This is a genomic window from Bacillus sp. B1-b2 (assembly GCF_009183415.1).
Taxonomy (GTDB): Bacteria; Bacillota; Bacilli; order Bacillales; family Cytobacillaceae; genus Niallia.
Genome location: NZ_WEHU01000003.1, coordinates 171,461 through 284,841, shown reverse-complemented (window position 1 = coordinate 284,841; position 113,381 = coordinate 171,461). Strand labels below are relative to the sequence as shown.

General features: G+C 33.4%; 120 protein-coding genes and 3 pseudogenes (1 of these 123 cut by a window edge). 102 read left to right on the top strand and 21 right to left on the bottom strand.

Going from position 1 to position 113,381, the window contains the following annotated elements; genetic code table 11:
* The first annotated feature begins 129 nt into the window (after window positions 1–129).
* The 9 genes from F9279_RS04895 to F9279_RS04855 all read left to right on the top strand — a co-directional run bounded on the left by F9279_RS04895 (window position 130) and on the right by F9279_RS04855 (window position 7,243).
* On the top strand, window positions 130–513 hold the full coding sequence (locus tag F9279_RS04895; protein WP_152111662.1) for a hypothetical protein: 384 nt from the start codon (window positions 130–132) through the stop codon (window positions 511–513).
* Window positions 514–928: 415 nt separating this feature from the next.
* Entirely contained in the window at window positions 929–1,765 is an 837-nt protein-coding gene (locus tag F9279_RS04890) for an alpha/beta fold hydrolase (RefSeq protein ID WP_152111661.1), read from the top strand.
* 63 nt (window positions 1,766–1,828) lie between these two features.
* Window positions 1,829–2,257 (top strand): PH domain-containing protein, encoded by a 429-nt coding sequence (locus F9279_RS04885; RefSeq protein ID WP_193224451.1) that lies wholly within the window; start codon window positions 1,829–1,831, stop codon window positions 2,255–2,257.
* A 112-nt stretch (window positions 2,258–2,369) separates the two neighbouring features.
* Window positions 2,370–3,341, top strand: a complete 972-nt coding sequence (locus F9279_RS04880) for an alpha/beta fold hydrolase (protein ID WP_226793231.1) — start codon at window positions 2,370–2,372, stop codon at window positions 3,339–3,341.
* Window positions 3,342–3,382: 41 nt separating this feature from the next.
* A complete protein-coding gene (locus F9279_RS04875; protein WP_152111659.1) occupies window positions 3,383–3,580 on the top strand; it encodes a hypothetical protein in 198 nt (65 codons plus the stop codon).
* Window positions 3,581–3,828: 248 nt separating this feature from the next.
* Entirely contained in the window at window positions 3,829–4,737 is a 909-nt protein-coding gene (locus F9279_RS25020; RefSeq protein ID WP_193224450.1) for a hypothetical protein, read from the top strand.
* 254 nt (window positions 4,738–4,991) lie between these two features.
* Window positions 4,992–5,372, top strand: a complete 381-nt coding sequence (locus F9279_RS04865) for a VOC family protein (RefSeq protein WP_152111658.1) — start codon at window positions 4,992–4,994, stop codon at window positions 5,370–5,372.
* A 634-nt stretch (window positions 5,373–6,006) separates the two neighbouring features.
* Window positions 6,007–6,450 carry a GNAT family N-acetyltransferase gene (locus tag F9279_RS04860; RefSeq protein WP_152111657.1) on the top strand — a complete coding sequence of 148 codons (444 nt, stop codon included), beginning with the start codon at window positions 6,007–6,009 and terminating at the stop codon, window positions 6,448–6,450.
* Window positions 6,451–6,643: 193 nt separating this feature from the next.
* Window positions 6,644–7,243, top strand: a complete 600-nt coding sequence (locus F9279_RS04855) for a restriction endonuclease (protein WP_152111656.1) — start codon at window positions 6,644–6,646, stop codon at window positions 7,241–7,243.
* Between the two features lie 96 nt (window positions 7,244–7,339).
* On the opposite strand, the gene F9279_RS04850 is transcribed toward F9279_RS04855, so the two are convergent.
* The 4 genes from F9279_RS04850 to F9279_RS04835 all read right to left on the bottom strand — a co-directional run bounded on the left by F9279_RS04850 (window position 7,340) and on the right by F9279_RS04835 (window position 10,786).
* Window positions 7,340–7,522 (bottom strand): hypothetical protein, encoded by a 183-nt coding sequence (locus F9279_RS04850; protein WP_152111655.1) that lies wholly within the window; start codon window positions 7,520–7,522, stop codon window positions 7,340–7,342.
* A gap of 715 nt (window positions 7,523–8,237) precedes the next feature.
* The gene (locus F9279_RS04845; protein WP_152111654.1) at window positions 8,238–9,329 is read right to left on the bottom strand and encodes a glycosyltransferase family 2 protein; all 1,092 of its coding nucleotides are present in this window, start codon (window positions 9,327–9,329) and stop codon (window positions 8,238–8,240) included.
* Between the two features lie 730 nt (window positions 9,330–10,059).
* A complete protein-coding gene (locus F9279_RS04840; RefSeq protein ID WP_226793227.1) occupies window positions 10,060–10,326 on the bottom strand; it encodes a hypothetical protein in 267 nt (88 codons plus the stop codon).
* A gap of 130 nt (window positions 10,327–10,456) precedes the next feature.
* On the bottom strand, window positions 10,457–10,786 hold the full coding sequence (locus tag F9279_RS04835) for a YolD-like family protein (RefSeq protein WP_152111653.1): 330 nt from the start codon (window positions 10,784–10,786) through the stop codon (window positions 10,457–10,459).
* 267 nt (window positions 10,787–11,053) lie between these two features.
* Here F9279_RS04835 and F9279_RS04830 point away from each other — a divergent pair, with 267 nt between their 5' ends.
* Together F9279_RS04830 and F9279_RS04825 are read left to right on the top strand one after the other, a co-directional pair.
* The gene (locus tag F9279_RS04830) at window positions 11,054–11,827 is read left to right on the top strand and encodes a hypothetical protein (protein ID WP_152111652.1); all 774 of its coding nucleotides are present in this window, start codon (window positions 11,054–11,056) and stop codon (window positions 11,825–11,827) included.
* Window positions 11,828–11,833: 6 nt separating this feature from the next.
* A complete protein-coding gene (locus F9279_RS04825) occupies window positions 11,834–12,283 on the top strand; it encodes a hypothetical protein (protein ID WP_152111651.1) in 450 nt (149 codons plus the stop codon).
* 95 nt (window positions 12,284–12,378) lie between these two features.
* On the opposite strand, the gene F9279_RS04820 is transcribed toward F9279_RS04825, so the two are convergent.
* A complete protein-coding gene (locus F9279_RS04820; RefSeq protein ID WP_152111650.1) occupies window positions 12,379–13,257 on the bottom strand; it encodes a VanW family protein in 879 nt (292 codons plus the stop codon).
* A 163-nt stretch (window positions 13,258–13,420) separates the two neighbouring features.
* On the opposite strand from F9279_RS04820, the gene F9279_RS04815 reads away from it, so the two are divergent.
* The 7 genes and pseudogenes from F9279_RS04815 to F9279_RS04785 all read left to right on the top strand — a co-directional run bounded on the left by F9279_RS04815 (window position 13,421) and on the right by F9279_RS04785 (window position 19,267).
* Entirely contained in the window at window positions 13,421–14,290 is an 870-nt protein-coding gene (locus tag F9279_RS04815; RefSeq protein WP_152111649.1) for a YitT family protein, read from the top strand.
* Window positions 14,291–14,556: 266 nt separating this feature from the next.
* Window positions 14,557–14,676, top strand: a pseudogene (locus F9279_RS26195) (GNAT family N-acetyltransferase); the annotation flags it as partial.
* 217 nt (window positions 14,677–14,893) lie between these two features.
* The gene (lepB, locus tag F9279_RS04805; protein WP_152111648.1) at window positions 14,894–15,439 is read left to right on the top strand and encodes a signal peptidase I; all 546 of its coding nucleotides are present in this window, start codon (window positions 14,894–14,896) and stop codon (window positions 15,437–15,439) included.
* An 86-nt stretch (window positions 15,440–15,525) separates the two neighbouring features.
* Window positions 15,526–16,089: a DUF2441 domain-containing protein gene (locus F9279_RS04800; protein WP_152111675.1), complete on the top strand. Its 564-nt coding sequence runs from the start codon at window positions 15,526–15,528 to the stop codon at window positions 16,087–16,089.
* A gap of 45 nt (window positions 16,090–16,134) precedes the next feature.
* Entirely contained in the window at window positions 16,135–17,367 is a 1,233-nt protein-coding gene (locus F9279_RS04795) for a translocation protein TolB (protein WP_152111647.1), read from the top strand.
* 269 nt (window positions 17,368–17,636) lie between these two features.
* On the top strand, window positions 17,637–18,224 hold the full coding sequence (locus F9279_RS04790) for an NAD(P)H-dependent oxidoreductase (RefSeq protein ID WP_152111646.1): 588 nt from the start codon (window positions 17,637–17,639) through the stop codon (window positions 18,222–18,224).
* A 644-nt stretch (window positions 18,225–18,868) separates the two neighbouring features.
* Window positions 18,869–19,267, top strand: a complete 399-nt coding sequence (locus F9279_RS04785) for a hypothetical protein (protein ID WP_152111645.1) — start codon at window positions 18,869–18,871, stop codon at window positions 19,265–19,267.
* 28 nt (window positions 19,268–19,295) lie between these two features.
* Here F9279_RS04785 and F9279_RS04780 read toward each other — a convergent pair whose 3' ends face one another.
* Window positions 19,296–20,219 carry a DMT family transporter gene (locus F9279_RS04780; protein WP_152111644.1) on the bottom strand — a complete coding sequence of 308 codons (924 nt, stop codon included), beginning with the start codon at window positions 20,217–20,219 and terminating at the stop codon, window positions 19,296–19,298.
* Window positions 20,220–20,331: 112 nt separating this feature from the next.
* Here F9279_RS04780 and F9279_RS04775 point away from each other — a divergent pair, with 112 nt between their 5' ends.
* From F9279_RS04775 to F9279_RS04745, 7 genes are all read left to right on the top strand, one after another.
* Window positions 20,332–21,228 carry a helix-turn-helix domain-containing protein gene (locus F9279_RS04775; protein ID WP_152111643.1) on the top strand — a complete coding sequence of 299 codons (897 nt, stop codon included), beginning with the start codon at window positions 20,332–20,334 and terminating at the stop codon, window positions 21,226–21,228.
* Between the two features lie 14 nt (window positions 21,229–21,242).
* Window positions 21,243–21,746: a YxiJ family protein gene (locus F9279_RS04770; RefSeq protein WP_193224449.1), complete on the top strand. Its 504-nt coding sequence runs from the start codon at window positions 21,243–21,245 to the stop codon at window positions 21,744–21,746.
* 125 nt (window positions 21,747–21,871) lie between these two features.
* Window positions 21,872–22,066 (top strand): hypothetical protein, encoded by a 195-nt coding sequence (locus tag F9279_RS04765; protein ID WP_152111641.1) that lies wholly within the window; start codon window positions 21,872–21,874, stop codon window positions 22,064–22,066.
* 112 nt (window positions 22,067–22,178) lie between these two features.
* A complete protein-coding gene (locus F9279_RS04760) occupies window positions 22,179–22,706 on the top strand; it encodes a hypothetical protein (RefSeq protein WP_152111640.1) in 528 nt (175 codons plus the stop codon).
* A gap of 533 nt (window positions 22,707–23,239) precedes the next feature.
* Complete coding sequence (locus F9279_RS04755; protein ID WP_152111639.1) at window positions 23,240–23,710, top strand: DUF5662 family protein; 471 nt, start codon at window positions 23,240–23,242, stop codon at window positions 23,708–23,710.
* Window positions 23,711–24,579: 869 nt separating this feature from the next.
* Window positions 24,580–24,837 carry a hypothetical protein gene (locus tag F9279_RS04750; protein ID WP_152111638.1) on the top strand — a complete coding sequence of 86 codons (258 nt, stop codon included), beginning with the start codon at window positions 24,580–24,582 and terminating at the stop codon, window positions 24,835–24,837.
* A 434-nt stretch (window positions 24,838–25,271) separates the two neighbouring features.
* Window positions 25,272–25,820 (top strand): hypothetical protein, encoded by a 549-nt coding sequence (locus F9279_RS04745; RefSeq protein ID WP_226793224.1) that lies wholly within the window; start codon window positions 25,272–25,274, stop codon window positions 25,818–25,820.
* A gap of 412 nt (window positions 25,821–26,232) precedes the next feature.
* Here F9279_RS04745 and F9279_RS04740 read toward each other — a convergent pair whose 3' ends face one another.
* Window positions 26,233–26,673, bottom strand: coding sequence for an Lrp/AsnC family transcriptional regulator (locus F9279_RS04740; protein ID WP_152111637.1), 441 nt, complete (start codon window positions 26,671–26,673; stop codon window positions 26,233–26,235).
* Between the two features lie 189 nt (window positions 26,674–26,862).
* Between F9279_RS04740 and F9279_RS04735 the strand changes: the two genes are divergently transcribed.
* A complete protein-coding gene (locus tag F9279_RS04735) occupies window positions 26,863–28,077 on the top strand; it encodes an MFS transporter (RefSeq protein WP_152111636.1) in 1,215 nt (404 codons plus the stop codon).
* A gap of 592 nt (window positions 28,078–28,669) precedes the next feature.
* The gene (locus F9279_RS04730) at window positions 28,670–29,764 is read left to right on the top strand and encodes an L-dopachrome tautomerase-related protein (RefSeq protein ID WP_152111635.1); all 1,095 of its coding nucleotides are present in this window, start codon (window positions 28,670–28,672) and stop codon (window positions 29,762–29,764) included.
* A 137-nt stretch (window positions 29,765–29,901) separates the two neighbouring features.
* Here the strand turns inward: F9279_RS04730 and F9279_RS04725 are convergent, their stop codons facing one another.
* The 6 genes from F9279_RS04725 to F9279_RS26190 all read right to left on the bottom strand — a co-directional run bounded on the left by F9279_RS04725 (window position 29,902) and on the right by F9279_RS26190 (window position 32,760).
* Window positions 29,902–30,201, bottom strand: coding sequence for a spore coat protein (locus F9279_RS04725; protein WP_152111634.1), 300 nt, complete (start codon window positions 30,199–30,201; stop codon window positions 29,902–29,904).
* Between the two features lie 17 nt (window positions 30,202–30,218).
* On the bottom strand, window positions 30,219–30,413 hold the full coding sequence (locus F9279_RS04720) for a hypothetical protein (protein WP_152111633.1): 195 nt from the start codon (window positions 30,411–30,413) through the stop codon (window positions 30,219–30,221).
* A 16-nt stretch (window positions 30,414–30,429) separates the two neighbouring features.
* Window positions 30,430–31,566, bottom strand: a complete 1,137-nt coding sequence (locus F9279_RS04715) for a zinc-dependent alcohol dehydrogenase (RefSeq protein ID WP_152111632.1) — start codon at window positions 31,564–31,566, stop codon at window positions 30,430–30,432.
* 18 nt (window positions 31,567–31,584) lie between these two features.
* Window positions 31,585–31,953: a spore coat protein gene (locus F9279_RS04710; RefSeq protein WP_152111631.1), complete on the bottom strand. Its 369-nt coding sequence runs from the start codon at window positions 31,951–31,953 to the stop codon at window positions 31,585–31,587.
* A gap of 16 nt (window positions 31,954–31,969) precedes the next feature.
* A complete protein-coding gene (locus F9279_RS04705) occupies window positions 31,970–32,215 on the bottom strand; it encodes a spore gernimation protein GerQ (RefSeq protein WP_152111630.1) in 246 nt (81 codons plus the stop codon).
* A 203-nt stretch (window positions 32,216–32,418) separates the two neighbouring features.
* Window positions 32,419–32,760, bottom strand: coding sequence for a CBO0543 family protein (locus F9279_RS26190; RefSeq protein WP_413463194.1), 342 nt, complete (start codon window positions 32,758–32,760; stop codon window positions 32,419–32,421).
* Window positions 32,761–33,205: 445 nt separating this feature from the next.
* Between F9279_RS26190 and F9279_RS04700 the strand changes: the two genes are divergently transcribed.
* The 11 genes from F9279_RS04700 to F9279_RS04650 all read left to right on the top strand — a co-directional run bounded on the left by F9279_RS04700 (window position 33,206) and on the right by F9279_RS04650 (window position 44,119).
* The gene (locus F9279_RS04700; RefSeq protein WP_152111629.1) at window positions 33,206–33,664 is read left to right on the top strand and encodes a MarR family winged helix-turn-helix transcriptional regulator; all 459 of its coding nucleotides are present in this window, start codon (window positions 33,206–33,208) and stop codon (window positions 33,662–33,664) included.
* Window positions 33,665–33,734: 70 nt separating this feature from the next.
* A complete protein-coding gene (locus F9279_RS04695; protein WP_319020743.1) occupies window positions 33,735–34,262 on the top strand; it encodes an arsinothricin resistance N-acetyltransferase ArsN1 family A in 528 nt (175 codons plus the stop codon).
* Between the two features lie 5 nt (window positions 34,263–34,267).
* Window positions 34,268–35,638, top strand: a complete 1,371-nt coding sequence (locus F9279_RS04690; protein ID WP_152111627.1) for an NAD(P)-binding domain-containing protein — start codon at window positions 34,268–34,270, stop codon at window positions 35,636–35,638.
* A 22-nt stretch (window positions 35,639–35,660) separates the two neighbouring features.
* Window positions 35,661–35,870, top strand: a complete 210-nt coding sequence (locus F9279_RS04685) for a hypothetical protein (protein WP_152111626.1) — start codon at window positions 35,661–35,663, stop codon at window positions 35,868–35,870.
* Window positions 35,871–35,980: 110 nt separating this feature from the next.
* Window positions 35,981–36,319 carry an ArsR/SmtB family transcription factor gene (locus F9279_RS04680; RefSeq protein WP_152111625.1) on the top strand — a complete coding sequence of 113 codons (339 nt, stop codon included), beginning with the start codon at window positions 35,981–35,983 and terminating at the stop codon, window positions 36,317–36,319.
* 184 nt (window positions 36,320–36,503) lie between these two features.
* The gene (locus tag F9279_RS04675) at window positions 36,504–36,845 is read left to right on the top strand and encodes an ArsR/SmtB family transcription factor (protein WP_413463188.1); all 342 of its coding nucleotides are present in this window, start codon (window positions 36,504–36,506) and stop codon (window positions 36,843–36,845) included.
* A 15-nt stretch (window positions 36,846–36,860) separates the two neighbouring features.
* A complete protein-coding gene (locus F9279_RS04670; protein WP_152111623.1) occupies window positions 36,861–38,159 on the top strand; it encodes an arsenic transporter in 1,299 nt (432 codons plus the stop codon).
* 61 nt (window positions 38,160–38,220) lie between these two features.
* Window positions 38,221–39,864, top strand: a complete 1,644-nt coding sequence (locus F9279_RS04665; protein ID WP_152111622.1) for an FAD-dependent oxidoreductase — start codon at window positions 38,221–38,223, stop codon at window positions 39,862–39,864.
* A gap of 589 nt (window positions 39,865–40,453) precedes the next feature.
* On the top strand, window positions 40,454–41,509 hold the full coding sequence (locus tag F9279_RS04660) for a flavin-containing monooxygenase (RefSeq protein ID WP_152111621.1): 1,056 nt from the start codon (window positions 40,454–40,456) through the stop codon (window positions 41,507–41,509).
* A 119-nt stretch (window positions 41,510–41,628) separates the two neighbouring features.
* Entirely contained in the window at window positions 41,629–41,997 is a 369-nt protein-coding gene (locus tag F9279_RS04655) for an ArsR/SmtB family transcription factor (protein WP_152111620.1), read from the top strand.
* Window positions 41,990–44,119 carry a heavy metal translocating P-type ATPase gene (locus F9279_RS04650; RefSeq protein WP_152111619.1) on the top strand — a complete coding sequence of 710 codons (2,130 nt, stop codon included), beginning with the start codon at window positions 41,990–41,992 and terminating at the stop codon, window positions 44,117–44,119. Before F9279_RS04655 ends, F9279_RS04650 begins: the two co-directional genes overlap by 8 nt.
* A gap of 230 nt (window positions 44,120–44,349) precedes the next feature.
* Here F9279_RS04650 and F9279_RS04645 read toward each other — a convergent pair whose 3' ends face one another.
* Window positions 44,350–45,333, bottom strand: a complete 984-nt coding sequence (locus F9279_RS04645) for an arsenic resistance protein (protein WP_152111618.1) — start codon at window positions 45,331–45,333, stop codon at window positions 44,350–44,352.
* 125 nt (window positions 45,334–45,458) lie between these two features.
* Here F9279_RS04645 and F9279_RS26185 point away from each other — a divergent pair.
* Both F9279_RS26185 and F9279_RS04640 read left to right on the top strand, forming a co-directional pair.
* Window positions 45,459–45,614: pseudogene (locus tag F9279_RS26185) on the top strand (Ada metal-binding domain-containing protein); the annotation flags it as partial.
* A 48-nt stretch (window positions 45,615–45,662) separates the two neighbouring features.
* Complete coding sequence (locus F9279_RS04640) at window positions 45,663–45,989, top strand: helix-turn-helix domain-containing protein (protein ID WP_226793221.1); 327 nt, start codon at window positions 45,663–45,665, stop codon at window positions 45,987–45,989.
* Between the two features lie 1,056 nt (window positions 45,990–47,045).
* Here F9279_RS04640 and F9279_RS25010 read toward each other — a convergent pair.
* Window positions 47,046–47,198 carry a hypothetical protein gene (locus F9279_RS25010; protein ID WP_193224447.1) on the bottom strand — a complete coding sequence of 51 codons (153 nt, stop codon included), beginning with the start codon at window positions 47,196–47,198 and terminating at the stop codon, window positions 47,046–47,048.
* 138 nt (window positions 47,199–47,336) lie between these two features.
* On the opposite strand from F9279_RS25010, the gene F9279_RS04635 reads away from it, so the two are divergent.
* From F9279_RS04635 to F9279_RS04555, 21 genes and pseudogenes are all read left to right on the top strand, one after another.
* Window positions 47,337–48,662 (top strand): helix-turn-helix domain-containing protein, encoded by a 1,326-nt coding sequence (locus F9279_RS04635; RefSeq protein WP_226793249.1) that lies wholly within the window; start codon window positions 47,337–47,339, stop codon window positions 48,660–48,662.
* Between the two features lie 212 nt (window positions 48,663–48,874).
* Window positions 48,875–49,255, top strand: coding sequence for a GntR family transcriptional regulator (locus tag F9279_RS04630; RefSeq protein WP_152111615.1), 381 nt, complete (start codon window positions 48,875–48,877; stop codon window positions 49,253–49,255).
* Window positions 49,256–49,478: 223 nt separating this feature from the next.
* Window positions 49,479–50,753: an EF-P 5-aminopentanol modification-associated protein YfmF gene (yfmF, locus tag F9279_RS04625; protein WP_152111614.1), complete on the top strand. Its 1,275-nt coding sequence runs from the start codon at window positions 49,479–49,481 to the stop codon at window positions 50,751–50,753.
* Window positions 50,754–50,755: 2 nt separating this feature from the next.
* The gene (gene yfmH, locus F9279_RS04620; protein ID WP_152111613.1) at window positions 50,756–52,036 is read left to right on the top strand and encodes an EF-P 5-aminopentanol modification-associated protein YfmH; all 1,281 of its coding nucleotides are present in this window, start codon (window positions 50,756–50,758) and stop codon (window positions 52,034–52,036) included.
* Between the two features lie 519 nt (window positions 52,037–52,555).
* On the top strand, window positions 52,556–53,410 hold the full coding sequence (locus F9279_RS04615) for an ABC transporter ATP-binding protein (RefSeq protein WP_152111612.1): 855 nt from the start codon (window positions 52,556–52,558) through the stop codon (window positions 53,408–53,410).
* Window positions 53,407–54,060 (top strand): ABC-2 transporter permease, encoded by a 654-nt coding sequence (locus F9279_RS04610; protein WP_152111611.1) that lies wholly within the window; start codon window positions 53,407–53,409, stop codon window positions 54,058–54,060. Before F9279_RS04615 ends, F9279_RS04610 begins: the two co-directional genes overlap by 4 nt.
* A gap of 122 nt (window positions 54,061–54,182) precedes the next feature.
* Complete coding sequence (lanKC, locus tag F9279_RS04605) at window positions 54,183–56,789, top strand: class III lanthionine synthetase LanKC (RefSeq protein WP_152111610.1); 2,607 nt, start codon at window positions 54,183–54,185, stop codon at window positions 56,787–56,789.
* A gap of 87 nt (window positions 56,790–56,876) precedes the next feature.
* Window positions 56,877–57,014 (top strand): class III lanthipeptide, encoded by a 138-nt coding sequence (locus tag F9279_RS25005; RefSeq protein WP_193224446.1) that lies wholly within the window; start codon window positions 56,877–56,879, stop codon window positions 57,012–57,014.
* 43 nt (window positions 57,015–57,057) lie between these two features.
* Entirely contained in the window at window positions 57,058–57,195 is a 138-nt protein-coding gene (locus tag F9279_RS25000; RefSeq protein ID WP_193224446.1) for a class III lanthipeptide, read from the top strand.
* A gap of 43 nt (window positions 57,196–57,238) precedes the next feature.
* The gene (locus F9279_RS24995; protein ID WP_193224446.1) at window positions 57,239–57,376 is read left to right on the top strand and encodes a class III lanthipeptide; all 138 of its coding nucleotides are present in this window, start codon (window positions 57,239–57,241) and stop codon (window positions 57,374–57,376) included.
* A 43-nt stretch (window positions 57,377–57,419) separates the two neighbouring features.
* Entirely contained in the window at window positions 57,420–57,557 is a 138-nt protein-coding gene (locus F9279_RS24990; RefSeq protein WP_193224445.1) for a class III lanthipeptide, read from the top strand.
* A 175-nt stretch (window positions 57,558–57,732) separates the two neighbouring features.
* Window positions 57,733–58,563 (top strand): class I SAM-dependent methyltransferase, encoded by an 831-nt coding sequence (locus F9279_RS04600; protein WP_152111609.1) that lies wholly within the window; start codon window positions 57,733–57,735, stop codon window positions 58,561–58,563.
* A gap of 112 nt (window positions 58,564–58,675) precedes the next feature.
* Complete coding sequence (locus F9279_RS04595) at window positions 58,676–60,418, top strand: ABC transporter ATP-binding protein (protein ID WP_152111608.1); 1,743 nt, start codon at window positions 58,676–58,678, stop codon at window positions 60,416–60,418.
* Window positions 60,419–60,547: 129 nt separating this feature from the next.
* Window positions 60,548–60,747: pseudogene (locus tag F9279_RS25575) on the top strand (IS110 family transposase); the annotation flags it as partial.
* Window positions 60,748–61,654: 907 nt separating this feature from the next.
* On the top strand, window positions 61,655–62,230 hold the full coding sequence (locus tag F9279_RS04585; protein WP_152111607.1) for a TetR/AcrR family transcriptional regulator: 576 nt from the start codon (window positions 61,655–61,657) through the stop codon (window positions 62,228–62,230).
* 188 nt (window positions 62,231–62,418) lie between these two features.
* Window positions 62,419–63,267 carry an alpha/beta fold hydrolase gene (locus F9279_RS04580; protein WP_152111606.1) on the top strand — a complete coding sequence of 283 codons (849 nt, stop codon included), beginning with the start codon at window positions 62,419–62,421 and terminating at the stop codon, window positions 63,265–63,267.
* A 33-nt stretch (window positions 63,268–63,300) separates the two neighbouring features.
* Window positions 63,301–64,362 carry an alkene reductase gene (locus F9279_RS04575; protein WP_152111605.1) on the top strand — a complete coding sequence of 354 codons (1,062 nt, stop codon included), beginning with the start codon at window positions 63,301–63,303 and terminating at the stop codon, window positions 64,360–64,362.
* 102 nt (window positions 64,363–64,464) lie between these two features.
* Window positions 64,465–65,466, top strand: coding sequence for an NADP-dependent oxidoreductase (locus tag F9279_RS04570; RefSeq protein ID WP_152111604.1), 1,002 nt, complete (start codon window positions 64,465–64,467; stop codon window positions 65,464–65,466).
* A 26-nt stretch (window positions 65,467–65,492) separates the two neighbouring features.
* Complete coding sequence (locus F9279_RS04565; protein WP_152111603.1) at window positions 65,493–66,335, top strand: alpha/beta fold hydrolase; 843 nt, start codon at window positions 65,493–65,495, stop codon at window positions 66,333–66,335.
* Window positions 66,336–67,090: 755 nt separating this feature from the next.
* On the top strand, window positions 67,091–68,032 hold the full coding sequence (locus F9279_RS04560) for a DNA/RNA non-specific endonuclease (protein WP_152111602.1): 942 nt from the start codon (window positions 67,091–67,093) through the stop codon (window positions 68,030–68,032).
* Window positions 68,033–68,254: 222 nt separating this feature from the next.
* Window positions 68,255–68,887, top strand: coding sequence for a LysE family translocator (locus F9279_RS04555; protein ID WP_152111601.1), 633 nt, complete (start codon window positions 68,255–68,257; stop codon window positions 68,885–68,887).
* Between the two features lie 734 nt (window positions 68,888–69,621).
* Here the strand turns inward: F9279_RS04555 and F9279_RS04550 are convergent.
* Window positions 69,622–70,995, bottom strand: coding sequence for a PLP-dependent aminotransferase family protein (locus tag F9279_RS04550; RefSeq protein WP_152111600.1), 1,374 nt, complete (start codon window positions 70,993–70,995; stop codon window positions 69,622–69,624).
* Between the two features lie 150 nt (window positions 70,996–71,145).
* Between F9279_RS04550 and F9279_RS04545 the strand changes: the two genes are divergently transcribed.
* From F9279_RS04545 to F9279_RS04515, 7 genes are all read left to right on the top strand, one after another.
* Complete coding sequence (locus F9279_RS04545; protein ID WP_152111599.1) at window positions 71,146–72,030, top strand: DMT family transporter; 885 nt, start codon at window positions 71,146–71,148, stop codon at window positions 72,028–72,030.
* A gap of 514 nt (window positions 72,031–72,544) precedes the next feature.
* On the top strand, window positions 72,545–73,075 hold the full coding sequence (sigY, locus tag F9279_RS04540) for an RNA polymerase sigma factor SigY (RefSeq protein WP_152111598.1): 531 nt from the start codon (window positions 72,545–72,547) through the stop codon (window positions 73,073–73,075).
* Window positions 73,062–73,406, top strand: coding sequence for a YxlC family protein (locus F9279_RS04535; protein ID WP_152111597.1), 345 nt, complete (start codon window positions 73,062–73,064; stop codon window positions 73,404–73,406). The genes sigY and F9279_RS04535 overlap by 14 nt, the downstream gene beginning before the upstream one ends.
* Before the next feature lie 603 nt (window positions 73,407–74,009).
* Window positions 74,010–74,138, top strand: coding sequence for a hypothetical protein (locus F9279_RS25905; protein WP_264298221.1), 129 nt, complete (start codon window positions 74,010–74,012; stop codon window positions 74,136–74,138).
* 19 nt (window positions 74,139–74,157) lie between these two features.
* The gene (locus F9279_RS04525) at window positions 74,158–74,361 is read left to right on the top strand and encodes a PLD nuclease N-terminal domain-containing protein (protein WP_152111595.1); all 204 of its coding nucleotides are present in this window, start codon (window positions 74,158–74,160) and stop codon (window positions 74,359–74,361) included.
* Entirely contained in the window at window positions 74,361–75,266 is a 906-nt protein-coding gene (locus tag F9279_RS04520; RefSeq protein ID WP_152111594.1) for an ATP-binding cassette domain-containing protein, read from the top strand. Before F9279_RS04525 ends, F9279_RS04520 begins: the two co-directional genes overlap by 1 nt.
* Window positions 75,263–76,042, top strand: coding sequence for an ABC transporter permease (locus F9279_RS04515; protein WP_152111593.1), 780 nt, complete (start codon window positions 75,263–75,265; stop codon window positions 76,040–76,042). Before F9279_RS04520 ends, F9279_RS04515 begins: the two co-directional genes overlap by 4 nt.
* A gap of 245 nt (window positions 76,043–76,287) precedes the next feature.
* On the opposite strand, the gene F9279_RS04510 is transcribed toward F9279_RS04515, so the two are convergent.
* Window positions 76,288–77,946 carry an ABC transporter substrate-binding protein gene (locus tag F9279_RS04510; protein ID WP_152111592.1) on the bottom strand — a complete coding sequence of 553 codons (1,659 nt, stop codon included), beginning with the start codon at window positions 77,944–77,946 and terminating at the stop codon, window positions 76,288–76,290.
* A 101-nt stretch (window positions 77,947–78,047) separates the two neighbouring features.
* On the opposite strand from F9279_RS04510, the gene F9279_RS04505 reads away from it, so the two are divergent.
* The 15 genes from F9279_RS04505 (at window position 78,048) to F9279_RS04435 (ending at window position 90,609) form a co-directional block, all read left to right on the top strand.
* Window positions 78,048–79,316 carry an MDR family MFS transporter gene (locus tag F9279_RS04505; RefSeq protein ID WP_152111591.1) on the top strand — a complete coding sequence of 423 codons (1,269 nt, stop codon included), beginning with the start codon at window positions 78,048–78,050 and terminating at the stop codon, window positions 79,314–79,316.
* A gap of 223 nt (window positions 79,317–79,539) precedes the next feature.
* Window positions 79,540–80,295, top strand: a complete 756-nt coding sequence (locus tag F9279_RS04500) for a MerR family transcriptional regulator (RefSeq protein WP_152111590.1) — start codon at window positions 79,540–79,542, stop codon at window positions 80,293–80,295.
* A complete protein-coding gene (locus tag F9279_RS04495) occupies window positions 80,288–80,893 on the top strand; it encodes a GNAT family N-acetyltransferase (protein WP_152111589.1) in 606 nt (201 codons plus the stop codon). The genes F9279_RS04500 and F9279_RS04495 overlap by 8 nt, the downstream gene beginning before the upstream one ends.
* Complete coding sequence (locus F9279_RS04490) at window positions 80,877–81,872, top strand: alpha/beta hydrolase family protein (RefSeq protein ID WP_152111588.1); 996 nt, start codon at window positions 80,877–80,879, stop codon at window positions 81,870–81,872. Before F9279_RS04495 ends, F9279_RS04490 begins: the two co-directional genes overlap by 17 nt.
* An 84-nt stretch (window positions 81,873–81,956) precedes the next feature.
* Window positions 81,957–82,205, top strand: coding sequence for a hypothetical protein (locus F9279_RS04485; protein WP_226793218.1), 249 nt, complete (start codon window positions 81,957–81,959; stop codon window positions 82,203–82,205).
* A 242-nt stretch (window positions 82,206–82,447) separates the two neighbouring features.
* Window positions 82,448–82,948 (top strand): SRPBCC family protein, encoded by a 501-nt coding sequence (locus F9279_RS04480; RefSeq protein WP_152111586.1) that lies wholly within the window; start codon window positions 82,448–82,450, stop codon window positions 82,946–82,948.
* Window positions 82,949–83,562: 614 nt separating this feature from the next.
* Window positions 83,563–84,108, top strand: a complete 546-nt coding sequence (locus F9279_RS04475) for a helix-turn-helix domain-containing protein (RefSeq protein WP_152111585.1) — start codon at window positions 83,563–83,565, stop codon at window positions 84,106–84,108.
* Window positions 84,101–85,045 carry an alpha/beta hydrolase gene (locus F9279_RS04470; RefSeq protein WP_152111584.1) on the top strand — a complete coding sequence of 315 codons (945 nt, stop codon included), beginning with the start codon at window positions 84,101–84,103 and terminating at the stop codon, window positions 85,043–85,045. The genes F9279_RS04475 and F9279_RS04470 overlap by 8 nt, the downstream gene beginning before the upstream one ends.
* 36 nt (window positions 85,046–85,081) lie before the next feature.
* Entirely contained in the window at window positions 85,082–85,363 is a 282-nt protein-coding gene (locus F9279_RS04465; RefSeq protein WP_226793215.1) for a hypothetical protein, read from the top strand.
* A 31-nt stretch (window positions 85,364–85,394) separates the two neighbouring features.
* Window positions 85,395–85,856 carry a GNAT family N-acetyltransferase gene (locus tag F9279_RS04460; protein WP_152111583.1) on the top strand — a complete coding sequence of 154 codons (462 nt, stop codon included), beginning with the start codon at window positions 85,395–85,397 and terminating at the stop codon, window positions 85,854–85,856.
* 60 nt (window positions 85,857–85,916) lie between these two features.
* Entirely contained in the window at window positions 85,917–86,297 is a 381-nt protein-coding gene (locus F9279_RS04455; RefSeq protein ID WP_152111582.1) for an SLAP domain-containing protein, read from the top strand.
* 478 nt (window positions 86,298–86,775) lie between these two features.
* Window positions 86,776–87,798: an ROK family protein gene (locus F9279_RS04450; protein ID WP_152111581.1), complete on the top strand. Its 1,023-nt coding sequence runs from the start codon at window positions 86,776–86,778 to the stop codon at window positions 87,796–87,798.
* 54 nt (window positions 87,799–87,852) lie between these two features.
* Window positions 87,853–89,052, top strand: a complete 1,200-nt coding sequence (locus F9279_RS04445) for an MFS transporter (protein WP_152111673.1) — start codon at window positions 87,853–87,855, stop codon at window positions 89,050–89,052.
* Window positions 89,053–89,144: 92 nt separating this feature from the next.
* The gene (locus tag F9279_RS04440) at window positions 89,145–89,702 is read left to right on the top strand and encodes a maltose acetyltransferase domain-containing protein (RefSeq protein WP_152111580.1); all 558 of its coding nucleotides are present in this window, start codon (window positions 89,145–89,147) and stop codon (window positions 89,700–89,702) included.
* A 94-nt stretch (window positions 89,703–89,796) separates the two neighbouring features.
* The gene (locus tag F9279_RS04435) at window positions 89,797–90,609 is read left to right on the top strand and encodes a Cof-type HAD-IIB family hydrolase (protein ID WP_152111579.1); all 813 of its coding nucleotides are present in this window, start codon (window positions 89,797–89,799) and stop codon (window positions 90,607–90,609) included.
* Window positions 90,610–90,715: 106 nt separating this feature from the next.
* Here F9279_RS04435 and F9279_RS04430 read toward each other — a convergent pair whose 3' ends face one another.
* Window positions 90,716–91,375 carry a hypothetical protein gene (locus F9279_RS04430; RefSeq protein WP_152111578.1) on the bottom strand — a complete coding sequence of 220 codons (660 nt, stop codon included), beginning with the start codon at window positions 91,373–91,375 and terminating at the stop codon, window positions 90,716–90,718.
* A gap of 207 nt (window positions 91,376–91,582) precedes the next feature.
* Between F9279_RS04430 and F9279_RS04425 the strand changes: the two genes are divergently transcribed.
* The 16 genes from F9279_RS04425 (at window position 91,583) to F9279_RS04355 (ending at window position 108,230) form a co-directional block, all read left to right on the top strand.
* Window positions 91,583–91,762, top strand: a complete 180-nt coding sequence (locus F9279_RS04425; protein WP_152111577.1) for a hypothetical protein — start codon at window positions 91,583–91,585, stop codon at window positions 91,760–91,762.
* 687 nt (window positions 91,763–92,449) lie between these two features.
* On the top strand, window positions 92,450–92,920 hold the full coding sequence (locus tag F9279_RS04420; protein ID WP_152111576.1) for a small multi-drug export protein: 471 nt from the start codon (window positions 92,450–92,452) through the stop codon (window positions 92,918–92,920).
* A 656-nt stretch (window positions 92,921–93,576) separates the two neighbouring features.
* Entirely contained in the window at window positions 93,577–94,389 is an 813-nt protein-coding gene (locus F9279_RS04415; RefSeq protein WP_152111575.1) for a creatininase family protein, read from the top strand.
* 23 nt (window positions 94,390–94,412) lie between these two features.
* The gene (locus tag F9279_RS04410) at window positions 94,413–95,216 is read left to right on the top strand and encodes an ABC transporter ATP-binding protein (RefSeq protein WP_152111574.1); all 804 of its coding nucleotides are present in this window, start codon (window positions 94,413–94,415) and stop codon (window positions 95,214–95,216) included.
* 12 nt (window positions 95,217–95,228) lie between these two features.
* On the top strand, window positions 95,229–96,566 hold the full coding sequence (locus tag F9279_RS04405) for an FAD-binding oxidoreductase (protein WP_152111573.1): 1,338 nt from the start codon (window positions 95,229–95,231) through the stop codon (window positions 96,564–96,566).
* Between the two features lie 58 nt (window positions 96,567–96,624).
* Window positions 96,625–97,428: an ABC transporter permease gene (locus tag F9279_RS04400; RefSeq protein WP_226793246.1), complete on the top strand. Its 804-nt coding sequence runs from the start codon at window positions 96,625–96,627 to the stop codon at window positions 97,426–97,428.
* Window positions 97,429–97,511: 83 nt separating this feature from the next.
* The gene (locus F9279_RS04395) at window positions 97,512–98,507 is read left to right on the top strand and encodes an ABC transporter substrate-binding protein (RefSeq protein ID WP_152111571.1); all 996 of its coding nucleotides are present in this window, start codon (window positions 97,512–97,514) and stop codon (window positions 98,505–98,507) included.
* Between the two features lie 2 nt (window positions 98,508–98,509).
* Window positions 98,510–99,868, top strand: coding sequence for an amidohydrolase family protein (locus F9279_RS04390; RefSeq protein ID WP_152111570.1), 1,359 nt, complete (start codon window positions 98,510–98,512; stop codon window positions 99,866–99,868).
* Window positions 99,861–101,117: an amidohydrolase family protein gene (locus tag F9279_RS04385; RefSeq protein ID WP_152111569.1), complete on the top strand. Its 1,257-nt coding sequence runs from the start codon at window positions 99,861–99,863 to the stop codon at window positions 101,115–101,117. The genes F9279_RS04390 and F9279_RS04385 overlap by 8 nt, the downstream gene beginning before the upstream one ends.
* A 966-nt stretch (window positions 101,118–102,083) precedes the next feature.
* Window positions 102,084–103,058 carry an NAD(P)-dependent alcohol dehydrogenase gene (locus tag F9279_RS04380; protein ID WP_152111568.1) on the top strand — a complete coding sequence of 325 codons (975 nt, stop codon included), beginning with the start codon at window positions 102,084–102,086 and terminating at the stop codon, window positions 103,056–103,058.
* Between the two features lie 287 nt (window positions 103,059–103,345).
* Window positions 103,346–103,546: a helix-turn-helix transcriptional regulator gene (locus F9279_RS04375; RefSeq protein WP_152111567.1), complete on the top strand. Its 201-nt coding sequence runs from the start codon at window positions 103,346–103,348 to the stop codon at window positions 103,544–103,546.
* Window positions 103,547–103,552: 6 nt separating this feature from the next.
* Window positions 103,553–103,984: a hypothetical protein gene (locus tag F9279_RS04370; RefSeq protein WP_152111566.1), complete on the top strand. Its 432-nt coding sequence runs from the start codon at window positions 103,553–103,555 to the stop codon at window positions 103,982–103,984.
* A 650-nt stretch (window positions 103,985–104,634) separates the two neighbouring features.
* Window positions 104,635–104,763, top strand: a complete 129-nt coding sequence (locus F9279_RS25900) for a hypothetical protein (protein ID WP_264298220.1) — start codon at window positions 104,635–104,637, stop codon at window positions 104,761–104,763.
* A 368-nt stretch (window positions 104,764–105,131) separates the two neighbouring features.
* Window positions 105,132–106,358, top strand: coding sequence for an efflux RND transporter periplasmic adaptor subunit (locus F9279_RS04365; RefSeq protein ID WP_152111565.1), 1,227 nt, complete (start codon window positions 105,132–105,134; stop codon window positions 106,356–106,358).
* Entirely contained in the window at window positions 106,342–107,022 is a 681-nt protein-coding gene (locus F9279_RS04360) for an ABC transporter ATP-binding protein (protein ID WP_152111564.1), read from the top strand. Before F9279_RS04365 ends, F9279_RS04360 begins: the two co-directional genes overlap by 17 nt.
* Complete coding sequence (locus F9279_RS04355) at window positions 107,019–108,230, top strand: ABC transporter permease (protein WP_152111563.1); 1,212 nt, start codon at window positions 107,019–107,021, stop codon at window positions 108,228–108,230. Before F9279_RS04360 ends, F9279_RS04355 begins: the two co-directional genes overlap by 4 nt.
* A gap of 427 nt (window positions 108,231–108,657) precedes the next feature.
* Here F9279_RS04355 and F9279_RS04350 read toward each other — a convergent pair whose 3' ends face one another.
* The gene (locus F9279_RS04350) at window positions 108,658–109,068 is read right to left on the bottom strand and encodes a GNAT family N-acetyltransferase (RefSeq protein ID WP_152111562.1); all 411 of its coding nucleotides are present in this window, start codon (window positions 109,066–109,068) and stop codon (window positions 108,658–108,660) included.
* Between the two features lie 339 nt (window positions 109,069–109,407).
* On the opposite strand from F9279_RS04350, the gene F9279_RS26180 reads away from it, so the two are divergent.
* From F9279_RS26180 to F9279_RS04345, 3 genes are all read left to right on the top strand, one after another.
* Window positions 109,408–109,479 carry a DUF6980 family protein gene (locus F9279_RS26180; protein WP_413463193.1) on the top strand — a complete coding sequence of 24 codons (72 nt, stop codon included), beginning with the start codon at window positions 109,408–109,410 and terminating at the stop codon, window positions 109,477–109,479.
* A 290-nt stretch (window positions 109,480–109,769) separates the two neighbouring features.
* Window positions 109,770–109,898: a hypothetical protein gene (locus F9279_RS25895; protein WP_264298219.1), complete on the top strand. Its 129-nt coding sequence runs from the start codon at window positions 109,770–109,772 to the stop codon at window positions 109,896–109,898.
* A gap of 173 nt (window positions 109,899–110,071) precedes the next feature.
* Entirely contained in the window at window positions 110,072–110,470 is a 399-nt protein-coding gene (locus tag F9279_RS04345; RefSeq protein ID WP_152111561.1) for a GyrI-like domain-containing protein, read from the top strand.
* A 472-nt stretch (window positions 110,471–110,942) separates the two neighbouring features.
* On the opposite strand, the gene F9279_RS04340 is transcribed toward F9279_RS04345, so the two are convergent.
* A complete protein-coding gene (locus tag F9279_RS04340) occupies window positions 110,943–112,352 on the bottom strand; it encodes a 6-phospho-beta-glucosidase (RefSeq protein ID WP_152111560.1) in 1,410 nt (469 codons plus the stop codon).
* A gap of 17 nt (window positions 112,353–112,369) precedes the next feature.
* Window positions 112,370–113,381: the 3' portion of a beta-glucoside-specific PTS transporter subunit IIABC gene (locus tag F9279_RS04335; RefSeq protein WP_152111559.1), read on the bottom strand. Its footprint extends 908 nt past the window's final position; the window shows 1,012 of its 1,920 coding nt (coding positions 909–1,920); its start codon lies off the right edge, out of view; the stop codon is at window positions 112,370–112,372.

Genomic DNA, 113,381 nt, shown 5'->3' with positions numbered 1-113,381 from the left:
TTAGAAAGGATCAGTCATGATTTTTGAGTGATTCTTTCTAACACCCCACCAAACGAAGTGCGGTAGTAGCTGGAGAAGAAAAATATCTCATTTTTTTGTGTCTACTTTCTTGACAGAAGACCATTCATCATGAAAATGAAAGACCAAAACGAGAGCGAACCAGAAAAAAGGTCATTCATCATGAAAATGAAAGACCAAAACGAGAGCGAACCAGAAAAATGGTCATTCATCATGAAAATGAAAGACCAAAACGAGAGCGAACCAGAAAAAAGGTCGTTCATCATAAAAATTAAAGACCAAAACGAGAGGAAAGCAGAAAAAAGGTCGTTCATCATGAAAATGAAAGACCAAAACGAGAGCAAACCAGAAAAAAGGTCGTTCATCATAAAAATGAAAGACCAAAACGAGAGCGAACTAGAAAAAAGGTCGTTCATCATAAAAATGAAAAACCAAAACGAGAGCGAACCAGAAAAAAGGTCGTTCATCATGAAAATGAAAGACCGAAAAGAGTAAGAACTTAAAAAAAGGTCGTTCATGATAAAAATGAACAACCGAAACGGAAACGAACCAGAAGAAAACTCCTTTCAGAAAGGAAAATCCTACTCTAAAAGAAGCTTATATTTGGATAGGGTTAATAAGAGTTCAAACCTTATCCATACAGCGATTATTCATTCTCTCCACGAAGTTTTGCCCAAGCAGACATTGCGATTGCTGCCGTAAATTCTCCTATAGCATAAAGAAATCCCAACACCAATTCCATTGCAATCAACTCCTTTATCATCAGTTTACCAAATAGAGTATTCCTTTCCAATGAAAATGTATTTTTCTGGTAATTATTTTTGTTTTATGTAAAGTTTTTCCTATTGTGTTAAAATGGCTTAAAGAGTTCAAGTGGCAACCACATAGAAGAAGGAGAAATTAGTATGATATTACAACAAGTGATGGCATTGATTTATATTATGAAATAAGTGGAAAAGGAGCTCCTTGTCTTTTTTTACATGGTGGTCCAGGATATTGGAGCAAGTCTTTTCAGGTGTTCGCTGCCCCGCTACTAGAAGATAACCTACAGATGATCTATTTAGATCAACGAGGCTGTGGACGTTCTGCACATAGCTCAGACCTAAATTACTCCTTATCTAGACTCATTGAAGATATAGAAGAATGGAGAGAACATAATGGAATAAATGAGATGTACGTAATGGGCCATTCTTTTGGGGGGATACTTGCTGTTAATTATGCAAATCAATACCAAGAAAGAACAAAAGGAATCATTCTCTCCAATGTAACACTCCATATGTATGAGTCTTTTGAGCATCAAATCCATAGAGGGAATGAATTATTAGGGAATGATAGGCAAGAACTACAAAGGGATGATATGGAAGGGTTCATTAGCAACACATTTTCTTTCATTTCTAGGTTAATGGAAAAAGACCTATACTATACATTGCAGTTTGATAACATGGATAATAAAGTCCTTCTTGATTCCATTGATAAAGAGGGAATACATTCAGATCCACAATTTCAAGAGCAAGTTCTCTCACAAAAACAATACTTTCAAGATTTTACCGATCTAACGGAGAATATCGTAAAACCAGTGCTTGTAATTGCAGGAGAGAGAGATCATTCGGTTGGACCAACTCATCATACTACTTTCCGTTTTCCCGATGTTACAACAATCATACTAAATAGTAGTCATCATCCATACCTAGAAGATCCGATTAATTATAGAGATGCTATATTAACATTTTTACAAACAGAAAAATGAACCCTTTCTCCAAGGAAGAACGTATTTATTATATAGAGAAAATATGTTTATGAGGTGATGGTATTGAAATTCAAGTCAAAAAAAGATTGGTGGTTAACGATTGTTCTATGGGGAGCCATGCTTTTCGCGATTGGTAGTGCTATTTATGGCCTTTTTACGACACCTCCTGATTTCATGGAGTTGATTATTATTATTCTATGTGCTTTTCTTATTCCTATTTTCATTTTATGGCTATGGTTTACGACAGAATATGTGCTTACAGATAAAAGCTTAATTATTCGATATGGTCCATTTAGAAAAGAAATCCTCCTCCGTACCATAAAATCCGTAAGAAAAACAATGAATCCACTATCAAGTCCTGCTTTATCGTTGAAAAGAATAGAAATCTCGTATGAATCATATAACTCTGTTCTTATTTCTCCAAAAGATAGAGACCACTTTATCCGTATATTAATAGAGCGTTGCCCTCATATCAAAGAAATCCGTAAATAGAACAAGTTTTAGGCTTATATAAGACTAAAGACTTAGATGGAAATATTTCTCAAGTTCATTCCTTCCTTTCTTTGTATCCATTATGATGAAAGAAAAAGAAAGGGTGGTACAAATGAACAAAAAGAAGGGCAGGGTTGTAAGAAATATATTTCTTACGCTAATAGCTTTATGCGGGATATGGGTTATTTATAGTAATGTCACATCCATTTACGAGCAAAATAAGTATCCTGCAATTGGAAAGTTAGTTGAGGTTAATGGGGAAAAGATGCATGTCTATGAAAAGGGAGAAGGGGAGCACACTATTGTATTATTAAGCGGTCTTGGAACAGCTGCTCCAGCATTAGATTTTGAACCATTAATGAATGAGTTAGCAAGAAATAACAAGGTTGTGGTTGTTGAACCATTTGGATATGGTTGGAGTGACATAACAAATAAAGAAAGAACCGTTCAGAATATTGTGGAAGAAACTAGATTAGCACTAAATAAAGCAAATGTAGAAGGACCGTATATATTAATGCCGCATTCTATTTCTGGTATCTATAGTATGTATTATGCCAATACATATCCTGATGAAGTGGAAGCTATTATAGGAATTGATCCCACACTGCCTCAAAGTTTAGGGTATTTTGAGGAGAATGCTCCGACCATGCCAAACTATTTAACCTATGTCGCACCAACTGGGCTTGCAAGATTGGCTATATCGTTAGATTCAGAAGGCTACTTACCTATTACGAATAATCAGAATACATATTCGAAAGAAAATCTAAGGATGACCAAGGCTATTTCTGCTTGGAAAGGATATAACAAAAGCATTGTAAAGGAAGCAAATGAAATTCAAAACAATGTAAATCGTACAGTGGAGATGAAGTTTCCTTCTAGCATGCCAGTATTAATTTTTACGAAGTCTGTAGAGAACAAAACAGAAGATGGCAAGAACAATATAACATTTTATGAAACTCAATTATCCACTTCATCCGGAAGTGAAGTTATAGAGTTAGATGGACATCATTATCTTCACTGGACAGAATTTAAGGAAATGAGTAGTGAAGTTAATGATTTTATAGAGGTTTTTTCAAAGAATTAAGCTCGATCATAAGTTTTAGTTAACACAATGGAGGTACTAATATGGGGTTCTACTATATGTTATTAATTCTTATAGGTATTATATTTCTGATTGTTGGTGTAACTCGGAAAGGTGTTCCTAGGTCTATTAAAGTAATCGTTTTACTGTTTGTTCTTGGTATTCATTTTATTGTATTAGGCACCATTCTTTTAATGCCTGGAAGTGATGAAATAATAGCTAATTTGTTAAATTTAGAGTAGAGAATGACCAACATTTATCTATAGAAGTATGGTAAGAAGTAGATAGGAAGTGGAAGAATTTTGTCCCTTCCTTTTTAAGTTTATTTTAAATTTAAAGGTAGGAACAGATTAACGAAGTCTTTTATAAGGGAAATCTTGTAATTATTAATGACATAGGGTATAAATATATATACTACATAGAAATTCTACATACTTTGAAGTAGAACTTAATATTATATATAGGCACGTTAGAAGAACGGAGGTATAGAATGACAAAAACAAAATGGTGGATCACTATTTTAGTATGCATGAACATTACTTTAGCTCTTATGAATCTTACAGGTTATTATTTTATTTTTCTTTTACCAACTGGCTATATTATTCCTTTATTGATTAATATTGTTGTATTATCTGTTATTGGATTTCGTTCGTATCGAGTGAAATCATTCTGGATCATTGCTGGCTTACTTGTTGGTGTACCAATTATACTTGTTCATGGCTTATTCATCCTTCTTCTGGAAAACCACTATACAAAGATTCATTCGCCGCATAATAGGCAATCTTTAGTAATTGAGTATCGTCAGTTTACTCTTGGTGAGACTAGTTATATGTATGATTTCTATAGTACTAGATTTGGTTTAATTGGAAGGCACATCGAAGGGCAAGATTTTTCCATTATCGACCATAATTCTCGCCAACTAGATGGAAAGAGTGCCTTAGGATTGGGAGCAGAGGAGTGGATTACAAAGGATATTGTACGCTTTTCCACATTTGTAGGAAATAAGGATGTTATCCTTCAGAACTTACCAGAACTGAAAAAAACCATTGAAAATTATGACAAAATACAAAGAGATGAAAGATTGTTAACACAGAAATATAATGAACAAGTGGAATATTCATCTGAAGTAGATACCACAGGAATTGATCATTTTATGGAGATGGCGGAACAGAAAAAAGACGGAGAAACGTTGGAGATTAACGGAAATAGATTAGTGGTACGTTTTGATCCGTTAGCGAATGAAAGCTGGATAGATGTAAGAAACGAAGAGGATAAGGCACCAATCCCTAGACAACAATGCTCCCGAATCGCAATAAATGAAGAAGCTGGATTTTACATACTAGAGGAATGTTTTCATCAATGGGAATATCGCTTGTATCCTTTGAAGACGAAAGAGTAAAGTGTTTGAAAAAATAAATATAAAGCATTAATTACAATATATAGTTACCAAAATGACGCTTAAGCATAGAATACAAGTGGATGGACAAACATTAATTGCTTAGCTATGAACAAATTTTTTTGCCCTACTTATATAGTAGGGTTTTTTTCCGTAAAATGATCATCTATACCTGGAATATAAGAAGGATTATGGAGGTATGTTAACGAAACTAATAAGCAAGTAATCTTAACACTAAGTGGAAAGAAGGGAAAAAGATGATTAGTAAACTAGGGCAAGTAATGATTTATGTTAATGATCAGGATAAAGCAGCTGAATTTTGGACAAAACAGTTAAATTTTGTGGTTAAATCAGATGAAGATAATGGACATATGAGATGGATTGAGATTGCTCCAACAGAGCAAGCAGAAACAACATTGATATTACATAACAAAAAGTTAATAGCAGAAATGCAGCCAGAGTTAAATTTAGGGACACCTTCTCTTATGTTTGTTTCCGATAATGTAGAGGAATTATATGAAAAATTAACAACCAACGGCATCACAGTTGGAGAGATGGTTGAAATGGGGAATGAAAAAATATTTAACTTTGCTGATTATGAACAAAATTACTTTGCTGTAATGGAAATAAAGAAATAAAGTAAGTTCTTTCTGTTATTCTCTAGCCTGCTATTTATCCCTTTCGCATAATTTTTTCCTAGGCATCCATATATAAAGGAAGAAATTTTGAAGGTTGATAAATGGTGGGAAAAATAATAAAAAATATGGATATACAGGCGGACGGTATTTGGTGTCCCGTTATATGGGCTCTCCTATTATTTTTATGTGCGTTATTTATGCAAAAGAAAAATATACTTAAATAATTTTCATCCATCAACAAAATTTAAACGAACTATTATATTTGTAGTCCTTTCCCTCATTGTAGAAGGAACTAATCAATGGACAGGTTATATGAATCCAAAGCATTGGAATCTACTTTATAGTGTACCTGTTTACTTTGTTGTTTACTATTTCTTCTTACCCTTTCATTTTAAATTATTAAAGAAATGGAAGGATAGTTAACTCTCCGAAACACTGGAGAGTTTTTTTAGTAAGGATTGTATGAAAAGGAGAACAACTTATATACATATCTATATTTGTAGTGAATATTTATTATTAATTTTGATTTTATATGCAAATAGCTTGTCAATTTAATAGATTCACTCTACTATTATTAGGGATAGCTTTTTTAAGCAGCATTTTCGAAAATAATACAATGTAGGTGACTATCCAAATGGAATGGAGTATAAAAAAGTTTAATGAATTATCCACTGAAGAATTATATCGTATATTACAGGAAAGAACAGCGGTTTTCGTTGTGGAACAAAATTGTCCATATCTTGAGGTAGATGGGAAGGACCTTGAATCCTATCATCTAATGGGGAGTATAGAAGGAGAGCTAGTAGCTTATTTAAGAATACTACCACCAGGAGTATCTTATCCCGAAGCTTCATTAGGAAGAATTTTGGTAAAAAGCTCATATAGAAAAAATGGTTATGCAGAAGAACTTGTAAGTCGAGGAATTGACTTTATTCATACAGAGCTGCAAGAAAATGTGATTAAAATTCAGGCACAAGATTATTTAAGAAAGTTTTATGGGTCTTTTGGTTTCATTTCCATTACAGACGTCTATTTAGAAGATAATATTCCACATATTGATATGATTTTAGAAAAATAGTTAGTAATCTTATTTTAATACTCAAAAGACTGTATCTATTTCCTTTTTACGAAGGAGTCAGATACAGTTTTTTTATACTGGTTTTAAGAAGTGATATCCTGTGAAAGAGTGTTGTTTTTCCTATCAAATAAATAAAAAAAGAATAGAAAATAACCCCTTTGCACATCCTTTAGTAATGCAAGGAGTGATAAAGTTGATTTATTTTGAGCTTATAGCAGCAATTCTTTTAATTTTAGCTTTTATAAAATATTTATGGTCTAAAAAAGAAAATGAATATAAAACATCTCTTTTAGCTACTCATATCCAAACTAGCACAGAATTAAAGAAAACTTTAGCAATGGGTCTTTACCTGAGATTTTGTAAGGAATTAGATGAAAACATAGCTTCTTACTCTAGTCTGTATATTAAACAAGACCCTATAGAATTTGAAGCATTTGTTGCTGACGTGATACAGAAGGTAAGAGGAGGTACGACTTGGGTTACTCCAACAAGTGGAGACTATGGCGTGGATTTTGAACACGAGACAAAAGAAGGCTTATTCCTTGGTCAAGTGAAATGTTATAAGAATGATTTACCATTCGATTCGATTGCGCTCATACATTCTAATATGGTGAAAAGAGGAGCGGCAGGTGGATATGTCATTACAACGGCTTCCTTTACCTCAAAAGCATTAGAATACGCTAATGGATTAAATATAGAGCTAATTGATGGAGTCAAATTAGTAAGCTTTTGGTTGGCAAGCTTAAGTAATGCGGAGCAAGAGATAAAAGAATTAATACCTGATGTGCTATAGAAATGTGATTCATGCTTTTTTAACATTTTTCGAAACAAAGCTGTATTTCGGAAGGCTTTTATGGTCTTATATCATGAAAGCCTTCCGTTAAATGATCTAGAACGATAGGCTTTGAAAAAGAGTAATGGTTATAACTAATGTAGATAAAGTACCAGCAGACAGTAATGTGATCATTTTCCTCCAGTTTATTTCATTTGAAGGTTTTACAGCCTCTCTAGACACCCCAACCCATATAGCCATAGACACTACAACTAAAAGAAAAATAACTTCTTTAGACACAATAGACACCCCCATATCAATCTTTGTACCAAATGTACGAATTAGAAAAATGAAAGTTTCACTTATTAAAGAAAACTGCCCGATTGAACAAATCCTTTATCTAGATAGTAACATAATTCTTTATATTTAGTAATAATTCCCTTTTTGGTTTAACTAAGTAGACTTACCTCAATAATGATGAGATGTGTGATAAGAAAAAATAATGGAGAACTAACTATTGTGTGTGTTCCTATATTTCTCTTTCATTTGATTTTTTTTATAAAATAATGAGCAAAAAATAGGATTGATTAATTGAAAAGGTAATGGCAAGTATGTTTTTATTCAATGACATTAATATAGTTTAGTCACAAGAAATGGGTAAATAAAAAGCTATAGTTAACCAAATGGTAACTATAGCTTCTTTAACAAATTAAGATAATCTTTGTACAGACCAGTAAATTCCTGGAGATGCTCCACCTGTATTAATAGAAATGGTTAAGCCGATTGCCAAGTATTGTAAGGAAGGGTTCTTGGTCCAGTTATCCAGCATTTATATTAAAATTAACCTTATCATTATAAGCTAATCTATCAACATCACTAAACTGACTATCCTCATCATTCTCTCCATTGTTATTGCTGCTATTGTCTAGTAAGTGATCCTTTTATCATATGAACCTCCTAGAAAAGCAAGCCATTATATTAGACTAAATAGGAAGGAAATAGACAAAAAACTAGATCAATTATCCAAATGAGAGTGATTAATAATAAGAAAAAATGCTTCATTATTCTTAACCAACTCATTATCAGGATCGCTTTGTTTAGCTAAGTTGTTATGCTTCATAGATTGTTCCATATTCCCCTGTTTCCAATAACAAACACATAGCTGCAGGTGAGGATACCAAGTAGCATATTTTGGTTGAAAGAAACCAAATTGGTTATTTTCTTCTGAATAAGTTGCGAGGGAGTACCAGAAAATAGCTTTATACCAATTTTCTCTTTCTTTATAATAATCACCTATTAAACAAAGAGCTTCTGCTCGAGGAATGTCGTAGTAAAAGGTTCGGAAGAGGGAACTCAATTCCATCTCAGTATTTTCAGTAGCTTTATAACAGCTAGCTAAATAAAGACATGCTCGTATTTCATCTTCTATCCAGCCTTGATTAGAATCTAGAAATTTTTCATAATGAAGAATGGCTTTTTCAAACAGAAGATGGTCTTTTAATTCATTGCTATAATAAAAAAGATCTCTGGCATTTAATTCTTTCCCACTTGCAATTAAATTTTCATATATACGTAGATTTCTTGAAGAATCTGAAGTGGATTTATTGGATTTTCGATGGGTAACAGCTATGTCAGAATGCAGTAAGTTTCCATATACTTCTAGATATTCGTGAACTACTCCAATCCATTGGAACTGTCTATCTCGTCGTACTAATCGATTTCTTCTATATAAAAAGGTAGGATTATTTTGTGCGTCGAAGGATATATGATAATACATAGAAACTGCGTCAACAGAGGAGTCTAGATTTTTTTTCACTTCCATTAATTTTTCTTGATCTATCTCTAGAAGAACATCATCAGCGTCTAACCAAAGAATATACTCTTGAGTCGCCTTCTCAAATGCAAAGTTACGTGCTTTTGCGAAATCATCTTGCCATGGAAAATCAAATATTTTGTCTGTATATTGCTGTGCAATCTTTTTCGTTTGATCAGTAGATCCAGTATCCACAATGATGATTTCATCACAAATTCTTTTGACACTTTCTAAGCATTGTCCAAGTACTTCTTCTTCATTTTTCACAATCATACATAAACTAATACTAATCAATAAAGGTCACCACCATTTCTTACGTTATTGATAATATATGGCTAATAAAGAAAGGGGTGCTGATTTTAAAGAAATAGGGTGATTAATTGGAAGGAGATTTCAATATCTTGTCTTCTATTAATAATTTTGTTGAAAAAAAATTCCTCAGCCAATTTGTGGGAATCATCAAAAATAAGCGGAGAATTCCGACTAAAGGCAAATATACTGTTAATTTCCTTGCTAATAAGCGGATTTTTCCGGTTAAGTAAGGAAAATGCCTCCGATTTTATGTGTTCTAAGGAAATAGGCGTAATTCTCCGTCTATTTCCGTTGTTTTTCATGGAAGTAACGAAAATAAGAGGATTTCTACGACTATTTTTCTAAAAGTAGTCTTTTCCTTGTTCTCTATGGTACGAAACATCATACATTATTTCATAGCTCTTTCAATTTTCTACTTATATCTATATTTAAATAGGTGAAGTACATAAAAAATCCCCTGTTTTTCATTATGATAGGAGAGGGTTATCTCTATTTTCACAAATTGTCCATAGACCATTTTGTTTTTCAACAGGCTAACTGTAGATTCATTAGGAACCTACAGTTATTAAAAGGGAAGAAGTTTCTCTTGGGGAAGTTATCAATCTTCGCTATTATGGAGGTGAAAAGGAGATCTTGCTACTATGTAGCAGCTATTCATTTGAACAGGTTCTGTATTTAATGGGCAGTTTATGCTCCTGTAATCCTTATAACCTCATCTAAATTGATTCTGCTCATTTCTGCCTTCTTTAAAAAAATAGTAGGTCAGAAGTTTTTCAGTGTTTGTTTTTAATTCATTATTGGTATATCTACATATATAATAATCATTATTTATATAGAAGTGATATTCCGTATACTCTCCGTTATTTCTTCCTTTGACTAGTTTCATACGCTGGGAATTCATCAAATTCTTAAAATGCTGTAAATCTCCTTGGATTTTAATAATGGTGTTTTCAAGTAAGTTTTCATAGACTTTCCTCAATTTGAAAGGTGTTTTGTAGGTGCTTTCTCTATCTCTTTCTAGTACGGTTAGTAAAAGGGGGAGATAGAGAAGGTGTTCAAGTATGTTTCTCTCTTTAGAAGGTAAAGGTGCTGAAGCCTTCATTAGCATGCTAAAGCCTTTCGACATCTACTAAAGTAGAAAAGGGAACGAAATGAATGTTCTCTTTCTTGTCTATAATTCGGAATTCTTGTGACAAATAATCAATAAAAATAGTTCTACCAAAAATACCTACAAGCTTTTCGTCTCGATATAAGGAAAATCGTAATAAAGAATGATATTCCATTCCTTCATGTATAAGTAAATCTATTTCCCTCCACTTCTCTTTATCCAATTTGAATATGTTTTTAGTCTTTTCTATAACTTTCTCTTTTTGTTTAGCTGGAGTTTGCTCTTGTAGCAATATCCCATTCCATTTTTTTGTTTTGTGTTCAGTTATCATAACATACACTCCTTATCCAATTATATTATATACGAACATTTGTTCTTTTCAACTCTTGAAAGGGAACTTATGTTCGTATATAATATATGCCAAGTTTCTATTTTTATGTGAAATGAAAAGAAGCAAAGCAATCAAGGAATATTCTTTCCATGGATAAAACTTATTTAGCATAATATTCCTTTGGTTGGACATGTTAAGCTATATCGTGGTGTAATCCTTTTTATATTTATTTTGCCATTATTTTATTTATTTGTACGGAGGATTTGGATGTATAGTCGAAGAATAAAAACTCGTCGAGAATTAAGCAATATTAGCATATGGGGAACTACCTACATACATCCACGTTCTCCGATAATCGTTGCTCTGTGGTCTACTACTTTTCCAGGATATGGACATATATTATTACATAAGTATATTCGTGGTTTTGCACTAATTATTTGGGAAATATTTATTAACCAAGCTTCAAACTTAAATACAGCAATGGTTTATTCTTTTATAGGCGATATTCAAGCTGCTAAAGATGTGTTAGTCGTTAATTACGTATATATGTATATTCCTTTATATTTATTTGCCATTTGGGATAGCTATCGTACAACGGTTGAGCTTAATAATATTTATTACTTAGTAGAGAAAGAAAAACCTATACCTAAAGTATTGACAGTCAAACCTTTGGAAATAAATTATTTAGATAAAAGAAATCCTTTGGTTGCTATTTTTTGGTCTATGACGATTCCGAGTGCTGGACAATTATATCTTCATCAAATTCTGTCTGCATTTTTTACATTAGTAGTTACCGTTACTTTTATTCATTTTTCCCACTTTATTGAAGGATTGCATTATCTTATTTTAGGAGAATTCCAGCATTCTACGGAAGTTTTACATATTCAATGGCTTTTATATATCCCTTCTTTATACTTTTTTAATATTTATGAGTCCTACATGAATGTGGTAGAAAACAATAAATTATTTGAAGCAGAACAAAAGTTGTATTTAAAACAGAATTACCAAGTCAAAACATTTAAAATAAAAGCTAAAAGGTGAATTCTTATGCAAATCTTCGCAACATTTGATCACTCTATTCATTTGGAAATTGCTATAGCAAGAATTGAAAAATTAGGTATTGATAAGATATTTGCCGTTCCATTGGATAATGGACCTGAAGAGAGTGTCTTCTTTGATTCCATTCATCGATCGGATGGAAAATCACTCTTAAGTTTAGGGATGATATTAGCGGTATTTTTTTCCGTTATTGGAGCTAGTAGAGGATTTAAATTAGAATGGGGACCTATTTTTTGGGGGTTAATTGGGGCAGGAGTAGGATTGATTTTAGGGTTTAGTATAGAGTTGTATAGAAACCGCAAAAAAATAAACCATAAAAGCTTAATAAAGGGAAAAAAATCAGAAGTCATAATAATCATAGAATGTGAAGAGAACCAATGTAGAGAAGTAGAAAAAATCTTATGGGAACAATTAGCAATTGGACTAGCAAAGGTTTAGTAAACAAAAATACAAATAGTCTTCAATTTCCTTCCACATTAAAAGGTATTAAAGACTAAGGGGTTAAAAACCGCTAACTAAAGACCACTTTTTTGTTATGGAAGATAAGGTACAACTCTTGGTTGATAAAGAATGGTATCAGAGGAAAACACTTCAACAAGTAAATAGTTTCCTAACATCTTTGCTTGTATTAAAATTGGTTGATTGTAGTTATTCTTAAAGACAAAGTCTGGTCCATTCCAACTCACTGTAGCATCTCGTTTAGGTGGTACATAATTTATTTCTCTGCTATGAGAATATCTTTCAATAATTTCTAATCCTGCATGATCCACTGCGTTAAAAAGCGTTGTAGAGACCTGACAGATCCCGCCACCAACATCTGTTGAATATTCTCCGTTAATAATAACAGGAGCTTCTAAATAACCTTTCTCTAATGTTCTTTGCCCAACTATTTTGTTAAAAGAAAATTGTTCATTAGGGAGTAAAACTGTATTATTGATTGCATCTGTAGCTAAGGCAATATTATTTCTACGTTGTTCTTTGTTCTTATTAAAATGAGTAACATATTTTCCGATTTTTTTTATGCGTATATGATCTAATAGCTCACTATCAACGTTTGGATATACTTTTTTTAAAGGTGTCTCAGATGATAATGGTAACTTGGAAAAATAGTGATAATAAATTCTTTCTATATATTTATTGCGATCTAATTGATAGCCTACTTCTTCCTTTACAATATTTCCGTGTGAATCAAGGAAAGCATTTTTTGGCTCTTGGTATACTTGTTCCTCTATTTTTTCTAAATGTGTTTGAAACTCTTGGGAAAATATAATCGGGATAGTAGGTGACTCTAGTAATAAATATTGTTTCTGTGTTTTTATAGTGGATTTGTCAGATGTAATAGGATCAAATTCTTGGTGAAAAAATAATGTATGAGACAGAAGTAATATCCCAAGTGCAATAGGTACATTCATGGCAGTCCCTCCCTTTCTTTAGTATGTGTTTAAACAACGAAACTATGTAAAAATGGTAAGAATTAATGGTTTAGAAAGATAAGCCGCACAGTTTAGATGAAGGGCGTAAATGATCATTCTATGGTAAACTTTATAGGTAGATTAAAGGAAACGGGGAAATGGAATGGGAACAAAAACGAAAAAATCAAAATTAGGTAAAAATGTTTTACGCGCATTAGCCATTATATTAGGTGGAATTATCGCTGCATATGGATTAGAAACAGTGCTTATTCCAAATTCTGTTTCTGACGGGGGTATAACAGGTCTTAGTATCGTAGGATCAAGATTATTTCCAGTGCCATTAGGAGTTCTTATCGCTATTTTAAATATTCCTTTTATTTGGTTAGGATATAAGCAAATTGGAAAAAGCTTTGCCATTTTTTCTGTCATTGGAATAGCTTCTTTAGCTATTGGGACAAGCCTGATGCACCATATACCTGCAATCATTGAAGGAGATACCTTGTTAGTAACAGTAGTTGGAGGGATTATTTTAGGGTTCGGTATGGGTCTAGCACTTCGTAATGGTGGTGCTTTAGATGGAATAGATATGCTTGCTGTGCTTCTTTCAAGAAAACTACCTTTTGGTACTAGTGATCTTATTTTATTCTTAAATTTATTTATATTTATTATCGTATCTAGTGTATTCGGACTTCAAGGAGCAATCCTTTCCGCAATCGCATATTTTATTGCTTCAAAAGTCATACATATTGTCGAAGAAGGTTTAAGTGGTTCTAAAACATTCAAGATCATTACAACTCAACCTGAGTTAATGGTAGAAACGATTAGAGATCGACTTGGTAGAAGTGCTACTTATAATGAAGTGTATGGTGGATATTCCAATGAAAAATTCAAAGAAATTACTTGTGTTATTAACAGACTAGAAGAAAGTAAAATTAAAGAAATCATTCATGAAATAGATGAAGGGGCTTTTGTTACGGTATATGATGTAGCAGAAGTAAAAGGCGGAAATTTCAGGAAGAAAGATATTCATTAATAATTCAAGTGAAAAACACCACATCTTATGCCGGGATGTGGTGTTTTTTTTGATTAAGATGATTTTTTACCTAATTGTGAGGCTAGGACAGGTAATAAACAATAACTCAAGCGATTAGACGGAAATAATACAATCGTTCTTTCCTTTAAATATTTGATTTTATTTGGTGGCTCTTTTCATAAGCTTTGTTTCATTTAAAAACAAATAAGGAATTATTTTCTTTTATGGTATTGTATAACCAAAAAATAAATAAGAGGTAAGCTTAGCTAAGTAACAGTAATCTAAGGAACCTACAAATTACGGATAGTGACATATCAGGAATGAAAATAGATAATATACCAGTAGAAAAACTACTTGAATTTTATTACCAAGAGTTAAAAAAGTAAATTACTTTACAGAGAACAGCTGCATTCATAGGAATGGCTGTTTTTCTATATCCCATGCAAAAATTCCACCGTAAAACTTGAGTTTTGAAAGGCACTGAGTAACATCTGATTTATCTGTTCTTTGTCCTCTATATTCAGTAACAAAATTACATTTATAAAGGAGTTTATAAAAATATCAAGAAACTATATTTAACTAAACTAAATGGAGGAAAACGAAATGAATGAAAAAGTAAAGAAAGAAATAATTTCTTGGGGAAAATCTATTATGATCGCAGCATTTGTAGCCATTATCTGTAGAACTTTCTTATTTTCTCCAACAACTGTTCATGGCGAATCTATGTCTCCAACCTTTCATGATATGGATAAAATCCTTCTTTCAAAGGTTTCAGGAATTCAGAGATTTGATATGGTTGTTTTTCAAGCACCAGATGCAAAGGAACAGTATATAAAGAGAGTGATCGGTCTTCCTGGCGATAAAATTGAAATGAAAGATGATGTATTGTATATAAATGGTGAAGTGCTTACTGAACCATATTTAGATAACCTAAAAGAAAGAAATGGAGGTCATAAATTGACAGGAGACTTTACTTTAAGGGAACTTACAGGTGAAGAAGTGGTGCCTACTAATCATGTATTTGTACTAGGAGACAATCGGTTGGTTAGTCATGATAGTAGATATTTTGGATTCATCACAATGGATTCTATTATTGGTGAAGTGAAGTTTCGATTTTATCCCCTTCAACACGTTGGATTACCAGAGTAAGCAAGCAATCAACTGACTTATCATACAAAAAAGGAGGGGGAAAAGTGAGCCAGTTTTTTGTTTATCATCTTGTAACAAGGAACAAAATGCAAAAAGGACAAAGGTTCCTTTTTAATCAAGAGCATCGAAATAACTTATATCGTTTTTTCTTTGAAAAAGAGCTTATAAATAGGGACGGAGAGGATTTTTACCAAATTCTTTTAAAGAATTATTCTAAAGAAGGAATGCACTTAAATGCACAGGATGCTAATATTGTGATGGATTATACAGGACAAACTATTAGGGGAATCAGAGAGGTTATAGTCGAGATGGTAAGGCTTCAAGAATATCCTACCTATCCTTCCCGATTATCCTGCCTATATGCTACAAAAAATGAAGAAGACGCATGGAAATGGAAGGAACTCTTTGATACATATAACCGTCAGGTACTGCAGATGGTAAAATTACATGTTAATGGGATTTGCTTTGAAGGAGATGCTGGTTTACTTCCTAAAGAAGATGGCGCCTCTTTTGTACAAAAAATTCAGCAAGCACAGAATTATTGGAGCGGAAATACACAAAATGTACTTCCAGAATTAATAATCGAAGGAGAAATCGAAGTAGTAGAAATTGTTCAGGATTTCTCTAAAAAGGAAAATACAAAACCCTAATTATATTAAATGGTAAAGGACATCCTAACATTGGAGGGATGTTCTATGAAGAAGTACTTGTTCTTTTTGGTATTATTATTTCTAACTAGTTCTTTACATGTATGTGCAGAATCATCGCTATCTGCAGCGTTTATTAGAGATCATCAGCTATGGATAAAAAAGGGGGAAAAAGAAGAGCAAATCACAACAGATAAATTTGTCCTTTCCCCCAAATGGTCAAGTGATGGACGTTTTATAGCCTACCTAGATGGAGATGAAAAAGGAGAAAAGTCTGAACTTTTTATATATGATACACAAACAAAGATAAACTATCAGCCCTACGATCAAGTGAGTACATTTGACTTTAAATGGTCGCCTACTACTAATCAATTGGCGTATGTAGACCGAGGGATTCTAAATGTGACTAAATTAGAAAAGGGCATACCGAAAGGCTTTCAAAATGTATCTTTAGGTGTCAGTTCTTTTGAATGGTTTCCAAATGGTAAGGATTTAATCGTGTCAGCACAATCAGAATTAATACCAACAGGATGGGGACCAGTACCGCTTTTTAAGGTGCCAGTAAATGCTGAGCTGAATACAGAATTAGTAAAGCCTTTTTACACCATTCAAACAAATGAAAACGATCTTTTTGCTATTAATGCGAATTACTTTAAATGGAGTCATGATGGCAAGTGGTTAAGTTTACTTGCTATACCAACTGCATCATGGTCAAATGATAGTAACACATTATGTGTCCTTTCAAATGAAGGAAAGTCTTTTCAAAGTGTAGGTAAAATGCTTGGTAACGGAGAATGGGTAAAGTGGGCACCTTCTGCAAATCAACTAGCATATATATCAGGAGAAGGTAGATTCTTGGTGGAAAATAAGAAAACGACCATTGCTGATATCCCTATATTTAGACAACAAAAAGAATATACTCCAAAAGGAAATGTAGATCTCGATTTAGAGTGGTTTTCTTCGGACATCGTCTTAGTTGCAAGAGCTAAAGAAAATAAAGAGTGGAAGGAAGGTCCCGTTCCAACCATGTTTACAGCACTTTATGCCATTAATCTTAAGTCTAATGAGCAAAAACAAATGACGTATCCGGATGGGCTGGAATTAGACAACTCGATCCAAGTCGTAAACTCTACTATAACTTGGTTAAGAAGAAATGAAAAAGCAAATAACCAAAATATCTGGATTAAAGAAGGTTTATCTGGAAAAGAGTATATTTGGATTAAAAATGTAGATGCTGCACCAGCTATTTATACTACTGGATTAGAATCCCTTAAACAGTAAAAAACGTTAATGAATCTAGCTCCTACTAGTGTAGGGGCTTTATTTTATTTTGGTAGGCAATTTTCATTTAGTGGAGTGACTGTTAGTGAAAGGTGATTGGAAATGATCTACTTTAACTCAGGGCAGACAGTGCGTGATAAGCTTCCAATAAAGTTTTATAAACACCTCCTTCATTATTTTTTGAAGTTTAACAGAATAAACAAAACTTTTTTCATTCTTCAACGTATTAATAGCTACCATCTAATTTGCCCATTAAAGGAGTTCTATTTATGAAGATGTTAATTGTTTACACCTATCCTAATCATACTAGCTTAAATGATGCTTTTCTACAAAAAGTAAAATTAGGAAGTAGCGAAAATCCTTCTATTGAAGAAGTCCAGATATTGGATTTATACGAAGAGGACTTTAACCCAGTATTAGTTTTTCATAAAGAAAAAAGAAGAAGAGATATGTATAAAGAGCCTAGCCTCGAAAAATATCGACAACAAATAAAGTGGGCAGACAAAATAGTATTTATATATCCAATATGGTGGGGAAGACCACCTGCCATGCTACTAGGATATATTGATCAACTATTTGCCGCTAATTTTGCTTATCGTGATAAAAAAGGATTATTTCCAGAAGGCTTACTAAAAGGGAAATCCGTTATTTGCATCTCTACTATGAAAGGGCCAACCTTTTATCCATTATTATGGCTAAATAATTCCCATAAGGTATTAATGAAAAGAGCGCTATTTAGTTTTGTTGGAATAAAAAAAGTGAAGTTTTTTGAATTTGGGAATATGGAGAATAAGCAGGGAAACCAGCATAAAAAGCTGGAGAAGGTTTATCGTTATATGAGGAAAGTTGCTACTTAAGGGAAGTATATATATTATTGCCAGATCATCAGAACAAAGGGATGAGCGCAACAAAGTAGAGTCCGAGCGCAATAAAGAGCAGGGTTTGCGCAACAAAGTAGAATCCGAGCGCACAAAGAGCAGGGTTTGTGCAACCAAGTAGAATCCGAGCGCAATAAAAAGCAGGGTTTGTGCAACCAAGTAAAATCCGAGCGCAACAAAGTAGAGTCCGAGCGCAATAAAAAGCAGGGTTTGCACAACCAAGTAAAATCCGAGCGCAATAAAAAGCAGGATTGTAGTGGCAAGGTAATCATGTACAATTTTGACTACTTAAGAATGTGCAAAACTTACTATTTCTGGTTTGCTTCTGTTTCGGCTTTTTTATTAACATGATGAAAGCCCATTTTCCTGGATTGCAAACAAATCGGTCGTTCATTTTCAAGATGAAAGCCCCTTTTTCTGTTTTGCACAAAAAAAGGTCGTTCATTAACATGATGAACAACCTTTTTTCTAATTCATAAAGAGTGGAACAAAATTATTTCAACTAGGTGCTTTTGCGCCACTTTCTCTTATGTAAAAGCAGAAAAAATATAAAAAACAATAGATATGGTATAGTCCTAGATTCATAGAATACAATGATACCTAAGAGAAAACGAGGTGATCATATGGTAAATCTAATTAGAAAGATGAAGTTGATGACAGCTTACGTATCTGGAGGTATCTTCTACTTATTAACTATAGTCCTTCATCTACTCGTTATAGTAGAAAAAATTCCGTTTACTTGGGTAAATGGAGGAAGAACAGAATCTTTTGCTCTTCAGCTTCGAATCTCTATGATAAGTATTATAATTACTGTTTGTTTAGGATTTATCTTCCTTATCATTACAAGAATTAAACGTAATCAATCCAATAGAGTAGTGAACATACTAGTATGGCTTCTCGTTTTGTTTTATACAATAGGATTTATTCAACAAATGCTTGGAACACCTTTTGAAAAGATCGTATGCTCCGTTATTTTATTGCTAGGAATTCTTTCACACCTTCGATTGGCATTAGAAAAATAGTCTTAACTAGAGATAAACTTTTCGTATCTTAATAGGATTGTTCGAGTTCAGTAGGATTTATCTTTTCCTTATGTAAAGCCATGTACAAAATCATGAAAAGAATGAATATTGTCCCAAGCCACTGTAAACTACCAAAGGGTTCTTTTAACCAGAAAACAGTTGTTAAAACAGCTGCTAGTGGTTCAAGACTGCCTAAAAGACTAGATTCTTTAGGTAATAGGCTTTGTAAGCTTTCTAAATAGAACCAAAAGGCAATCATCGTACCAAAAATAATAACAAAAGCTAGATACAAATAGGCTTCTAAAGGCAATGCTCTCCAATCTATTTGCCATGGTGGATGAATGAAGCTTAATGCGAATCCACCTATTATCATTGCCCAACCAACAATAACAAGAGAATGAAATTGCTTGAGTAAAGGAATCGCATATAAAGTATAAAACGCAAGAGCAACGGCCGATAATACACCCCATATAATAGCTGCTGTAGGAACAGTTAACTTGGAAATGGAGCCATTTGTTAATAAGAAAAAATTCCCTGATAAAGCTAGTATAATGGTAATAACATCTTTTTTTGTAAGAATTGCTTGCTTACGAATGATTAAGAAAAGAATGATCATGACAGGTGCTAAATATTGTAATAATGTGGCAATGGCTGCATTTCCATGTTGAATACTTGCCATATAGGTATACTGAACAGATAGCATGCCAACTAAACCAAAAATGACTAACGAAAACGCATTGTTTTTCTTTTTCCAAACTCCTATTATTTGCGAACGATCATTACTAAAGAAATGGAGAAGTAATAGTAATATCCCTGCTACTAATAATCTAGTTGCTACAAGCCAATTCACATTAATTTCATATTCATCAAACAGCTTTTTAGAGACTGTTCCTCCAATTCCCCAAAAAATGGCACCAGTAATAACAAAAAATATGCCTTTTTTTCTGTTCATCTTTTTATCTCCTTATATATAAAAATAGTGTATAGTATGGTTAATCATAAAGAATAAAACAAGAAAATAATACGTAAATAGAATGGAAAAATACAAGAATATTGAGGTAAGTATGCAAATAAAAGATTTTATGATTGATCACCAATTAAGAGAGTTAACGGAACATCGTACAGTGGTATTACCAATGGCTTGTTATCAAACAAAGATAAAAAACAATATCAATGGTTATATTCCACTTCATTGGCATAGTGAATTTCAGTTTGTGATCATAATAGAAGGAGCTTGTATTTTTCATGTTAATGAAAATAAAATAACTCTTCAAAAAGGGGAGGGACTCTTTATCAATAGTGGCTGCTTACATATGGCAAAAGAGATAGATTTCACTAATTGTGAGTATATTTGTTTAAATATTGCACCTAGCTTTATGCTTTCACATGAACTTTTTTCTACCTATGTAAACCCGTACGCTCATGCAACAAATATACCTTTTATCCTCTTACAATCGAAGGATGAATGGGCAAGTAATATACTAAATTCTATCCTAGAAATTAGTACATTATTAAGAGAAACTCCTTTCCATTACGAGCTGGATATTAGTATGCATATAACTTTCATGTGGAAAAATCTTATTACGAATGGAGTGCAAATAGAACAACAACAAGCTGAAGTAGTTAAAAATGATAAAATGAAAAAGATGCTAATATGGATACATGCTCATTACACAGAAAAAATTCTATTAGAGGACATTGCTAGAGCAGGCAATTTAAGTCGTTCAGAGTGTTGTCGCTATTTCAAGAGAATATTGAAAACAACTCCATTACATTATGTAAACGATTTTCGCATTCAGAAAAGCTTGCAATTACTAGAAGAGCAAGATTTCCATGTAACAGATGTTGCTTATCAAGTGGGTTTTAATAGTACCAGCTACTACATAGATAAATTTAAACAGAAAATGGGAATAACACCACTCGCCTATAAAAAAAGGAAAGAGAAGAAGGAGTTTTCATAAAGTTATGGTATAATTTGCTAGAAAGTCAGAATTTAATAGGTGATCGTTTGAATTTTATGTCCATTCCAACACAAAATGTGAGAAGAAAATCCTTTCCTAGCCAAATATTAGCTTATTATGAGTATATGCTCCAAGTGGTTAGTAGAGAAAAGCATCCTAACACAATAAAGAATTGTATGCAACTTCATCTCCTAAAGCCCTTCCCATCTTCTACAATCAGAAAATTGCAAGATGATTATCACAGCGAATTCCGAGAAGAATGGTGTTTAAATGGTGACTTAAATACCTATTGGGCAAATATTTACGCATGTTTTAGTTATCTTGTAAAACAACAAGTCGATGACTTAAAAAACAGCCAGTTAAAATGGCTGGAGAAGTCCTTCTTTCAGCTGTTTGAGCAGTATGAATTTTTAGAAGAACGAATAGAAAAGTATCCAGACTTTTACCAGGAATACATGGAATATGAAAAAGCACGTATACTAATTTTATATTATATTCACTTAAATAAAGCAATCTAACAAAACAAGCAGCCACAAAGACCCCTTTTGTAAAAAGCAGCAATAGATAATGTTTTTTAGTACTTTCACAAATAAGAGAAAATAGTTTATACTAGACTAACTAATGTATAAAAGGAGTAATAAACATGACAGAAAACAAATCATCAGAAACACCAAAAAAGAAAATTAGTTTACAAGAGGCAATGAAGCTGCAATTGGAGAAAAAGAAGAACCAGTCAGGTGCAGGAAATGGAAAAATGAATGCTGATCTTTCAACAAAAAAAATGAAGAGCCAGCAATCGAAAAAACCGAGTAATACAAGAAGAAAAATGGGTGTGTAATGGCTAAGCATTTGAGGAATTATTCCTTGAATGCTTTTTTCTATGAAGAGGAGAATTCGAATTTACATAGAAGTAGTAAAAAAGGATTCATCCTGTTTAATAGGAGGTAGTAATGAAAGTATATACATACAAGCCCCCAAAAGTGAAAAGCTCAACCAAGTCATCAAACGTTGTAAATGAGAAAGGAGAGATTGTCTGCAGCTTTAAGCGAACATTTAAGTATAAATGGAATAGAATAGCAGACCTATTTCTCGAAAATAATTATTTTGTTCAATATGACATCTATTCTGTTGATGGAAGTTTACTGTATCAAGGTACTAAAATACCAAGATGGGGGAAAACACAATATAAAATCATCCATACAGCTACAAAGGAAGAATTTCATATAACTTACTTAAGCTGGCAAACCGTTTCTCCTGAAATGCAAATAGCTTCCACTTCCACATCTCAAACATTTGTCGTGAAAAAGGATGTAATGGAAAGAGCAAGAATTTATTATAATGATATAGAAATAGCAAGATGGGATATGAAAATGATGAAACTTTTTCAATCCACTATACAGATAGAAGAAAGCTCACCAATCCAGGATCCCGCTTTTTTTGTTTGTTTTTTTCAGTGTGTTTTTTACTTGGGTAATTGATTAATATTAGAATGAATATATCATTGGCGTGTCAATCAATGAGAAGAAAGACTGCTTTGAAGTTCTTATAGAGAGCTATTTTTGTAGCAGCACTTATGGATCTTCAGTTATAAAATTAATGGATGACTGGATTTATTTATGGACAATCGTTACTAAAAAATAGAGAGGGAATCGTATTTTCAAACTCTTAATGAGTACAGGTATGAATGTCGTTATTTATATAAAATTCATAATACCTATTAACTCTACAATAATTTCTTATGATAAACGTCTAAAACCCCTTGCTACATGAGGTATTAGGCGTTTTCTTTATTATATTATAATTCATGTTAAGAAGGATTAACGCTTGTTTTATGTAAAGAGAAGGAGTCTCAATGTAACTATTTGAGCAGTAATTCTATAACTAGTGAAAACTTACTTCTGGTAGAAAATGGTAGTATTTGATTTAAGAGTAATTAAGTTTTAATAAAGGAACTTATATTAAACACATGGAATATGAATAGAGTAAATTTCTTGTCAGGGGGTCGAATTTTATGTTTAAGTCTTACTGGAGAAACTTTCTATACATCCTTGAACACAAACTTAATGTCTTAGTTGAATGTTGGCAAGAAGGATTAATCATACAGGGTATTACGCACGATTTATCAAAATTTAAACCAAAAGAATTTTTCCCTTATTCTAAAAAGTTCTTCTACAAAGGAGAAAAAAACTTAGAAGATGAATTAAAATGGAAGTATGCTTGGCTTAACCACCAACATCAAAATAAACATCATTGGGAGTATTGGGTTATTGACCCCAGTAATAATCAGGTAGTGCCTATGCCGAGAAAATATTTAATTGAAATGGTTTGTGATTGGAGATCCTTTTCAAGAAAATGGGGAAGTAAGGTTAAACACTCAAGTTTAGATCTTACCGAGAAAATAATATTGCATGAAGATACAAAGAAAGCACTAATAGAAATTATGAAGAGAAAACGAGAAGAAGAAAGTAAAAAAATTAGTTAGTTTAAGTGGAAAAATTCACAAGTTATTAGCAGATTGCTGGATTAGATAAAACATAAATACCTAGTTTTACATTAAGACTACTTAATAATGTTTATCCAGCAATTTTTATTTGATTTCGATATTATTAGATACAATCTTTCTTGGGGTTTACTTTTATTATAAAAATATATGCCTTTTTAAAAATACATTTAGGGAGTAGAAAAAATGAGAATGGAGACTTCTATTTACTAAAGAAATCAGCCGTTTAAGGCTAGATCGCCAGAAGTGCAGGACAAATGAAATTAGAAGGATTATTGAAATAGACATAAATCTCTTGCTGAAGGCAATTGAAATTATTGAATCCGATGAATAAGATTAACTTGAGGGCTGCTCTAATAAGCAGCTTTTTTACCATTTGTTTTGGATTATTCTATCTATATTGGATTTAGGTTCTTTTATTTCTAAGTTACCGTATGTGAACTACCAAGACCATAATAATTACATTTATGGTAAAATAGTACAAAATGGTTTTAATAGGAGGTTAGAAATGAAAAAAAATATAATGAAGACGTCTATTTATACTTTTATAGTAACTATGGCAATATTATTGGTCTTTATTCCAAGAACGAAAATGACAACAGATCTACATGGAATTGGTTCTGCATTTGAATATACTTACCCAGAATATTTTTTAATGCTTTTAAAATATTCAATTATTTTTAGTTGTATTGTTACTATCAGTTTTTATATCTTCATATCTTACAGAAGTTATAAAAGGTAAGTAAGATTAATCAAATAATTGAATGGTAATATACAGTTAATCCTTAGGAGCAACTATAAAGTGTAAGAAAGAAACAAACAGGGCTGGTTGTATTTGGAGGCAAGATAAATTGAAAAGAATAGTTAATATTGGTTATCTAAACATTGTAATTGGTTTTATATTTATATTTTTCAGTGTTAGATTCGGAAATTCAATAGCTGAAAACTGGTTATATAAACAAGGAAGTGTAGACACTTCTATATACCTAATCGCAATTCAAGGCTACATAAATAGTTTTCTGACGGCAGGAAGAATACTTCTAGGAATTGGCCTTTTCACCATTGTTTTTGGTTATTACAAAATACTTAAGCTTAGTGAAATAGAGTAATAAATAGTATGTTCTTCTTATTTGTTTGTAATTCTCGACGAAGAACAGTTAAACAGAACTAATAATCTTAGCTTTATACTTAGATATAATTACTTCACGTTCAAGGAGGAAAGGATGATTATTTTATTAATATTAATTATTATTGGTTTACTAACAATAATTAGAAATTTATCTAAGATGGTAAAGCAAAATAATATAATAATAGATATTCTAAGTGATATACGAATAAAAATGAATGATAACAAGAATAGTCAGGGATAAATAACTAACAAGGGCTTTCCTTATGCTAGGGAAGCTCCTTTGTTATATTGCTATAGAGGCAGGATACTTCAAAAATGATTTTCCATTACACTTATAGAACATTACATAAAAACCGAAAGTAGAAAGCATATGATAAAAAAGGAGATTAAATTGATAAAGAGAGGAGGTACACGATGATAAAAAGTAAATTGGCACTCATTAGTTCAGTTATTATTTTTGGTATATGTATGTACTTATATTTCCCGTATCCTAATAATGTAATGATAGAAGCACGTTCTACATTCATGTCATTTCCAATTCGCAATCAGAATGGCTATATTTTACTTGGTATAATTGGATCCATTTTGTTTGTAATCGCTATGATTTTACTTGTCATTGGTATGAAGAAATATCACTTTCGAACCATAATAATAGTTGTAATAGTATATGCACTTTTACCCAATCTTCTAATTACGATGTACCAGGAAACGTTAGCAAGTGGCATTACAGCAATTTCATACGATGGTAATGGCAAGTGCAATTTTGAGACTGTGAGCAAAGACTTATTGAATGGAGAATGCATTCTTGTATTACATAAACGAAGTAATGAGGCTGTTTCATTCGAATTAGAATTTATAGATTCTTCTTTCATGGAAGACGAAGTACGAATGGAGTCACTAATGAATTTAGCTGGTCCATATAGTATTACAATAGAAGCTAATAGAAAAAAACTATTCATTTGAAGGAATTATTCCAATTATCAGATGTTCCACAGCATATTGATGGAGGAACATCATCTGATATTCATTTTAAGTTAATTGACGGGGAGACTACACGCATTTTATAGTAGATGTTTTAATCTGTTAAATATAGAAATTACACACCTATTGAATATTTAAAATAAAGTAAAAGTGGTATAAAACTCTATTGAATTAGCAAAATATTTTTTGAAATCTTGCTTATGGTAGAAAAGGGGAGGTTTGTTGAATAAGGATCACAAAAAAATTAAGGTGTTTATGAGTCTGAATACTAAATTAAAAAGAAAGAATCCATTTTGAACAAACATTTTTTAAATGGATTCTTTCTTTTTGATTTATAAAAAGGGTAAAGATGAGCGTTTAAACATAGTTATTTTCAACATATATCTTTAAAATTCTATTCAGCACTTAAATTTGGAATTAATGGTTTATTATCAATAGGTGATGATAAGGAAATCAATGTAGTAGAATCTCCATACTTCATACTATCATTTTCAAATAATTCAAGTTCCTTTGTTGATTCAACTACTACTTTAATCAAATAATTGTGTTCACCGCTAATTCGGTGACATTCTACTACCTGTAAAGCCTCCTTACAATAATCAACGAAATTATTGCACTTTGTAGTCCGAAAAAGGATAAAAGCCACAGTGGATTTTCCAACTTTCTCATTGGAAACTATAGCACTATATCTTTTTATCACTCCTTGTTCTTCTAATCTTTTTACCCTTTCCGTTATTGCTGGTTGAGATAGCCCTATAAGTTTTCCAAGGGAAGTCATTGACAACCGAGCATCTGATTGTAAACACATTAGTATATCTCTATCGATACTATCCATATTAAGTACACCTTCCTATTATAAGACGTTTATGTCCCCCTAAATCATTATATTGCATTTCAAATGTAATATCATTAAATTTCGTTTATTTTATAGTTAAATACAGAATAATACCTTTATTATCTTATGTAAAACTTAAAATACTGTTAGTATAATTAATCCATCAACTAATCAGGGGGAATTTTATAAATGGATAATAACATTAATATAACTAAACAAAATGAAGAGTCATATTCAATACCTTCAGAACGTCTTCCTTGGGCTGGTTTAATTGCACTAGCTATGGCTGGATTCATATGTATTCTTACGGAAACTATACCAGCTGGTCTATTAATACCGATAAGTGAAGGACTTGGTGTGTCAGAATCTTTAGCGGGTCAACTTGTTACGGCTTATGCTCTAGGCTCATTAATTGCGGCTATTCCTATAACTACTGCAACACAAGGGTGGCATAGGAAACGTTTGCTTCTTTTATGTATTATTGGGTTCCTTGTATTTAATACTATTACAGCTCTATCTTCTAGTTTAACTTTAACTATATTAGCTCGTTTCTTTGCGGGTGTAACTGCTGGAGTACTGTGGGGGATGACCGCGGGATACGCACGACTTTTGGCTCCAAAGTCATTGAAGGGAAGAGCAATGGCTGTAGCTATGATTGGTACTCCTCTTGCATTAGCTTTTGGTGTTCCTGTTGGGACATTTCTTGGCGCTCTTGTTGGTTGGAGATTGGTCTTCGGCATCATGTCACTTTTAGCAGCATTATTAATTTTATGGATTATCTGGAAAATGCCAGACTTTCCTGGTCAAACATCTGAAAAGCGAATGACCCTTCTCAAGGTTTTCATTACCCCTGGTGTTCGCCCCATTTTGTTTGTTGTATTGGCTTGGATACTTTCTCATAACATACTTTATACTTATATCGCACCATATCTTGCCGAAGCAGGTCTTTCTCAACGAGTTGATTTAGTTTTACTTATTTTTGGCATTACATCCTTAGTTGGAATCTGGGTTATAGGTGTATTCATTGAACGTATATTACGTACTTTAGTTTTATTTAGTCTGGCTGGGTTTGGATTGGCTACATTAGCATTAGGTATCGGAATTAGTGAACCTACTATCATTTATATTGCTGTAGCTTTATGGGGTTTAACCTTTGGAGGAGCAGCAACACTTACGCAAACAGCAATAGCAGATAATACGAAAAAAGGTGCTGATATTGCCCAATCTATGTTAGTTACTGTTTGGAATCTCGCTATTGCTGGCGGGAGTGCAATTGGAGCAATTTTGATGGAATCATTTGACGTGAGTTCTTTTTCATGGGTCATGTTTATTCTCATTCTACTTGGATTCCTAGTAGCGTTTCGTGCAAATGTTTATGGGTTTCCTCCAAAAAACAATGAATAAGTCATGATATTTCCTTGAAAGAAAATAGTCGTCCCCCTTAAAGAGGGGTTATCATTGGATTTCCTAAATAAGTAGTTCAGTGTAAACCGAATTTTAAAAAAGTTGATATAATATGTGTAAACATTTTACCATTTATCTGGAGTTAAGAAATGTGTTGGAACCATTGATGACTTGATTGCAGCAGTAACAAAGTAAGGGAAGTTATTAAGCTAACGGGCGATATGAAAGAAGAACAGCTACTGATCTAAGCAGGATTAATGACTTCTTTTGTCTTTTGTTAAAGTAATGGGGCAACATTCCTGTAATAAGTAAAACTTTGCTTATGGTAGAAACGTGGCAGTTTAGCTTAAGTGCATTTCTTCACAAATTTTAAGGGTTTTGTGATTTTTTATAACGGTTTAATCTGATTCAGGAATATTGAACTTCACTACCTGCTACTTGAATTTTTCTTCATCTGGAGACCTTTAAATTAAAATTCGAAAACAATGTTTTCAATCATCTTTTCATTTAGAAAACTCGTTAAGAACATGCACTAGAAAAAATATAAATCATATATAGGTGATATCCCGTTTGATTTCTTGAGGAGGATATTATGAAACCTATGTTACCTAGTGAAAAATATTTCGGAAATTTAGAACTGGTTTATACATTTTATGGGGCTATGCCTACAGGTGTTACAGTTTCAGAAACCGGTCGTATTTTCATTTGCTTTCCAAAATGGGGTGACGATGTTAAATTTACGGTGGCGGAAATTGTTGGGGATAAATTACAGCCATATCCCAATATACAAACCAATTTGGTTAAGCCCGAAAATATCACAACGACTTTCATCAGTGTTCAAAGTGTAGTGGCTGATGGAAGGGGAACGGTTTGGATATTAGATACAGCAGCACCCAATTTTTCTGAGCCTATTAAAGGAGGGGCAAAATTAGTCGCTGTTGATTTAAAAACCAATACAATAAGAAATGTATATACCTTTACAGAAGATGTTGTTCTGCCTACAACTTATTTGAATGATGTCCGTTTTGATTTTCGTGTTGGAAAAGCAGGTTATGCCTATATAACGGATTCTTCATCAAGAGGACCAGGAGCTATTATCGTCGTAGATTTATCAAATGGAAATGCGTTTAGACGGTTAAATGGAGCAAGTTCAACTTCACCTGATCCCTATTGTTTACCGAAAGTAGAAGGTCAAATTTTAATGAATCGAAACAAAGATGGTTCAACTTCCCCATTTAGATTAGCATCTGACGGTATTGCGATTTCTCCCGATGGAAAGGTATTATTCTTTTGTCCACTAACAAGCCGTCATCTGTTCTCGATTTCAACAGAAGCCCTTAGAGACAGAACGATACCGGATATGGATTTACCTTATCTTGTGGAGTATTGGGGAGAAAAAGGTGCGTCAGATGGAATGATCACTGATGCAAAGGGAACAGTTTATGCTGGAGATTATGAAAGTAACAGTATCCGTAAAATATTACCAAATGGCATAATAGAAACTATCGCACATGAACCGAGAATTTTGTGGCCGGATACTTTTTCAATTGGTCCGGATCAATATTTGTATGTCATTGTGAACCAATTACATCGGCAGCCTAGATTTCATTATGGAAAAGACCTACGACAGAAACCTTATAGTTTACTTCGTATCAAAATTGATCAATTTCCTGCTCCGACCTTTTGATAAAAAAGTAGTCAATTAATTGTTTTCATTATTTAGTGTAAACACGATAAAGCCAGAAGTATTAACTCTATTGACTTCTGCCAAATAAACCCCATTTCTAGGAACAGTTTACTTGTTAAACTGTTCCTAGAAATTTTTTATAGTGTCGGTAAATTCAATGCTGTATTGATATTATTTAAATCTAAACTGATCTGTTCGTTTGTATTCCAAGCATGGTACCAGCCCTTTGCTACCATATATGCGGATATTTGTTCATGCAAATCAAGAGCTTCCACTAAATGGCGAGTGAGCATTTCTTTAATTTCAGGTGTTCCTGCTTCCGTAACTGCCATGGCATAATTTCTAACTCCACTTTTAGCTGAAATCAATAAATCCATTGTAACTACTTGGTCGGATAGTGCGTTCATGCCAGTTAAATTTTCAATGATTGAATTCATGTTTATTCATCTCCTAATTACTGCTTAGCGTTCGAAAGAACAGACGCATATTCTTGTAATTGTCTTGTAGACACATCAATGTCTAACTGCATAATATCTTTTAATTGCTGGTCTGTAACTAACGCTCTCATCGTTTTTGATTTAGTCAAGCAAGTTGTCTTAAATGCAGCTATCTCATGGACTTCAAGAACTTCATGTAAAGCATAGTTCATTTTATTATCTCCTTCCTTAAGGTTTCAACAAGACCTTAATACAATCATCCAGTTTTGCGTCAAAAATTTCATATCCACGTTTTGCTTCACTAAGTGGAAGTACATGACTCACGACATCTCCTGGGTCAATTTTTCCCGTCGAAACTAATTCAAACATATATGGCATATAATGAATCACAGGTGCTTGTCCAGAGCGGATATTCACGTTTCGCTGCATAATATCTCCAAAAGGGAAACCATTGTATCTGCCGCCGTAAACGCCAGTAACTTGAATTGTCCCGCCTTTACGCACAGCTTGTGAGGCTATGATAAATGCACTTAATGCTCCACCTTGAAGTTTCATCCCGCTCGCAAGGAATTCCATATCAGTCATTTTACCGTCCATACCGACAGCGTCAATGACAACATCTGCACCGCCTTTAGTGATTTCTTTAAGATAACTTCCTACATTCTCATGGTCCTCAAAGTTAACAATTTCTACTTTGTTGGTGCGCTTGGCGTGCTGCAGTCGATAATTGACATAATCAACGGCAATGACTCGCTTTGCCCCTTTTAACCAACAGAATTTTTGAGCAAAAAGACCAACCGGACCACAGCCAAGAACAATAACTGTATCTCCATCCTTTACGCCTGCATTGTCAACACTCCAAAAACCAGTAGTCATCGCATCGGCAATAACAGCTAACTTTTCATCAGGTTCTTCACAAGTCTCTGGAATTTTGAAATGAGTAAAGTTGGCAAAGGGCACTCTTAGATATTCTGCTTGCCCACCTGGATAGCCGCCCGTCGTACCAGAATATCCGAAATAGGCACCCATATCACCATTATCATTAGAATTATCACATTGGCTTTCCAAAGAGTTTTTACAATAAATACATTCACCGCATGCTATATTAAAGGGGATAATGACTCGATCTCCCTTTTTTACCTTAGTCACACTTGGACCAACTTCTTCAACTATTCCCATTGGTTCATGGCCGATGACATAGTTTTCTTGCAGGTTAGGAATCATGCCGTGAATTAAATGTAAATCAGACCCACATATTGCTGTACTCGTTACTTTAATTATCATGTCATCTGGTTTTTCAATTTTTGGATCTGGAACTTCTTTGACTACAACATTTTTAATACCTTGATACGTAACTGCCTTCATGATATACAGCCTCCAGTGTTAGTGTTCATCAGGTGTCCGGTCAAACATTCCTTTTCTATTGGTCTCAACCGGGAATAGATTCATTTTTCCAATCATCACTGTATTGTTGGCAGAGAGTTGGTCTAGTTGATATTGTTCACTTAATTCGTATGGATGGAACCATTTTTTACTGAACATAAGTTCTGTAATTTCTTGGTGCATGGCAATACCTTGCATTAACTGGTTTCGTAAAAGGGTTCTAACATCTGGTGATGCAGACTCCGTTAATGCGACAGCAATATTGCGAACACCTTCTTTGGCACGAAGGAGGAAATCCATCGCAAATGTGGTATCTGCTAACTCAGGCATGTGTAGTGAGTTAATAGGGTCTAAATAGTCTTTATTCAAATTATTTACCTCCTTTTCAATTTACTATTGGTGTAGGTCGGTTTTGAGGGACTGGAGCTTCAAAAGGTGCACGTTGGTAAATTTTCTGTAATTCTCCAAGCGCTTGTATGGATTGTTCAACATCCTTTTGCATTAATGCTCTCAAATCTTGATCAAATACGAGTCCTTGCATTAGTTTTGATTTCGCTAAGCAAAGGGTTTTGAAATTAATAACTTCATGTAAATCCAATGATTCATGATCAGCTAATTTTTGAGTATCCATTCTATTTAGCCTCCTTATTCTTTAATACAATCAATTGTATTGTTCCATAATAGGAGGGAAACATTCTTCAATGCTTTTTATAAAATTTATATATTATCTTAAATAGTTGGAATAATTGATTAAGTGAGGGGGTCATTTTTTTATTCAAAAGGAGCAAGAAATACCTCATCCTATTTACTCTTATTGTTATTAAGAACCTACGTCTAAGAAATATCGTATTTATTATTGAAGAGACGTCTTATAACATACATTGAAAATCTTACCAATAAAAAGGAGAAAGAAAGCGAATAAAAAGTGGTTTTCCAATTCCAGCCCTTTTTATATTTAACAAGCTGTGTATTTCTTTCTAGCCAGTGCTCAGTAATAGTCATTGGGACACTGAAATACAGAACTTTTAAAAGGCACTGAAGGATGCGAGAATCCTTAGTGAGTTGGTTATAATAGACACATGTAATTGGGAAAAGTATGTAATCAAACAACAAGCTTGTTTTAACTTTACTTGGAAATCGGGAGGGATATTGAACATAACCCTTATTTACAACCAATTTATCGATCAATGATGCATAATAACTTTTTATAAAGAAAACGAGGAGCCAGTCCTTTGCAAGTGGTTTTTTAATTAAGTAAATAAAGGACCAATACCAAAGAAATAAAGCAATTTTATTAGTTTTTTTCAAATTTTCGTCCCATGTTTAGTACCTCCATTAGATAGGTTATCTCTGATGCAGGTAGTTATACTGACATTTTCTCTTAAACTAAAGGAGGCATTAATCTAAGAAGGATTAATGTTCTTTTTTGCTTCGGAACTAACGTGGCAGGATAGTTAAAGTGAAAATATTCACAAACTTGTCGGAGAAATCCTAATAACAAAACCCATTTTATAAGTATAATCTATAAAATTAAAATTAACTTGTCTAAAAAAATAAAAGTAAATATTATTTGACATTATCAATTAATGACGTTAACATTTAATTAGAGGCGATGATATATATGAAAACACAAGATAAAATTCAAATACGTGAATTGCTGCAGCAATTGGTAAGGGACTTTGGTCTTCTTCAGAAAGATGGATCAGATTGTTGTGGAATTACAGTATCACAAAGTCACATTGTCTATGAGTTAAGTAAGAGTCCCAATATATCTCTACAGACGTTGGCAGAAAAGTTAATGATGGATACAGGACTTTTAAGTCGTCAAGTTAATAAATTGGTTGAGCTTCGATTCATCTCAAGAGTTCCAGATCCTAATGATAGAAGGTATGTCCTTTTGTCACTTACAGTTGAAGGAGAATCGAAGGCAGATGAAATTTCCAATCAGATGGTGGAGTATCTCGGTAATATTTTCGAGCACATACAGGAAGATAAACATCAACAGGTTTTGGAAAGTCTAAGTTTGCTATTGGTTGCAATGAATAAAAATAATGGATTAGGTAGTTGTGCCACCAATTAAGGTGGCTTTCATTAAATATTATATTTGATAAAGTCAATTAATGAACAAGTCAATTAAGGGGGTAGAAGAAGTGATTAGGAAAGTGGAGGAAAGGGACTTATTAGAAATATTAGAGATATATAATCAAGGCATTCAAGATGGATTGGCCACATTTGAAGAGGATATCAAAGATGAAATTTATATTTACAATTGGTTTAGCCTTCATAAGGGAAGACATTGCGCTTTTGTCGCAACAAATGAACAAGGAGTAATAACTGGTTGGGCTTCCATAAATCCTTACAATACTAGGGCTGCTTATTATGGCGTAGGAGAACTATCCATATATATACATAGGGAATTTAGGGGCAAAGGAATTGGTCAGCAACTATTACTTGCCTTAGAAGAAGAAGCAAAAACACAAGATTTCTACAAACTGGTGCTCTTTACATTTCCTATAAATACTTTAGGCCAAGGTCTATATCGGAAGCTAAACTTTCGGGAGGTTGGATTATTTAAAAATCAAGGAAAATTAAGAGGGAAATTTGTAGATGTAATGATAATGGAAAAGTTGCTTTTTAATCAAGATTACTATTGTATTGTTAAAAACAAAGGAGAGTAATTACTATGTCTGAATTTAATATCTTATCATCTTGCTGTCAGCCATCTGATGAAACTCAAGAAAACACGTCCATCGATAAAGAACTACCTATTGCTATTATTGGAGCAGGTCCTGTAGGTTTAGCTGCTGCTGCTCATTTGATTCAATATAAGCAAAAAGTAATTATTCTAGAAGCTGGAACTGAAGTTGGAGCAAATATTCTAACATGGAAACATATAAGGCTATTCTCACAGTGGAAATATAACATCGATAAAGCAGCATCTTCTTTATTAGAGAAATATGGATGGGAAACGCCGGATTTAGAGGGAATACCTACTGGAAAAGAACTCGTGGAAAATTATTTAATACCATTATCAAAGATTCCAGAATTACAAGAAGTAATAGCTTTAAATAAAAAAGTCCTTTCTATAGCCAAAAAAAATATGGATAAAATGAAGACAGCTAACAGAGATAATGTTCCATTTGTTATTTACACTGAGCATAAAGGTACTATTCAAGTTATTGAAGCAAGAGCAGTCATTGATGCTACTGGTACCTGGGGGAACCCTAATCCAGCTAACTCCAATGGAGTTTGGTTAGAATCAGAACAATACCTGAGTGAAAACATCTTTTATGGGTTACCTGATATCTTGGGAGAAAGTATAAACCGTTATAAAAATAAGAAAGTAGCAGTTATAGGAAGTGGGCACTCTGCCATTAATGCTTTGTTAGAATTAGGGCGGTTAAAGGAAAAGAACCCTTTAACAGAAATTATATGGGTTATTCGAAAAGAACGTGTAGAAGATGCATATGGTGGAGAAGAGAAGGATGCATTAGAAGCAAGAGGATTATTAGGTAGCAAAATTCATGAAATGGTGGATAAAGGGAAAGTAAGAGTGCATACATCTTTTAGAGTCAAGGAGCTAATAAAAAATAATAATTCAAACATAAACATTAATGGAGAAGTAAAAGGTGTAAAATCTGAGATTCAATTAATTGATGAAGTAATCGTAAATACAGGAAATCGACCTAATTATTCTTTCTTGAATGAATTACGGACGAAAGTTGATTTTGCCACTGAAAGTGTGGAAGCAATTTCTTCTTTAATTGATCCTAACCTTCACAGCTGTGGAACAGTTCGACCACATGGTGAAAAGGAATTAAGACAACCAGAGAAGAACCTTTATATAGTTGGTTCTAAAAGCTATGGAAGGGCACCAACCTTCTTAATGGCAACGGGATATGAACAAGTACGTTCAATTGCTGCATATATGGCAGGCGATATAGAATCGTCAGAAAGAGTAGAGCTTGATTTACCTGAAACAGGGGTCTGTAGTGTGAATTTCTCAAATATTACTCCTGATAATAGTTGTAAGACAGATTCATGCTGCTCATAATAATTATAAATGAGGTATTAATATGGTTATAAATAAAGGTGGTAATCTTAGTAAAGAGTACTTCAAAGCTTACATGGAATTAATCATGAATAGTATGGGAGTTTCCATTGAAACAGCAAAGGAGAAGGCCTTTTCAAGATTATTTAGCAATAAAGAAAGTACGTTAGGATCTATATCCTATAACAATTTCGTCCATGCTTATTATGAATTAGTACAGGATTTAGCTCCTTAAAATAAATATTCAGTAGAGAAAATAAGAGTTCGACTAGCTCTTATTTTCTTGCATACTACAGGTACTCCATTTAGTATAAAGATAATTCAAACGGAAATGGATGATTATACATGGCTATGGAACAATTAGACACTACTGCAAATATTTTAAAACTATTAGGTGATAAAACAAGGTTATCCATTATGGGAATGCTAATGATACATGACTGTTGTGTATGTGAGTTTGTCGATGTATTTCAAATGTCTCAACCAGCTATAAGTCAACATTTGAGAAAATTAAAAGATGCTGGTCTAGTTAAAGAACAAAGAAAAGGCCAATGGGTTATCTACTCACTAGACCAAGGAAATCAATATTTCTCTATGATAAAAGATATTTTAAAATACGTACCGAACCAAAATGAAAAGTTTGTATGGCTTGAGAATAACGGTTTGCGCATTTCTTGTGATTAATAAAAAATAAAATGGGTTAATGTGATTGACATTAACTTTTTATATTATTAATATATAAGCATATAATTATATACAATTAATGTCTTCAATCATTGAAATCAATATATGGAGCATATTGTCACTTTATTAGCAAATAAAAATATGATTATGTTTGATTTTTTGAAGACAAAGGTGGTGATTAATAGTGGTAGACGAAAAAGATTTAAAGGAAACGGCAAATGTTTTAAAGCTTTTAGGGGATAAAACAAGATTATCCATGGTAAGTATGTTGGCTGAACAAGAATGCTGTGTATGTGAATTTGTGGAAATTTTTAAAATGTCACAACCTTCTATAAGCCAGCATTTAAGGAAGATGCGAGATCTTGGAATTGTTAAAGAACAAAGAAAAGGTCAATGGGTGGTTTATTCTTTAAACACTACAAGTGAATACTACGTATTAGTGAGAGAGTTATTAAAACATATTCCAAGTCAAAAAGAAAAATTGGAGTGGCTAGTGGAAAAGGGTCTAAGAATTACATGTTATTAATGGGGGTTAACAGCTTTGCTACAAACTATATTAGCAACAATTATCTTTTTAGTAACACTGACATTAGTTATCTGGCAACCGAAAAACCTTTCTATTGGTTGGTCAGCTTGTGGAGGAGCAATATTAGCTCTTCTTGTTGGTGTAGTTGATTTCAATGATGTCATTGACGTAACAGGGATTGTGTGGAATGCAACACTAGCATTTGTCGCAATCATTATTATTTCGTTAATTTTAGATGAAATTGGATTTTTTGAATGGGCGGCTCTACATATGGCAAGAGTTGCTGGTGGTAATGGCCTGAAGATGTTTGTTTACGTTGCTATTCTAGGGGCTATAGTTGCAGCATTTTTTGCAAATGATGGGGCAGCACTAATTTTAACACCAATCGTTTTAGCGATGGTTAGGGCGTTAAAGTTAGACGAGAAAATGGTTTTTCCATTTATCATAGCAAGTGGTTTTATTGCCGATACTACATCTCTACCTTTAGTTGTCAGTAATTTGGTTAACATAGTTTCTGCTGATTTCTTTGATATCGGATTTGTAGAATATGCTTCCAGAATGATCGTGCCAAATATTTTTTCTTTATTAGCAAGTATTCTAGTGTTGTACTTATATTTCCGTAAAAGAATTCCAAAAGTTTATGATTTAAATCAATTGAAAGTTCCACAAGATGCGATAAAAGATCTAAAGATGTTTCGATTATCTTGGGTGATTTTAGCTGTTTTACTTATTGGCTATTTCGTGAGTGAATTCCTGTCTATTCCAGTCTCACTCATCGCTGGTGTCATTGCAATTATTTTCCTTGTGTTTGCAAGAAGAAGCGCTGCTGTATCTATTAAGAAAGTAGTAAAGGGTGCTCCGTGGGCAATAGTATTCTTCTCTATTGGAATGTATGTCGTAATTTATGGATTGCGTAATGTTGGTTTAACAGACCTGCTATCTAGTGTTATTCAAGCAGCTGCAGATCAAGGATTGTTTGTTGCAACCTTGGGTATGGGATTCATTGCAGCAATCATATCGTCCATTATGAATAATATGCCAACGGTACTTATTGATGCATTAGCAATTGCAGATACAAATGCTACTGGTGTAATAAAAGAAGGGTTAATTTATGCCAATGTTATTGGGTCTGACTTAGGTCCTAAGATTACACCAATCGGTTCATTAGCAACGTTGTTATGGCTCCATGTTTTATCCCAAAAAGGGGTAAAAATATCATGGGGAACTTATTTTAAAACGGGTATTGTCTTAACTATTCCCACCCTTTTGATTACTCTAATCGGCTTATATCTGTGGCTTTCCATTCTTTCATAAGTGAACTTTAAATGTTAATTATACAGAATAATATTGATATTAATTTTTGGAGGATAAAATCATGAAAGTACTTATTATAGGATCTGTAGCAGCGGGAACATCTGTAGCAGCAAAAGCACGTAGAAACGATGAAAAGGCTGAAATCACACTATATAATGCTGACTACGACATTTCTTATTCGATATGCGGTATTCCTTATTTTCTAGGCGGAGAAGTAGAAGATTTGGAAACATTAACCCCAAGAAGTGCAGCTTGGTTTAAAAAGCGTTATAACGTAGATATTTTTACTCGTCATGAAGTAACTACAATTGATGCCGAGCAGAAGAAAGTTCAAGTGAAGAACTTAGATACAAATGAAATAAAAGAAGACACTTATGATGTATTGGTTTTTGCAACAGGGGCTTCTCCAATTAAACCTGATATTGATGGAGTAGATGGAGAGCATGTTTTCCAAGTTCGTACGATACAAAATACAGCAGCTATTGATCAATATATGAAAGCAAAACAACCAAAGAAAGCAACCATCATAGGGGCTGGCTATATTGGATTAGAAATGGCGGAACAGCTTACTCATAGAGGTTTAAAGGTAACAATCGTACAACGTAGTAATCATGTAATGGCACATATGGATAAAGATATCGCTTCACGAGTGGAAGAACATTTAGTTAAAAAAGGAGTCAATCTCATCTTAAATGATGAAGTAACTGCTATAAGTAAGAAAGAAGTACAAACTAATTCAGGAAAATCTATTGAAACGGATATTGTTATATTAGCAACGGGTGTTCGTCCAAATACACAATTGGCTAAGGAAATCGATGTGGAAATTGGTGCTACTGGAGCTATTGCAGTTAACTCCAAAATGCAAACTAACCTGCCTGATGTCTATGCTGTTGGTGATGTGGCGGAAAGTTACTCTGTAATTACAGGAAAACCTATCTATCGTCCATTAGGAAGTACAGCTAACAAAATGGGAAGAATAGCTGGAGATGTAATAACGGGAGGTTCTTTAGAACATCGAGGTATTTTAGGAACTGGAATACTACGTGTATTTGATTTAGCTGTCGGTCAAACTGGTATGAATGAAGCAGAAGCATTAGAAGAAGGCTATGATATCGAAATCCTTCATAATATTAAACCAGCTAGAGCGGAGTATTTAGGCGGAAAAGAATTAGTTATTAAGGCAATTGCTGATAGAGAAACTGGCAGAATTTTAGGTGTACAAATAGTAGGTGAAGAAGGCGTAGATAAACGAATTGATGTCTTTGTAACAGCTATTACGTTTAAGGCAAAAGCGGAAGACTTATTCCATCTTGATCTCGCTTATGCACCTCCATTCAGCACAACAAAAGATCCAGTTATGTATACTGGTATGGCTTTGCAAAACGCTATCGAAAAGAAAAATAAGCTAATTACACCAAAAGAACTAACGGAAAGAATGGAAAAAGGAGAAACAATCCAGGTAATTGATACTCGTGCCACAAAACAATATAATGTTTCAAATGTGGAAAGTGCAATAAATATACCACTAGGCGAATTACGAGAAAAATCTAGAGAACTTGATCCTAACTTACCTACAGTAACTTATTGTAATAGCGGAGTAACTGGAAATGCTGCTCAAAATGTTTTACGTAACTTAGGGTTCAACGATATTTATAATCTTTCTGGCGGAAATAAGAATTACCAAAACTTTATAAAAAACAAATGATAAATATATTCAGACCTTTAGACATTACTAGAGGTCTTTTCTTGTGTCACCAACCTGGCAGAATTCCTGTAGTAATGAAGAAAATATTTCTTGTATCCAAACATGGAAGGATAGATTAAGCAAATTTCTTCACAAATCTATTAGGGAAGAGTCATTGGTTGTATTCTAGGAAAGAAATCAAAACTGTATTGGTGCTTTAGAGAAAGAGGTTGTTTTTTTGCTGGTTTTTCTTGGAAGTGACTCTAAGCGGATATTGCTCAGGAATATTTAAAATTAAAGGAGCAACTAACTCCCTTAGAGATATATCAGCAAAGTATTGGATACACGAATAACAGCTACTTTACTTTTTGAACATGGGTATCCTTCCACAAAAGCAATTATCTTTATCTTATGTTGAAAATATCCCATCGATAATGGGTTTTTTCTTTGTTTATATATAATCAACATGAAATAGTCGATGATTTGTTGAATGGAATAAGTTTAGATATTGTTTATCTATATAAATTAAGAAAAATTTAGATTGGAACTTTTTAAGCGAGGTGGTATTATTTGTATATGAATGACTATTCATATACAAAGGGGTGTTTCTATGTATGACACTTTAATAATTGGGGCAGGTCAAGCGGGTATATCCATCGGATATTACTTAAAAAAAACAAATCAAAAATTTCTTATTATAGATAAAGTATCAGAATTAGGAGACAGTTGGAAAGAGAGATATGATTCCTTAGTATTATTTACCCCAAGAATGTATAGCTCCTTACCTGACATGAAAATGGAAGGAGACCCCCATGGCTTTCCAAACAAAGATGAAGTAGCAGACTACTTAAGAAAATATGTTGAGGAATACGACATTCCAGTTAGACTTCATACCGAAGTAGTAAATGTCTCAAATCAAAATGAAGGTTTTATAGTAAAAACCACTGAAGAAGAATTTGAGACAAGGAATCTTGTTATAGCATCAGGTCCCTTTCATTCACCTAGTATTCCTTACTTAGCAAAACACTTACCCTCTGACATCAAACAAATACACTCATCAGAGTATCTAAATCCGAAGCAACTAACCGATGGAAATGTATTGGTTGTAGGTGGTGGAAATAGTGGTGCTCAGATAGCCGTTGAGCTTTCAGAAGAAAGAGAAACATATCTATCCTATAGTGGTAAGCTTATTTACCTCCCTTTAGTTCTCAAAGGTAAAAGTATTTTTTGGTGGTTTGATAAATTAGGAATTTTGAATGCAAGCAATACATCTAGATTAGGAAAGTTCATTCAAAAAAAAGGTGATCCTATATTTGGATATGACTTAAAACACGCTATTAAGCAAAAAAAAATAATCCCAAAAGAAAGAGTAATCGATGCAAAACATGACCTTGTCATTTTTAAAGATTTATCCACTTTAAAAGTAAATAATATTGTATGGGCTACTGGTTTTAAGAGTTCATTATCTTGGTTAGAGATAAAGAACCTTTATGATAAAGAAGGAAAGATAATACATCATAGGGGTGTTACAAAAGTAAAAGGACTTTATTTTATAGGTCTACCCTGGCAATACCGACGTGGTTCAGCATTGCTTCAAGGGGTTGGGTTTGATGCTGAATATATAGTAAATCAAATAACTAATTCTAATTTAAAGGCTGCTTTTTAGGCGGCTTTTTTATTTTTTCTCTTCATTCAAATAAATACTTGAATATAAACGCAAGGAAAGAGTATACTATATTCAAATGAATATTTGAATGAATATTTGAATGAATATGGGGAGAAGATATGAATAAAAAAGATACTTGTGAAATTTATTGTTATGACGAAGAAAAAGTCAATCGAATACAAGGAGATTTGAATAAGGTTGATTTTTCTAGTTTGTCCCAATTGCTAAAATCCATTGCTGATGAAAATAGAGCAAAGATTACCTATGCCTTGTGCCAAGATGAAGAATTATGCGTTTGTGATGTGGCTAATATTATTGGTGCAAGCGTTGCTAATGCTTCTCATCATTTAAGAACGCTTCATAAGCAAGGTATTGTTAAGTATAGGAAGGAAGGGAAATTGGCGTTTTACTCTTTAGGAAATGAACACATTCAGCAAATAATGATGATTGCTCTAACTTATAGTAATGAGGTGAAATTAAATGTCTGATCAACAATCAAAACTATCCGAACAAGAAATGAAAGCATATCGTGTTCAAGGTTTCACTTGTACGAACTGTGCAGCCAAATTTGAAAACAACGTTAAAAATCTTCCTGGTGTACAGGATGCAAAAGTGAATTTTGGAGCATCTAAGGTTTATGTTCATGGAAACACAACCATTGAAGAATTAGAGAAAGCCGGAGCTTTTGAGAATTTAAAAATTCGTGATGAGAAAGAACAACAAGTGGAACGAGAGCCCTTTTGGAAACAAAAAGAAAACATTAAAGTATATCTTTCCGCCATATTACTAGTTATCAGTTGGTTTATAGGAGAGCAACTTGGAGAAGAACATATTCTTACCAAAATTGGTTATGCAGCATCTATTGTTATTGGAGGATATTCTCTATTCTTAAAAGGGCTAAAAAATCTATCTCTACTAAATTTTGATATGAATACACTGATGACCATTGCGATAATAGGTGCGGCTATTATTGGTGAATGGGGTGAAGGCGCAACGGTTGTTATCTTATTTGCAATTAGTGAAGCATTAGAGCGCTATTCAATGGATAAAGCACGTCAATCTATTGAATCACTAATGGATATCGCTCCAAAAGAAGCGTTAATTCGTCGTGGAAATGAAGAAATGATGATTCACGTAGATGATATTCAAGTTGGAGACATCATGATTGTTAAGCCTGGACAAAAACTAGCGATGGATGGGACAGTTGTCAAAGGAACATCCACACTGAATCAGGCAGCCATTACCGGTGAAAGTGTTCCTGTAACGAAAACTATTGACGATGAGGTTTTTGCAGGAACACTAAATGAAGAAGGATTACTTGAAGTTAGAGTAACGAAACGAGTAGAAGATACGACATTATCTAAAATTATTCACCTTGTTGAAGAAGCACAAGCTGAAAGAGCACCTTCCCAAGCCTTTGTTGATAAATTTGCAAAGTACTATACACCTGCAATTGTCATTCTGGCAGTTTTAATAGCAGTAATCCCTCCTTTATTTGGTGGTGATTGGAGTGAATGGATTTATCAAGGATTAGCTGTACTAGTTGTTGGTTGTCCTTGTGCCTTAGTTGTTTCTACCCCTGTTTCCATCGTAACTGCCATAGGGAATGCTGCAAAAAATGGAGTACTAATAAAAGGTGGTATTCATTTAGAAGAAACAGGCCACTTAAAAGCTATTGCTTTTGATAAAACAGGAACATTAACTAAAGGTGTTCCAGCAGTTACAGATGTAGTTACTTTTAATGGAAATGATGAAGAATTATTAAAAGTTACGGCAGCAATAGAGAAAGGTTCACAGCATCCACTTGCTTCCGCAATTATAAGAAAAGCAGAAGAAAACAGATTGGATATTAATGAAGTAGTTGTAGAGGATTTTCAATCCATTACAGGTAAGGGTGTAAAGGCAAGAGTTAGTAATGAAATGTACTATGTTGGAAGTCCCAATCTTTTTCAAGAATTACACGGTATGATGGACAGTTCTATTGATGAGCAAATTACCCGTATGCAAACAGAGGGTAAAACCGTTATGGTTTTAGGAACAAAAAAAGAGATCCTTTCTTTAATTGCTGTAGCTGATGAAATTAGGGAATCTTCCAGAGAAGTAATCGACAAGTTAAACAAATTTGGAATTGAAACAGTTATGTTGACTGGTGATAACCAAAGAACAGCTTTAGCCATTGGTAAACAAGTTGATGTTTCGGATATTAAAGCTGATTTGCTTCCAGAGGATAAACTAAATTATATTAAAGAGCTTCGTAGTAAACATCAAAGTGTTGCAATGGTTGGAGATGGAGTTAACGATGCGCCAGCACTAGCTGCTTCTACAGTAGGTGTGGCTATGGGAGGTGCTGGAACGGATACAGCACTAGAAACAGCAGATATTGCTTTAATGTCTGATGATCTAAGTAAATTACCATATACGATTAAATTAAGCCGTAAGGCTTTAACAAGTATCAAGCAAAACATTAGTTTCTCTTTGGCAATTAAATTGTTAGCTTTGGTGTTGGTAGTTCCAGGTTGGTTAACACTTTGGATAGCTATATTTGCTGATATGGGAGCAACACTATTGGTCACTTTAAATAGTTTAAGGTTATTGAAGGTAAAGAATTAAAACATTAATTAGGAGGTATTTCTGTTTTAAGCAGGAATGCCTTTTTTAATGAAAAAATCAAAGAAACAGTCAGATATGGAAGAAGCTTTAATTATTTTTTAAAACAATTACCCTAAGGATAGCTGGTTCTTTATTAATGTAATGCTACCAGTTTAAAATTTGAATGAATAATTTAAAAAAGTAATGACCGTTAATTACCACTAACAATCATTACATGAAATAACATTTTTTTATTCCAAACTACCTTTATCACGTAGAATTACATTTGGCACAATACGAATATAAATAAGTTCTCCCACAAGTTCAACAATGGTTTGTGTTACAATAATTGCTGCAACTAATGTGCTCCAATTTTCAGGTAATGCAAGTGCAAGGGGAAGAACTACAAGGGAATTACGTGTTCCAGAACTGAAAATGACAGCCCTTCCTGTTCCTATATCAAGCTTAAACCATTTTACAATCATTTTAGAAACGAACGGCATTATAACCATGAATGCTATATAGATAGGAATCACGTTAATAATTAAATCCCAAAATAAGGATAACTTGCTAATTTGCGATGATACAACAATAAAAAGAGTAATTGCCATTAGTGGAACGGGGATCCATGCAGAGATGTCTAATAAAGCGCAAACACTGCGATTCTTCTTAGCAAGAAGTTGTATAATAATTGCTAGTATTAGCGGCAATACAATAATGATAAGAAATGCTTCAATGAAAGGTCCAGGATTAACAACTTCAGCTGCTGATTTCCCCATAAAAATCAATAGGTATACAGGTAATAAAATCATTTGTGTAATAAAAAGAATTGGTGTTGATATTAGCATCAATTTTTCATTCCCACGACCTAAATGTGTAAAAACAATTACATAGTCAATGCAAGGTGTCAGCAAAACAAGATATACACCAAGCAATATTGGAGACTGTTGAGGTAAGAATTGAGATAATAACCACACAACAATTGGGACTGCTATATAATTAGCAGTTAAAATAGCTAGGATAAAACGGCGGTTTCCTAATGATTTCTTTATAGATATAAAAGGAATCTGTGTAAACATCCCATACATTAAAATAGCAATTACTACAGAAATAAGTATGTGATTATCTATGGTAGACATTAGCTTTGGGGCTATTAAGCCAAGACTCACTGCCAGCACTAATGTAATAACATATAGCCAAATCTGATTTTGTTCAAGTTTTTCACGAGTGATCATGTAATTAACTACTCCTCCATTCAATTTGATTCTTTCTCTATTATGTATTGTTCTTAAATAATTTGCTTATATAATCTTGACTTCTAATTCAATAATAATAAAGGAGTGTATTCTCGTGGAGTCTTATCAATGGGAGGTATGATGGGGAATTTTATTATGCTTTAAAGAGCACAGGTACATTTTGTCGTCCATCATGTCCTTCTAGAACACCCAATAAAAAGAATGTACAAATTTATTATGATGCAAAAGAAGCACTAAACGATGGATATCGCGCGTGCAAACGATGTCAATCCGATATTTTGAATTGGAAGGGATCAAGGAATGAATTGGTGAAACAGGTAGAAACTTATATTCTACAACATTATGATGAAAAATTAACATTAAATCGCATATCTACTGCTTTATCTATCAATTCACATCATTTACATCGAACATTTAAGCTTGTAACTGGTTCAACACCATTACAATTTTTACATCAAGTTCGAATAGAAAAGGCTAAAGAATTATTAACAACAAGTTCCCTATCTGCAACACATATTAGTTTTAACGTGGGATACTCAAGCCTTTCCCATTTTTCAAAAGTATTCAAAGATAAGGAACATATATCACCTTCTAGTTTTCGCAATCATAGCAATAGAAATAGTAGTAAGCAGTGAAAGTATGAGCGAAAATCAGAGGCACTTTAACAGTTAAAATGATAACTTATACCAAGTCAGTATGGATTTATAGGGAACTTTGTGAATGAATTCACTTAAACAAACGGGGGCGTTAGTTAAACAAGACTATCATTACGATGGTCTTGTCTTCTTATGGGCCAATATTACGAATCTACCTTAAATCCCTTATCTTTCAATTCTATTTTGTGTGACATTATATATAAATACATTAAGATAATGGATTTTAAATAAATTGATTGACATTTAATATAAATTTTTTTGTTCCACGGTCTTTAATAATCATCAACAGCTCCTTTTTATAAATTTAATTATAAAAACGTTTGTTCGTAAATCAAGTTGAAACAGAACTATTGTTCGTATGTGATTTTAAAAAAGGAAATTCAATTGATGAAATGTTACTTAATAGGAGCTGTTAAAGGGGATATCCTTATATAAAAGGGAATCCCTTTACTTATGTCACATTCGAGAAAGATTGGTTTAATAGGAATGTATTTTCTACGTACTGGAGATGATATATACTCTTTCAGCCTAAGTTTTTCTAGTGGCTATCGAAGATTCTCTTCTTCGTTATTTGCGTAGCTTTGCCCGATTTTGGTGGATTATTATCCGTGGTTATTAAATAAAATTTATTTTAATAAGCTTAAATTTACATTTTTACTTTTAAATAACCATTGTAGTCTGAATAAATTTTTAATTAAGTGAATGAGGAATTGTGAGAACATCTGTAGATGCTTAGTAATTAATAGCAAGGGGATAACCAGAGTAATAGATTAGCATAGTAAAACATGAATTATATATTATAAAGATAGGAAAGTAGCATTTATATATAAGAGAGAAAGAACTTTCAGGAAAGCGATTATATGTGATTTATACCATTATAAGAAATAGCTTGAGTTTATAGATTTCTATGTATACAATTGTGTACTTGTATCTATAAACTCAAATTGTATTTGCATTTTTTAGTAATTGGTGCTTAATTTGCTGATTCTTAGATTAAATGTAAAAAACTCTTTACTTTCATTTTGACAAATAAATTTAGTGACCAGGTGGCCATACTGGATCAAATGTAACAGTATGAATTGGTTTACTGTAGTCTATTTTAGGTTCTGCTGGCTTATTAACAGGAAGATAGGAAGATAGTAATAATAAAGTAGTAACGGAAACAATGACTAACGATATTTTTTTCAATTTATTTTCCACCTTTTCTAAAATTTGTCTGCGTAATAACTATATTTTAATATTTTAAAAAATTCAAGTATATTAAATAAAATTTGGTATAATAAATTTATTATTAAAATTTTGGTATTAGGAAGATGTGATGTGAAGATGAATATGGGAGAAAGAATAAAAAATGCTAGGAAAGAGAAAGGGTTAAGACAATCCGACCTTTCAGGTCCAAATTTAAGTCACGCAATGATAAGTTTAATTGAGAGAGGATTAGCTAACCCGTCGATTAATACAGTGAAGTACATATCTTCAAAGTTAGATGTAGATATTAATTACATACTATTTGGGGAAACTAAGGGAAACATAGAAGAGAAAGTAGAAACAATCAATGATAATCATATCAGTACTTTAAAAAGTTTAATTAAGCTAGGGAGATTTAAGGATGCTCAAGAGTTAATCCATCAAGTAAATACTAGTAATGTAAATTACATCTACAAAGGTGTAATGCATAATATGCAAAGCGATATTTTCTTGGCTCAAGGTGAGTTTACTAGCTCTATCAATGAACTTGAGAAAGCTCTTATTTATGTACCGTTAACTGAAATTGATGAAATTATAACAATTTACTCAAAAATTGCTACAAATTATCTATTAATTAATGAATTTCATAAAAGTATCGAAAATGCATTTTATAGTATTCTTTTATTAAAAAATAATACAGCTACCACTAATACTCTCCTACAATTAAAACTGTATTATAACTTAGCCTATTGTTATAGCCGTATTAATGAATTTACTAAAGGTCTTGAGATTATTGATGAAATGCTAAAACTGATGAAGGAAACAAATGTAATTTACAAACAAGAAACGATATATATGCTTAAAGGGATAGCACATCTTAATCTATTTCAATATGAAGAAGGTATCAAAGCTACAAGTTATGCAATAAATCTTTTAGAAGTATCAAGTGAATATAAGGATGAACTAGTAGGATGTTATACAAATTTAGGTATTCTATATAGAGAAATTAATGAGTACGAACTCTCAAAAGAGAGTTTTAAAAAAGGATTGTCAGTTAATCTGGAAAATAAAGACAGTAATTGGTATGAGTTTAATATTGAGTATGAAAACAGTATAACTCATATATTAAACAAGGAATTCCGAAAAGCAGAAACAATTTGTGAAGAGCAGCTTAAAAAAAATGATATAAAAAGTTCTTTTTTTCTAAAATTTACTTTGCTAATCGCTCTTGTCCATTTACAAACAGAAAAATTGAATACAGCAAGAAATTATATAGAAGATGTTATTGTGGAAGCAAGGGACAGGGAGGATAAATACATTTTGCCGAAAGCTTATCTTGTGAAAGCAAGAGTACTTTTCGCAGAAGGTGCGTATCAAGATGGGATTAACTTATTGTACAAGTCAATCAAATTCTATAAGTCTACAGATAACAAAACATATGATAGTTTATACTTTTTGGCATAATTGCAATGTAGTAGATAATCATGTTTATTATTGATTTAAACTTGTTTTTATTGAATTAATGCAGAAATTAAAAACCTAAGATCTAAAATAAATAAAGATCTTAGGTTTTTTTAACCCATAGTGTTTTACTAAAAAAATGTATTAGGTTTAGCTCGAGTCACCATATGCTATATACACATTCAAATATTTTATAGTTTAAGAGAGGAAGTTTAATGAACATAATCATCTCGCATACAATAAAAGAACCTATATATTCGCAGATAGTTAACCAAATAAAAGAACAAATTATTTTTGGATACTTAGAAGAATTACATATGTTACCGTCTATTAGAAAATTAGCAAACGAATTAAATATTAGTGTTATAACAACAAAAAGAGCATATGAAGAGCTAGAAAAAGAAGGGTTTATTACTACTATTATTGGAAAAGGATCTTTTGTTGCAGCAGTTAACAAAGAGAAATGGCGAGAAGCGATTCTAAATACAGCTGAAGAGAAAATGAGAGAAATAGTGAAAACTACAAAGTCTTTTGGAGTTACACTAGAAGATTTAGAAAAGATACTAGAATTCATATATCATCATGAAAATATATAAATATTCCTATATTCAATTTAATAACTATAAATTTCAATTTAGTAGAATGTTATTACTATTTTATTAGTGTGAGCATCATTTTATAGTAATTCATTTTGAAATGTACTTAAATTATTTCTTTGTTGACTTTAAGTATATATTAACATTATTGTAATTTTGTGTAAGTTTAATAAAAAGAATATGTTGCAAGCAATAAATTGGTGGTAAGGGAGAATAAGAGAGTATGGATGAGGCAAATATTATTTCTAGTATTCATAACGGAATACACTTGCATTTAAGTAAAACTGACAAATTTAAAACAATTAATATAATGTTGACCATGCGAGTACCTTTGAAAGAAGAGTTTATAACATCCAGAGCATTAGTTTCCAAAGTGTTGCTAGGAGGAACATGTAATTATCCAAACCGAAAGCTCTTAAGACAAAAACTTGATAACATGTATGGGGCAACTTTGTCATCTGATGTTCAAAAGAAGGGTGATTATCAAATAATCACTTTCACTGTTGGGATACCTTCATATCAATATGTAAGTGTCTCTGATTCTTTAATAAAGGATATTTTAGAAGTTATGTATGAAATTATATATAATCCATTAAAAGAAGATGGAAGTTTCAAATCCTCAATAGTAGAGCAAGAGAAACAAAATTTACATCAAAAATTTGTATCGTTTTATAATGAAAAACTTTTATATGCAAACCTTCGATTGGTTGAAGAAATGTATAGGGGAGAACCTTATCAATATCCTGCAATTGGAAGGAAAGAAGATATCGAATCTCTTAATCCATCTTCTATTTTTCAAACATATGAGGATTTACTTGAAGAGTCTCAATTTGATCTTTTCATAGTTGGTGCATTTAACGCAATAGAAGTCGAGAATATAGTAAAAGAGGTCTTTAAAAAACAGCATAAAAGAATATCAATAGAAAATAAATCAACTGATAATTTATCTATAAAAGCTCCTAAGGTAATAAAAGATAAAATGGATGTCAATCAAGGTAAACTTCTTTTAGGATATAGGACTTTTTCAACTATTGAAGATGAAGATTATGAAGCAACAAGAGTAGCTAACGCAATTTTCGGAAGGTTTCCTTCGTCTAGATTATTCTTAAACCTGCGATTGAAGGAAAGTTTAGTATACTTTGCTCATTCACAAATAGAAAGTAATAAGGGCTTATTACTAGTTAGCGCGGGTATTGACTCTGCTAACTATAATAGAGCTGTTGATATAATAATTAATCAGGAGAAGGAATTAAAAGAAGGGGAATTTACTGACGCTGATGTTGAACAAGCGAAAATAATGTTAATTAATCTATTACTCGAATCTCATGATACTCCTTTAGGTATTATGGACATTGCTATACAGCAAGTTGAGAGTGGCCAAGCTAAAAATATTAATGAAATGATCGGTAGAATTAAAAGAGTAACAAAAAATGACGTGATTGCTTCTTTTAGAAAGTGGAAGTTAGATACCATATATTTTTTAGGAAAGGAACAATAACTATGGAACAAAGAATCTACAAGGAACTAAAGGAGAAGTTATTTTATGAAAAGCTTTCTAATGGATTAGATGTATTTATTCTTCCTAAAAAAGGATTTTACAAAACATTTGCTACATTTACTACAAAGTTTGGATCTATAGATACCAAAATATTAAAGAATGGAAGCAAAGAAGCCATTCAATTTCCAGATGGAATTGCTCATTTCTTAGAACATAAAATGTTTGAAGATGAAAATGGGGATGTGTTTCATACGTTTGCAAAACAAGGAGCAATTGTAAATGCGTATACTAATTTTACACGTACGGCTTATACGTTATCAGCTACTTCTAACATTGACAGGAATTTAATAAGCCTTTTAGATTTTGTTCAGCACCCGTATTTTACTAATGAAACGGTAGAAAAAGAAAGAAGTATCATTGAACAGGAAATTCAAATGTATAATGATAATCCAGACTGGCGCTCTCGATTTGCATTATTAGAAAACATGTTTTGGAGTCACCCAGTTAAAAACGATATAGCAGGTACAATTTCTACTATAAATAAAATTAATGTAGAGGATTTGTATACTTGTTATAAGGCTTTCTATCATCCTACTAATATGGCGTTATTTATTGTAGGAAATGTAAATCCTGAAGATGTACTTACACTAGTTAAGAATAACCAAGAAAACAAAGTGTTTCATGAATTCAATAAAATTGATCGCGAATTTTCAAATGAGAAATCAGTAGTAAAGAAAAAGAATAGTATTATGAATTTTACAGTTCAGTCACCGAAAGTTTATATTGGGTTTAAGGATTCTAATTTAGTTGAAACCCGTCAAAAGTTACTTAAATATGAGATGACAATAAATGTATTGCTGGAATTAATGTTTGGTCAGAGCTCTGAGGCGTACGAGATAATGTATAGCAAGGGTTTAATAAATGAAACATTTTCTTTGGAAAGTACTATTGAAGACTCCTTCGGCTTTTCAATAATTGGAGGAGATAGTAATGACCCAGAAGAAGTAATAAAAATAGTAAGCCAAACCATAGAGAATTTTAAGAAGGAAACGATAAAGCAAGAAGATATGCAGCGTGCGATAAATAAAGAGGTTGGCAATTTCTTAAGTGCCCTTAACTCTCCACAATATATAGCAAATCAATTTACCCGTTATCATTTTAATAACATAAATTTATTTGATTCCATTCCAATACTTCAAAAACTAACAATAAAAGATCTAAAAAAAGTTTTAAATTTACATTTCTCAGAAGACACCAAGACTACACTTATTGTTCAACCATAATAAAGCATTTTATCCCTTTGTTTAATAGATGTTTAGAGAATGAGTAAAGTAAGGTTATTGCTTTGTTGTTTTACAAAATTTAAATATATTAAAAAATAATTAAAATATCATTAAAAAACATTGAAATCCGAAAAAACTTGCCCTATAATATGTAATATATACCAAAAGTATTACATTTATAGGGTATAAGAATATTTGAAATTATAATAAATATTAAAATCTAATATTTATTATAAAATACTAACTATCTCACCTATTTAACTACTCGATTCTTAGTGTTGAAAACATCAACTAAGTCCTTTTACACATAACACCATAGACTCTCTATATTCAACTTTAAATGACTAAATAAAAAGACATATATTTAAATACGAGATTATCAATTTATGGATAATTAATTGTTAATTTAATTACAAATTGAAAAATGTGCAAATCATTTTTAAACGAGGTATAAATTATCTCTTTATGACCTATGCAATTTCTAGAAGGGCATAACATTACATTAGAGGAAGTGACATATTGAAAAATCTTTTAGAAATCAGAAATCTTAGTAAATCTTTCGGAGATAAAAAAGTATTAAAGGATATTACATTCAATGTTCCACCTGGATCTATTGTAGGATTTATTGGAGACAATGGTGCTGGTAAATCAACAACATTTAAATCAGTCCTAGGATTAATTTCTAAGGAGAGCGGTACAATTGAAATTTTTGGCGAGGAGCATTTAAAGAATAATCACAAGAATAAAGAAGAAATAGGAGTAGTGTTTGATGCAATGAATTTGCCCGAACATCTTACTATCAAGCAGATTGATAGAGTTTTTGAAAATATATTCAATTCTTGGGATAAGAGTAACTTTAATAGATTAGTTAATTCCTTTTCATTACCGATAGATAAAAAAATTAGTAAATTTTCTAGAGGGATGTCAATGAAACTGTCTATTGCAGTTGCGTTGTCACATAATGCAAGATTGTTATTATTGGATGAGGCAACTGGAGGGCTCGATCCTTCTTCAAGAGAACAAGTATTAGAGGAGTTAAGTGATTTTGTGAAGTTGAAAGACAATGCTATATTGCTTTCATCACATATAATGAGTGATGTCGAAAGAATTGCTAGTCATCTTATCATAATTAAAGATGGTGTAATTCTATTAAATGAAGAGAAAAACTTTGTATTAGAAAATTATGCATTTATAGATTTAAATGAAGAGGAATTATCGATGATAAAAGTTGAATGCATTGTAGCAAAAAAGAGTTATGGAACTGACTATCGAATTCTTGTATCGGATAGAAAAGAACTACCACAAGGGATTAATACAAACAGACTCACATTAGATGAACTTAGTGTATTTTTAACTAGGAGTGACAGCATATGAAAGGTTTATTACTAACAAGTTATTATCTAGTCTATCGTACGTTTTTTACTTATATAGGAATTGCCATTGTAGTTTCTTTATTCATTTTTTACTTTGGAGATAATTCCATGCATCGGATAGCTGCTATGCTAATTATTTTGTTTTCATCTCTGCCTGCTCTGGAAGTGTTAAAAATAGAAAGTAAGTCTGGATACGACAAATATGTACTGACCTTACCTGTTAGTAGAACTAAGATTGTAAAAAGTCACTATTATTTCTATTTTATTGTTGCTGCGATTGGAGCTTTATTATCATATGGAGTTTTTCAAATATATGGTTTAGTTACTGATGCTCCTATTAATAATATCTTTAGTATCATATCCTTTGGTATTTTCATAGTTCTGTTTGCTGGATCCTTAGTATATCCACTGATATATATACTTGGAACAGAAAAATCTGATGTAATTGTACTTGGTGGGGGTATGGGGGGGCTTTTAACTACTTTTGGATTACAAACTTTAATTCAGTTAGTAGTAGAACGTTTATCTTTAACAAATGTTGATGCAGTTTCTACTATCTATATTCCTGTTATATATATATTATGTGGAATAATTTTATATTTTGCTTCATTTTTTGTTGCTAGAATAATTTATTTAAATAAAGAATTCTGATTCTACTTTTCAATTATTAAAACTTATTATATCTATCCATGAAGGTTACTTAAGAGAACTAATACTAGAAGTTTAAAGGGCTGTATTCGAAATAAAAGCTGTATATAATAGGGGGGAATTATATGGAAGGTAATATGTTATATTATCAATACTTAAAACCAAATTCATTATATTTTGGTAAACCCAAAGTGAGAGAGAAAGAAAATAACTATAGCTTGATAGATATTCCTAAAAATTATGTAATCATTTCAGAAAAGGATTCAGTGTGGAAGCACTATCATGTCAAAAATAGTACGCTTCCCGAACAAGGTTGGAAAATACATATTACCTCTACGCTAGAGGAGTCTCAAAAAGTCCTAAATATTGTTGCTCGATTGTGTACGGACAAAATGATTGAATTTAAGCATCTTAAAGATAGGCATAGTTATTTAAATCTTAATTCTAAAAATGCTAACCGTGCTTCTTCTGGGAAATTTATTACTATATATCCCACAAATAATAATTTGTTTGTCGAGTTATTAGATCAACTAGCAAATTTATTAAAAGATACCGATAAGGGTCCATACATCCTAAGTGATAAACGCTGGAAATCAAGCAATGTTTTTTACCGATATGGTGGATTTAAAAGGATATTAAACAAAAATGGTGAGTATTGTGTTAGAGATACAAATGGCAATTTAGTTGTGGATCATAGGAATCCATTTTACCAAGCTCCTGAATTTGTAAATGAGTTTGATGAATATCTTGATACGATTAATCAATCTAATGAATCTAGTAATCAAGTCGAGAGTAAGCTAGAACAGTATGCGATGGAAACTGCTCTTACTTATAGTAATGCAGGTGGAGTATATCTAGCGACTCGAAAAAGTGATGGTTTAAAAGTTATTATTAAGGAAGCACGGCCAAAAGCTGGTTTAGATGGTTTCTCCGATGCCTTAGCAAGGCAGAAAATTGAATATGAAGCACTGAAGAAACTTAAAGATGTCAGTGGAGTAGTAAATTTAATTGAATATTTCCAGGAATGGGAACATTTCTTCTTAGTAGAAGAATATATAGAAGGGATAGATTTGCGGAAGTGGCTTGCTCTTGACTTTCCATTTATGGGCGATTCTGATAGCTTTAGTAAACATGCTAAAAAGGTGGAAAAGATTCTTACACAATTATTTAAGATAGTTAATAATATGCATGTTAATGGTGTAGCAATGGGGGATTTACAGCCTGCCAATGTAATTATATCTGATGATTTAATTGTAAGGTTAATTGATTTTGAGACTTCCTTGCCTGTAGATTCAAATGAACGTCCTACAATGCAAACTATTGGATTTTTTTCAAGAGAGATGGAATTCAGTGGGACTAGAGATTGGTTTGGCTTAAAAAAGTTGATAAAGTATATGGTTTTACCAGTTTTAACTTCCGAAGATCTAGATGAATATCTAGAAGGGAACCATCTTGAATGGATTAAACAAAATTATGGATATGCTTTCTATCACTATATTGTTAAATTACAAGAAGAGTGTGACGCCAGAATCAACTTATATCAAAATTATTCCAGTAAAGAACTAACTGATAATGGACAAGTAAATGCCAATGATTTAGATAAGATAATTAAAATGTTAATAGAAGGTCTAGAAAATCATTTAACAGAAGATGAAAGACTCATAAATGGTGACATAAGACAGTTTGAAGTAGATGGGGGTAAATTTAATTTCTTAACTGGAGGTAGTGGTGCAGCTTTCACACTTGCTAAAAGGAATATGGCTCCTTTAGAAATAGAAAAGTGGATTCAAAATCACTTGTTAGAAACTCTCCCCTTAATCCCAGAGAATGGTTTATTATCCGGTAAAGCAGGGATACTATCGTTACTTTTTGAACATGGTTATGACGAACTTGTATTCTCTGAGTTAAAAAGAATGCGAGAAAATATTAGTGATACCGATATCTCGTTGCGCTCGGGAATTGCTGGTATAGGCTTATTTATCATAAGTTTATATTTAAAAACTAAGAATATAAAATATTTAAATTATGCAGAATTCCTAGAAAGTAAGATTGATTATTCTAGATTAGAAAATAAAGAATCTTTAAAGATTAAAGACTGGATGGGAGTAAATATTGGAATTATAGATGGATTTTCGGGTGTATCTCTTTTTTATTCGGCACTATATTCATCTACCAAAAAGAACGATTATCTAGAAAAATCCAAAAATTTACTTAAAAAGGATTTAGAGTCTACTACAAATGATGAATTAGCAGGAGTATTACAAACATTAGATGATAGGAATCGAGCCTTGCCTTATCTATCAGGCGGATCTATTGGAATTGGTATTGCTATATGGTTTTTTAATCATGTGAGTGGACAAGAGTGTTTCGACCAAGAGTTGAATGCAATCATAAATTTATCAAAGACAAGATGTACTGTAACGGGTGGGCTATTTGATGGTGCGGGTAGTTTTTTGATATTACCTCTATTAACAAATGATCTTGAATATAGGGAGTTAATTTTGAAAGATGTTTTAAATTTACTTAATATATTCTTAATAAAGAATAATACATGTTATTCATATCCCGGACAATTTTCATATAGGTTAAGTGATGATGTTTATACTGGAAGTTCAGGAATTATCTTAGCACTATTAGGAATTAAACAAAATAATCCTCTGTATTGGTTGCCGATAGTTCAAGCAGATGATTTTGTTCATCAGACTAAAGCTGCAAATCTTATTATGAATTAAGTTCTAGTTTAAGTACCTTCAAGCAGTAAATTAATAATCATTAGAATACAAAATAAAATTAAGTAATTCTTTAAAGGAGGTGAGAAAATGAAATCAGTACTAGACTTGCAAAAATTGACTCATGACACTGAAGGTAAGGGCCAAGCAGTGGATGGAACAGTAACTACAACATGGTCAACTACATTAACTAGTGTGTTTGTTTCATCAATAAGCAATCATTGCTAATCCTTCTCCGGTAAAAAGTAAATTTATGGAGGAGGTGAGAAAAATGAAATCAGTATTAGACTTGCAAAAATTGACTCATGACACTGAAGGTAAGGGCCAAGCAGTGGATGGAACAGTAACTACAACATGGTCAACTACGTTAACTAGTGTGTTTGTTTCATCAATAAGCAATCATTGCTAATCCTTCTCCGGTAAAAAGTAAATTCATGGAGGAGGTGAGAAAAATGAAATCAGTATTAGACTTGCAAAAATTGACTCATGACACTGAAGGTAAGGGCCAAGCAGTGGATGGAACAGTAACTACAACATGGTCAACTACGTTAACTAGTGTGTTTGTTTCATCAATAAGCAATCATTGCTAATCCTTCTCCGGTAAAAAGTAAATTCATGGAGGAGGTGAGAAAAATGAAATCAGTATTAGACTTGCAAAAATTGACTCATGACACTGAAGGTAAGGGCCAAGCAGTGGATGGAACAATAACTACAACATGGTCAACTACGTTAACTAGTGTGTTTGTTTCATCGATAAGTAATCATTGCTAAATTATTTATTGCATGCATTAATATATAGAATTACTTTAACATTAACAAAGAATTATTTAATGGTCAAGAGAATATCTACTTACTTTTTTTCTGGGCGCATTATTGATTATGATTATGCGTCCGGTAAGTTTATTTGTTATAGAATTTTAGAATATTAAATATTGAAGGTGATGAATTGAAAGGACTATTAGAACTAGCAAAAAATCCAATGCCATTTGAAGAAGGTACACAAGAGATTTGGCTTGATCCAGATAGAGCAGAGCTTGTTTTGAAGACTCACTTAGACGAGAATATACCTGGAGGAAGCAAAAGTACAGAATTCATTCATGAGACAATTCAATTTATAAAAAATATTGCCCCTCCAGAGAGTTATAAAAGGGTTATTGATTTGGGGTGTGGTCCTGGATTATACTCTCAAGGTTTAGCTAAGTCAGGCTATAAAGTTGTTGGAGTAGATTTTAATCGAAACTCTATAAACTATGCCATAGAAGAAGCTAAAAAGAATAATCTATTGATAGATTATTTGTACGAAGATATGACAAAGCTAAATTTTCAAAATGAATTTGATATAGCTTTATTAATTTATGAGTTATATGGAAGTTTTGATCAAACTAAGAGAAAAAAAATCTTAAATAATATATATAAGGGACTTAAGCCTGATGGGTTAGTTTTATTAGATGTACTCTCCGATAATAGCTATGAAAAGTTTGAACAAAATTTATTATGGGGACTTTCAGCTAACGATTTGTTTTCACAAAAGGAACATTTGACTTTGTTTGCGTCATTAAAGTACCCAAATAAAGTTTCTTTGGTGAAAAATATATTAGCTTTCGATAATGGAGATTTAGTGAATTATAATTATTGGAATCAATATTTTAGTATTCCTGATCTAGAAAAGGAAGTCACTGAAGCTGGATTTATTATAGAAAAAGTCTATGCCGATGTGAATGGTGGAGAGTACGAAGAAAATAGTGATTGTTTTGCGGTTGTTCTTAGAAAAAAGTAATTTAATCTGGTACGTAGCATAATAAAAGATATTTGTTTTATATGTCTCTAAAATTTTAATATAATCTTATACTCTGTCAATTATTAAAATTCTAAATAAGGATAGTATAATTATGAAAACTCTATCACCAAAACAGTTTTTTGATATTTTAAATAGATATAGGCCATCTGGTTGGGTAATTAGTATAGCAATTCTATTAGCAGTTATACAAACCGGTGTATCTCTTATAATACCTATAGTCTCAATGGATCTAGTGGACAAGTTAGTATTAAATGATTTCAATTTCTTCATTCTTATTGGCTTATTATTAGTTTTTATTCTCCAAGTTTCACTTTCTGGGATTTCCCTCTATATGATGATATATATAGGAGAGAAAATAGTCATGCTAATTAGAGAGGATTTATGGAGGAGAGTCGTAAAGTTCCCAATTAAGTTCTTTGATTCTAATAACTCAGGTGAAATTATGAGTAGAATTACAAATGATACAGTAGTTATGAATAATTTCTTTGTTAACCATTTAATTCCGTTTTTTACTGGTTCCATAACTATCTTAGGTTCTCTCATTATTCTTTTTACTATAGAGTGGAAAGTTGCTATCATCTTTTTACTAGTTTTCCCTCTCACTTATTTAATTCTAACACCATTAGGAAAGAAGATGTATCATGTATCTAATAATTTGCAAAGGGAAACCGCAGCATTTCAGGGAGATTTAGGGAGAGTTCTTAGTGATGTTCGGATGGTTAAGTTCTCCGTTGCAGAAAATGAAGAAGCTATTCAGGGAGGAAGACGAGCTGAAAAGTTGTATAGCCACGGTTTGGAAACAGGAAAAATTATTGCAATAGTATCACCTCTCATTACAACAGCAATACTAATGGTATTAGTATGTATTTTTGGATATGGAGGATACCAAGTAGCAACTGGTGCTATGTCCGCTGGGGCTTTAGTAGCTATAGTTTTTTATATATTTCAAATAGTAACACCCATAACTAAAATGGCTCAATTCTTTACTCAATTCCAAAAAGCAATGGGTGCAACCGAGCGAGTGCATGCTCTTTTTGAAGAAGATCTTGAAGATACTATTACATCTAACTATAAGAGTTTGGAAGAAAAGAATGAAAGTGGAATAACCTTTTTAAATGTTGGATTCTCCTACGATAAAAAAAGAGAAATAATAAGGGATATTTGCTTTACTGCCAAAGAAGGACAAAGAACCGCAATAGTTGGTGAAAGCGGAGTAGGAAAAACAACTTTGTTTTCCTTATTAGAACGTTTTTATGTTTTAGACAGAGGCGACATACTTTATAAAGGTAAGTCAATTTACTCTTATAACTTAAATGACTGGAGAGAAAAAATCGCATATGTTAGTCAAGACACACCTGTTATGGAAGGTAGTATTAGGGCTAATTTGGTATATGGGATAAAGAAAGAAATAGGAGAACAGGAAATTTTTAATGCATTAAAAAAGGCAAATTTAGACTCTTTTATTACTTCTCTACCTAAGGGAATAGATACAGAAGTAGGAGAAAGAGGTATTCGTTTATCAGGGGGGCAAAAACAGAGAATTGTAATTGCTAGAGCTATTCTAAGAGAACCTCAAGTATTATTATTAGATGAAGCAACCGCTCATTTAGATGGGCACTCTGAGGCACTAGTCCAAGAAGCCTTGAATAATTTGATGAAAGATAGAACAACTATAATTATAGCCCACAGATTATCAACCATCATGGATGCTGATCGGATAATAGTAATTCAAGATGGAAAAGTAACAGGGTTCGGTTCTCATGGTGAACTTTACAATACAAACGCATTGTATCAAAAATTAGTTAACCAACAAACAATTACTAGTGCTGTTTAAAATATATATTAATAAAAAGTTATATTGTATCCGGATTTATGTAATCTGGATATTTTATTGGAGAAAATTATGTCTATTAAAGAGAAATGAATATATATATTACACTATAATCTAAATTCTTATTACAAAGCCTTTAAAGCCCTATATCATTACTACACAACGAGACCAGACAATCCGTTAAAAAGATGCAGTCTTTAATTGTTTTGTGTAATAAGCTCATCCGTATACTCTTCTCTATTGGTAAGAAACATTTTATGTTTCAAGAGGAGAAAATGTTGAAGGACATCCCCCATATGCATGCATTTATCCAAGAACCAGTAGCAGCTTAATCACTATTAAACTAACGATTAACAAATAGATTTGAAAAGATGAACGGACAAAATCAGCATGGGATTAGTTGACAACGCAACTAACGTAAGGACATAGATCCTGTGGGGCAGCATGACCGACATCCACCTTATATAAAGGTTGAACGAAGGAATGTAGGAGCGAAGACTCTGTGAGACTTGGGAGGGGAGATCCCCATAAGATATGTGGACATCCATTGGTGCGTACATACCTAATCTTCCAACTTTTAGGAAATTACCGAAGGTTGGCTAGTTTCTTGCGCTCATTTTTCTCGTAAACTGCTTGATTGGACTCTTTTCTTACTAACCAAATCTATTAGACTAAACAACTTATGTAGAAATATTGAGAGAAACTGAGTATTTAAAAGATAAGTGTTTGTTTATTGAGGGAGTTTTGTTGAATAAGAATTTAAACTCTTCATTCAAATTAAAAAGGTTTAGTGTTCATATGTTATAGAATGAATTTTTAAACTGTATTATGGAATATAAAATTATGCCTTTTTTTCTTATCGCCTAATGATTTTAAAAAAAACAAAATTTATTCTTTACCAATCGTTCTCAAAATGGTATTATAGATTTGTAAGGTTATTAACTACTTTTTTGCCATAATGAGAACGATAATTCTAAAAAGCTTACTTAACACTATCTCAAGGTTACAGAAACAGATCTAAAAATCTCTTTTTAGGAGGGGAAGCTGGTAAAACGTATAGTTCATACAAAATTGGAGAATTTAGTAGTAACTCTTTAAGCAAATCTTTACTGTTCATTCTTAAAATGATATTATTGGCGAGGGACGAGAAAGTCAATATTCTTACCTTGTTGATTGATGATTATCAGTTAGCATAAAGATTTTCTGGTTACTCTAAGATTACTCAAAGGAAATGGTAATATGGCTAGAAACAAAGAATTTGATGAAAATGAAGTATTACGAAAAGCTATGGAACTTTTTTGGATACAAGGCTATGAAAAAACCTCCATGCAGGATTTAGTAAAGTATATGGGTATCCATCGTCGTAGCTTATATGATACATTTGGTGACAAGCATACTTTGTTTATAAAAGCGTTGGATCATTATAATGAAATAATAACAACTAGAATAGAGAATGAAGTAAGCCAGCTGAATTCGGTAAAAGATGCTATCAGGCAATTATTTAATATGATAATTGTCAGAGATAAACAACAACTTATTGGATGTTTGACTGTAAATACGGCAGTTGAGTTGTCATTACATGATGAACAAGCAGCAGAAAAGGTAGTGGAAAGTTTTTCTAAGACCGAATTACTACTAAATAATCTAGTGCTAAAGGGTCAAAAAGCTGGAGAAATATCTAAACATCATGATGCAAAAAAAACATCGGAATTTCTTCATAATTCCTTAGTAGGTCTACGCGTTATAACCAAAACTACCGATGACACAGAAAAATTAAATAATATTATTGATATTACACTTTCGGTATTAGATTAATTTTTTTTACTCTTTTGAGAACAATCATTCTCGAAATGTGAATAGAAAGGGTTATAATCAGACCCTTTAAATACCGTGTTAGCTTTATTTCTACATGCATTTTAGAATGAACATTCTAAAATGCATTTCATTCAACTAATTTATATTAAAAAATTTAGAACTCAATGTTCGAAGGAGAAGTAACTCAAATGACGACATTTACCATACCAGCTCAATCAGAATTTATTGACGTTGAAGGTACTAGTTATGCTTATAGAAGGTTTGGTGAAAAAACGGGAGTACCTGTCGTATTTCTAGTTCACTTTAGAGGAACGATGGAAAATTGGGATCCTAATATGGTTGGTCCAATTGCGAAGGAACGTCCAGTTATCCTATTTGATAACAAAGGGGTTGGTGAGACGAAAGGACAAACACCTGATACGATTGCTGAGATGGCACAAGATGCAGGGAAATTTATAAAAGCACTTGGTTTAGATCAAGTCGATATTCTCGGTTTTTCAATTGGTGGAATGGTTGCACAAGAATTGGCATTACAAGAAGGGAATTTGATTAGACGAATCATCATGGCAGGTACTGGACCTGAGTCTGGAATTAATCCCGAGCCAGAAATATTTGAAAGAATGAGTCGACACGGTGGGAATGCAGAGAATGCTTTGGATGACTTCATGTTTTTCTTCTACCGTTCAACTGAAACAAGTAAATCTGCGGGAATGGCATCTTTACAAAGAATTATCAATCAGAAAAAGGTTGAAAGTTCTGATCAAGTACAACAAGCCCAATTAAAGGCTTTGGCAAAGTGGTCTCAACCAAAATCCAATAATGATTACAAGTGGTTACAGAACATTAAACCCCCTGTGCTTGTGACAAATGGTACTAACGATGTTATGGTTCCAACCAAAAATAGTTATATTTTAGCTGAGCACTTACCAAAAGCACAACTCATTATATATCCTGATTCTGGTCACGGACACCTATTCCAATTTCCAGAACTATTTGCTGAGAACGTCAATTCGTTCCTGAATTCAACATCTTTATAAAAAATTGATAACCATTAAGAAGGAGGAAGTAATATGAGCAAGTTATTTGAATCAGTCAGAATTGGAAATATAGAACTAAAAAACCGTTTAGGTATGGCACCAATGACAAGGAGTAGAGCACTTCCAGATGGAACACCTAGTGATTTGGCGGCTGACTATTACGGCCAGCGTGCATCGGTTGGTTTAATAATAAGTGAGGGTACTCAACCCTCAGAGGATGGTCAGGGTTATACAAATACACCTGGTATTTATACAGAATCACACATTGAGGGGTGGAAAAAGGTAACATCAAAAGTGCATAACGAAGGAGGACGTATCTTTGTTCAACTTATGCATGTAGGCCGTGTCTCACATCCTGACAATACACCTCATCACCGTCAAGCTGTTGCCCCTTCAGCTATTGCGCCTAATGTAGAAATATTTACAGCACAAGGGATGAAGGAGATTCCTACACCTAGAGCGTTGAGTGAAGGAGAAATTAAGGACGTTGTAAATGAGTTTCGCCTAGCAGCACGAGCAGCGGTAGAAGCTGGTGCAGATGGGGTTGAAATCCACGGAGCAAATGGTTACCTTATTCAACAGTTCTTAAGTGAAAATGCTAATCACCGTCAGGATGCGTACGGTGGAACGATTGAGAATCGCTCAAGATTTGCCATTGAAGTTGCTAAAGCAGTTGTTGAAGAGATTGGTCCAGAACGAACAGGCATACGTTTCTCTCCTCAAGGAACACTAAATGGAATAGAAGAGGGAGAAACAAGTGGGGAAATGTACCGTTATTTAGTCAGTGAGTTAGATAAGCTCAACCTTGCATATCTCCATATCATGCACTTCGGAAATGAATCATTATTACAAGAAATCCGTCAACTTTGGTCGCAAGCACTTCTTGTTAACCGAGCAGGACGTACTTTAGACCAACTTACGGTAGACTTGGATAATGAACTTGCGGACGTTATAACTGTAGGGACTTGGATGATAGCCAACCCAGATTTTGTCGAAAGAATGAAATTGGATACCCCACTGAATACGCCTGATAAAAATACCATTTATGCAGGAGGAGCAGAAGGGTATACAGATTATCCTTTCTTAAAAGAATAAAGACAAGGCTTAACCGTTAACAAGAAATGAATAAAATAAGCAAATGATAATAAAAAACCATCAATGTAAGAGTTGGTGGTTTTTTAAAAGGAGATTATGAATATGAAAGCTGCTCAAATACAAAAATACTCGAAAAACATTGAAGCACAGATTGTTGATATCCCTGTACCGATTATTAAAGAAAATGAAGTACTGGTAAAGGTAAAAGTTGCTGCAGTAAATCCACTTGAAATCTTAAATATTACAGGAAGTGTAAAATTAATACAAGACTATGATATGCCTCTTACATTAGGAAATGAACTAACTGGGATTGTCGAAAAGGTTGGTAATCCTGACTATGGGTTTAAGGTTGGGGATCCTATTTATACAAGACTCCCGATTGAAAAAATAGGAGCATTTGCAGAATATGTTGCAGTTGATGCTAAATCCATATGGCACTTGCCGAAAAATTTAGATTTTGTTACTGGAGCTGGTGCACCTTTAACTGGTCTAACGGCATATCAAGGCTTAGTAGAAGAGTTAGAAGCAAAAAAGGGACAAACAGTGTTTATTCCAGGAGGGTCAGGAAGTTTTGGCCAAATGGCTGTTCCTATAGCTAAAGCAATTGGATTAAAGGTTATTGTTTCAGGTAGTCCTTCGGCTAAAGAGAGAACGTTGAATGCTGGTGCAGATCAATATATTGATTATACTAAGGAAAATTATTGGGAAATATTAGACGAAGTTGATTTTGTAATTGATACTCTAGGTGCTGATGAATTCGAACGCGAGTTATCCATTATTAAACCAGGTGGTCGGTTACTAAGTCTTCGTACTGGACCGAATAAACAGTTTGCAATAGATAAAGGTCTTCCTAAATGGAAGCAAATTATTTTTGGATTAGTGGGCTCGAAATTTGATAAGAAAGCAAAGAAAAAAGGTATTCAATATCGCTTCATTTTCGTTAGAGCTGACGGAATACAATTAGAAAAAATAACGAAAATTATTGAAGAAAACAATATTGTTCCAGCTATTGATCCTACCAATTTTACAATTGATGACATTAATGCTGCACTAAAATTAGTGGCAAATGGACATCCAAAAGGAAAAGTAGTTATCAAATTTTAAAAAGGGAAGCAGGAGTGGAAGTAGCAATGTCATTTCATTATTCTTACATTAACGCACCTAACTTATTCATTCATCATGAGAATGGTAAACGGTATGCTTATAGAGAATTAGGTGAAAAAAAAGGAATCCCAATTATTTTATTGACACATCTTTCAGCTAATCTTGATAATTGGGATCCTAGGATTATTGATGGTCTTGCCAAAAGTCATTGGGTCATCGCATTTGATAACACAGGGGTAGGATTATCCAATGGTAAAGTACCAAACAACATTCCTCAAATGGCAAACGATGCAATCACATTTATTAAACTACTAGGATTTTTAAAGGTAGATTTAATAGCTTTGTCCATGGGAGGAATGATTGCTCAAGAACTAATCTTAAAGGAACCAAACTTAGTTAGAAAGTTGGTATTAGTAGGTACAGGACCTCGAGGAGGAAAAGGTATATCTAATGTCACGCGTATTACTAACCTTGATTTTGTTCGTGCAATATTGACTTTCAAAGACGTAAAAACCTATCTGTTTTTCTCAAACACACAGAATGGTAAGAAAAAGGCTAAAGAGTTTCTAATTCAAATAAAAAAAAGGAAAAAAATTCGAGATAAAACTATCAGTTTGAGAGCGTATAGAATGCAATTAAGTGCAATCAATAAATGGGGAAAAGACAAGCCTGCGGACTTATCAAAAATTGTTCAGCCTACACTAATAATAAATGGAGATTATGATCGCATGGTTCCAACAGAAAATTCATATGACTTAGCAAATAGAATACATGATAGTAAGTTAAAAATATTTGACCATGCAGGACACGGTTCCTTATTTCAATATCCAAAGGAGTTTGTTGAAATGGTAATAACATTCTTAGGTTGATTAGTATTATTATTCGGAACATGCTTAAAAAAGCACAATTTATAGAAATAGAAATCTAAAGAATTGGGACGTTGATCCAGAAAGGTTCAATGTCTTTTTTGCTTAGTTTTCTTTTCGCACTTTCAAGGCAATAATCCTGTTTAAAATAGACTAGCGAAAGTATAGTTTGTGAAGATTTACACTTAAACTATAGGGTGCGTTAGTAAAATATGTAGATAAACTATTAGTCTAGGGCATATAAGGAATGTCTTTAAAATAAGACATTCCTTATATAATCCGATATAAACACATATTTATAAATAGAACAAACATTCGTATAATACATATTAACGCTTCAATATTTTCTAATCGTAAACGTCTAAAACCTTGATACATAAGGGATTAGATGTTTTTTTATTATACCATATTTAAAGTTAAGAAGGATTAACGCTTATTTTTATTTAAAAAGAGCTAGTCTCTATGGCTATGGGGCAGCATTCCTGTAAAAAGAAAACCTTGCTTATGATAGAAAAGGGGCAGTTTAATACAATTAGGCAGGAATTATAGAGTCATTGCAAAACCATCTCGATTTATAGGCACTTCTCCTAGTAATCAAATAGACTTTGCTGCATCACTTCGAACAAAATAAATACTGAAATAAAGTTAATCTTGGAATATACTATTATCAACAGGTCTATGTTAAAAACATTAACTTATCTTAACATCCCGAGCTTTTTAGAATGAACAACATGAAACTGTCATAGGAGAATCATAAAATGAAAACGAAAATGAACTATTTACTCTTACTTTTAATGACCATCATCATGGTTGGTTGTACAAACCTTGATGATGTAGCCACTACAGCTGTAGAAACGGATACAAAAGAAGTAACCACAGTTGAGAAAAATAGTGAAAAAGAAGAAACTATAAATACGGTTGTAGGTGAATCAGTAGCAGAAGAAATATCAATCCAATCAAATGATGAACATTTCGCAGGATACGAACTCGTGGAAGTAGATGGGGGTGATTTGTCTGGATATCGTGAATCGAACGTCGTCGTTGACATTGGTTATGGGGACCGTGAATATTGGGCATTTACAAACGAATACGGACAATTAGTACGTGTCATTGCTGACGAGATTACTCTACAAGATGACAGTAAAGAACCTGTATTATCGTCTGGCCGATACTATTCGGATGAGGCAAAGGTTCCTGGTGTTGAAAGGGCCGATTTAGATGAAGGACATATCATTGCTGATTCTCTCGGAGGGGTATCGAATGCTTATAATATTACCCCACAAGATAGTACGCTCAACCGACATGGTGACCAAGCTTATTTAGAAGATGCAATCCGTAAGGCAGGAGGAGCCACTAATTTTGAAGCGATTATCACGTATCCGGATACAGAAACCCAGATTCCTTCTAGTTATCAGTATACCTATACAATAAACGGAAATGTCATTTCGGATTCATTTCACAATGTGAACCCTGATGAAGTAAACGAATCACTTGGACTAACCAGAAATAAGGACTCCGAGTCTGAATCAGCAAGTTCTTCCACAAATGAAGGGGATCTCTCTAGTGTTGATACAAACGGTAATGGCCAGGTGACAATTGCAGAAGCAAAAGCAGCTGGTTTCAGGATGCCAATAACGAGTGATCATTGGTTGTACAAATTCATGAGAGATAATGATAACGACGGTATGGTAGGAGAGTAACTCACTAGAAATTTGGAAAACCATAATTATTTCTAACTTTAAAGAGCTACCCTGAAATAAAAGGGAAGCTTTTTTCTTTGTCACAATAGGTGCAATTTAGTGAAATAAGGAAATAGGAAAAGATTCCAATTTAAATCGTCAAAACTAAAAAAAAATCTTTCTTTTTTACATAATTTTATTTAATATCAATAAGGGCACCAAAAAATAAAAAGAGGTGCTGATATGTACGGTATTATTAATTACGAAGTATTTTTATTAACAGGAATTCTATTAAATCTAGTGCCTGGTGCAGACACAATGTATATTGTAGGGAGAAGTATTTCACAAGGAAGCAAAGCAGGTGTTTATTCTGTTTTTGGCATTATTACAGGTTCAGTACTCCATACTTTACTTGTCGCTTTTGGTTTATCCATTATTCTTACAAAATCTATTTTCTTTTTTAACACCATTAAAATAGTTGGAGTAATTTATTTAATGTACTTGGGAATTAGAATGTTGATCGATAAAACCAATGGGAATTTTGATGTCGTTCCAGCTCATAAATTAAACACTAGAAAGATATATATACAAGGTCTTTTAACGAGTCTAACGAATCCAAAAGTTTCTATCTTTTTTATAGCATTTCTACCGCAATTTATAGATACAAAGGTTTCAGGTCCCATTCCTTTTATAATTCTAGGTCTTACATTTACATTTACAGGATTACTATGGTGTCTATTTATTGCTACTTTCTCTTCATATGTTACGAAAAAATTAAGAGGAAATCACAAAATAGGTTTGATTTTAAACAAAATAACAGGAATCGTTTTTATGGGCATGGGGTTAACTTTGCTTAAAACAAAAGCTCCCCAATAACGCATTACTCATTAGTAAAAATAGCCCCCCTCAGTATATTATGAATTAAACTCCTTCAGATCTGAAGGGGGTTTTTTGCTTCTTGGTTTAGATTTTCTTCTGGTACTAAAGGAGTTTAGTGCAGGAAGAATGTTGTAGTAAATATAGGTAAAATTAGTTATTATTGGGAGGGTGGAGAGATGACTATTTGGAAAATCTACCTCTTTTCTACTTTTTGTCTATTAAATGGCAAGTTCATATTGGCTATTATTTTTAAACTTACTATAAGTAACTAGTTTACATTCTTCGAAAAAAATTAAAAGGACAAAGTCTATTTCAATAAGAATCACAGTATATAGTGCAGGAAAAGGACCATATCTGCGGAAAAATTGTACAGAAGAAGTAAAACTAAAGCTAGTCAAAAAATTGGACACATAGAAAAGTAGATGAAGCTTTGAGTAAACTTAAATACTATTAGATAATCCTTAAATTCTTATTCGAAATAGTTCCTCCTTATGATGATACTATTTGGACAACATTACCCAAAATTTGAAAGTTCACTCTATGTATCTTGGGCTAGGTTTTCGTTACACAGGACTAAACCTTAAAAAGTCTATTCCTCCTTTATTAAGGAATAGACTTTTTTTATTTGTCTTGTTCAAAGGCTCTTGTTAGTCAAATAATATATATTTTGTAGGAGATTTTTTAAAGCTTGTTATTGATTAAAACATTGATACAAAGGGGTCTTATCGACTTTAATGATAGGATTTAAACGAGAGTGGATTGTATGTCCTTTTTTCACACATATCGATTATATAAGTTGCTAATTGTTGAATACCGAGATTAATCATATCTTCCTTTACTTGTGAAATGCTGAGTCGAATGGCTTGCTGCTTATTTTCAGTTAAGTACATTCTAGAAGCATTGTCTACATAAATATGTTTTTCATGTAATAGGTAAATCAATTTATTGACATCTATATGTGAAGGCAAAAAGATAGTTAGGTAAAAACCGCTTTTGGGCTTTGTAAATTGTATATAGCTCGGTAAATACAAGGAACAGGCTTCTATTAATTTTTTCATTTTTTTTATATACAGTTTTTTTACACTATCTAAATGATATTGAAACATACCATTTTTTAAATAGATTTCTAATGCTCCTTGTGAAAGTGGCGATGAAGTGAAATCAGTGCTAAATTTATAGCTTACGAAAGTGGGAATCATTTTTTCAGGGAGTATAACAGTTGCTATACGCAATCCTGGCAAAAATACTTTCGAAAAACTCTTTACATAAATGACTCTTCCGTTAGGTTCATACGCAAACAATGGATCTGCTTTTAAATCTGTATCTAATTCTGCTAAGAAATCATCTTCTACAATGTATACATCGTATTTTTCTGCAAGAGCGACGATTTTTTCCTTTTCTTCATTTGTATAATGATGTCCTAGTGGATTATGGCATCTTGGAATTATATAAAAGAATTTAATATCATTGGTTCGAAATAAGGTCTCAAGTCTTTCAAAATCAATGCCCTCCATTGTTAATTCAATTCCCAATGTTGTAATCTGATTTAACTGTAAGCTATCAATCATACCAAAGTATGTGGGCTGCTCAATTAATACATTCTTTTTTCCATTTGGAAACTGCAAGTTAGATAGAATGTGAAGCGCTTGTTGTGAGCCTGAAGTAATAACAAGTCGTTCAGGTTTCGTGAATACTTGTAAATGTTGTAAATACTTTGCAAGCTCTTTTCGTAGAGAAAAAAGTCCCTGTTGCTCACTATAAGTAAATAATTGTTCTTTATAATGATCAATCGCCTGGTTTATACAATGCTGAAAATCCTGATAAGGCATAATATTTTTATCCGGACCAGCGGATAAAAAATCAATATCATTTTCGTATGAATTAGGTGTTTTGTAATAATCAACAACGTAATATCCGCTTTTGGGTTTAGCATAGACAATATGTTGTTGTTCCAACTCAAGTAATGCCTTTACAACTGTATTTTTACTACATTGAAATTGTTCGGCGAGCAGCCGAATAGAAGGTAATTTATCGCCTGTTTTTAACTGCTTATCCTCTATTTGCTGTTTTATCCATTCTAAAATGCCTTTATATTTGATTGTCATAATCATTCCCCTTCGCATCTGTCCTATGACAGATGTGGAATTTTACTGTATTAAAAAGAGTTACTTTCAATTACAATCATGTTTAATTAGTTACTTCTGTTTAACTATGATTATGGAATATATTTGTTTGATTGTGAAGGGGGAGTTTGGATGGAAACTAAAGTAAAAAGAGGAATGCTCATTGGCTTTATTGGTGTCGTTTGTTTTAGTCTTACATTGCCAGCTACAAGTATTGCTGTCCCTTATTTTGGTGAGACGATTGTTGGATTGGGTAGGACAGTTATTGCAGCAATAATTGTAAGTATCATTCTTATCATAAAAAAAGAATCATTACCTAATAAAAAACAATTGAAAAGCTTGGGCATAGTTGCCATTGGTGCTGTACTAGCTTTTCCGTTATTAACAACTTTTGCAATGAAAACACTACCTGTATCACATGGCGCAATAGAACTGGCTTTACTTCCTCTCGCGACAGCTGGTTTTGCTATGTGGCGTGGAGGAGAGCGACCTTTTAAGCGCTATTGGATTGCGAGTATTATTGCTTCGATAGCAGTGCTTATTTATGCCGTGTATTTAGGCTTAGGTCAATTACAAAAAGGAGATGTTGCTCTTATTTTAGCTGTCATAATACTTGGATTAAGTTATGCAGAAGGTGGAAAACTTTCAAAAGAGCTTGGGAGTTGGCAGGTCATTGCTTGGGCTATATTAATTGGAGCACCGTTTTTTATTATTCCTGTAGCCTTAAACATCTCAGTTAATATGTTACAAGCGCCTATTGAAGCTTGGATGAGTTTAATTTATTTAGCTCTAGTAAGCCAATTTTTAGCATATGTAGCTTGGTACGGTGGAATGTCTTTAGGGGGGATTGCAAGAGTTGGTCAAATTCAATATTTACAGCCCTTTTTAATGATTGGATTTTCTGTATTTTTTTTGGGAGAATCGATTACATGGCTAACTATTGTTTTAGCTGTTATTGTTGTATTTTGTGTAATAATTGGGAAAAACGCTCCTGTAATAAAGAAAGAGTCACGATAGAAAAGTAGTGTAATTAAAAGTAGATGATTTATAAATAAAGGACACAATTTACGATAAATCAATTTTTTTGTTTTAAAGCGGAATAATAGTTTAGATTAATTTTCATCGGCGTAAACGTAAGGGAGTAAATTAGAAAAATCAATTAGTTATTGATTACTGAATATTCCTTATTTATTATAGTTTCATAGGTACTATTAAATGGGATAGTGTAGCTCAAATGAGGCATGTCACTAATCAAACTTCTTTTAGGGCTAAAATCCTTAAGTATATCCCTCCATACCAGTTAAGGTTTAGCTACAGAACCACCTTAATTATCAAGAACGAGCACTTAAAAGTTATTCAACATTTAATGGGACATGAGAAATAGGTGGTCTATGCTTATTTTAGTGGAAAATTAAGTCGAGAATGATAAAAGGCGGCTAAAGGTTTTTATTGTATTTCTCATTTTTAAAATGAACGGTTTCCCAAAGTTAGTCGTATTACATTTAGATCATTATTATATGGAGTAGATTTCATGGATGAAAAGGATTTGATTCGAAAGGCGAAAAAAGGAGATACATTGGCGCTTTCGAAATTGCTACAACAGAATTATTCGTTCCTCGTAAAATATTTAATGAAAGTGACCCTTCATCCTCAAATCGCAGAAGATTTAACACAAGAGACGATGATGAAGTGTATCGAAAAAATCCACCTTTATAACGGGGAATCTAAGTTTTCTTCCTGGCTTATCACAATTGCAACAAATCTCTACATCGATCAGCAGCGTAGAAAGAAGCGGGAGAAAAACTGGCAAGAGCAAGAGCGAGCGCTTCGGAAAATGAAATGGCAAGCAGGAAATAGGAATGAAGAATGGGCTGATGTAATTGATGTGCTTGCCAGAGTTAATGAAGATATTAGAATGCCTATCGTGCTAAAGCATTATTACGGATATTCTTACAAAGAAATTGGGGAAATGATGGGTATTGCAGAAGGAACAGTAAAATCTCGAGTTTCAAATGGATTAAAAAGTATACGAAAGGAGTTGTCTGAATGTGAAAGAGAATAATTCTACTAATAGAGATCTAGAATTGGATGAGGAAGATGAACAAACAGTTAAGCAATTAATAGATGGTTTTGATAAGATAGATCAATGGAATCCAGTATCTACTCCAAATCTACAATGGTTTCAACAGAACGTTGAATTAGAACAAAAAAGGATACAAAGAAAGCAATGGAAAGATCTCATCGCTTTTATTTTGGTTGCTGTAAGTGTGCTTTCAGTGGTGATTGCTATCGTTTATCGTCAGCCGATTCTTTTTCTTTACTTTCAGCTTGTAGGCATTATCCTACTGCCCTTAGCTTTTAACAAAACAAGAAAGAGGGTCAGTAAGGAATGAACTCACATGAACTTAGTGTTATACCAATTTCGTTATGGGTCTTAATTGCATTCATTCTAATATGTCAGGGGTCATGGATGTTCTGGGATGCACGGAAGAGGGGACACAATGCTTGGCTTTGGGGCTTTTTAGGCCTTATTCAATTTCCAACATATCTTATTATCTATCTTATCTTTGCAAGAAAAATATTTAAACGAAAAGCCTCAGGATAACATTCTTGAGGTTTTTTTATGATTAAAAAAGATTTTTTTCCATCAAGTTTTCAATAAAAATAAGGGAAGTATTTCCGACTAAATTCAGAAGGAACAATATTTTAAGGAAAATAAGGGTAGTTTTTCCGGTTAAGTAAGAAAAAAACCTCTGATTTCATGTGTTTTAAGGAAATAGGCGGAATTTCTCCGTCTATTGAAGCTAATTTTCATGCTAAAAGTGGAATAAGAGAATTTTCTCCGGTTATTTATTTGATCAAGGTGCTTATAATAGTGCATCCTCTTGTTACCATATGCGGGAAAATAGAAAAAAATAGATCAAATGCCAGAAGATAGATTAACAGAACAGTAGATAATATCCATTAGTAGGTGAAGTGGAGAACGGCTGTTAGCTATGACTAGTAGAATAAGTAAAATTGGCAAGCACGTTGCTTTCCGCTACAGAGAAAACACTTCTATACGTGGAATTTATTTTTTTGTAAGTGAACGATTAGGTGAGCGTAATCGTATTAAGGGTAAATAAACAATTTGGAGGGGGAAAAATGAACGAACTATTAGATGGAATCTCTTGGGGAGCGATTGTACCAATTCTTGTCTTACATTTACTTCTTATGATTACTGCATTAGTTTCTTGTATTAGAGAAGAAAAAACGAACGGACCCAAATGGATGTGGATCCTTGTTATTCTTTTTATCAATTTAATAGGACCAGTGCTTTACTTCGTTCTTGGAAGGAGAAATGACTAATGGAGTTATTAAAGGCAAGTGATTTAGTAAAAAGATTTGGAAATATGAATGCTGTTAAAGGAATCCATTTTCATATAGAAGAAGGCAGGTGTGTTTCCTTACTTGGACCCAATGGAGCAGGAAAAACAACGACATTAAAAATGCTATCAGGATTGTTAAAACCGACTTCAGGAAGTATTACTTTTAAAGGGGAAAAAGCAAAGGATTTAAGGCCGTTTATTGGGTATTTACCTCAATATCCTGCTTTCTATAATTGGATGAATGGGAAGGAGTTTCTTGTTTTCGTAGGACAATTAGCAAAACTGAATCGAAAAGAAGCAGAAAAAAGAAGCGAAGAATTACTTGAACGAGTTGGTCTAACAAATGCGAAGAAAAGAAAAATAGGGGGTTATTCTGGGGGAATGAAGCAGCGCCTTGGATTGGCACAAGCACTGATTCATCGTCCGAAATTACTAATTTTAGATGAGCCTGTTTCAGCACTGGATCCACTTGGGAGACGTGAAGTGTTAGACATGATGAGGGAGATTAAGCAAGAAACAACGATTCTCTTTTCAACACATGTCCTTCACGATGCAGAAGAAATAAGTGATGATCTTCTGATTATGAATGATGGGGAAATTGCCATTTCAGGTAGCATTGGTAGTGTAATTGAGCAGTATCAACAGCCTATTTTACAAATTGAATTCGAAGCACAGGCAAGCGATTGGCTAAAGACCATTGAGCGTTATAGTTTTGTCTCAGAAATAAACATTCAAGGATACAAAGCAAGCATTGTTTTAAATGATATTGTTTATGGGAAACAAACGCTATTAAAAGACATCGTGGATAGAAGACTGCCCATTCGGAAATTTGAGATGGCACAAACAACGTTAGAAGATTTATTTATAAAGGTGGTGAAGGCATGACACACTTGACGGTTCTTTATCGAAAAGAAGTAACAGAAATGATACGAAATTATAAAATTCTATGGATTCCTATTGTTTTTATTTTGTTAGGTGTCATGCAGCCGGTTAGTTCATATTACATGCCGCAAATTTTGGACACCTTTGGCGGGCTTCCAGAGGGAACAATCCTAGAAATGCCTGTTCCAACAGGAGAAGAAGTATTAATGCAGGTTCTCTCTAATTATGGGATGCTTGGGGTACTTATCCTTGTTTTGAGTGGGATGGGGATTGTTTCAGCAGAAAGACAGAGTGGAGTAGCAGGTATGGTCATGATGAAACCAGTTCCATATTCCTCCTATATTTTATCGAAATGGGCTGGGTTAATTACAGTTACATTGGTATCATTGGTTATCGGATATTTAGCTTCTTGGTACTATACGGGTTTACTTATTGAACCAGTCGCTTTCGAACGCGTTCTTCAAAGTGTAGCGATCTACAGTATTTGGTTAGTTTTTGTTTCTACGATGACACTCTTTTTTAGTACATTAATGAAAGGAAATGGCAGTATCGCTTTTGTTACCATTTTTGTGATATTTGCTATTTCAACGGTAACATCGATTGTAGGAAAGTATATGAAGTGGAGTCCTGCTACGATGACAGAGCACACAGGACAGGTCTTGTTGGTAGGAGAATTAGAGTCTAGTTTCTTCCTTGCTTTTCTTACAACTATCGCTATTATCATTGTAGTTCTCATCTCATCCATACAAATTTTTAAGCAAAAAGAGCTATTGGATTAGAAAAGGTCCCTACTTGTATATTCTTTTGTATAAAGTTTGTGAAACCCTTAGCTTAAACTAACTGGCTGTTTAGTTGAATGCGATGTAAACAACTTTAAAGAGTCTTTCTACGTTTTATTGTAGAAAGACTCTTATATATATTTTTTTCTAAAGTAAGTAGCATTAGTATCATCTAACTTTTCCCTCTTAATAACTTCAAAACACAACAAAGAGTCAAGTAAACTATCTTTCTTGTTATTCATCTGCTATTCAACCTCATCAATGTTCGGTCTCACCCATAATTTTGAAAAATCCACATATCCAAAATGCTTAATGGTAATATTCATAATATCGGAGGAAAAAGGGACATATCTTTTTTGATAATAAAGAGGAATAACAATAGATTCTTCTATTAGTAACTTCTCTACTTTCCTATTAAGAGTACTCCAAGATTTGAATGGAGTATGAAGATAGCTATCAAGCAACCTATTTAACTCGTCATGGTCAGGGAGTATGTGATATAAAGGGGAGAACCCATTCTTGAGAAAATGGAAAAAAGAGAAGTCCTGATTCATCTCAAATATTTCTCCATGTATAAATAAATCAACATTAAGTGTTTTCGCTTCCTTATTTACTGTATCTGCAAAAGAGTACCACTGCAATTCTATTGGAATATTTTCTTTTGTTAAAATATCCACAAGCCATTGTGTCGTATCAGCAGTATGACTAGCTCCTCTAACCACTAGAGGTTCAGTAAACATGGGGCGGGGCACTTCTTGGATAGCAATATTTTGATGATGACCAACTAACATACTTTTATGATTAGGGATCATTCGAGAATTACAAGTATGAATACTATCACGTTCTTTTGCAATAATCCAATGAAGATAATCTCTAACCTCTTTCCGTTTTATGTCCGTATTTCGATTAACATTCATGACTACTATTCCAAAGCCTGAATCACTTTCTACTTGAAAAGAAGTAGAGTCCGTTTGTTCTAGGTGAGAATGATAAGCTCCTTTAAAATCGGTAGGAACTTTAATAAATTCAACAGCATCTAAAAGAGGTCTTTCTTGAAAATACTCTTTGAATGCTAATAGAGTGGTTTTATGATCTCTATTTTCCTCTAATGAGAAACAACCTGTTCCAATTACCTGATCTTTCGATTCTCGATAAATGCTCGCACATAACATACTAAGCAAGGGAAGCGTATAACTACAACCATTCGGATGAATAAGATCCACTATTAAAGGACCTTTTATTTCAATTCTTTCAATTGGTTTCCATAGCTCTTGATAGTGCTTGTGGTTACGTAGACGATCTAAACAGTCTTTCACATCATGAGGAGTGAGAATCGACTTATCATGGAATGCTATATCCTTCTTTAAATAGAGTCGTAATTTAGTAGAGGATACATCCCAGCTATGTGCCAATTCGGGGATGATTTCCCCTTCTTCTGTAAGAGCAACTAAACGATTAAAGATTGTAGCTACTAAGTTTGCACTAACAACTTCTGCAGCTTCTAAGGGGTGAATAGTAAGAATGGGGTACCTTTTAGGCACAATTAATTTGTCCTTTGACTCTTGAATAAAGCCTAGCTTTGTTTGAAATTTATTCATCAGCCTCATTTTGCTATCAGTTGACCAATCATACATTAAAAACTTGCTACTATTTTCAACTGTTTCTCCATCCATTCTCAGTAATACTTCTTCTTCAAAAACTTCCTCTACTTCTTTTTTCCAAATAATTGTGGAAATATTTCCACGACCACGACCTGATTTAAAGGTAATCCAACCTTCATCTTGCCATTTTTTTAAGTATCTTGTAGTCTGTTTAGCGCTTAATTGAAGTGTTTCCGCTATTTCTTCTGTTCGTATATTTCCAGAAGGATAATATCGCCAAAGGGTAAGTAATTTGCTATTCATTTTTTATTCTCCTCCTAAAAGGGGACATGATGAAACAAAATGTCTATTTTTATTATTATCCGTCTAGTTTAATATACAGTAGATAAAAGGGGGAGAACAACATGAAATGGAAAGAATTACCGAAGAATATTAAAGTAAGAATGATTACCTCATTTTTCAATCGAGCAGTTTCTTCTGCTGTTATGCCATTTATGGCTCTATTCTTTGCACAGGAAATGAATAAAGTATGGGCAGGAGCATTTTTAATTACAACCGTTATTATAGGTTTTTTCATTAACTTAGTGGGTGGTTATATCTCAGATCGCTTTCCTCGAAAAAAGGTGTTACTATTAACCTCGTGGCTTATTAGTTTATTCTTTTTAATGATGACAGTAAGCTTATTTCCAGAGAAAAAGCTCATTTGGCTATTTGCCTTTGCATACATAGGATTTATTATCTCAAGTAGTTTAGGACGACCAGCGATGAATGCGATTATTATAGATTCTACAACTGCAGAGAATAGGAAAGCAGTATATGCTCTCGACTATTGGTTAATTAACCTTTCATTAGCAATTGGATCTGTATTAGGCGGCCTTTTATACTTACATCATCAACAAGTACTGTTTATCATGCTAACCATTACTTCCACTATTATACCAATTGCTTATTGGCTATTTTTGGAAGATAAATTTCAAAATCAACTCAAGAAAAAGCATCAAAATGTATTAGTGGATTTAGTCAATAATTATAAAGTAGCTTTTAAAGATTCTGACTTTGTAAAAGTTGTAATAGGTACTACCTTTATTTTAGCAGCTGAGTTTTCCTTAAATAGCTACATTGGAATTCGTCTTTCCGAAACCTTTAAAAGTGTGCAGCTAGGCAATTTTGAAATTGCTGGTGTACGTATGCTAAGTATATTAAATATACAAAATATGCTACTCGTAGTTTGTTTTACTTTTCTAGTTAACCGCATAACAGACAAATTTAACAAAAAACATGCTTTATTAGTTGGACTTGTGCTATATGGTATTGGTTATGTTACCGTTACCTCTGCAAATACGTGGTATCTATTAGTTTTCTTTAACTTAATTGCGACATTGGGAGAGTTGATCTATTCCCCAATAAGAAATACAGAACAAGCAAATATGATACCAAGTGATAAAAGAGGCTCATATTCTGCTTTTGCCAATTTATCATATAGTGGTGCAGATCTTATCGCAAGATCAACTATTATTCTTGGAGCATTCCTTATTCCTTCTATGATGTCTGTTTATATTGGAATCATCATTAGCCTAGGTACGATTCTTATGTATGCTGGATTATTTGCGAAGAATTGGACAGGGAAGAAAGAGAAAAGTAATAGGGTAGTACATGTAAATGGTGGGGATTAAATATATAGAAGTTATAGGTATTGGATTGTGTTAATTCTTGTTAGAGAGACGAGTACTCACGCCCAAAAGAATATAAGTGAAATGGATCAAGGGAAGAAAGGTGGGCTCTCACTTACCAAAGATAATAAGGAAAGAGAGAGCTTTATAAAAATAAATATTTAAAGTTATTGACCGTGTGGTTACCACACGGTTTATTCTATATATAGAAAGGGAGGACGAAAGCATGTCATACTTAACAAGTGGAGAATTAGCTAAGTTGTTAAAAGTATCCAAGTATCTGCTGAGGCATTATGAAGATCAGCAATTGATACAGCCTGCTTTTATTGATATAAATGGCTATCATATGTATGGAGAAAAAGAAGTGTACACAATGGCTCACCTTCTGTTGCTTAAAGAATTAGGCTTTTCATTAAAAGAAATGAAGAGTATTTTGCTACAAAAGATGGATTATTCCCAAGCACTGTCTCACGCTCTTCAAAATGTGGAGAAGGAAATGCAACGTCTTACTAATTTAAAAAGTAATATTCATTCTATCCTTAAGCTTCAACAAAAAGAAACGTACCAAATAACGAAAGAAAATAGAGAAACTCGATACTTTACTTATCTACAGGATGAGTATGTCGATGAAGCGTATAATTTAGACTTGAAAAAACTAGCAAAATGGAAAAATGATTCTTTGAATATAGCAGAAGAGCTGTCTTATGCCGTATTAGAAGACGGAGGCATTGTTAAAGTCATGTATGATTCACTTACTCTAGAGAATGCAAATCATATTTTTTCAGCTGGATTGTATTATTGCAAGAAAATTCACGTAGAACAAGAAAGTGATTTAGAGTATGAGATTCAGACATTTTATGAAGAGCTAGCTCAAATGGGAGCTTCATATGAAAATGAAGTTTTAATCCGAGAAGAGGCCCAGCTTTCTACCTTTTATCTAAATGCTATGGTTTATAGCATAGAGGTGAAGGCGAATGAATAGCACAACCATTCACTCCAATTTGGAATTAAAAGAAATAACAAATTTACTAATAGAAGGATTTCACGATAAGTTTCAACCATTAAGGTTGTCTGAAAAGGATCTTCGGCACTTAAACCATTGTTTGGTAGAACATCTAGTAAACAACTTTCATGATCATTTCCTTATGATAAAAAATAACACGATAGAAGGCATTTTATTTATTAAACCTTACAAATGGAAAGCTATGAAACTGACTCGTCAATTGTTTAAACAATTCGATTTTAAAACATTCTTGAAAGCAATTATTTTTCTAATAGCATTTGATCATTCCCCTAAAAAGAACGAAATACATATAGACTTTATTACTATTTCTAAAAGTAGTCGAAGAAAGGGCGTAGGAACACAGCTTATTAAATTCCTTCAAGATAAAATAAATGATCATCAATATATAACTCTATATGTCAACGAAAAAAATGTGGCTGCAAGGAGACTATATGAGAAACAAGGATTTCAGGTCAAGAAAAAAGGATCAAGCAGATGGGGAAAGCACCTTCATGGAATCGAGCAGTGGTATTTGATGGAATGGAAAGGAACTTGTGATAATGAAAAAAAGAGGTAAAATACTTACTAGCTTATTGTTGGTTTTTATCGTGCTCGCATGTGTATTTCTCTATGAAAATACCTATTCTATGATAGAGAAAAATGTCCGTATTAAAACAGAGAAAGGAACATTGGCTGGGTTTCTAGCTTTGCCTAAAGATAAAATGGAGGGAATAGTGATATTTGTTCATGGCGATGGACCTCAAAATGCAACACAAGACGGAGGTTACAAGCCTCTAATGGAACGGTTTGCGAAACAAGGCTATGTTTCCGTTTCCTGGGATAAACCAGGTATAGGTGATTCTTCGGGGAATTGGTTAGAGCAATCAATGGACGATCGAGCGGAAGAAGTAGAGGATGTAATTACATGGGCGAAAAAACAGAAAAATATGAATACGGAAAAGATTATTCTCTGGGGAGCAAGCCAAGCAGGCTGGGTTATTCCAAAAGTGCAACATAATCAAAACGATATTACAGCTTCTATATTAGTAGCTCCGGCTATTAATTGGTTAAAACAGGGGCAATTTTTAACCTTAAAGGAAATGCAGCGTGAAGGTAAAACAGAAGAGGAAATAAAGAAAGAATTACAAATAGATGAAGAAGAGTCCAACCTTATTATATCCAATGCATCATATGAGGAATATACGAAAATAACTGGAGATAACAGCCTTTCTAAAGAAAGATATACATTTGTGCAGAAAAATATAACAGCAGATGCCACAAAAGATATTGAAAAAATGAAGTCACCTGTATATCTAGTTTTAGCGGAAAAGGATGAAAATGTTGATTCAATAGATACAGAGGAAACCTATAGAGAATTGCTACCAAATTCGCAGTTGTCTGTAAAAACAATCTCTGGAGTAAAGCATTCCATGTTAAATCCTCATTTGCATGATTTGAATCTCTTAATCTATTTAAGTGCCATTATAGCACCAAAGGATTTACTTATTAGTAAAGAGTATCTTGATTATTGTGAGACAATAATAAGCGAAATTTAAGATTAATAGGTAAGTATTCTACTATTAAAAGCTTCAAAAATATTTGGAACTTTCCCTACTATCACCTCGTATTAATGGAGAGGAGTGATCTTGTTGAAAAAATTTGAAGTTACACATGAAGGAAACCATATTCGTGTAGAGAATAGTTGGTTTCATGGAGAAAGATTGTATATTAATGGAAAGCTACAGGATGAAAATATTGGACTTGCTTTTAGAGCAACTTTAAATGGCAAATTAAATAATGATAAGGAAGTTAAAGTAACATTAGGAGGAAACCTATCTATTAATTGTAGAATATTTGTTGACCATACAATGATTTATTCTAATAAGTGATGTAAAATGGGTCATCCTCATTTGGTTATGTTTATCTCGCAAAATTATAAAAATGTAAATCACCTTTGGAATATCATACTATTTACAAAATGAAAGCAACCAATTTAAATCTATTTGGTATTATTTGTAAAAATATTAGTGAATTTACTGATTTTGGAATAATCACTTATGTTTTATATATAAGTAGTGAAAAGTATTAAAAAAGTCAACAAAATAAATAATCGTAGAAGAGGATGGTTTGTATGACAACAACATCAATAACAACCCTTATGATGAAGCGAACATTTGATGTATCAGCAGAAAAAGTGTATGACGCGTGGACAAACGTGGAAATGATCAAGAAATGGATGTTCACCATGGAAACTACGAATAAGGTAGCAAAGAGTGATGCTCGTGTCGGCGGTATGTGGGAAATTGTGGATCACCGAAACGGTATAGATTACCGAGCTATTGGAGAATACAAAGTGGTAGAACCACCTACAAAACTTGTATTCACATTCAAAATGCCTCAATTTAGTGATATAGAAGACGACATTACAGTGGTAATCCAACCAATAGAATCAGGCTGTGAGATGAGCTTCACACAAGATATTCATGTGATTCATGAAGAAGGTTGGACCACAGAAGATGTGGAAAAAGCACATGAAGATTGGAAAAAAGAGACCGAACAAGGTTGGTATTATATGTTTCTAGGGTTAAAGGAATTGGTGGAAACAGGAAAAATTATATATCCTTCTATTTGATATAAATGGAAGTTAACTAGATGTATACAGTAGAAAACCTCCTAATAATCAGAAGGTTAAAGTATTATTTACAGGAAGTCTATCTATTAAATTGCAGAATATTTGTTGAGTAGAAGTAAATGTATTCTAATAGATAATAGAAAGAAAGCAGAAAAATAAGCGGAGAATTCCGACTAAAGGCAAATATACTGTTAATTTCCTTGCTAATAAGCGGATTTTTCCGGTTAAGTAAGAAAAATGCCTCCGATTTCATGTGTTCTTAGGAAAATAGGCGTAATTCTCCGTCTATTTTCGTTATTTTTCATGGAAGTAACGTAAATAAGAGGATTTCTCCGACTATTTTTCTAAAAGTGATCTTTTCCAATCTCTATGGTACGAAGCATCATACATTATTTCATAGCTCGTTTTCTACTAAACCAAAATTTGAATAAGTGAAGTACACAACGAGAAGGGATATCTATTTTCACACAAATTCTCCATAGACAATATTGTTTTTCAACAAGCTGAAAGCATTCTATAAAAAGGATGCTTTTTTTGATGTTCCATTATTTGTATAATGTAATCATAAATGATAATATTATAGCATATGATAATTATAGGAGTTGATTTGAAAGATGAAAAAAATAGAAATTATTCTCCATCCTGTTCGATTTAGAATTATTCAGGTTTTCTTAGATGGACTAAGTAAGACAGCAAAAAGCTTAGCACAGGAGTTAACAGACATACCCCAAGCAACATTGTATAGACAACTAGATGCATTAGTAAAAGCAGAGGTTTTGCTTGTAGTAGAAGAAAATCAAATTCGTGGTATGGTGGAAAAGGTATATAAATTGAATAATGCAGCTGTAAGTTTGACAGCAGAAGATCTTAAAGAGGTATCAAGAGAGGATCATCTCCAATATTTCTTGATTTTTACTACGCAGCTTGCGAAAAATTTTGAAGACTACTTGAAAAACGATGATATTGATTATGATCGTGATGGAGTCGGTTATCGACAGGTAGCATTGCATCTTTCAGACGAGGAATTACTTCAGTTTGTAAAGGATATGGGAAGCGTGGTTGGAAAGTATGCAGAATTAACTCCATCATCTACAAGAACAAAGAGACTTTTATCAACCATTCTATTACCAGAGAAAGAAAGGGGAACAGAAAATGAATAACAGTCAAGATGTTCTAATTCAGTCTACCTATCCACTTGCAGGTACTTTAACGATACCAGAGGAAAGGAGGGATACTTATCCTGCCGTTCTAATTATAGCTGGAACAGGTAAAAGTGATCGAGATGGTAACATGAAAAAAGTGAAATTCAATATATATAAGGAGCTAGCTGATTTTTTAAATAAAGAAGGGTTTGCAACTTTACGTTATGATAAGAGAGGAACTCATCAGAGTGGAGGGGATTATTTTGCAACAGGATTATATGACTTGATAGATGATGCAGTTCAGTGTGTAAAGTTCTTGGAGAATAACGCGAAAGTAAATAAGAAGCAGATTTATATCCTTGGTCATAGTGAAGGAGCATTAATAGCACCAGCTGTATCTAAAAAAAATCCAGTTGCTGGACTAATCTTACTCGCTGGTGCCGCAGAGCCTTCCGCAGATTTACTACCTAGGCAAAACGAAATGGCTTATCAAGAAATGAATCAAACAAAAGGGTTTAAGGGTTGGTTATTTAGAGCATTAAAAGTAACAGAGAAGTCCAGGAAACAAAATGCAAAAATATTTGAAAAAATTTTACAATCCAATAAAGAGGTAATGAGAATCAAGGGAATGAAGATAAATGCAAAATGGGTAAGAGAAACGTTATCATACAATGTGAATGAGTTTTTAGAGGAAGTAACTTGTCCTGTTTTGGCCATAACAGGAGATAAAGATATTCAAGTGCCACCAGAGCATGCCAAATTAATAGTAGAAAAAGTTAGAGGAGAAAGCGAAGGGCATATCATACCAGATATGAACCATATCTTTAGAAAATATAATAAACAGCATGCGATACTTAGTCTTATGAAAGAGTATAAAGCACAACAGAACCAACCAATTGACGAGAATCTACTTGATATCATGAGCGTTTGGCTGCAAAAACGAAAAACAGAATGAAAAGAAGAATCTAGACTAGTAAAAAGGAGGACTATCATGCAAATACCTATTATTGTGATTATTCTAATTACTCTTATTATACTATGTTTTCCTTTTCTATACTTCTATAAAAAGAGTAAAATGTCTCCTTGGATTATATTTCTTGGATACATCATTTGTGCTACTCCTATGCTATATTTCTATATTGATGATGTTATTCAACAATACGAAGATGCTAATATAGGGTTAGGTTTAGCTATATTTTCGACCTGGTTTTTAACTGTTTGTATGTATATAACTATGTTTATCTATTTTCTTCTTAGAAGGAAGAAGAAATAAACTGGGCAGCATGAATAGGAGGTTTGGAAAAATGGAGACTTGCGTTACATATAGAATAGCAACAGAACAAGATTTAGATCGTATCATTGCTATGCTTGCTGATGATTCATTAGGGAGTAAGCGAGAGCGTTATGAAAACCCACTGCCAGCTAGTTATAAACTCGCATTTGAAGCAATTGCTTCCGATCCTAACAACGAATTAGTTGTTGCATGTATAAATGATAAAATTATGGGAGTAATACAAATTACGTTTACCCCCTATTTAACTCATCAAGGAGGATGGAGAGCAAGCTTAGAAGGTGTAAGAATATCATCATCCTATAGAGGGAAAGGTATTGGCACGAAATTGATAAAGTGGGCAATTAATCGTGCAGAAGAACGGGGATGTCATTTGGTTCAATTAACTACAGATAAAGAAAGACCTGATGCCTTAAAATTTTATGAAAGTTTAGGGTTTCATAATACACATGAGGGCTTAAAGTTAAAGCTATAGAAGAAAGATAGAAAGTAATGTATAGTAAAGCAAAGGATACAGACCTAAGGAGTAATTATAATGCAATCTTTAGTTTTACAAACATCTTGGGAAAGAGCTATAGCACCCCAAGATAGAGAAGTTATAGAGAGTTTATTTCATGAAACAAAGAATAATAACACGGAGTTAGTTGTTTTTTCTCCTATAAAAGAAGCAATAAATCATAAGAAAGACCTATTAATTACCGTTTTAGTCCATAATTTCTCAGAACAAACCTTAAAGTTTGAAAATACTAAAATAGTATATAGAGTAGAAGATCATGTAATAGCAAAGCATAACTTTACCATCCCTGTTCTTCCGATTCCTCCAATGATTAGTATGCCTTGGACATTTTTGTTTCCAGAAGGAAGTTATTCCTCTAATCAGCCATATGAAAGTGGGATTCTTCGTTTAAGTGAATAAACTTAATAAATAGAATTTAAAGTTTCACTGCAACGTATTTATAAATCATGATCATGCAGAGCTACGTAACTGAAGATGAGAGGCACAAGAACGATGGAACGAGAACATCGATTTGTGTTACAAAAAGAAAATAGCATACACCTTATTCCTACACTTTCTGTGGAAAGGATTAATGTATTCTTTTTGACGGTATGGAAAGTATAGAAAAATGGCCGTATATGAAAGATTTTATTTTGAATGAAAAATAAAATGATTTTTCTCATAAATCCAGTGGCATGGAAGCTACTGGATTTCGTACTATTATCAAAGTTCATTATAGCTTTTAGATAATCAATCAAGTAAGAGAATGGATAAGGAATATGTACTATCTCATGTATTGTTTAATTTGTAACGAAATTAGATTGACTAGGAGCAACTAAGTAGGTACAATCGTTTTATAAAACAGTTTTTAAAAGACTTTTAATAAGTGGTGATATTAATGAATTCTTTCATACGAAACACATCTCAATTAAAAAGAATGAATATTGAATTAGTAAAGAATGTTCTAAAAACACAGGGAATTAGTACAAAAGCAGGCATTGCTAAACAGGCTCAACTGAGTGTAGCCACATGTGGAACCATCTTAAATGAGCTTGTTGCTAATGGTGAGGTTCTTGAGAAGGAACCAGAGGAATCTAGTGGGGGAAGACCTGCCATTAAATATGAATACAATGCGAATTATGGTTTTATTATTAACTTAATTGTAAGAGTGGAAGTGGAAACATTCACGATGCAATACAATGTGGTTAATTTGGTAGGAGAAGTGATAACAGAGGTAAAGCAGGAGGTCGAATCTATAACAGTTGATGAAATAGATAGACTTATTGAAACAATTATTGAGGAATACAATAATGTTTGTGTGATAGGAATTGGTATACCAGGGGTAGTTAATGCGGGAGTTATTGGAGTTTGTGATATTTCTGAGCTAATTGGAATAAACTTAGGCTTCTACTTAGAAGAAAAATATAATGTGCTTGTTACGGTTGAAAATGACATGAATATAACAGGATATGGTTTTTATCATGAACAAGAGTATGAAGAAGAGAAAACCTTTGCAATCGTTACCTTTCCAAAGAATCATTTTCCAGGAGCAAGCTTTATTGTAGATGGACTCATATTATCAGGTAATACTAAATTTGGAGGAGAGATCTCCTTCCTACCATTTGGTGTTAAGAGAGAAACACAGTTAAAACAACTAAATACGGAAGAAGGCTTTATCCAGTTAGCCATTAAAACATTAACTTCTATCATTGCCATTATTAATCCAGTTACCATTGTCATTACGGGAGAACTACCAAAGGAAGAGCAAATAAATCAATTATATACTGGTTGCTTGGAATATATCCCAAAAGAACATATGCCAAATCTTCTTATACAAAATGATACACAAAATGAGTATTTAGCGGGTCTTGCAACTTTTTCTCTAGAAAGATTTAAAGACGCTGCTTTAAAACTTAGCTGATAAGGAGATAGAAAAGTGGAATGGAATAAGGGGAAAAGCAAGAACTTATATGCGATGCAAGTCGCCATCATTTTTTTAGGATTTATTATTTTTGGACTTTCTGAAAATATTAAAGGACCAGCAATTCCGCGAATACAAATGGATTTTATGCTAGATGAAACGCAAATTGGCATGCTTCTGTCCCTAAATTCCTTTGGTTATTTACTAGCATGTACTTTTACTGCCTATCTAACTAGGATTTGGGGAATAAAAGCCACTACAATTCTTGCTTTTGTAGCAATGGCATTATCTGGTGTATTTATTTATTTCTCCCAGCAATACATGTCATTTTCAGCTTCCTATTTCATTATGTACATAGGTAATGGAATGCTTGAGATAGCATTGGCTATACTCGGCGCCCGTATTTTTGTCAGAAATACAGGTACGATGATGAATTTATCACATGGGTTCTATGGACTAAGCTCAACTGTTGCTCCACTAATTGCTACAGGATTAATGGAAGTTACCATAGGGGGATATACATTAGATTGGCGCGGTATGTATCTGATTATGCTTTTATTGTCTATACTGCCAATAATTTTAATGTCCTTCCATTCTTTTGCAGAAGAAGAGACTAGGCAGGAAGAACGTCTTCCTATAAAGAGTTTGTTAAAAGACCCAGTGATATGGATGATGACACTTGTTTTAACATTTGGAGTAGTGTCAGAAATGGCTGTTGGTGGTTGGTTAGTAAACTTTTTAGAAAAAGCATATGGATGGGAAACCGTTTCTGCTTCTAGTATGTTATCAGCCTTTTTCTTATGCTTTGCACTTGCTCGCCTTGTATTAGGTCCTTTGACAGATAGAATTGGTTTTACTTTATCTCTATTTATTTTCTCTGGAATATCAGCAATTTGTACATTTATTGCCGTTTTTGGAGGAGAGAGCTTTGCTTTTCTGTTTGCAGCAGGAGGGATAGGAATTGCCATGATCTATCCAACCGTTATGGCGTTTATTTCCCAAAGATATTCAAAAAATAGTGATACCGTTATAACGATTACAGTGACTGTAATGGGATTGGGAAGTGTTATAGGGAATTATTTAATTGGTTTAATAACAGGAGTTGTAAAGAGTTACTTTGGAGAAGGCACACAAATTGGCTTACTACGAGGGCTGCAAGCTGGTTACAGTGTCATAGGTACTTGTGCTGCATTATGTGCACTAACAGCTATCATTCTATATCTCTATTTATTAAAGCGAAAAGAGGTAATCTAAACGAAAGAGAAGATGTACATTTATAGAAAATGTATGTGGGCAAATGGATGTCATAATAAAATTGGAATACGAGATAGAAAGGAAGGATAATCATGAAAACAGAAAAAGAAAAAATGCTTAGTGGAGACCTTTATCTTGCTGCTGATCCACAATTAGTAAAAGATAGATTGAATGCTAGAAGGCTAACTAGATTATTTAATGAATCTCAAGAAACGGAAGATGATAGGAGAAAATCTATATTACAGGAACTGTTTGGCTCAACAGGGGAAAATATATATATAGAACCAAATTTTCGTTGTGATTACGGCTACAATATTTATGTTGGAGAAAACTTCTATGCTAATTTTGACTGTGTTTTTCTTGATGTTTGTGAAATTAACATAGGTCATAACTGTTTTATTGCACCAGGAGTTCATATTTATACAGCAACACATCCACTTGATGCTAGAGAAAGAATAAGTGGTGCAGAATTTGGAAAGATGGTAAGTATTGGAAATAACGTATGGATTGGTGGAAGAGCAGTTATTAATCCAGGGGTGAAAATAGGGGATAATGTGGTCGTTGCCTCAGGAGCTGTTGTGACGAAAGATGTACCAGACAATGTTGTAGTTGGTGGGAACCCTGCAAGAATAATAAAAGTAATTGGTTAAGCAAGGACTTTATGATTATTTTAATTTCTTCTTATCCCATAGGGAATAGCTTTGTTTTTAAGGATAAAACAAGTATAAAGGTAGGGAAAAAATAATGAATATAAAATTAATAGCAGTTGATATGGATGGCACATTTCTTAATAACCAAATGACCTTTGATTACGAACGTTTTATGAAGCAATATAGAAAAATGAAAGAAAATAACATTAAATTTGTTGTAGCAAGTGGAAATCAATACTATCAGCTAAAATCGTTCTTTGGTGATATTCAAGAAGAGCTGTGTTATGTGTCTGAAAATGGTGCTCTTATTATAGATCAAGGAAAAGAAGAATTCTCTGTTGATATAAAGAAGAGGGATGTAGCCAGCATTCTGGAAGAGTTAGTTCAACATAAAAAGCTGTCCGTTGTTCTGTGTGGAAAGGAAAGTGCCTATGTGCTAGACAGTGTTTCGACAGACTTTTATGAAACAATGAATAAGTATTATCACCGACTAAAAAAGGTTAAGAGCTTTGAAGGGGTAGATGACCAGATTTTAAAGTTCGCCTTATCATGTCCAGAGGAAGAAACCATTGATTTAAGAGATTTACTACATCAAAAGATTGGAAGTACTATAACACCTGTCTCTAGTGGTCATGGTAGTATTGATTTAATTGTCCCCGGATTTCATAAAGCATCTGGCATTCAATTACTGCAAAGAAAATGGGGTATTAAGGATGAGGAAACAATGGCTTTTGGTGACGGAGGGAACGATATAGAAATGCTGAAGCATGTAAAATATGGATTTGCGATGGAAAATGCCAGTGATGAAGTGAAGCGTATTGCAACTTATTCAGCTCCTTCTAATAATGAAAGTGGTGTATTAGAAATAATAGATTCTTATTTTGCAGGGAAAGATCCCTTTAACTGAATTTTTATCCTATTCTCTAGCAGTCTGCTAGATATGGAATCTATAATGGAAACTTACGATAAAAAGGTGGAGACAAGTTACTAAAGTAGTAATGTCTCCACCTTTTTTATTGCATTATTATTTTGTTGATAAGTGTAACTACTTTCTCATCATCCCAAACACCTACATACACTAGCTCCGTATTATTTATAAAAGTATCTATGTAGAACTGTTCGCCAGCAGGGTATTTACCATCCCATCTGTGTGGAACTTTATATACATTAATAGATCCATCTCCATTACTACTATAAGTTACGGAGCCATCTACTAAGCGTGAACCAGATAAGTGAACAACATTTTCTGGGTAATTAGCACTTGTCTCATCATTATGATTAAGTGGCTCCCCAGCAGAAAATTTCTGAACATATAATTCATCTATGTCTTGATTTGGCCCTAGTTGTAACCAAACTCTAGCATATTCGATTTCCTGAGCAGAATACTTTGACAGAGGCTTTTTATCTTTGGTATCAGAAGTTTTGGTAGATTCTTCATTTTCCATGTTTGAAGAAGAATCATTTGTTACTAAATTTTCTTCTCCAATAGCTGAAGAGTCCGTATCATTTAAATGGGAATTAGATGTTACAGCTTCTTCTTTCCTTTTTGTAACAGGAACACTGGAGGAATCGTCGGTAGATTTATCACTTGTCTCTTGTGTACATCCACTAAGCAGTACTAATAGAAATAATAAGGAAACAGGGAAAGAAAAGCGCTTTAAGAGCTTCTTCACTAAATCAATCCTTCCTTTCAAAAATATACTGGTAGTATAACATATATAAATTGATTGGGAAAAACTGTATGGGTGAGTAATCATGATAAAGGGGAGTAAGTAATTGAATCTTTTTAAACAGAGATTTGCTTCCTAGATAGTGTAAGTACTCTTTTTATTATAGGAGCGCCAGGTGGCTATAGAATTAAATATAAAGATGCAAATTATATGTTTAATGACAGAGCTGAATTAATTCATACCGAGCCTTTCATAGTAGAAAGTACGCAAATGGAAAAAGAGAAATTTGAGCAAGCAATTCGAAAAGGATTTAAAGAATACCGCAATTTTGTTGTGAAAAATAAATTACCCATTTCAAGTTATCAATTAGAACAGCTATTAAAGCACTAAATAGGAGAATAGAAGAGCCATCCTTTAAGACAGGGGGAAGAACATAAATGAAAGCTGCTATGGCAGCTTTCATTTATGTGAAAACTGTACTTAAACTAAAGAGTGGAATATATTAAGAATCATTTAGTTTGTTTCTCCGGTATTTTACTATGTCGTAAATCATGCTAAGTAAAAATATTAATATAACTACTCCAAATAGCCCAAGTATCTGCATTAAAAATAAAAATGCATAAGATAGTAAAAATAGTATACCAAGCTATCTTAAAAACCAAATTTGTGAATTCGTTAACGAACATTAATATATCACCCTTTTTGCAATTAATTACTTAAGTGTTAATACGGTAAGAAATCAAATAAGTTTCATGGTTATGTTATAAGTCAATGGCTTCTTGATTAATAGCTTGTAATCCTAAAAATGGGACTACAAAAATATTGCTAATATACTTTAGGAGCAGATATTGAACAAAAAACATTTATTTATTACATAATTTCAAGTATTTTCCACTGTGTGTTATATTTTATATTATAAATTACTGGTGCAACTGCACAAATGGTACCTTATATTAAGCCGGAGAAGTAATTAATCTTTTTTTAAAAATATTTTGGTATTTTAAGTAAATAATCCCAAAAAATCCTTTATAATAAATGTAGAATAATAGCTTTATTATAAAAGGGGAGTGTTATAAGTTGATTGAATGGGTTCAACAAGCAGAAGGGATTTGGCAATATGTAACATTATTTTTGGTGTCCATATTACCACTAGTAGATGTATTTTATATTATCCCAGCAGGTATTTTATTGGGGATGTCACCTGTAGCTGTAGGGATTATTTCATTCTTAGGAAATTTTATTATGGTTTTAGTTTTTGCTTTTTTCTTTAGACAGATTGCAGAATGGCGTAAAAAAAGAAAAGAAAGAAAGGGTAATCTAGGACCATCTAAACGAGAAACTAAAGCCAAGAATATTTGGGATAAATATGGACTTCCGGTTTTCGCAATACTTTCCCCGTCGTTACTAGGAACAGATATAGCTGCTTTAACAGCTCTTTTACTTGGTTCATCTAAAATAAAAGTAATTACTTGGATGGGAATTAGTCTAGTTATTTGGACAATTCTTATGACAGCTAGTTTTGGGTATGGTCTTGAATACATAATTTAATAGAAGCATAGCTTCAGTAACAAGAATTATGATTAGAGAAAAAGTTTATACATAAGGAATTGTGAGTGTTAATCCAAGAAGGATTAATGCTCTTTTTAACAGGTTTCTTCTGGCACTTTAGGTAGGAATGGTAGAAAAAGTTTTTTTACGGGGGAATTTCTAAAAATGAAATAAAAGGAATGTAGGAGCGAAGACTCTGTGTGACTTAGAAGGCTAGCCCCCCATAAAAAAGTTTCTTTCTATTTATAAGAAGATTATTAAGTAAAAGGGGAATAAAAGATTATTACGAATTAAATGATAAGGGAATCTCTTGTTCATGAAGGAAATTCATGCAAGAGATTCCCTTATTTGTTTTGGATAAAGGTTATTAGTCCCCTGTAAGCATCTGGAGTTCTGCTTTTTCAAATGTAATGTAGTAGTAAAGCTGTAGGAAGAAAAAAATCTAGTTTATCACCTTACTGCATATTTCTGTTTGTTCAAAATATACAAAATATTATGAAAACATCTACATAAGTGCTAATGTTTATTAGACATGTAACCACTAATATAAATATAGTACTTATGTTATTAAAGTTAACATCTTAGGTTATAAAAAGCGGAATAAACGATGTTTATTAATAGAAAAAGAGAATGTTATTAAGAAAGGGTGGAAACAAATGTTACATGGGAGATATAGTGGAAATGCATTTGAGAAAAAGTTTTTACCTAGATTGTCATCTCGAGAAATAGAACAGTTAGACAAGGAAAATGCATTGGTTATTTTGCCAATAGGAGCAGTAGAGCAGCATGGCCCCCACCTACCCGTCTATACAGATACACTAATTGGCGAAGGTTTATTGACAGAAGCGCTAAATCTAATTCCAGATGAGAATGTCTGGGTTCTTCCTTCTCTTCCATATGGAAAGAGTTCAGAACATTTAGGAATGTCAGGAACTATGACATTATCTGCAGCTACTTTGCAGGCTGTAATTAGTGATATTGCCAAAAGTGTTAGTGAAAGTGGATTTAAGAAATTGCTTCTTTTTAATACGCATGGTGGAAATCATGATCTTCTTAATATGATGGCAAGGGATGTGCGAATGGAAACAGGCATGAATGTTTTTCGACTAAATCCTGATTATTCCGTGATTAATTCGCTTATTTCTGAAAAGGAGCAAAAGTATGGCATTCATGCAGGAGAGGTAGAAACCTCTATGGTGCTTGCTTTAAAAGAAGCATGGGTGAACATGGAACTTAGCCCAACTGAGTTTGTTCAATTGCCGGAAGATACCCAGCATTTATACCTGAAAGGCACCAGCTATTTTGCATGGGTAATGAATGATATTTCCTCCACTGGAGTAGCGGGAAATGCAGCTATGGCAACTCTTGAAAAAGGGGAACAAATAATTAGTTTGGTTAGTGAGAGTTTTGCCAGTGCTATAAAGGAAATGATCCGCTTTAATCTTGATTCCGTGAAAAGCTCTATGTAGCCGAAAAAGAAGGGTGGTACTTTATGCATCATACTAGTGTGATGGAAACAGAAAAGCCAAGTTCAGAGAATGATACTATTGTTCACTTACAAAATGTCAATAAGGTTTACCCAAATGGAAAAACAGCTGTTCAAAATGTAAGTCTTGATATTAAACAAGGAGAATTTGTTTCCTTTGTTGGACCATCAGGCTGCGGAAAATCAACCATCTTTAAAATGATTTCAGGATTAATTGAGCATACGGATGGAGAATTGACCATCTTGGGAACAAGTCCTCGCCTTGCTCAAAAGCAGAGTACAGATGTTTCCTTTGTTTTTCAGGATGCAACACTGCTGCCTTGGAGAAATGTAATGGATAATATTTTATTGCCCATGGAATTTCAACATATCACTAAGAAAAAAAAGGAAGAGATGGCTGAAAAGGTGTTGGCGCTAGTAGGATTAAAGGATTTCCGCAAGGCCTTGCCAAGAGAATTATCAGGCGGAATGAAAATGAGGGTATCTATAGCAAGAGCGCTTATTGCCAAACCAAAATTACTATTAATGGATGAACCTTTTGGTGCCTTGGATGAGATTACCAGACAGAATCTCCAAGAAGAGTTATTAAAAATCTGGCAAAAGGAACAGATGACGGTGTTATTTATTACCCATAATGTGTTTGAGGCAGTCTATCTATCTACAAAAATTGCAGTAATGACGCCAAGTCCTGGGAAAATTGAAAATACAGTGGCAGTAGATCTGCCTTTTCCGAGAAATGCTGAATTAAGAACTTCCCATCATTTTAGTGATATAGCAGCAAAGGTTTCTCATTATTTAAAACATAGATAGGTGGTGACTTTTATGTGGTTAGGAAAATTAATAGAGTTAGTTGGAGAAGAGAAAGTAATTATAAACGAAAATCTAAGAGAACGATTGTCAAAGGATTATTACTGGTATTCTCCTATACTCTTTGAAGAATTAAAGGATAAAATTGCTGATTGTGTGGTAAAACCGACATCTATCGAAGAGATAAAAGAATTAGTCACATTCGCAGTGGAACAGAAAGTACCAATAACCATTAGGGGCGCAGGAACAGGTAACTACGGCCAGGCAATTCCCTTAAAAGGGGGCATAGTTCTCGATCTAACAAAGTTTGATCAGTTGCTAGAGGTGACAGAAAATACAGTGAAAGTACAGGCTGGCATGCGTCTTGGCGTATTGGAAAAGACTCTGCGGAAACAAGGAAAAGAATTAAGAATTTTTCCTAGCACTTTTATGACTGCAACAGTAGGAGGCTTTCTCTGCGGAGGATCTGGTGGGATTGGGTCTATTCGATGGGGCAATTTATGGGATGGAAATATTCTTGGTGTCACCGTTATGACTATTGAAGGGGAACCTCGAGTATTTGCAGCGGTTGGTAACGAAATGGAAGACTACATTCATAACTACGGAACTACTGGCATTATATTGGAAGCAATATTGCCAGTGGAAGAGAAACAGGAGTGGACCCAGCATATTATTTCCTTTCCTACTTTTAAAGAAGCAGTGAAATTTGGCGATGAGCTAGCACATAATGAAGGAATAATAAAACGTCTTGTTTCGGTGTGTGAATGGCCAATTCCTTCCCATTTTCACTCCTTAAAAAACATCCTTCAGAATGAGAAATCTATTACCATGCTTGAAATAGAAGAATCATGCTTAGAAGAGTTACAGAAACTAGCAGATAAATATGGGGGAAGCTCTGATTTAATGATCCCAGCAACAAACTATCATAAAGGTTTAAAGGTATCAGATTTTACATGGAATCATGCCACTCTCTGGGCACATAAACATGGAGAAAATATGACATACTTGCAAGCGAGATTTAAAGTTGATCAAATTTTTGAGCAAATGGATACTTTAAGGGGGAAATTTGGGGAAGAGATTCAATTTCACTTTGAGTATATCAAAATAAAAGGGGAAATCACCCCTGCATCCTTACCAGTTATTCTTTACCAATCCAAAGAAAGGCTCTATGAAATCATTGAGTTCTGCCGCAGCATCGGGGTGGAAATTAATGATCCCCATACGTATCTGCTAGGATTTGGTGGCTATAATTTACAAATGGAAAAAATCTTGAAGAAAAAAATAGAGAATGATCCTTTCAATCTATTAAATCCAGGTAAGATTCCAACAAAACAAGAATCTGAGATTGTCTAAGAGGAGAGATAGAATGGAACAGGCACCACAAAAGGCTAGAGATGTTCAAATAGTTGGAATGAAAGGCGAAAAAACCTTTCGAAAGGTTTGGAGTGTTTGGATTCCTCCATTCATCGTATTCGTCTTGTTTATGGTGATTTGGCAATATGCAATCGTGTTGTTTCAAATTCCTCCTTATCTTTTGCCGAAGCCAACAGATATTCTTCAAGCTTCGATAGAAAACTGGGAGAATTTGAGGAATGCAGTTGTTCGAACGATAACAGCATCTGTCGTTGGATTTGTCTTTAGTGTAATCGGAGGGGTAGTTGCAGCAATATTGATGGCAAGTTCTAAAATAATGGAAAGAAGCTTGTATCCTTATGCGATACTTCTTCAAACTATACCAATCGTTGCTATTGCTCCTATTATCGTTATCTGGTTTGGTTCTGGAACAAACGCCATTGTTATTATAGCTTTTACTATCGGTTTCTTTCCGATGCTTTCCAATACACTAGTAGGCTTAAATGCAACAGATAGAGGAATGATTAATTTATTAACCTTATACCAGGCTTCCAAGTGGAAAATTATGTGGAAAGTTCGAATTCCGTTTGCTCTCCCGTACATCATGGCGGGTCTGAAAATCTCCTGTACACTTGCTGTAGTGGGAGCGATCGTAGGAGAGTATATAGCAGGTATTGGAGGAGGAGATGGGGGATTGGGGTATGCGATTACCGTTGCCTCCACTAGAATGGAAACTGCTTATTTATTCGCATGTGGAATTTCTGCCAGCATACTAGGAATTGTTTTCTTCCTCTTGGTCAATGTATTGTCGAAATGGGTTTTGGGATCTTGGCATGAATCTGAAATGAAGCGAGACAGCTAATAGTACGTTCAGCTTACTTGGTTTAACTGGAAATTTTTCTGCTAGATATATATTTTAGATAATCGTAAAGGGGAAATTAGTGGATGGGGAACTTAAAATCGTTCAAAAAAATGGGATTGTTTATTACTGCTGCGTCTATGCTGTTGCTTTCTGCATGTGGAGATACAGAAGATTCAGCAGGGAATGCCGAGAATGGAGATTTAGAAAAAGCCACACTAGTAACGAACTGGTTTGCACAGCCAGAACATGGCGGGAACTATGCTGCATTAAAACAAGACTTCTATAAGGACGAAGGTTTAGATATGACGATTGAGCCAGGAGGTCCCCAAATTTCCTCCACTCAGATAGTAGCTTCAGGAAAAGCGCAATTTGGGTATACACAAGCGGAAGATATTCTGATTGCCAGAGATAAAGGAATTCCTTTAGTAGCAATTGGAGCTATCTTCCAGAAAAGTCCGCAAGTTTTAATCGGGCATGATGGTACGCTGACTGATTTCAGTGATCTTGCTGGAAAAACAGTTTATACAGCCCCGGGTAGTGGATATTGGGAATATATTAAAGAAAAATATGATCTAGAGGTAAAAGATATGGCTTATACAGGATCATTAGCCACATTTATAGACGATCCGAACGCGGTAACACAAGGATATGTTACCTCTGAACCTCATGTATTAGAACAAGACGGTGTAAATACAGACTACTTATATATACATGATTCAGGTTTTGAAACTTACGCCAATGTTATTTTCACGACAGAGGATGTTATTAAAGATAATCCTGAGCTAGTTCAATCCTTTTTAAATGCAACCATTAAAGGATGGGAATATTATCGCAATCATTCAGACGAGATCAACCCATACCTAAAAGAGAAAAATCCAGATTTATCGATAGAATTAATGGATTACGGAGCGAAAACAGAAGAAGAATTAATTTTTGGCGGCGATGCAATAGAGAATGGATTTGGATATATGTCTGATGAGCGCTGGACAATGCTGCAGAAGGAATTGCTGGCTTTAGGCATTATTGAGAAGGAAGAAGATGTTTCTAAAATATTCACTAATGAATATCTAGGTAATTAGAAATGAAGGATTTGGAATTAATAAATGTTTGTATGCCTTTAACAGATCATAAAACATTATTTACAGTGGTCATAAGCAATGGCGTATTTACAAAAATCGTACCGCAGATTAAAAAGACGGAAAGTCATTTTCCTACATTTAAAGAGGGCTGGAACAATAAGGGGAATCATCCAATAATGGATATGGAGGGGAGGATTCTTCTTCCCTCTTTTATTGATATTCATACACACCTTGATAAAGCATTTTCTTTAAAAACGGTGCCGAATAAGTCAGGGACATTAATAGAAGCTATAAGGAATTATAGCGATAAAGCACCGTTATTTTCCAAGGAAGAAATTAAAAAGAGGGTCATAAAGGGAGCACTCCAAGCATTGACTTATGGCACAACACATATACGTACACATGTGAATTTCGAATGGAATGTATCTAGTAAATTGGCATTAGACCATTTGCAAGCAGTAGTAGAAGCAAGGGAGTGGCTTAGACCATATGTTAATCTACAGATTGTTCCCATGTTCTCTGATCTGTCAGCAAAAAGTAGAAAGGAACTTGAAATAGTAAAAGAAGCCATTTCCTACGGGATTGATGGCATTGGCGGAGCACCGCATCTATCAGTTAATGCAACGGAAGATATTGACCAGCTGTTTGAGCTTGCTGTCAAATATGATAAATTTATAGACCTTCATGTGGACGAACAGGATAACCCAGAAATTTGTACCATCCAAAAAATCATTGATAATACGAAAAAATGGGATTTTCAAGGAAGAGTGACAACAGGACATCTATGCTCTCTATCAGCTATGACGGAAGAAAAATCGAATCGCATTATAGAAGAAATAGTATCTCAGGATATTTATGCTGTTACATTGCCAGGCGCCAATATGTATTTACAAGGAAGAGATGACAAGGGACTGGTTCGAAGAGGGATAACCAGAGTGAAAGAGATGCTGCACCATAATGTTCAATTGGCAACTGCCTCTGATAATGTAAACGATCCTTTCCATCCATTTGGCCGGTTTGATCTCTTGCAGATAGGACTTCTAACGGCGTATACGGCACATCTCGCTAGTGAAGAGGAATTGATCACTGTGTTAAAGATGATTACCCATACTCCAGCACAGATATTCGGAGAAAAAGGATATGGCATAAAAGAAGGGGAAAAGGCTGAGTTTGTAGTATTTGATGCTATTAATATATATGATCTTTTTGCCAATCTATCGCCTACAAGATATGTGTATAAAAATAGAGAATGGATAAGTATAACTCAATCAGAGCAATTTTTTGGAAATGAAGGATTAAGAAGATGGATAGAGAATGATTCAGCATACTCTTTACAGAATGGTGGGATAAAGGATGTTTGATCTCGTACTGGAGAATGCGAAAATTCCATTTCAAAACAAACTTGTAAACATCGGGATAAAGGACGGAAAAATAATCTCTATCTCACAGGAGGAGTTAAAAGGCAGTAAGAAGTTAGATATAGAGAGTAATGTCCTATTACCTCCTCTAGTAGAAATGCACACTCATTTAGATACTGTGTTGACTGCAGGAGATCCCTATTTTAATCAGTCTGGTACACTAGGAGAAGCCATAAACATATGGTCTATTCGAAAGCAAGCACTCACGATAGAAGACATAAAAAGTAGAGCCTCTCGCGCACTTCGAATGCTGATGGAATATGGAGTCATGTATGTTAGAGCAGCGGTTGACATATCAGATCCTGAATTAACTGCTCTACATGCCATATTAGAATTAAAGGAGGAGTTTAAATCTTTCCTTGATGTCCAAATAATTGCTTTTCCCCAGGATGGAATCATTTCTTGTCTAGATAACCAATCTCGTTTAGAAGAAGCAATGTTGCTTGGAGCTGATGCAATCAGTGCAGTTCCACATCTAGAAAATACAAGAGAAGAAGGCGTTAAATCTTTGGAATTCGCATTTTCCCTTGCAAAAAGATATGGAAAAGAAGTACATGTGTTTTGTGATGAAATCGATGATGAAAATTCCCGATTTCTTGAAGTAGTCGCAAGTCTGACGCTACAGGAAGACTTGCAGGGAAAAGTAACAGCTAGTCATGCTAATGCTTTACTCTACTATTCTGATGCATATGCGAGTAAAGTCATGTCTTTAGTAAAGAAAGCTCAAGTTACTATTGTTTGTTGCCCGCTAGTAAATACTACGATGCAAGGAAGAGCAGATTCTCATCCAAAGGGAAGAGGGATTACTCGTATAAAGGAGCTGTCTGAACAGGGAATAAATGTATGCATTGCTCATGATGACATACAAACCCCTTTTTATCCATTTGGAAATGGCAATATCCTGCAAGCTGCACATATGGCTCTTCACTTGGCACACATGACAGGAAGGGACGAACTGAAGAAAATATTGGATATGATTACCTTTAATGGAGCTAATGCTTTTTCCATAAAGGAAAGCTATGGAATAGCAGAGGGAAACGAAGCAAATTTAATATGTTTCCCAGTGAAAGATGTATACGAGATTTTCTTTAAACAACCAAAATGTAGATATGTGTTCAAAAAAGGAGAACTCATGATTGAAACAATTCCAGAAGAAACTAGTTGGAAGAGTTTAATGAGTGCAACTAAATAATCTTGTTTTGTTAGAGGAAGCATGGGGGAACGTACTCATGCTTCTTTATATGCTGAAAGGGGAGAAATTACTGTACCTTATTTTCCTTTAACTGGATATATATTTCTCATACAAGCAGGTTCGTGACATTAGCAGGCTTCTATGTTCTAAATTTATTTATTTCTTAATATTTGGGTTATGATCCAACGGGAAAGCGTAATAACAAGAAGATATTAAACCTAGTATGTTATATACTTATTATAGAAGCTAGCCATTAATAGATAACCAATTAGTAGGTTATCTATCAATGCCTCTCATAAAGAAAATACTAGCTAGAGTTCTTAACTTACTTATCGGTTTCGTTAGAGTCCTCGGAATTTTCTTCATTATTCCTTTTGATTGTTATCCCAGTTTCAACATCCTCATCCAAAGCTCATGGAACAGGCTGAAATCAAAGAAACTAATAAAAATGCAATTAGATAAAGACTTAAATAACTTCAAGTTTTTCATTATTACACCCCTCCAAGTCTTTATAATGTATTAACATTAAATAATAAAAAATATGGTGTAAATGTGAATGTTTTTAATATGTAAATACTGATTTTTCTTTAGTTACTTAAATCACCTTATAACTTTTTATATTTGCTTTATATCACTTATACCAATAGAAAAGGATGAAACATTACAAAGGTGCTTTAGGAGCTAAAAAGGTAGTATTCCAGTAATAAATGAAATGCTAGAAGAAATTTGTGATTTTCACTTAAAATAAAGGAAAGTCTTTGCTTATGTTGCGATAGGGGCAGCATTCCTGTAATAAGTTAACAGAATGAGGAAGAAATATATAATATCGCACATATATATTAGAATGCCATACAAAAATATTATCTTTTAAAAACGTCCCTAAAACTTCGTCAAAATGAGAGAACAAAGACAGGACAGGACAGGATGGAATTTTATTAAAACCCCAAATGTGAAGGAGAGCTTAGTATGAAAGCTATGGTATACAATAAATATGGAACGTCTAACGTTCTAAAGTTAAAAGAAATAGATATACCTGCTCTAAAACAAAATGAAGTATTGGTTAAGATTCATGCTGTTTCTGTGAATTCATGGGACTGGGACCTTCTAAGAGGTAAACCATTCTTGACACGTCTTGGAGGATTTCTAAAACCAAAATACAAAATCCTTGGTGCTGATATAGCAGGAAGGGTTGAAGCAATTGGAAGAGAAGTAAAACATATCTCTGTAGGCGATGAGGTATTTGGAGACATATCCTGGTGTGGTTGGGGCGGATTTGCGGAATATGTAAGTGTTAATGCAGAGGCATTGACATTGAAGCCAGACAATATGACATTTGAAGAGGCTGCTGCAATACCACAAGCAGGAGTTCTAGCACTGCAGGGGCTTCGTGATGTAGGACAAATTCATGTAGCCAAAAAGGTCTTAATTAATGGTGCTGGTGGAGGTGTTGGGACCTTTGCATTGCAAATTGCCAAATTATACGGGGCTGAAGTTACCTGTGTGGACAGTAAGATGAAATTAGATACTCTTAAGTCCATTGGTGCAGACCATGTTATTGATTACAATGAAGAGGATTTCACAAAAAAAGGACAGTTATACGATTTAATTCTCGATGTTGTAGGAATTCGTTCTATATTTGACTACAAGCGTGTACTAAATCCTAAAGGAACCTATGTTATGATTGGTGGAACCACGTCTCTAGTCCTGCAATTATTATTGCTCGGACGTATGATTTATAAAAAGGAAAGTAAGAAAATGGTCATTCTTTTTCATAAACCAAACAGTAATGACCAAAATTATCTTAAAGATCTTTTTGTTGCAGGTAAACTTGTCCCTATTATTGATAGGAGATACTCGTTAAGTCAGGTTCCAGATGCGATTCGTTATCTTGGAGAAGGACACGCAAAGGGAAAAGTGGTCGTTTGCGTGGAAAATAGTTAGTTTTAAACAAGATACTATGAAATTATTAAAAGTGTTACCGCTCTTAGTATAGTAAATTTGTGAACTATTGTACTTATACTAAACGGGTGCGTATGTTCAAAATCAGCTGCTAATTCAGGCGGCTTTTCTTATGTTACTAAAGGGGCAGCATTCCTGTAATAAATGAAAAACTAGCTTATGGAAGAAATGTAGCAGTTTACTTAAAGAGTAACTCTCTCTTGAATGTAACATATATATTGAATAATGGAATATATATGTTACAATTAGTTTGAGGAGGGATATAACGTTTGGAGAATAAAGTTAAGATTGCTCGTACTCAAGTAAGTCTGACGCAACAACAACTGGCAGAAAAGATAGGTGTCACTCGCCAAACTATTAGTTTGATTGAGAAGGGAAAATATAATCCAACCCTAAAGTTGTGTCTGGATATTTGTTATACAGTTAATAAAACATTAGATGAAGTATTTTGGATAGAGAAAGGAGAATGATTAAAAATGAAAAAAATTACAGATGAACGATTAGTATTACAGAATTTAAAAAACATCCGCATTGCATATATCGTTCAAACTGTTGGTATTCTTGGTATATTAGGATATGACTTAGTTACAAAAGGGTTAGATGGAATGAGAGAAAATCCCTTATGGCTTGTGTTTATAATAACCACGGTTATTTCTGCATATTTATCAATGAGTATTAGTGCAGACCACGAAAATAATAAAGTTAACCCACAAAAGAGTCTAAGTATTTCGCTGGTTGTACTTGTTTTAATTTCAACTGTTGTAGGTTTTTTTGTATCGCTCACTGATGGCTTTACTATTACCAATGGGGTAATTGTGGGTGGAATATTATTTATTTGCGGTCTTATTCCAATCGTCTATATCTATAATCTACGAAAAAAACGACAAGATGATAATATCGAAGAATAACGGGAAAGTTTTTCACTAAACGGGTGCGTTAGCCAAACAAGACTATCATTACAATGGTCTTGTTTTCTTATGGGGCAATATTACGAATCTATTCTAAATCCCTTTTCTTTCAATTGTATTTTGTGTGACATTATAAAAAATACATGAAGATAAAGGATTTTAAATAAATTTATTGACATTTAATATAAATGTTTTCATTCCACGGTCTTTAATCATCATCAACAGCTCCTTTCTTAAAATTTATTATGTGAACATTTGTTCGTGAATCAAGTTGAAACAGAACTATCGTTCGTATATATTTTAATAAAGGAGATTCAATTAATGAAAAGGCCAGCTTGTAAAGTAAAGAGAGGGTCATAATTATCTCATTAGTAAAGCCTAAGAAGATAAAGAAACTAACAAGACCAAGTAGAGATGAAGTTGAGTTACAGGAATTGCTAATATCTTAACAGAAGCATTTCAGGAGAAAAGTGATTAAGATGGATGGTAATACGAAGTTAATCCATATTGAACGATTTACAGAAACAATTAAAGTACCTTTTATTGATATTTTCCATATACAGAGAACATAAAAGTCCTACTCGCTTGAGAAGGGCTGTTTTTTTTAGGATTCCATGACATTGGTAATTCTAAGGATGTCCCATTTTGCTATGAAATTCGTAATGGGTAAACCACCCATTATTACTTTAGAAACAGCCTTTGAAGCTTTTTCCTTATTTACAGAAGCTGCTGCTGTAGTGCTATCGAATAATAAACTCGAAGGAAAAAGGCTGGAATGATGCGAGCTATTAAATAAGGTAGTAAAGATTGTAGAATCCTTTCTGTGGTTATTTACGTGGTTTTTTAACCTTATCAGAAATGGATTCCTTTTTTTCATTTATTTCGTGTTTTAAATATTTTAAGAGAAAGCCGATTAGAACTGCGATGTTAGCTTATTTCAGAAACTTATAAATAATGCAGGATAAATGTAGAAAATATTAGGATATTTTGTTAAAAAAGCGATACATTTTCCAAGAGTTTAAGATATAATTTAGAAGAAATATCCATATTTATGTAAAAAGTGGGGGGAATAAGGGGAAACAAGGAGAAACAAGGAGAAACAAGGAGAAACAAGGAGAAACAAGGAGAATTAGGAGGAGGATTTAATGTGAAGAAAAAAAAGCTATGGTTCTCGATTGCTTCTGTCATGGGAGTAATAGTGATCGCGGTAGTGATAACATTTTACATAAAAGGGAAACAGGTAAGTATGGTGGACGGTGAAATTCAAGAATTGCCAATAACTGTTCAAAAAGCAATAGAACAAGAATTGACGGAGACGATACTTGTAACAGGGGAAATTGTTCCTGAGAGCGAACAGAAGGTATTTATCGAGCCAGATAATGGAGAAATCAGCGAATATAAGGTGGAAGAAAACCAGGTAGTGAAAGCGGGAGATCCTCTATTTTCATATGATTCTTCTAGACTAGATATTGAACAAAATAAAGCTGTCCGTGAAAGGGATTTAATTAAAAGTAGAGCACAAGTAGAACAAAATCAAATAGCAGAGTTAAGTAAACGAATTGAGGAGGCGAAAAATAAACAAGCTACACAGACTCCTATTGAAGAGAACACTTCAGAAGTGGATGTACCACAGGAAGATATCAATCAGCTAACTAGTGAAAAATTACAGCTAGAGCTTCAATATGAGAGTACAAAATCAGAGGTTACCTCTGCACAAGAGCAAATAAATGAAATAACAAATCGTAAAAAGGGAATGACAGTTGTCAGTAAAATAGATGGCATTGTGGTGAAAGTTAATAAAAACATTGCGAAAACAGAAGTCGGTTCTTCTGAGCCTGTTGTACATATTATATCCAGTAATCCATACAAAGTAATAGGAACAATGAGTGAATTTGATGCAGTGAAAATTCAATCTGGACAAGAAGTTGTCGTGCGTCCAAAGGTATTTAAGGATCGAAAATGGAATGGGGTTGTTGAATCGGTTTCCCAATTCCCGAATGGAGCAAGTGAAGGAGAAGAATTAGGAGGTAGCATGGGAGGTGGGAACGTGACAATGTATCCGTTTAAGGTTGCCATTACTGATGATACAGCAGAACTTCGTCAAGGTTACCACGTTTCTCTAGAGGTAAAAATAACTGGAATAGAAAAATTCCCAGTTATTCCGCATAGTGCCATCATAGATGAAGAGGGTATCCCAATCGTTTACGTACTTTCGAATGATAAATTAGAAAGACGTGAAGTAGTAAGTGGTTCCATGAATGATGAATTGATACAAGTAACGGAAGGAGTAAATCCTGATGAACTTATCGTTACGATTCCAAATGAGGAAATGTATGATGGAATGGAAGTGATCTCTTTTGATGAAATTGAGTGAGATTACAAAAGCATATGGAAAGGGATCTTTAGAAATTCCTATATTGCACGGTATTAATTTAACAATAGAAGATGGAGAATTTGTTGCGATTATGGGACCCTCTGGTTCAGGGAAAACAACCTTAATGAATATTATTGGTTTTTTAGATTCCCCTTCATCAGGTACGTATGAATTAGGCGAAGAGAAAATAACACTTGCAAAAGATAAAGAGCTTACGAAATTGAGAAATGAACATATAGGGTTTGTTTTCCAGCAATTCTTTTTACTTCCAAGATTAAATGTCCTGCAAAATGTAGAGGCTCCTCTTATCTATGCGGGGGTATCGAAGCGTGAAAGAATAGAAAGAGCAAAACAAATGCTTTCAAAAGTCGGATTAGAAGATAGGATGAAGCATTTGCCAAATGAATTATCAGGAGGACAAAAACAGCGCGTTGCTATTGCACGGGCACTTGTTAATAACCCATCCATTATATTAGCGGATGAACCAACTGGAGCACTTGACTCAAAAACAAGTGAACAGATTATGGAGCTTTTCGTTCAACTCAATAATGAAGGTAAGACGGTTGTGATCGTTACACATGAGAAAGAAGTTTCTGCCTATACAAATAGGGTGATTACTTTAAAGGATGGTTTAATAATAGGTGACCAGAGGTGTAGGCCATGAATTTGTTTGATAGCTTTAAAGTAGCATTATCCTCGATTTGGAAACATAAGGTTCGATCTATTTTAACAATGCTTGGAGTTATTATTGGTGTTGCAGCAGTAATCATCATTGTTGCTATTGGCCAAGGTGCAAAAACAAAAATGACGGAAGAGTTATTTAGTACAGATAAAAATGCTGTTGATATCTGGTATGAGCCAATTCCAGTTGAAGGTGAAGATGAATCTGAAATGTATTGGGAGGAGCCTGAATTAACTTCTGAGGACATAGAAACACTTTCAGAGGTGCCAGGTGTGGAAGCTGTTATTGCCACAAATCAAGGCTATGGTCCGATGGTTTATAATGATCAGCAAGGAGAAATGGAGATAACAGGAGTAGGCCCAGAATTTTTCTCCGCAAGAAATATTCAAGTCATTGAAGGTCGACCTATAAATGCTAGAGATAATGATGGTATGAACCGAGTAGTCATGATTGATACTGTAGCAAGAGATAAATTTTTTAAGAATCAAGAGGATGTAATTGGTGAGATTATTGAATTAAATGGTAATCCTTATAAATTAATTGGTATCTATGTATCTCCAATTCCAGAACAATATCAATATAGTGAAGTTGGAGAGATGCTTATGCCTCGAGCAGTCATTTCAATGATGTTTGGGAATAGGGAGATTGAGAGATTAGCAGTAATAGCAAGTGATTCAGAGAAAATTTCCGAAACAGGTTGGCTAGCAGCAAATGCATTAACCGAAAAGAAAAAACTGGAAAATGGAATGTATTCAATCAACGACTTTTCTGAATATGAACAGGAAGTAGATACGGTAATCACATTGATGACACTGTTTATTGGTAGTATCGCTGGTATATCTCTATTAGTTGGAGGGATTGGTGTCATGAATATTATGCTTGTGTCAGTAACGGAGCGAACAAGAGAGATTGGGCTAAGGAAAGCAATCGGGGCTACAAGAGGGAAAATTTTATTGCAGTTCCTTATTGAAGCGATGACATTAACTTTATTAGGAGGATTAATTGGTATCGGTATTGCAATAATTGGTGCGATAATAATTTCAAATTTATCCCCTATCACAGCTACAGTTAGCCCGCTTGTTATATTCATAGGAATAGGATTTTCTGCGTTTATAGGAATTATTTTTGGTATACTTCCAGCTAACAAAGCTTCTAAACTGAGTCCAATTGATGCATTAAGATATGAATAGTAATGGACACCCCTTTAAACAAAAGCGGGTGTTTTTTCTTTCAATTTTTAATCAATATGACCATAATGTACCATTGTAAGCCGTCGACTCTTGATGGTCATAGGTGTAGGAATGAGTAGAATCGGAAGAAATTCACTAATGTCGCTAAAGGGGGAGGATTCCTGTAATTTGCGAAGCCTTGGTAATGGTTGAATAGGGGCAGTTTAATGAAATAAGAAATGTTGTTTCTATTAGCCGAATTGTTTCATGTAAATATAAAAAAAGAGGTTCTTAATACAATGCTATCTATTAATAACATAATATAAATATTTGATTGTTGAAGATGATCTCTTTGTCCTGTTAATGAAGTAAATTCATATGTCATAAAAATAGCAGGTTTGCACTTGAGAACAAAAAAAGAAGTGACTTAAACGCCACTCCAATGTTATTATTTCTTTCTTGAAATTTTAAAACCATTTTCTATTTTTTCAAAACCAATTTTAGGATAGTATTCCATCGCAGTAGGTGAAGACAAAAGAAGTAAGGCAACTTCATCCCCAATATGTTCTTTAAGTAATCTTACAAGCTCTTTGCCTACCCCCCTGTTTTGATAATTCTTATTTACAGCTAAATCAGATAGATAACAGCAATAACAATAATCGGTAATAGCTCTGGCAACTCCGATAAGTTGATTATTATTCCAAGCGGTAATCAATACATTAGAATTCTTAATCATTCGTTGAAGTCTATTCAGATCATCAGATGGTCTTTTAATACCAGATGTTTTGAATATTTTTGAGAGTTCTTCTGCTTTAATTGATTCATTTACTTTATAAGAAATTTTATTTATAGATTCCATTTGTCTCCCCCATATGTAAGTAAATTAATTCTATAAACTTTTCTAAAGTCCTTCTTCAACTAACGTATGCATCAAAATCAGCTGCCAATTCAGGTGGCTTTTCTTACGTTACTAAAGGGTAGGTTAGTGAAATAAGGAATGGTATACTTATTTGCGCTAAATAATCTAAATTACATTGATTTTTTGAAAGTGAGAAACAATAAATGCACTTAAAACATTATCTCAATGAAAAGTTTCCAACAGTGGACTTAATTCCTAGTATTTATTATCAATGGGACTCTGACATTCATTTTTCCTGGTAAAATAATTATATTTGATGAAAAAGATAATGACAACGGATTGATAATTCATGATGGTGGTTCTGCAAGTTTAGGAATTGATTTTTGTCCGTGGGCTGAGTCAAAATTATAATATGTTGTTCAGTTACCTGGGACTTACCTTAACTAATAGGGAAGTCATTTCTTCTGACGTAATAGGGGGCAAGATTCCTAAAATAAGTGAAATCTTGCTTATGGTAGAAAAGGGGCAGGATACTTCAAGAAGGAATTTAAACTGTTTGTATTGAACTTATGAATATAAACATATAAAGGCGTGATCCGTATGATATTATACGATAAACCGATTAAAGCATATTTACACAACGAATTAAGTGCTATTGAGGAACATAGCGGTGAACTCATTTATCTTTTTGAAAAGGGGTCGTGACAGTTCTTGGTGAGTTTGAATGTGAGAAGTATGTTGGAGGAACAGCCTGTATTATTTTTAATCAAGAAGATGTTATATCCATTGGAAAAGGAATGCTACGATTTATTGACAAAGAAAGCCAATAAAAAATAAATTTTTTGTATTAAGTGATATGAAGGATATTTAAGTAACAGGGGTTCCTTAAATAAAGTGGAGCATTTCTCTAATATCCGCTATAGTGGCAGGTTTGTAAAATTAGAAGGTGAAATTTGTTTTTTGTAGAATAAAGTAAATAAAAACATCGAAAGGGGTAACTCTATTGAACCTAAACATAATTAAGAGTGTTAGAACTAATAATTTTAAAGATGAAGCTATTATGCAAAAGATTACAGAAATGTGGAAAGAAGCATCAAGTCTTTTGAATAATCAGGATGAGGTTACATTTGGTCTGTATTATGATTACGAGAGTGATTATAAAAGCGATTATACTTTAAGCGTAGCAATAGAAGGTAGTGATAACCAATCCCAAATGAAAATTCCGAACACCAGTAAATATGAAGTTTTTGAAGTGGATACATCAGATGAATATGGAATACTTAATGCTTGGAAGGAGATATGGGGGCGTGAAGAGAAAGGGATTTTGGAGAGAGCTTACTCATATGATTTTGAAAAATATTATCCTAACGGTCAAATGGAGATTCACATAGCAATTAAATAGTTTAAATGCTTGTGCTAACAGGTCTATAGTAAAACAAGAGTATAAGTTAATACTCCAGTAGGAAAATAGGAATGAGTCTATAAATACAGGACATTTCTTATATTATCCAGTAGAATCTTATATCACTTCAAGAACGAATTCGTACAATGCATATTAACGCTCAATCTAGAAGTTAATGCTTATATTTGTTATGTCAAGTGGGTTTTCTTACTTAGCTTTCGGTGCTTTTAACGAAGCAAGGTATAGTAGTTCATATAAAATCTATTTAAGTAAGGGGATTAAAGGATAATCATTCATAATGGAAAGAGGTTTTAATTACTGGAGCAAACCTGAATTGTTTGTAATAGCTGGATTACTTGGATTTAGATTGCAAAAAAACATGGTTTGAATTAATTATGGGGGGATTTACTCCCCCAATGCACAGTTGTTACCTTTTTTGGTGGTTATATTTAGTTCTAATTAACATTATTAATTAAAGAACATCTCCATTTGTTTCTATTACTTTTTTGTACCATTTAAAGCTTTTTTTTCTTATACGATTATTGGTTCCTTTTCCTTCACTATCTCGATCTACATAAATAAAACCATATCGTTTTTTTAGTTCAGCTGTTGAAGCACTAACCAAATCAATTGGTCCCCAAGACGTGTAGCCCATTATTTCCACTCCATCTCCAACCGCTTTTTTCATTTCTTTTATATGTTCCCGAAGATATTCTATTCGATAGTCATCTTGTATTGTTCCATCTTCCTCTAACTTGTCTATGGCACCAAGCCCATTTTCAACGATGAATAAAGGTTTTTGATACCGATCATACAGCTGATTGCATACTGTTCTCAATCCTATTGGATCAATCTGCCAACCCCATTCTGATGATTTTAGATGAGGGTTTTTCATTCCTTCTAGAAGATTTCCGGATGTTTTTCCATCTTGATGTGTTGGGTCAGTGCTAGCGACAAAAGACATATAGTAGCTAAATCCAATATAATCGACCGTATAGTCTTGTAAAAGTTCTAAATCTCCTGCTTCCATTTCGATGTTGATATTATTTTCAGTAAAATAATTATTAATATAAGTTGGATAATATCCTCTCGATTGTACATCAGAGAAAAATAACGTCTTCCTGTCTTGAGTCAATGCAGCAAACATATCTTCAGGTTTTGAGCTATATGGATAAGTAATCATAGAAGCTATCATACAGCCGATTTGAGAGTCAGGAATCTCCTCGTGTCCTGCCTTTACTGCTAAAGCACTTGCTATAAACTGATGATGGGCTGCTTGGTAAATTTCTTGCTCATTTTTATCATCTTCTTTGAATAGGAGACCTCCTCCAGTGAATGGGGCATGTAACAACACATTAATCTCATTGAAAGTCATCCAAAACTTTACCTTATTACGATATCTTTTTAAGATAGTCTTTGCAAATGTTTCATAAAAGGTGACTACTTGCCGATTTTTCCAACCACCATATTGCTCTACAAGATTAAGTGGCATTTCGTAATGAGAAATTGTAACAACAGGTTCAATATTATTTTTCTTCAATTCATCAATCATGTCATCATAGAATTGTAGACCTTTTTCGTTTGGTTGTTTGTCATCTCCATTAGGAAATATGCGTGTCCATGCAATGGAGAAGCGAAATGCTTTAAAACCCATTTCAGCAAATAACGCAATATCTTCTTTGTACTTGTGATAGAAATCAATACCTTCATGGTATAAATTAAACTGTTTCATGGAGAAATCTGGAGAACTCATGATTCCTTTAGGAGAAACATCAGCAGTGGAAAGCCCCTTACCATCTTCCTGATAAGCTCCCTCTAACTGATTTGCTGCAACTGCGCCACCCCATAAAAATCCATCTGGAAATTGTACATTTCTACTCATAAGGTCACCTCTTTAAGTTATTTAAGTTTTGCTTTCACCTCAATAAACTTTTCTCCTACCTTAATTTGCTTTTGATCAATCGAGATAATTTGTTCAAAATCTCCCTGATTTGTAACAATAACAGGGGTAGAGACAACATAACCTGCTTTCGTTATTTCATGTAAATCAAAGTCAATAAGAAGTTGTCCTTTTTTGACTTTGGAACCCAGACTGACATGTGCGTTAAAATATTTCCCATTCAATTCGACAGTATCTAGTCCTATATGGATTAAAATCTCTGCTCCTTTTGTGGAAGTAATACCTATTGCATGGTTTGTAGGAAATAATGCAGTTACAGTACCATCTGTAGGTGAGTAAACTTTTCCTTCATCTGGTTCAATTGCTGTACCTTTGCCGAGTGCTCCAGTTGCAAAGGCTTCATCTTTAAGCTCTGATAATGGGGAAATTTCGCCAGTTATTGGACTATATAGAACTTCATCCGCAATTTGAACTGGTGGTTTAGTTTCGATATTTTCCTTTGTATTGTTACTTGTACTTTCTTCACGGCTATTTCCAAACAAGTAAGTAAGTATAAAAGCCAAAATAAAAGCAATAACAATGGAGATGATTGCACCCCAAAATCCAAAAGTAATCCCTTCTTTAGGGTCTATATAAGTCGGAATACCAAATATCCCTAATCCACCTACCATATATATTTGAGAGTTAGTATAACCAAGAATTCCACCACCAACAGCTGCCGCAATACAACTGATAATAAATGGTTTTTTCAATGGTAGTGTGATACCGTAAATAGCTGGTTCAGTAACACCGAATATGCCTGAGATAAAAGCAGGTATGCTTAATGATTTGTATTTTTGTTGCTTAGTTTTTAACCATACACCAAGAACGGCTCCGATTTGTGCAAAAGAAGCTCCGAACATGGTACCTAATATTGGATCTGCTCCGTGTACAGTTAGATTGTTGATAGCGATCGGTACCAGCCCCCAATGCAAACCAAATATAACAAAAACTTGCCATAATCCACCAACG

Bases quoted from the DNA above. Each gene is read 5' to 3' on its own strand.
- F9279_RS04395 (WP_152111571.1), top strand. From the start codon at position 97,512: ATGGGGAACTTAAAATCGTTCAAAAAAATGGGATTGTTTATTACTGCT.
- F9279_RS04830 (WP_152111652.1), top strand. From the start codon at position 11,054: ATGTATAGTCGAAGAATAAAAACTCGTCGAGAATTAAGCAATATTAGC.
- F9279_RS04515 (WP_152111593.1), top strand. From the start codon at position 75,263: ATGACACACTTGACGGTTCTTTATCGAAAAGAAGTAACAGAAATGATA.
- F9279_RS04505 (WP_152111591.1), top strand. From the start codon at position 78,048: ATGAAATGGAAAGAATTACCGAAGAATATTAAAGTAAGAATGATTACC.
- F9279_RS04875 (WP_152111659.1), top strand. From the start codon at position 3,383: ATGGGGTTCTACTATATGTTATTAATTCTTATAGGTATTATATTTCTG.
- F9279_RS25000 (WP_193224446.1), top strand. From the start codon at position 57,058: ATGAAATCAGTATTAGACTTGCAAAAATTGACTCATGACACTGAAGGT.
- F9279_RS04785 (WP_152111645.1), top strand. From the start codon at position 18,869: ATGGTAAATCTAATTAGAAAGATGAAGTTGATGACAGCTTACGTATCT.
- F9279_RS04700 (WP_152111629.1), top strand. From the start codon at position 33,206: ATGAAAACACAAGATAAAATTCAAATACGTGAATTGCTGCAGCAATTG.
- F9279_RS04460 (WP_152111583.1), top strand. From the start codon at position 85,395: ATGGAGACTTGCGTTACATATAGAATAGCAACAGAACAAGATTTAGAT.
- F9279_RS25005 (WP_193224446.1), top strand. From the start codon at position 56,877: ATGAAATCAGTACTAGACTTGCAAAAATTGACTCATGACACTGAAGGT.
- F9279_RS04440 (WP_152111580.1), top strand. From the start codon at position 89,145: ATGAAAACAGAAAAAGAAAAAATGCTTAGTGGAGACCTTTATCTTGCT.
- F9279_RS04550 (WP_152111600.1), bottom strand. From the start codon at position 70,995: ATGACAATCAAATATAAAGGCATTTTAGAATGGATAAAACAGCAAATA.
- F9279_RS04730 (WP_152111635.1), top strand. From the start codon at position 28,670: ATGAAACCTATGTTACCTAGTGAAAAATATTTCGGAAATTTAGAACTG.
- F9279_RS24995 (WP_193224446.1), top strand. From the start codon at position 57,239: ATGAAATCAGTATTAGACTTGCAAAAATTGACTCATGACACTGAAGGT.
- F9279_RS04570 (WP_152111604.1), top strand. From the start codon at position 64,465: ATGAAAGCTGCTCAAATACAAAAATACTCGAAAAACATTGAAGCACAG.
- F9279_RS04780 (WP_152111644.1), bottom strand. From the start codon at position 20,219: ATGAACAGAAAAAAAGGCATATTTTTTGTTATTACTGGTGCCATTTTT.
- F9279_RS04735 (WP_152111636.1), top strand. From the start codon at position 26,863: ATGGATAATAACATTAATATAACTAAACAAAATGAAGAGTCATATTCA.
- F9279_RS04610 (WP_152111611.1), top strand. From the start codon at position 53,407: ATGAAAGGTTTATTACTAACAAGTTATTATCTAGTCTATCGTACGTTT.
- F9279_RS04815 (WP_152111649.1), top strand. From the start codon at position 13,421: ATGGGAACAAAAACGAAAAAATCAAAATTAGGTAAAAATGTTTTACGC.
- F9279_RS25020 (WP_193224450.1), top strand. From the start codon at position 3,829: ATGACAAAAACAAAATGGTGGATCACTATTTTAGTATGCATGAACATT.
- F9279_RS04520 (WP_152111594.1), top strand. From the start codon at position 74,361: ATGGAGTTATTAAAGGCAAGTGATTTAGTAAAAAGATTTGGAAATATG.
- F9279_RS04370 (WP_152111566.1), top strand. From the start codon at position 103,553: ATGAAAAAAATTACAGATGAACGATTAGTATTACAGAATTTAAAAAAC.
- F9279_RS04525 (WP_152111595.1), top strand. From the start codon at position 74,158: ATGAACGAACTATTAGATGGAATCTCTTGGGGAGCGATTGTACCAATT.
- F9279_RS04435 (WP_152111579.1), top strand. From the start codon at position 89,797: ATGAATATAAAATTAATAGCAGTTGATATGGATGGCACATTTCTTAAT.
- F9279_RS04380 (WP_152111568.1), top strand. From the start codon at position 102,084: ATGAAAGCTATGGTATACAATAAATATGGAACGTCTAACGTTCTAAAG.
- F9279_RS04445 (WP_152111673.1), top strand. From the start codon at position 87,853: ATGCAAGTCGCCATCATTTTTTTAGGATTTATTATTTTTGGACTTTCT.
- F9279_RS04350 (WP_152111562.1), bottom strand. From the start codon at position 109,068: ATGGAATCTATAAATAAAATTTCTTATAAAGTAAATGAATCAATTAAA.
- F9279_RS04655 (WP_152111620.1), top strand. From the start codon at position 41,629: ATGAATAAAAAAGATACTTGTGAAATTTATTGTTATGACGAAGAAAAA.
- F9279_RS04715 (WP_152111632.1), bottom strand. From the start codon at position 31,566: ATGAAGGCAGTTACGTATCAAGGTATTAAAAATGTTGTAGTCAAAGAA.
- F9279_RS04560 (WP_152111602.1), top strand. From the start codon at position 67,091: ATGAAAACGAAAATGAACTATTTACTCTTACTTTTAATGACCATCATC.
- F9279_RS04755 (WP_152111639.1), top strand. From the start codon at position 23,240: ATGTTTAAGTCTTACTGGAGAAACTTTCTATACATCCTTGAACACAAA.
- F9279_RS04475 (WP_152111585.1), top strand. From the start codon at position 83,563: ATGAAAAAAATAGAAATTATTCTCCATCCTGTTCGATTTAGAATTATT.
- yfmF (WP_152111614.1), top strand. From the start codon at position 49,479: ATGGATGAGGCAAATATTATTTCTAGTATTCATAACGGAATACACTTG.
- F9279_RS04510 (WP_152111592.1), bottom strand. From the start codon at position 77,946: ATGAATAGCAAATTACTTACCCTTTGGCGATATTATCCTTCTGGAAAT.
- F9279_RS04650 (WP_152111619.1), top strand. From the start codon at position 41,990: ATGTCTGATCAACAATCAAAACTATCCGAACAAGAAATGAAAGCATAT.
- F9279_RS04690 (WP_152111627.1), top strand. From the start codon at position 34,268: ATGTCTGAATTTAATATCTTATCATCTTGCTGTCAGCCATCTGATGAA.
- F9279_RS04665 (WP_152111622.1), top strand. From the start codon at position 38,221: ATGAAAGTACTTATTATAGGATCTGTAGCAGCGGGAACATCTGTAGCA.
- F9279_RS04775 (WP_152111643.1), top strand. From the start codon at position 20,332: ATGCAAATAAAAGATTTTATGATTGATCACCAATTAAGAGAGTTAACG.
- F9279_RS04585 (WP_152111607.1), top strand. From the start codon at position 61,655: ATGGCTAGAAACAAAGAATTTGATGAAAATGAAGTATTACGAAAAGCT.
- F9279_RS04470 (WP_152111584.1), top strand. From the start codon at position 84,101: ATGAATAACAGTCAAGATGTTCTAATTCAGTCTACCTATCCACTTGCA.
- F9279_RS04795 (WP_152111647.1), top strand. From the start codon at position 16,135: ATGAAGAAGTACTTGTTCTTTTTGGTATTATTATTTCTAACTAGTTCT.
- F9279_RS04500 (WP_152111590.1), top strand. From the start codon at position 79,540: ATGTCATACTTAACAAGTGGAGAATTAGCTAAGTTGTTAAAAGTATCC.
- F9279_RS04865 (WP_152111658.1), top strand. From the start codon at position 4,992: ATGATTAGTAAACTAGGGCAAGTAATGATTTATGTTAATGATCAGGAT.
- F9279_RS04790 (WP_152111646.1), top strand. From the start codon at position 17,637: ATGAAGATGTTAATTGTTTACACCTATCCTAATCATACTAGCTTAAAT.
- F9279_RS04895 (WP_152111662.1), top strand. From the start codon at position 130: ATGAAAATGAAAGACCAAAACGAGAGCGAACCAGAAAAAAGGTCATTC.
- sigY (WP_152111598.1), top strand. From the start codon at position 72,545: ATGGATGAAAAGGATTTGATTCGAAAGGCGAAAAAAGGAGATACATTG.
- F9279_RS25900 (WP_264298220.1), top strand. From the start codon at position 104,635: ATGAAATTCGTAATGGGTAAACCACCCATTATTACTTTAGAAACAGCC.
- F9279_RS04480 (WP_152111586.1), top strand. From the start codon at position 82,448: ATGACAACAACATCAATAACAACCCTTATGATGAAGCGAACATTTGAT.
- F9279_RS04645 (WP_152111618.1), bottom strand. From the start codon at position 45,333: ATGATCACTCGTGAAAAACTTGAACAAAATCAGATTTGGCTATATGTT.
- F9279_RS04340 (WP_152111560.1), bottom strand. From the start codon at position 112,352: ATGAGTAGAAATGTACAATTTCCAGATGGATTTTTATGGGGTGGCGCA.
- F9279_RS04495 (WP_152111589.1), top strand. From the start codon at position 80,288: ATGAATAGCACAACCATTCACTCCAATTTGGAATTAAAAGAAATAACA.
- lanKC (WP_152111610.1), top strand. From the start codon at position 54,183: ATGGAAGGTAATATGTTATATTATCAATACTTAAAACCAAATTCATTA.
- F9279_RS04400 (WP_226793246.1), top strand. From the start codon at position 96,625: ATGAAAGGCGAAAAAACCTTTCGAAAGGTTTGGAGTGTTTGGATTCCT.
- F9279_RS04680 (WP_152111625.1), top strand. From the start codon at position 35,981: ATGGCTATGGAACAATTAGACACTACTGCAAATATTTTAAAACTATTA.
- F9279_RS04425 (WP_152111577.1), top strand. From the start codon at position 91,583: ATGTTTAATGACAGAGCTGAATTAATTCATACCGAGCCTTTCATAGTA.
- F9279_RS04390 (WP_152111570.1), top strand. From the start codon at position 98,510: ATGAAGGATTTGGAATTAATAAATGTTTGTATGCCTTTAACAGATCAT.
- F9279_RS04745 (WP_226793224.1), top strand. From the start codon at position 25,272: ATGATAAAAAGTAAATTGGCACTCATTAGTTCAGTTATTATTTTTGGT.
- F9279_RS04765 (WP_152111641.1), top strand. From the start codon at position 21,872: ATGACAGAAAACAAATCATCAGAAACACCAAAAAAGAAAATTAGTTTA.
- F9279_RS04405 (WP_152111573.1), top strand. From the start codon at position 95,229: ATGTGGTTAGGAAAATTAATAGAGTTAGTTGGAGAAGAGAAAGTAATT.
- F9279_RS04685 (WP_152111626.1), top strand. From the start codon at position 35,661: ATGGTTATAAATAAAGGTGGTAATCTTAGTAAAGAGTACTTCAAAGCT.
- F9279_RS04705 (WP_152111630.1), bottom strand. From the start codon at position 32,215: ATGGATACTCAAAAATTAGCTGATCATGAATCATTGGATTTACATGAA.
- F9279_RS25905 (WP_264298221.1), top strand. From the start codon at position 74,010: ATGACTAGTAGAATAAGTAAAATTGGCAAGCACGTTGCTTTCCGCTAC.
- F9279_RS04880 (WP_226793231.1), top strand. From the start codon at position 2,370: ATGAACAAAAAGAAGGGCAGGGTTGTAAGAAATATATTTCTTACGCTA.
- F9279_RS04450 (WP_152111581.1), top strand. From the start codon at position 86,776: ATGAATTCTTTCATACGAAACACATCTCAATTAAAAAGAATGAATATT.
- F9279_RS04555 (WP_152111601.1), top strand. From the start codon at position 68,255: ATGTACGGTATTATTAATTACGAAGTATTTTTATTAACAGGAATTCTA.
- F9279_RS24990 (WP_193224445.1), top strand. From the start codon at position 57,420: ATGAAATCAGTATTAGACTTGCAAAAATTGACTCATGACACTGAAGGT.
- F9279_RS04725 (WP_152111634.1), bottom strand. From the start codon at position 30,201: ATGAATTCAATCATTGAAAATTTAACTGGCATGAACGCACTATCCGAC.
- F9279_RS04800 (WP_152111675.1), top strand. From the start codon at position 15,526: ATGCAAAAAGGACAAAGGTTCCTTTTTAATCAAGAGCATCGAAATAAC.
- F9279_RS04820 (WP_152111650.1), bottom strand. From the start codon at position 13,257: ATGAATGTACCTATTGCACTTGGGATATTACTTCTGTCTCATACATTA.
- F9279_RS04595 (WP_152111608.1), top strand. From the start codon at position 58,676: ATGAAAACTCTATCACCAAAACAGTTTTTTGATATTTTAAATAGATAT.
- F9279_RS04565 (WP_152111603.1), top strand. From the start codon at position 65,493: ATGTCATTTCATTATTCTTACATTAACGCACCTAACTTATTCATTCAT.
- lepB (WP_152111648.1), top strand. From the start codon at position 14,894: ATGAATGAAAAAGTAAAGAAAGAAATAATTTCTTGGGGAAAATCTATT.
- F9279_RS04635 (WP_226793249.1), top strand. From the start codon at position 47,337: ATGAATATGGGAGAAAGAATAAAAAATGCTAGGAAAGAGAAAGGGTTA.
- F9279_RS04835 (WP_152111653.1), bottom strand. From the start codon at position 10,786: ATGATAACTGAACACAAAACAAAAAAATGGAATGGGATATTGCTACAA.
- F9279_RS04465 (WP_226793215.1), top strand. From the start codon at position 85,082: ATGCAAATACCTATTATTGTGATTATTCTAATTACTCTTATTATACTA.
- F9279_RS04545 (WP_152111599.1), top strand. From the start codon at position 71,146: ATGGAAACTAAAGTAAAAAGAGGAATGCTCATTGGCTTTATTGGTGTC.
- F9279_RS04740 (WP_152111637.1), bottom strand. From the start codon at position 26,673: ATGGATAGTATCGATAGAGATATACTAATGTGTTTACAATCAGATGCT.
- F9279_RS04490 (WP_152111588.1), top strand. From the start codon at position 80,877: ATGAAAAAAAGAGGTAAAATACTTACTAGCTTATTGTTGGTTTTTATC.
- F9279_RS04630 (WP_152111615.1), top strand. From the start codon at position 48,875: ATGAACATAATCATCTCGCATACAATAAAAGAACCTATATATTCGCAG.
- F9279_RS04455 (WP_152111582.1), top strand. From the start codon at position 85,917: ATGCAATCTTTAGTTTTACAAACATCTTGGGAAAGAGCTATAGCACCC.
- F9279_RS04860 (WP_152111657.1), top strand. From the start codon at position 6,007: ATGGAATGGAGTATAAAAAAGTTTAATGAATTATCCACTGAAGAATTA.
- F9279_RS04660 (WP_152111621.1), top strand. From the start codon at position 40,454: ATGTATGACACTTTAATAATTGGGGCAGGTCAAGCGGGTATATCCATC.
- F9279_RS04575 (WP_152111605.1), top strand. From the start codon at position 63,301: ATGAGCAAGTTATTTGAATCAGTCAGAATTGGAAATATAGAACTAAAA.
- F9279_RS04385 (WP_152111569.1), top strand. From the start codon at position 99,861: ATGTTTGATCTCGTACTGGAGAATGCGAAAATTCCATTTCAAAACAAA.
- F9279_RS04825 (WP_152111651.1), top strand. From the start codon at position 11,834: ATGCAAATCTTCGCAACATTTGATCACTCTATTCATTTGGAAATTGCT.
- yfmH (WP_152111613.1), top strand. From the start codon at position 50,756: ATGGAACAAAGAATCTACAAGGAACTAAAGGAGAAGTTATTTTATGAA.
- F9279_RS04720 (WP_152111633.1), bottom strand. From the start codon at position 30,413: ATGAACTATGCTTTACATGAAGTTCTTGAAGTCCATGAGATAGCTGCA.
- F9279_RS04355 (WP_152111563.1), top strand. From the start codon at position 107,019: ATGAATTTGTTTGATAGCTTTAAAGTAGCATTATCCTCGATTTGGAAA.
- F9279_RS04580 (WP_152111606.1), top strand. From the start codon at position 62,419: ATGACGACATTTACCATACCAGCTCAATCAGAATTTATTGACGTTGAA.
- F9279_RS04410 (WP_152111574.1), top strand. From the start codon at position 94,413: ATGCATCATACTAGTGTGATGGAAACAGAAAAGCCAAGTTCAGAGAAT.
- F9279_RS04760 (WP_152111640.1), top strand. From the start codon at position 22,179: ATGAAAGTATATACATACAAGCCCCCAAAAGTGAAAAGCTCAACCAAG.
- F9279_RS04415 (WP_152111575.1), top strand. From the start codon at position 93,577: ATGTTACATGGGAGATATAGTGGAAATGCATTTGAGAAAAAGTTTTTA.